Origin of the sequence: Chryseolinea serpens, assembly GCF_900129725.1 — a bacterium.
Classification (GTDB): Bacteria; Bacteroidota; Bacteroidia; order Cytophagales; family Cyclobacteriaceae; genus Chryseolinea; species Chryseolinea serpens.
In genome coordinates this window covers 461,371-576,713 of the sequence record NZ_FQWQ01000001.1, presented here as the reverse complement: position 1 = coordinate 576,713, position 115,343 = coordinate 461,371, and the positions used below count along the sequence as shown (strand labels likewise).

General features: G+C 50.8%; 96 protein-coding genes and 3 pseudogenes (2 of these 99 only partly in view). 41 read left to right on the top strand and 58 right to left on the bottom strand.

What is annotated here, in order from left to right; all coding sequences use genetic code 11:
- Both BUB30_RS02255 and BUB30_RS02250 read right to left on the bottom strand, forming a co-directional pair.
- A protein-coding gene (locus BUB30_RS02255) for a glycoside hydrolase family 97 protein (RefSeq protein WP_073130663.1) crosses the window boundary here: on the bottom strand, positions 1–975 show its 5' portion. It extends 993 nt beyond the left edge of the window; only the first 975 of its 1,968 coding nucleotides appear in the window; its start codon is at positions 973–975; the stop codon falls past the left edge of the window.
- A gap of 85 nt (positions 976–1,060) precedes the next feature.
- On the bottom strand, positions 1,061–1,582 hold the full coding sequence (locus BUB30_RS02250; protein WP_178376996.1) for a hypothetical protein: 522 nt from the start codon (positions 1,580–1,582) through the stop codon (positions 1,061–1,063).
- Positions 1,583–1,809: 227 nt separating this feature from the next.
- Here BUB30_RS02250 and BUB30_RS02245 point away from each other — a divergent pair, with 227 nt between their 5' ends.
- From BUB30_RS02245 to BUB30_RS02230, 4 genes are all read left to right on the top strand, one after another.
- Entirely contained in the window at positions 1,810–2,541 is a 732-nt protein-coding gene (locus tag BUB30_RS02245; protein WP_073130660.1) for an ImuA family protein, read from the top strand.
- 1 nt (position 2,542) lies between these two features.
- Entirely contained in the window at positions 2,543–4,075 is a 1,533-nt protein-coding gene (locus BUB30_RS02240) for a Y-family DNA polymerase (protein ID WP_073130657.1), read from the top strand.
- 5 nt (positions 4,076–4,080) lie between these two features.
- Positions 4,081–7,302, top strand: coding sequence for an error-prone DNA polymerase (locus BUB30_RS02235; protein ID WP_073130654.1), 3,222 nt, complete (start codon positions 4,081–4,083; stop codon positions 7,300–7,302).
- 71 nt (positions 7,303–7,373) lie between these two features.
- Positions 7,374–7,613: a hypothetical protein gene (locus BUB30_RS02230; protein WP_073130652.1), complete on the top strand. Its 240-nt coding sequence runs from the start codon at positions 7,374–7,376 to the stop codon at positions 7,611–7,613.
- A 271-nt stretch (positions 7,614–7,884) separates the two neighbouring features.
- Here the strand turns inward: BUB30_RS02230 and BUB30_RS02220 are convergent, their stop codons facing one another.
- Together BUB30_RS02220 and BUB30_RS02215 are read right to left on the bottom strand one after the other, a co-directional pair.
- On the bottom strand, positions 7,885–8,568 hold the full coding sequence (locus BUB30_RS02220; RefSeq protein ID WP_178376995.1) for an RHS repeat domain-containing protein: 684 nt from the start codon (positions 8,566–8,568) through the stop codon (positions 7,885–7,887).
- Positions 8,569–8,806: 238 nt separating this feature from the next.
- Complete coding sequence (locus tag BUB30_RS02215) at positions 8,807–9,397, bottom strand: hypothetical protein (protein WP_073130645.1); 591 nt, start codon at positions 9,395–9,397, stop codon at positions 8,807–8,809.
- A gap of 226 nt (positions 9,398–9,623) precedes the next feature.
- Between BUB30_RS02215 and BUB30_RS02210 the strand changes: the two genes are divergently transcribed.
- A complete protein-coding gene (locus tag BUB30_RS02210) occupies positions 9,624–10,502 on the top strand; it encodes a TIM barrel protein (RefSeq protein ID WP_073130643.1) in 879 nt (292 codons plus the stop codon).
- A 161-nt stretch (positions 10,503–10,663) separates the two neighbouring features.
- Here the strand turns inward: BUB30_RS02210 and BUB30_RS35910 are convergent.
- The 6 genes and pseudogenes from BUB30_RS35910 to BUB30_RS34500 form a co-directional block, all read right to left on the bottom strand.
- Positions 10,664–12,205 (bottom strand): annotated as a pseudogene (locus BUB30_RS35910) (FtsX-like permease family protein); the annotation flags it as partial.
- Between the two features lie 189 nt (positions 12,206–12,394).
- A pseudogene (locus BUB30_RS35905) lies at positions 12,395–13,114 on the bottom strand (ABC transporter permease); the annotation flags it as partial.
- 42 nt (positions 13,115–13,156) lie between these two features.
- A pseudogene (locus tag BUB30_RS35900) lies at positions 13,157–13,348 on the bottom strand (permease prefix domain 2-containing transporter); the annotation flags it as partial.
- Positions 13,349–13,353: 5 nt separating this feature from the next.
- Positions 13,354–13,695: a PadR family transcriptional regulator gene (locus BUB30_RS02200; RefSeq protein WP_073130641.1), complete on the bottom strand. Its 342-nt coding sequence runs from the start codon at positions 13,693–13,695 to the stop codon at positions 13,354–13,356.
- 80 nt (positions 13,696–13,775) lie between these two features.
- The gene (locus tag BUB30_RS34505) at positions 13,776–14,765 is read right to left on the bottom strand and encodes an ABC transporter permease (RefSeq protein ID WP_084137854.1); all 990 of its coding nucleotides are present in this window, start codon (positions 14,763–14,765) and stop codon (positions 13,776–13,778) included.
- On the bottom strand, positions 14,746–16,206 hold the full coding sequence (locus tag BUB30_RS34500) for an ABC transporter permease (RefSeq protein WP_178376993.1): 1,461 nt from the start codon (positions 16,204–16,206) through the stop codon (positions 14,746–14,748). Before BUB30_RS34500 ends, BUB30_RS34505 begins: the two co-directional genes overlap by 20 nt.
- Before the next feature lie 326 nt (positions 16,207–16,532).
- Here BUB30_RS34500 and BUB30_RS02190 point away from each other — a divergent pair, with 326 nt between their 5' ends.
- The gene (locus tag BUB30_RS02190; protein ID WP_073130639.1) at positions 16,533–18,503 is read left to right on the top strand and encodes a hypothetical protein; all 1,971 of its coding nucleotides are present in this window, start codon (positions 16,533–16,535) and stop codon (positions 18,501–18,503) included.
- A 73-nt stretch (positions 18,504–18,576) separates the two neighbouring features.
- Here BUB30_RS02190 and BUB30_RS02185 read toward each other — a convergent pair whose 3' ends face one another.
- On the bottom strand, positions 18,577–18,969 hold the full coding sequence (locus BUB30_RS02185) for a winged helix-turn-helix transcriptional regulator (RefSeq protein WP_073134662.1): 393 nt from the start codon (positions 18,967–18,969) through the stop codon (positions 18,577–18,579).
- A 113-nt stretch (positions 18,970–19,082) separates the two neighbouring features.
- Here BUB30_RS02185 and BUB30_RS02180 point away from each other — a divergent pair, with 113 nt between their 5' ends.
- The 5 genes from BUB30_RS02180 to BUB30_RS02160 all read left to right on the top strand — a co-directional run bounded on the left by BUB30_RS02180 (position 19,083) and on the right by BUB30_RS02160 (position 25,363).
- On the top strand, positions 19,083–19,958 hold the full coding sequence (locus BUB30_RS02180) for a pirin family protein (protein ID WP_073130637.1): 876 nt from the start codon (positions 19,083–19,085) through the stop codon (positions 19,956–19,958).
- A gap of 243 nt (positions 19,959–20,201) precedes the next feature.
- Positions 20,202–20,660 carry a (2Fe-2S)-binding protein gene (locus BUB30_RS02175; RefSeq protein ID WP_073130635.1) on the top strand — a complete coding sequence of 153 codons (459 nt, stop codon included), beginning with the start codon at positions 20,202–20,204 and terminating at the stop codon, positions 20,658–20,660.
- Between the two features lie 2 nt (positions 20,661–20,662).
- The gene (locus BUB30_RS02170) at positions 20,663–22,783 is read left to right on the top strand and encodes a xanthine dehydrogenase family protein molybdopterin-binding subunit (RefSeq protein WP_073130633.1); all 2,121 of its coding nucleotides are present in this window, start codon (positions 20,663–20,665) and stop codon (positions 22,781–22,783) included.
- 309 nt (positions 22,784–23,092) lie between these two features.
- Entirely contained in the window at positions 23,093–23,899 is an 807-nt protein-coding gene (locus BUB30_RS02165; protein WP_073130630.1) for a TIR domain-containing protein, read from the top strand.
- Between the two features lie 51 nt (positions 23,900–23,950).
- Positions 23,951–25,363, top strand: a complete 1,413-nt coding sequence (locus BUB30_RS02160; RefSeq protein WP_073130627.1) for an SIR2 family protein — start codon at positions 23,951–23,953, stop codon at positions 25,361–25,363.
- 32 nt (positions 25,364–25,395) lie between these two features.
- Here BUB30_RS02160 and BUB30_RS02155 read toward each other — a convergent pair whose 3' ends face one another.
- From BUB30_RS02155 to BUB30_RS02115, 9 genes are all read right to left on the bottom strand, one after another.
- Complete coding sequence (locus tag BUB30_RS02155; RefSeq protein ID WP_084137852.1) at positions 25,396–26,751, bottom strand: alkaline phosphatase family protein; 1,356 nt, start codon at positions 26,749–26,751, stop codon at positions 25,396–25,398.
- A 4-nt stretch (positions 26,752–26,755) separates the two neighbouring features.
- Entirely contained in the window at positions 26,756–27,424 is a 669-nt protein-coding gene (locus BUB30_RS02150; RefSeq protein WP_143164733.1) for a hypothetical protein, read from the bottom strand.
- Positions 27,425–27,478: 54 nt separating this feature from the next.
- Positions 27,479–29,002, bottom strand: a complete 1,524-nt coding sequence (locus BUB30_RS02145) for an FAD-binding oxidoreductase (RefSeq protein ID WP_073130619.1) — start codon at positions 29,000–29,002, stop codon at positions 27,479–27,481.
- A 6-nt stretch (positions 29,003–29,008) separates the two neighbouring features.
- Positions 29,009–29,356, bottom strand: coding sequence for a hypothetical protein (locus tag BUB30_RS02140; RefSeq protein WP_073130617.1), 348 nt, complete (start codon positions 29,354–29,356; stop codon positions 29,009–29,011).
- Between the two features lie 401 nt (positions 29,357–29,757).
- Entirely contained in the window at positions 29,758–31,569 is a 1,812-nt protein-coding gene (locus BUB30_RS02135) for a hypothetical protein (protein WP_073130615.1), read from the bottom strand.
- Between the two features lie 247 nt (positions 31,570–31,816).
- Positions 31,817–32,221, bottom strand: coding sequence for a hypothetical protein (locus tag BUB30_RS02130; RefSeq protein WP_073130614.1), 405 nt, complete (start codon positions 32,219–32,221; stop codon positions 31,817–31,819).
- 259 nt (positions 32,222–32,480) lie between these two features.
- Positions 32,481–33,770 (bottom strand): Kelch repeat-containing protein, encoded by a 1,290-nt coding sequence (locus BUB30_RS02125; protein WP_073130612.1) that lies wholly within the window; start codon positions 33,768–33,770, stop codon positions 32,481–32,483.
- 232 nt (positions 33,771–34,002) lie between these two features.
- Positions 34,003–34,827 carry a DUF4238 domain-containing protein gene (locus BUB30_RS02120; protein WP_073130610.1) on the bottom strand — a complete coding sequence of 275 codons (825 nt, stop codon included), beginning with the start codon at positions 34,825–34,827 and terminating at the stop codon, positions 34,003–34,005.
- 152 nt (positions 34,828–34,979) lie between these two features.
- Positions 34,980–35,456 carry a beta propeller repeat protein gene (locus tag BUB30_RS02115; RefSeq protein WP_073130608.1) on the bottom strand — a complete coding sequence of 159 codons (477 nt, stop codon included), beginning with the start codon at positions 35,454–35,456 and terminating at the stop codon, positions 34,980–34,982.
- 309 nt (positions 35,457–35,765) lie between these two features.
- Between BUB30_RS02115 and BUB30_RS02110 the strand changes: the two genes are divergently transcribed.
- Positions 35,766–36,683 (top strand): carbohydrate-binding family 9-like protein, encoded by a 918-nt coding sequence (locus BUB30_RS02110; RefSeq protein WP_084137851.1) that lies wholly within the window; start codon positions 35,766–35,768, stop codon positions 36,681–36,683.
- A gap of 67 nt (positions 36,684–36,750) precedes the next feature.
- Here the strand turns inward: BUB30_RS02110 and BUB30_RS02105 are convergent, their stop codons facing one another.
- Entirely contained in the window at positions 36,751–37,911 is a 1,161-nt protein-coding gene (locus BUB30_RS02105; RefSeq protein WP_073130604.1) for a vWA domain-containing protein, read from the bottom strand.
- A gap of 435 nt (positions 37,912–38,346) precedes the next feature.
- On the opposite strand from BUB30_RS02105, the gene BUB30_RS02100 reads away from it, so the two are divergent.
- The 3 genes from BUB30_RS02100 to BUB30_RS02090 all read left to right on the top strand — a co-directional run bounded on the left by BUB30_RS02100 (position 38,347) and on the right by BUB30_RS02090 (position 44,729).
- Positions 38,347–39,480 carry a winged helix-turn-helix domain-containing protein gene (locus BUB30_RS02100; protein ID WP_073130602.1) on the top strand — a complete coding sequence of 378 codons (1,134 nt, stop codon included), beginning with the start codon at positions 38,347–38,349 and terminating at the stop codon, positions 39,478–39,480.
- 574 nt (positions 39,481–40,054) lie between these two features.
- Entirely contained in the window at positions 40,055–43,642 is a 3,588-nt protein-coding gene (locus tag BUB30_RS02095) for an FG-GAP-like repeat-containing protein (protein WP_178376992.1), read from the top strand.
- 163 nt (positions 43,643–43,805) lie between these two features.
- A complete protein-coding gene (locus BUB30_RS02090; protein WP_073130599.1) occupies positions 43,806–44,729 on the top strand; it encodes an alpha/beta hydrolase in 924 nt (307 codons plus the stop codon).
- A 45-nt stretch (positions 44,730–44,774) separates the two neighbouring features.
- Here the strand turns inward: BUB30_RS02090 and BUB30_RS02085 are convergent, their stop codons facing one another.
- Positions 44,775–45,329, bottom strand: a complete 555-nt coding sequence (locus BUB30_RS02085; RefSeq protein ID WP_073130597.1) for a dihydrofolate reductase family protein — start codon at positions 45,327–45,329, stop codon at positions 44,775–44,777.
- Positions 45,330–45,661: 332 nt separating this feature from the next.
- On the opposite strand from BUB30_RS02085, the gene BUB30_RS02075 reads away from it, so the two are divergent.
- A complete protein-coding gene (locus tag BUB30_RS02075) occupies positions 45,662–47,578 on the top strand; it encodes a T9SS type A sorting domain-containing protein (RefSeq protein WP_073130591.1) in 1,917 nt (638 codons plus the stop codon).
- A gap of 150 nt (positions 47,579–47,728) precedes the next feature.
- Here BUB30_RS02075 and BUB30_RS02070 read toward each other — a convergent pair whose 3' ends face one another.
- Both BUB30_RS02070 and BUB30_RS02065 read right to left on the bottom strand, forming a co-directional pair.
- The gene (locus BUB30_RS02070) at positions 47,729–50,416 is read right to left on the bottom strand and encodes an ABC transporter permease (protein WP_084137849.1); all 2,688 of its coding nucleotides are present in this window, start codon (positions 50,414–50,416) and stop codon (positions 47,729–47,731) included.
- 7 nt (positions 50,417–50,423) lie between these two features.
- Positions 50,424–50,759 (bottom strand): PadR family transcriptional regulator, encoded by a 336-nt coding sequence (locus BUB30_RS02065; protein WP_073130588.1) that lies wholly within the window; start codon positions 50,757–50,759, stop codon positions 50,424–50,426.
- 258 nt (positions 50,760–51,017) lie between these two features.
- Between BUB30_RS02065 and BUB30_RS02060 the strand changes: the two genes are divergently transcribed.
- Complete coding sequence (locus tag BUB30_RS02060; protein WP_073130585.1) at positions 51,018–51,545, top strand: DinB family protein; 528 nt, start codon at positions 51,018–51,020, stop codon at positions 51,543–51,545.
- 263 nt (positions 51,546–51,808) lie between these two features.
- Positions 51,809–52,324: a dihydrofolate reductase family protein gene (locus BUB30_RS02055; protein WP_073130583.1), complete on the top strand. Its 516-nt coding sequence runs from the start codon at positions 51,809–51,811 to the stop codon at positions 52,322–52,324.
- 50 nt (positions 52,325–52,374) lie between these two features.
- Here the strand turns inward: BUB30_RS02055 and BUB30_RS02050 are convergent, their stop codons facing one another.
- The 6 genes from BUB30_RS02050 to BUB30_RS35550 all read right to left on the bottom strand — a co-directional run bounded on the left by BUB30_RS02050 (position 52,375) and on the right by BUB30_RS35550 (position 57,558).
- On the bottom strand, positions 52,375–54,387 hold the full coding sequence (locus BUB30_RS02050; protein ID WP_073130579.1) for a M13 family metallopeptidase: 2,013 nt from the start codon (positions 54,385–54,387) through the stop codon (positions 52,375–52,377).
- Between the two features lie 52 nt (positions 54,388–54,439).
- Positions 54,440–54,838 carry a hypothetical protein gene (locus BUB30_RS02045; RefSeq protein WP_073130574.1) on the bottom strand — a complete coding sequence of 133 codons (399 nt, stop codon included), beginning with the start codon at positions 54,836–54,838 and terminating at the stop codon, positions 54,440–54,442.
- 129 nt (positions 54,839–54,967) lie between these two features.
- Positions 54,968–55,879 carry a hypothetical protein gene (locus tag BUB30_RS02040; RefSeq protein ID WP_073130571.1) on the bottom strand — a complete coding sequence of 304 codons (912 nt, stop codon included), beginning with the start codon at positions 55,877–55,879 and terminating at the stop codon, positions 54,968–54,970.
- 2 nt (positions 55,880–55,881) lie between these two features.
- On the bottom strand, positions 55,882–56,121 hold the full coding sequence (locus tag BUB30_RS02035; protein WP_073130569.1) for a hypothetical protein: 240 nt from the start codon (positions 56,119–56,121) through the stop codon (positions 55,882–55,884).
- A gap of 60 nt (positions 56,122–56,181) precedes the next feature.
- Positions 56,182–56,379 (bottom strand): hypothetical protein, encoded by a 198-nt coding sequence (locus tag BUB30_RS02030; protein ID WP_073130564.1) that lies wholly within the window; start codon positions 56,377–56,379, stop codon positions 56,182–56,184.
- A gap of 237 nt (positions 56,380–56,616) precedes the next feature.
- The gene (locus tag BUB30_RS35550) at positions 56,617–57,558 is read right to left on the bottom strand and encodes a hypothetical protein (protein ID WP_245804018.1); all 942 of its coding nucleotides are present in this window, start codon (positions 57,556–57,558) and stop codon (positions 56,617–56,619) included.
- On the opposite strand from BUB30_RS35550, the gene BUB30_RS34495 reads away from it, so the two are divergent.
- Positions 57,451–57,741, top strand: a complete 291-nt coding sequence (locus BUB30_RS34495) for a lipocalin family protein (RefSeq protein WP_317044198.1) — start codon at positions 57,451–57,453, stop codon at positions 57,739–57,741. The two genes, BUB30_RS35550 and BUB30_RS34495, sit on opposite strands and share 108 nt — an antisense overlap.
- A 114-nt stretch (positions 57,742–57,855) precedes the next feature.
- Here the strand turns inward: BUB30_RS34495 and BUB30_RS02015 are convergent, their stop codons facing one another.
- Together BUB30_RS02015 and BUB30_RS02010 are read right to left on the bottom strand one after the other, a co-directional pair.
- Positions 57,856–59,085: a DUF2264 domain-containing protein gene (locus BUB30_RS02015; protein WP_073130561.1), complete on the bottom strand. Its 1,230-nt coding sequence runs from the start codon at positions 59,083–59,085 to the stop codon at positions 57,856–57,858.
- Between the two features lie 231 nt (positions 59,086–59,316).
- Positions 59,317–60,105 (bottom strand): alpha/beta fold hydrolase, encoded by a 789-nt coding sequence (locus BUB30_RS02010; protein ID WP_073130559.1) that lies wholly within the window; start codon positions 60,103–60,105, stop codon positions 59,317–59,319.
- Positions 60,106–60,258: 153 nt separating this feature from the next.
- Between BUB30_RS02010 and BUB30_RS02005 the strand changes: the two genes are divergently transcribed.
- The gene (locus BUB30_RS02005) at positions 60,259–61,395 is read left to right on the top strand and encodes a YncE family protein (protein WP_073130556.1); all 1,137 of its coding nucleotides are present in this window, start codon (positions 60,259–60,261) and stop codon (positions 61,393–61,395) included.
- 296 nt (positions 61,396–61,691) lie between these two features.
- Here BUB30_RS02005 and BUB30_RS02000 read toward each other — a convergent pair whose 3' ends face one another.
- The 5 genes from BUB30_RS02000 to BUB30_RS01975 all read right to left on the bottom strand — a co-directional run bounded on the left by BUB30_RS02000 (position 61,692) and on the right by BUB30_RS01975 (position 67,557).
- Positions 61,692–62,189, bottom strand: coding sequence for a hypothetical protein (locus BUB30_RS02000; RefSeq protein ID WP_143164731.1), 498 nt, complete (start codon positions 62,187–62,189; stop codon positions 61,692–61,694).
- A 143-nt stretch (positions 62,190–62,332) separates the two neighbouring features.
- Entirely contained in the window at positions 62,333–63,208 is an 876-nt protein-coding gene (locus tag BUB30_RS01995) for an alpha/beta hydrolase (RefSeq protein WP_073130549.1), read from the bottom strand.
- Positions 63,209–63,759: 551 nt separating this feature from the next.
- The gene (locus BUB30_RS01985; RefSeq protein ID WP_073130543.1) at positions 63,760–65,997 is read right to left on the bottom strand and encodes a hypothetical protein; all 2,238 of its coding nucleotides are present in this window, start codon (positions 65,995–65,997) and stop codon (positions 63,760–63,762) included.
- Complete coding sequence (locus BUB30_RS01980) at positions 65,957–66,991, bottom strand: hypothetical protein (protein WP_073130540.1); 1,035 nt, start codon at positions 66,989–66,991, stop codon at positions 65,957–65,959. Before BUB30_RS01980 ends, BUB30_RS01985 begins: the two co-directional genes overlap by 41 nt.
- A 182-nt stretch (positions 66,992–67,173) precedes the next feature.
- Positions 67,174–67,557 (bottom strand): VOC family protein, encoded by a 384-nt coding sequence (locus BUB30_RS01975; RefSeq protein ID WP_073130538.1) that lies wholly within the window; start codon positions 67,555–67,557, stop codon positions 67,174–67,176.
- A 417-nt stretch (positions 67,558–67,974) separates the two neighbouring features.
- Here BUB30_RS01975 and BUB30_RS01970 point away from each other — a divergent pair, with 417 nt between their 5' ends.
- The 5 genes from BUB30_RS01970 (at position 67,975) to lepB (ending at position 72,875) form a co-directional block, all read left to right on the top strand.
- Complete coding sequence (locus BUB30_RS01970) at positions 67,975–68,748, top strand: ParA family protein (protein WP_073130536.1); 774 nt, start codon at positions 67,975–67,977, stop codon at positions 68,746–68,748.
- On the top strand, positions 68,745–69,692 hold the full coding sequence (locus BUB30_RS01965) for a ParB/RepB/Spo0J family partition protein (RefSeq protein ID WP_073130533.1): 948 nt from the start codon (positions 68,745–68,747) through the stop codon (positions 69,690–69,692). The genes BUB30_RS01970 and BUB30_RS01965 overlap by 4 nt, the downstream gene beginning before the upstream one ends.
- 21 nt (positions 69,693–69,713) lie before the next feature.
- Positions 69,714–70,313, top strand: coding sequence for a DUF5683 domain-containing protein (locus BUB30_RS01960; RefSeq protein ID WP_073130507.1), 600 nt, complete (start codon positions 69,714–69,716; stop codon positions 70,311–70,313).
- 277 nt (positions 70,314–70,590) lie between these two features.
- The gene (gene dapB / locus BUB30_RS01955) at positions 70,591–71,298 is read left to right on the top strand and encodes a 4-hydroxy-tetrahydrodipicolinate reductase (RefSeq protein ID WP_073130504.1); all 708 of its coding nucleotides are present in this window, start codon (positions 70,591–70,593) and stop codon (positions 71,296–71,298) included.
- A 107-nt stretch (positions 71,299–71,405) separates the two neighbouring features.
- Positions 71,406–72,875, top strand: a complete 1,470-nt coding sequence (gene lepB, locus BUB30_RS01950; protein WP_317044187.1) for a signal peptidase I — start codon at positions 71,406–71,408, stop codon at positions 72,873–72,875.
- A 292-nt stretch (positions 72,876–73,167) separates the two neighbouring features.
- Here lepB and ung read toward each other — a convergent pair whose 3' ends face one another.
- Entirely contained in the window at positions 73,168–73,830 is a 663-nt protein-coding gene (gene ung, locus BUB30_RS01945) for a uracil-DNA glycosylase (RefSeq protein WP_073130502.1), read from the bottom strand.
- Positions 73,831–73,991: 161 nt separating this feature from the next.
- On the opposite strand from ung, the gene apaG reads away from it, so the two are divergent.
- The 3 genes from apaG to BUB30_RS01930 are packed head-to-tail and all read left to right on the top strand — an operon-like array spanning position 73,992 to position 76,146.
- On the top strand, positions 73,992–74,378 hold the full coding sequence (gene apaG / locus BUB30_RS01940; RefSeq protein ID WP_073130499.1) for a Co2+/Mg2+ efflux protein ApaG: 387 nt from the start codon (positions 73,992–73,994) through the stop codon (positions 74,376–74,378).
- Entirely contained in the window at positions 74,379–75,164 is a 786-nt protein-coding gene (locus BUB30_RS01935; RefSeq protein WP_084137846.1) for an O-methyltransferase, read from the top strand.
- Positions 75,165–75,222: 58 nt separating this feature from the next.
- A complete protein-coding gene (locus BUB30_RS01930) occupies positions 75,223–76,146 on the top strand; it encodes a chromosome segregation protein SMC (RefSeq protein ID WP_073130496.1) in 924 nt (307 codons plus the stop codon).
- A 34-nt stretch (positions 76,147–76,180) separates the two neighbouring features.
- On the opposite strand, the gene BUB30_RS01925 is transcribed toward BUB30_RS01930, so the two are convergent.
- From BUB30_RS01925 to BUB30_RS01900, 6 genes are all read right to left on the bottom strand, one after another.
- Positions 76,181–77,239: a VOC family protein gene (locus BUB30_RS01925; RefSeq protein WP_073130493.1), complete on the bottom strand. Its 1,059-nt coding sequence runs from the start codon at positions 77,237–77,239 to the stop codon at positions 76,181–76,183.
- Between the two features lie 140 nt (positions 77,240–77,379).
- On the bottom strand, positions 77,380–78,801 hold the full coding sequence (locus BUB30_RS01920) for a c-type cytochrome domain-containing protein (protein ID WP_073130490.1): 1,422 nt from the start codon (positions 78,799–78,801) through the stop codon (positions 77,380–77,382).
- Positions 78,801–79,661 carry a sugar phosphate isomerase/epimerase family protein gene (locus tag BUB30_RS01915; RefSeq protein ID WP_221408655.1) on the bottom strand — a complete coding sequence of 287 codons (861 nt, stop codon included), beginning with the start codon at positions 79,659–79,661 and terminating at the stop codon, positions 78,801–78,803. The genes BUB30_RS01920 and BUB30_RS01915 overlap by 1 nt, the downstream gene beginning before the upstream one ends.
- A gap of 88 nt (positions 79,662–79,749) precedes the next feature.
- Positions 79,750–81,228 (bottom strand): DUF1501 domain-containing protein, encoded by a 1,479-nt coding sequence (locus BUB30_RS01910; protein ID WP_073130484.1) that lies wholly within the window; start codon positions 81,226–81,228, stop codon positions 79,750–79,752.
- 12 nt (positions 81,229–81,240) lie between these two features.
- Complete coding sequence (locus BUB30_RS01905) at positions 81,241–83,970, bottom strand: DUF1553 domain-containing protein (RefSeq protein ID WP_073130482.1); 2,730 nt, start codon at positions 83,968–83,970, stop codon at positions 81,241–81,243.
- 152 nt (positions 83,971–84,122) lie between these two features.
- The gene (locus BUB30_RS01900) at positions 84,123–84,329 is read right to left on the bottom strand and encodes a hypothetical protein (RefSeq protein ID WP_073130479.1); all 207 of its coding nucleotides are present in this window, start codon (positions 84,327–84,329) and stop codon (positions 84,123–84,125) included.
- 428 nt (positions 84,330–84,757) lie between these two features.
- Here BUB30_RS01900 and rpsF point away from each other — a divergent pair, with 428 nt between their 5' ends.
- The 6 genes from rpsF to BUB30_RS01870 all read left to right on the top strand — a co-directional run bounded on the left by rpsF (position 84,758) and on the right by BUB30_RS01870 (position 89,454).
- Positions 84,758–85,138: a 30S ribosomal protein S6 gene (gene rpsF / locus BUB30_RS01895; RefSeq protein WP_073130477.1), complete on the top strand. Its 381-nt coding sequence runs from the start codon at positions 84,758–84,760 to the stop codon at positions 85,136–85,138.
- A complete protein-coding gene (gene rpsR, locus BUB30_RS01890) occupies positions 85,135–85,386 on the top strand; it encodes a 30S ribosomal protein S18 (RefSeq protein ID WP_073130474.1) in 252 nt (83 codons plus the stop codon). The genes rpsF and rpsR overlap by 4 nt, the downstream gene beginning before the upstream one ends.
- A 26-nt stretch (positions 85,387–85,412) precedes the next feature.
- On the top strand, positions 85,413–85,856 hold the full coding sequence (rplI, locus tag BUB30_RS01885; RefSeq protein ID WP_073130471.1) for a 50S ribosomal protein L9: 444 nt from the start codon (positions 85,413–85,415) through the stop codon (positions 85,854–85,856).
- A gap of 208 nt (positions 85,857–86,064) precedes the next feature.
- Complete coding sequence (locus tag BUB30_RS01880; protein WP_073130469.1) at positions 86,065–87,513, top strand: circularly permuted type 2 ATP-grasp protein; 1,449 nt, start codon at positions 86,065–86,067, stop codon at positions 87,511–87,513.
- A gap of 38 nt (positions 87,514–87,551) precedes the next feature.
- Complete coding sequence (locus tag BUB30_RS01875; protein WP_073130465.1) at positions 87,552–88,487, top strand: alpha-E domain-containing protein; 936 nt, start codon at positions 87,552–87,554, stop codon at positions 88,485–88,487.
- 16 nt (positions 88,488–88,503) lie between these two features.
- Positions 88,504–89,454 carry a transglutaminase family protein gene (locus BUB30_RS01870; protein WP_073130463.1) on the top strand — a complete coding sequence of 317 codons (951 nt, stop codon included), beginning with the start codon at positions 88,504–88,506 and terminating at the stop codon, positions 89,452–89,454.
- A 266-nt stretch (positions 89,455–89,720) separates the two neighbouring features.
- Here the strand turns inward: BUB30_RS01870 and nagB are convergent, their stop codons facing one another.
- Entirely contained in the window at positions 89,721–91,625 is a 1,905-nt protein-coding gene (gene nagB, locus BUB30_RS01865; protein ID WP_073130460.1) for a glucosamine-6-phosphate deaminase, read from the bottom strand.
- Between the two features lie 117 nt (positions 91,626–91,742).
- Here nagB and BUB30_RS01860 point away from each other — a divergent pair, with 117 nt between their 5' ends.
- From BUB30_RS01860 to BUB30_RS01840, 5 genes are all read left to right on the top strand, one after another.
- Positions 91,743–92,696, top strand: coding sequence for a GSCFA domain-containing protein (locus BUB30_RS01860; RefSeq protein WP_073130458.1), 954 nt, complete (start codon positions 91,743–91,745; stop codon positions 92,694–92,696).
- Positions 92,697–92,708: 12 nt separating this feature from the next.
- Entirely contained in the window at positions 92,709–94,727 is a 2,019-nt protein-coding gene (locus tag BUB30_RS01855) for a thioredoxin domain-containing protein (protein ID WP_073130455.1), read from the top strand.
- A 126-nt stretch (positions 94,728–94,853) separates the two neighbouring features.
- Positions 94,854–96,236: an alpha-L-fucosidase gene (locus BUB30_RS01850; RefSeq protein WP_245804016.1), complete on the top strand. Its 1,383-nt coding sequence runs from the start codon at positions 94,854–94,856 to the stop codon at positions 96,234–96,236.
- 10 nt (positions 96,237–96,246) lie between these two features.
- Positions 96,247–96,699, top strand: coding sequence for a hypothetical protein (locus tag BUB30_RS01845; RefSeq protein WP_143164730.1), 453 nt, complete (start codon positions 96,247–96,249; stop codon positions 96,697–96,699).
- Positions 96,700–96,866: 167 nt separating this feature from the next.
- A complete protein-coding gene (locus BUB30_RS01840; protein ID WP_073130446.1) occupies positions 96,867–99,566 on the top strand; it encodes a GH116 family glycosyl-hydrolase in 2,700 nt (899 codons plus the stop codon).
- A 137-nt stretch (positions 99,567–99,703) separates the two neighbouring features.
- Here the strand turns inward: BUB30_RS01840 and BUB30_RS01835 are convergent, their stop codons facing one another.
- Together BUB30_RS01835 and BUB30_RS01830 are read right to left on the bottom strand one after the other, a co-directional pair.
- Entirely contained in the window at positions 99,704–100,684 is a 981-nt protein-coding gene (locus BUB30_RS01835) for a 3-keto-disaccharide hydrolase (protein ID WP_073130443.1), read from the bottom strand.
- 188 nt (positions 100,685–100,872) lie between these two features.
- Positions 100,873–102,966, bottom strand: coding sequence for an alpha-ketoacid dehydrogenase subunit alpha/beta (locus tag BUB30_RS01830; protein WP_073130440.1), 2,094 nt, complete (start codon positions 102,964–102,966; stop codon positions 100,873–100,875).
- Between the two features lie 156 nt (positions 102,967–103,122).
- Between BUB30_RS01830 and hemF the strand changes: the two genes are divergently transcribed.
- Both hemF and BUB30_RS01820 read left to right on the top strand, forming a co-directional pair.
- Complete coding sequence (gene hemF / locus BUB30_RS01825) at positions 103,123–104,040, top strand: oxygen-dependent coproporphyrinogen oxidase (RefSeq protein WP_073134651.1); 918 nt, start codon at positions 103,123–103,125, stop codon at positions 104,038–104,040.
- A 36-nt stretch (positions 104,041–104,076) separates the two neighbouring features.
- Positions 104,077–105,639 (top strand): sensor histidine kinase, encoded by a 1,563-nt coding sequence (locus BUB30_RS01820; RefSeq protein ID WP_073130438.1) that lies wholly within the window; start codon positions 104,077–104,079, stop codon positions 105,637–105,639.
- A 5-nt stretch (positions 105,640–105,644) separates the two neighbouring features.
- On the opposite strand, the gene BUB30_RS01815 is transcribed toward BUB30_RS01820, so the two are convergent.
- From BUB30_RS01815 to BUB30_RS01765, 11 genes are all read right to left on the bottom strand, one after another.
- Positions 105,645–105,995: an ArsC family reductase gene (locus BUB30_RS01815; RefSeq protein ID WP_073130435.1), complete on the bottom strand. Its 351-nt coding sequence runs from the start codon at positions 105,993–105,995 to the stop codon at positions 105,645–105,647.
- 24 nt (positions 105,996–106,019) lie between these two features.
- Entirely contained in the window at positions 106,020–107,030 is a 1,011-nt protein-coding gene (locus tag BUB30_RS01810) for a bifunctional 3-deoxy-7-phosphoheptulonate synthase/chorismate mutase (protein ID WP_073130432.1), read from the bottom strand.
- Positions 107,027–107,815 carry a tryptophan synthase subunit alpha gene (trpA, locus tag BUB30_RS01805; protein ID WP_073130430.1) on the bottom strand — a complete coding sequence of 263 codons (789 nt, stop codon included), beginning with the start codon at positions 107,813–107,815 and terminating at the stop codon, positions 107,027–107,029. Before trpA ends, BUB30_RS01810 begins: the two co-directional genes overlap by 4 nt.
- 49 nt (positions 107,816–107,864) lie before the next feature.
- A complete protein-coding gene (gene trpB, locus BUB30_RS01800; protein WP_073130427.1) occupies positions 107,865–109,046 on the bottom strand; it encodes a tryptophan synthase subunit beta in 1,182 nt (393 codons plus the stop codon).
- A complete protein-coding gene (locus BUB30_RS01795) occupies positions 109,043–109,699 on the bottom strand; it encodes a phosphoribosylanthranilate isomerase (RefSeq protein ID WP_245804015.1) in 657 nt (218 codons plus the stop codon). Before BUB30_RS01795 ends, trpB begins: the two co-directional genes overlap by 4 nt.
- Positions 109,699–110,496 carry an indole-3-glycerol phosphate synthase TrpC gene (gene trpC / locus BUB30_RS01790; protein ID WP_073130424.1) on the bottom strand — a complete coding sequence of 266 codons (798 nt, stop codon included), beginning with the start codon at positions 110,494–110,496 and terminating at the stop codon, positions 109,699–109,701. Before trpC ends, BUB30_RS01795 begins: the two co-directional genes overlap by 1 nt.
- A 12-nt stretch (positions 110,497–110,508) precedes the next feature.
- Entirely contained in the window at positions 110,509–111,495 is a 987-nt protein-coding gene (gene trpD / locus BUB30_RS01785; RefSeq protein WP_073130421.1) for an anthranilate phosphoribosyltransferase, read from the bottom strand.
- Positions 111,496–111,542: 47 nt separating this feature from the next.
- Positions 111,543–112,109, bottom strand: a complete 567-nt coding sequence (locus tag BUB30_RS01780; RefSeq protein ID WP_073130418.1) for an anthranilate synthase component II — start codon at positions 112,107–112,109, stop codon at positions 111,543–111,545.
- 52 nt (positions 112,110–112,161) lie between these two features.
- Positions 112,162–113,565 (bottom strand): anthranilate synthase component I family protein, encoded by a 1,404-nt coding sequence (locus tag BUB30_RS01775; RefSeq protein WP_073130416.1) that lies wholly within the window; start codon positions 113,563–113,565, stop codon positions 112,162–112,164.
- A gap of 166 nt (positions 113,566–113,731) precedes the next feature.
- Positions 113,732–113,911, bottom strand: coding sequence for a 30S ribosomal protein THX (locus BUB30_RS35540; RefSeq protein ID WP_073130414.1), 180 nt, complete (start codon positions 113,909–113,911; stop codon positions 113,732–113,734).
- A gap of 254 nt (positions 113,912–114,165) precedes the next feature.
- A protein-coding gene (locus tag BUB30_RS01765) for a M13 family metallopeptidase (RefSeq protein ID WP_073130411.1) crosses the window boundary here: on the bottom strand, positions 114,166–115,343 show its 3' portion. 886 nt of this gene lie beyond the right edge of the window; the window shows 1,178 of its 2,064 coding nt (coding positions 887–2,064); its start codon lies beyond the right edge, outside the window; its stop codon occupies positions 114,166–114,168.

The following is a 115,343-nucleotide window of genomic DNA, read 5'->3' as shown; positions in this document are numbered from 1 at the left end:
CAGGCCGTTGCGTGCACAGAAGTCGATATAGTATTTTTGGGTGATGAAATTGTTGCCGGGGGCATTCAGCGTGTCCGGCACCACATTGCCATTCCACCAGGGGAAAGTTGTCTTCCCGGGTTTTATCCAGCGGGTGTCTTTCAAGGCAAGGGGTTCATTGAGATCGGTGATCAGGTTCGACTCGATGAAGGCTCCAACCCGGTCGCTGACCAGGATCACTCTCCAGGGACTTTTGTGTGGCAACCCAGCCTTTACTTTTATTTCCTGCTGACCGGGCAGGGGAGAAAGAACGGCGCGGATCACACCGTTTTCTTTTATCAGGTAAGCTCCTGCATAATCCACCAGCGCCGCTTCCGTGATGGCCACATAACCAACCCCGGGAAGTTCAAACAGCGTGGGCATATCCATCAATTCATTTTCCTTCAATCCCGACACGGGCTTTGTGGTGTAGAAGTTTTCGTGCGAACTGGTGTAGTTTGGCAACAGCAACGTCCGCGCTATAGGATCACCGTTGAAGCGAAACGTTGTTTTTTCATCGGTGAGCACCAGGGAATCCTGACCTTTCACGGATACGAATTCATAGCGAAGCCCAACGCCGTCGTTAAAAGCCCTGACCACCAGGTTCACTTTGGCGTCTTTCGTTTCCGATTCCAGGGGGATGATCACTTCGCGATAGAGGTCATGCACTTTCCGGGTCTTGCCAACGACCAGCTCATAATCTTCTACACCGTCACGAAATTTTGCAGGGAGTATGGTCACGTTGTTGCCAAACGTCCGCCCATTAAACGAAAGACTTACCGGGCTTTTTTCAATCAACGATTTTCCTTTATAGGTGATGCTGTAAACGAGCTCCTTCCGGATCGACGTGAATTGGAAAACGATCTTGCCATCCGGCGAGGAGAGCGCAATGTTCCGTTGTGCCATCGAGGGCACGACAATGGAAAAGAGCAAGAGGAGTGTTGCGAATCGTCTCATGGCGCAAGATGCTTTAAAAACAGCAAAACACGGATTGAGATTCTTTTCAATAAACTCCTGTTAATTACCCAGTATTAGCTTTCGATCAGGCTACTCTGCTGAAGTTCATATACCAATTCCATTCCCAGGTCTTGCCCTTGTCGGCAGAGAAGGCCTGGCTCCAAACGGGTTTGTCCGGATCGGTCTTGTCCCATTGAAAGGCCACCAGGATGTCCTGCCCGTTGAAGACATCCGTATTGTAAAAATAGCCAATCGAACGATCGAAAGACCCCACAACCGGTTTGTCAAGAACACCCTTGATGGAATCTGCCCAATACAAACTCCACAGTTTTGTTTGAGGATTGAACAACCGGACCGTCATACCTTCAAAAGGCTTTCCATCAAAAGCGGCAACAAAGTCATCGATGTTCCCCAGGCCAAGCAATATTTTATACATCGTTCCCGTGGCCGTGAATTCCTCCCATGCATTGCTGTTGCTTAGCCTGGATTTTAGTTTCCGGTTTTGGATGGTCCATGAGCCTTGCAGAAAGTCGAAGTCATTGGCTGAGGATGAAGGAGCAGGGGAAACGATCAGTTCTCCTGTGGATGTGAAGGAAGGTTGATTCATAGGGTTGTCTTATTTGTCAAATTTAATGAAGCATGGTAATATCAGTACTTTACCGCAAAAAGGAGAACATGCTATGCTATTAGATTAAGTAATAATATTTAATTATCTGATTTTTAATGCTTTATAATCATATGCAAATTCAATGGCCCTGATAGTAAAACTAAAAATAATAGTTTTATAAAACTAATTAAATTAGTTGTCTATCTTTGAACCCTGGGGCCAAAAGTATGACGTCTATAAAGAAAGCTGATATCATGGCGGCCTTGCAAACGGACATTCTTCGTCTGCAAGGGTTCAAACCCGTTAACAGTCTGGCGGTAGACATGGGGCTTGGCCACATCAAAGATGCCTTCCCCAATGCCACATTTCCTTTAGGTGCTGTCCACGAATTTGTATCCACCAAAACAGAAGATGCCGCGGCTACAGGCGGCTTCATGGCGGGCTTGCTGTCCTCGCTCCTGGGAACCAGTGGAGCGGCACTCTGGATCAGTGCTTCGCGAACACTTTTTCCGCCGGCACTAAAAAGCTTTGGCATACACCCCGACCGTTTCATCTTCGTCGATCTCCAAAAAGAAAAGGACGTCATCTGGGCGATGGACGAAGCCTTAAAGTGTGGTGCGTTGGCTGCTGTGGTGGGAGAGATGCAGGAGATCAGTTTCACCGCTTCCCGACGCCTGCAATTGGCCGTCGAACAAAGCCAGGTGACCGGTTTCATCCTGCGCAACCACTATCGTCAGCTCAACACCACGGCATGCGTCTCGCGCTGGAAGATCACCTCGCTGCCCAGCGAACCGGTGGACGACCTGCCGGGCATCGGTTTCCCGACTTGGCGCGTAGAACTGCTGAGGATCCGGAATGGAAGATCCGGTGTGTGGGATATGCAATGGAGAGATGGAAAACTCCTGCCGGTGTACAAGTCACTTTCTCAAGTGCCCGAGCAACAACAGAAAACCGGATGAAATGGCCAGCCGCTTTGTCTCCATCTGGTTCCGTCACCTCACCACGGACTGGTTCGCCATCCGCCAACAAGCCCTTGCGAAACACTCCGGCGAGACAAAACCGTTATTAAAAGACCTTCCCTTCGTCTTGCGGGCACCCTCACATGGCCGGATGGTGATCACCGCCGCCAATGCCTTTGCCGAAAGAAAAGGCATCACTCCCGGCATGGTCCTCGCCGACGCGAGAGCGCTCTTTCCCGACCTGGAAGTGCTGGACGACAAACCTGATCTTTCCGAAAAATTACTCAAGCGCCTCGCGCTGTGGTGCATCCGCTTCACACCCATCGTCGCCGTCGATCCACCCGACGGCCTGCTGCTCGATGTCACGGGTTGCACACACCTTTGGGGCGGCGATGAGCGCTACCTGGAGGAGATCGTCAAAAAATTAAATGCCCGTGGCTACGACGTGCGGGCGGCCATGGCCGATACCCTGGGCGTTGCGTGGGCGATGGCCAGGTTTGGAAACGAACCGCTGGTGGTGGCCCCTGGCCGGCACATCGAAGCCTTGCTTCCCTTGCCACCGGAAGCCCTTCGCCTGGAAGCCGATGCGGCGACGCGCTTGCACAAGCTTGGTCTACACCAGATCCGTCAATTCATCCAGATGCCACGCGCGTCTTTGAGAAGACGCTTTGGCCCGCATTTTATCATGCGACTGGACATGGCCCTGGGCCAGGAAATGGAAGGGATCGAGCCCGTCGAACCCGTTGAACCTTACCAGGAGCGATTGCCTTGTCTCGAACCGATTGTGACGGCAACCGGCATTGAGATCGCGTTGCAGCAATTGCTGGAAACATTGTGTCTCCGCCTGCGACACGAACAAAAGGGACTGCGCTCGGCTGTATTCAAAGGCTATCGCGTCGATGGAAAAATCGAGCGGATCGACATTGGAACAAACCGGCCGTCGCATCACGTCTCCCATCTTTTCAAACTCTTTGAGATCAAGCTGCCCACGATCGAGCCGGCACTGGGCATCGAGCTCTTTGTCCTGGAGGCGCCAAAAGTAGAAGATCATTTCGCACAACAGGAACAGATGTGGGAGGGAACCGGTGGCCTGGACGATGAACGATTATCCGAACTGATCGATCGCCTGGCCGTCAAGGTCGGAGCACAATCCATCCGCCGCTATGTGCCCGACGAACATTACTGGCCGGAGCGTTCATTCAAACCCGCAGCATCACTCCAGGAAAAACTAACGACCAACTGGCGGACCGATAAACTACGTCCCCTGAATCTCTTAGCAACGCCCGAACGCATCGATGTCACGGCACCCATCCCGGACTATCCTCCCATGTTGTTCCGTCACAATGGGAAACTTCACAAGATCGTGAAGGCCGATGGGCCGGAACGCATCGAACAGGAGTGGTGGCTCCAACAAGGACAGCACCGCGACTACTACCGTGTCGAGGATGAAGAGGGCTATCGCTATTGGCTCTTCCGGTTAGGGCATTATCATGAAAAAACCTATCAGTGGTTTATCCACGGATTTTTTGCTTAAGCATCATGGCATACACCGAGCTACAGGTCACAACAAACTTCAGTTTTCTCCGCGGTGCATCACACCCGGAGGAGATGGTGGAGCAAGCATCGGCCTTCGGTCATAGCCGCATCGCCATCACCGACCGGAACACCTTCGCGGGCATTGTCCGCGCCCACGTGGCCGCAAAAAAATTGGGCATGCGCATCATCCCGGCGTGTCGTCTGGACCTCATGGATGGACCCAGTCTCCTGGCGTTTCCCACGGATGTCCAGGCTTATGCACAAATCTCATCGTTGCTCACCGTGGGCAACCTTCGCACGGAAAAGGGCCAATGCCAGTTATATAAAGCCGACGTCTATGATCATGCCAAAGGATCGAAGTTCGTCGTGTTGCCGCCATCCGCATTGAATGAAGTGTATGAATTTGATCCTGCCTTCAAAAAAGCGTTGCGCGAATACCGGGAGGCTTTTGGAGAGCACCTCTACATTGCGGCAGCCCGCACCTATGGTGGCGATGATTCCAAACAATTGCATCGCATCGCCCAACTGGCCACCCAACTGCACATGCCAATGGTGGCGACCAACGACGTGCACTATCACCACCCCAAGCGGCGGGAATTGCAAGACGTGGTCACTTGCGTGCGTGAAAAATGCACCATCCACACCGCCGGCTTTCGCTTGCATCCAAATGCAGAAAGATTTCTGAAGCCCATCGACGAAATGCTCCGGCTGTTCCGTCAATATCCCGACGCCGTCCGCCAAACCCAGGCCATCGCCGAAGCCTGCCAGTTTTCGCTCGACGAATTGAAATACCAATACCCCAAAGAGATCACCACCGACGGCCGCACCCCGCAGGAAGAGCTCGCCTTCCTGACAGAAGCGGGTGCTCACGACCTTTTCGGAGAACACATCCCCGAAAAGATCAAAGCCGCCATTGCTTATGAGCTGTCCTTTATGGAACAGATGAACTATGCCGAGTACTTTCTCACCGTCTACGACATCGTGCGCTATGCGCGGAAGCAGGGAATCCTTTGTCAAGGGAGAGGGTCGGCAGCAAACTCCACCGTGTGCTACTGCCTGGGCATCACGTCGGTGGATCCCTCGAAATTTGATCTGCTGTTTGAACGGTTCATTTCCTCGGCACGCAACGAGCCACCCGATATCGATGTGGACTTCGAACACGAAAGGCGTGAAGAGGTCATGCAGTATATCTTTGGAAAGTACGGCCGCAACCGGGCGGCCATTGTCGCCACCGTTACACAACAACACCACAAAGGTGCCATTCGCGATGTGGGTAAAGCCATGGGATTGTCGGTCGACACCGTCAATCGCCTCTCGGGTTTGATCTGGGATTTTGCCGACGAAGGGTTTGACCGCAATCGCATCGCCAGCCAAGGCCTGAACCCCGACGATCCCACGCTTCAAAAAGTATTGCAGCTCACCGCACAGTTCATGGGCTTTCCCCGTCAACTGGGGCAGCACACCGGTGGCTTTGTCATCACACAAGGCGAACTGTCTCATCTCTGCCCCATCCTGAATGCGCGCATGGAAGACCGCACCTGCATTGAATGGAACAAAGACGACATCGATGCCCTGGGTTTTCTGAAAATAGACGTGCTCGCCCTGGGCATGCTCACCTGCATCCGGAAAGCGTTCGATCTTGTCAAGACCCATTACGGCCGTCAACTCACGCTGGCCAACATCCCGCAAGACGACCCCGCCGTCTACGACATGGTGGGCCATGCCGACACCATTGGCGTGTTCCAGATCGAAAGTCGTGCACAACAATCCATGCTCCCGCGGCTCAAGCCAAAATGTTTCTACGACCTGGTCATCGAAGTAGCCATCGTGCGCCCCGGCCCCATACAGGGCGACATGGTGCATCCCTACCTGCGCCGCCGCAACGGGGAAGAGCCCATCGACTATCCCTCAAAAGAACTGGAAGAAATCTTAGGCCGGACACTAGGCATCCCGTTGTTCCAGGAGCAAGCCATGAAGATCGCCATCGTTGCAGCCGGCTTCACCCCAGCCGAAGCCGACGAGTTGCGCAGGAGCATGGCCACCTTCAAGGCAAAGGGCGTGATTGCGAACTTTGAAAGGAAATTGATCGCCGGCATGACGCACAATGGCTATAGCGAAGAATATGCACGCCGCGTGTTCAAACAACTGGAAGGGTTTGGCAGCTATGGCTTTCCGGAGAGCCACGCGGTTAGCTTCGCCCTGTTGGTCTATGTTTCCTCCTGGCTCAAATGCTATTACCCCGACGTGTTTGCCTGCGCCTTGCTCAACAGCATGCCCATGGGTTTCTATCAGCCCGCGCAGATCATCATCGATGCCCAAAAACACGGTGTGGATGTACGCGCGGTAGACATCAATCATTCTCACTGGGACAATCTCCTGGAAGAAAAATCAGGTAAACACTGCGCCCTGCGCCTCGGCTTTCGCCAGGTGAAAGGCTTGCGCGAGGAAGACATGCAGCTGCTGATCGAAAAACGGAAAACCGGCTACACTTCCATTCACGAACTTCGCGAAACCGGCCTCTCCGAAGCCGCCCTCGAAAAACTAGCCGACGCCGATGCCTTCCGTTCCATCGACCACGACCGTCGGAAGGCACTGTGGGAAGTATCGACAAAGGACCAGCCGATGGCACTTTTCTCCGGCCAGTCTCCCAACGATGTTGCCGAGGAAAAAATAAAACTTCCCACCATGGCCTTGTCGGAACATGTGGTGCATGATTATGCGGCGATGTCGTTGTCGTTAAAGGCACATCCGGTGAGCTTTATCCGTGAGCAACTCGACAAATTTAATGTCCGTCCTGTTTCCTCACTCGAAGCGGCAAAGAATGGAGACCTGGTGAAAGTAGCCGGTCTCATCCTGGTCAGGCAAAGACCTGGAACGGCGAGTGGCATTTGTTTCATCACCATCGAAGACGAGACCGGAACGTCGAACCTCGTGGTCTTTCAAAAGCTGTTTGATCAGTATCGAAAAGAAATTATCCAATCCCGTCTACTCATGGTCGAAGGCCAACTGCAACGGGAAGGGGAGGTGATCCACGTGATCGTGAGGCGTTGCTATAATTTTTCGGGGCTCTTGAAAAGGCTCACCTCATGGAAAGATGAAGACCTGGTGTTGACGCCCATGTCGCGTTCGGATGAGAAGACATCGCCTTTTTTGGTGAAGAAGAAAACGGAGGAGCAGGAAGTGGTGCAGGGGAAGATCTTTCCGGAGGGGAGGAATTTTAGATAAGCCGATGGCGCCAGGAATTTTGATATCCAAGAAGTATAGGGTATGGTCTTTTCAATTAATTTTACTCATCCATGGAACTAAAAATCGTCATAGAACTAGTTTTACTAGTTTTGATTGCCTTAGCTGGTGGTTCTTATTCTATCTTTGTTGCTTATCCATTTCACAAGAAGAGATTGGAGGCAGCCACTGATGATGAGGAAAGGAGATACATTAGGAGCACAATCATTATTCTTGTTGGCAGGACAATAATTCTGATAGTAGCCACTATTATTTTCATGTGGATATTTTTATGGAACTTAAAATCATCATAGGACTAGTTTTGCTTACCGTAGCAGTTGGTTCGCATTTTATCTTCGTTGCTTATCCATTTCATAAGAAAAGATTGGAGGCCGCCTCTGATGAAGAGGAAAGAAGATACATTAGGAGTACAATCAATATCCTTGTTGTCAGGGTAGTAATTATGATAGCAACCACTATTATTTTCATTTTCATGTGGATGTTCATGAAACCAAATCGTTAAGGAACCCGAACGGGCTTTCAAGAGGTTGCAAATGACAAAGGATGGCGTTTCAAAAGGTCAATTCACCAGCAATCATACGCGATGACCTCGGTGGTGACGTCGCTTTTTGCGTCGGTTTGTATGCGCGCCGATATGGGGTAGCCTTCCGGGTTGTATTGGAAAGAGCATGTACGGAGTATGACACGGTCCGATGAAACATAGACGTCTTTGGTACTGTTGTGTTGACTTAGTGTTGGAAGCTGTAACATGGTGATAAAGTTTCCTTCGATCCAATCGAGCAGCACGCCGACCTGGTCGAAATTTGCTTCCACGCGAGGATTCTTTTTGTCGTCAAAGGTCAGGTATTGCCGCGTCAACTTCTCTGGCTGTCCCCTTTGCTTGGTGTATCGTTTGATAACGTTGCCTGCCGCATCGTACTCAAACCGCTCGTATTGACCGATATGGTCGGTGGTAGAATCCAGCCTTCCCTGATCGTCATAATGATAGTAGTACTGCCAATACTGCTCGAAGGATGCATCAGGGCTTTTCCTGGTGAATACGGTGCTCGTTACCGGTTTTCCTGACTGATAAGAGTATTCAACGTAAGCGTTCCCCTGTATCAATTTAACAACACGGTGATCGGCGTCGTATTGAATGGAACAGGTGATGGCCGGCTTATTTCCATTGGAATAACGGATCGTTATCGGCCAATGCTTGTCGTCGCGGTCGAAGGTGATGGACGTTCCGTTGGACGTGCCGCTTTTCAAAACACATGTTTTTAAACTCGGGTTGGAGGGTTGTTGCACTGCGGGATCGTCTTTAGAACAGGTAACAAAAACAATGAACAGCAGACAGGGGAACAGTTTTAGCAACCTTTGAATAGACTTCATCATAACTGGATACAATATCAAACCTTTCTGGCAACGGTTATTTCACGTGGAGAGCTCCAGAGAGAACCGGCAAGATATGAAAATGTGTGGAATGTTGCTTCGGTGTGCTTGACTGCTATTTAGATTTCCGCTTTACAAAATCGCCAAGTCCCTTCCCAGCAATGGCATAAGCGGATTGTATTCTCGTAGTCATCTCGAAATCACCAGGATATTGAATTTTACCGGTGAATTTATAAAACGCGATCCGGGCCACGACTTTGCTTTGATCGGCTGACTCGACGATCCTCAATTCGCCATCGATTTGCCCGGGGTGTGCCAGTACGCCGCCGAACCAGCCGCCTTCGGTGTGTTTTGTTTTCACGATCAGCGTGTAGGCCGCCTGGGGGTCGGGGAGTTCTACTTTGGCGTATTGTTTAAAGTTCTGAATGAACGACGGTTCATAGAGCAGCTTCCGATCTTCAAACCACTCCTGGATAAAGTCGGAACCTCTGCCCGGCTCGCGCTCTTCCCATCGCTTCTTGACTTCCAACAGGAACACCTTTTCCGGTTTGGGATCGGCCATGCCCACCAGCATGCTGTCGTAGCGGAAGATGATGTTGTAGGATTTCTGTCCCTTCAAACTCTCTAAACTGCCATCGAGTAGCTTCACGCTTTGGGCTAGGAGAGACTGGGAGGTGAAGAACAACAGGAGCAAGACATTTCTCATATCGATTGGGGGAACAGGCACGCTCAAAATAGTAAAAACCGCGCGCGTCACAAACCGGCCCGAAACCTGGCGCCACGAGTGAGCCGGTCAAAGCAAGTAAATTATTAGGAATCAGCAGTTTAGATCTTGTCCGAAAAGTATTTAAGATGGCCACCTTCAATCCGTATCATTTGGCCCAAGATGTGTACATTTAACACATTAGAATAACCCAAATAAACACTCCAATATGGTAACCAGACGATCATTTTTGAAAACCACCGCGGTGGCCTCAGCCGGACTATTAGTCGGTCCATCCTTATTTGCAAAATCGAAATCGGATTACATCGGCGTACAACTTTATACCGTTCGCGAGTTGATGGCCAAAGATCCGGTGGCCACCCTGGCGCAGGTAGCAAAGATCGGATTCAATTCGGTGGAAGGCGCCACCTATACCGGCACGCAAACATTCTATGGCATGGCCCCCGCCGCTTTCAAAAAAGTGTTAAGCGACAACGGGCTGGTGATGTTCAGTGGACATTACCTGCTTGGCGAATCGATGCCGGATACAAAAGGCACGATCTCGAACGAATGGCAAAAAGCGGTTGACGACGCCGCGGCCGTGGGCATGAAATATATGGTGTGCGCCTTTCTCTTTGAGCCCGAACGCGGCACCCTCGACCACTACAAACAAACCGCCGACAAACTGAACCAGGCCGGTGAAATCGCAAAGAAAGCCGGGCTTCAACTTTGCTATCACAACCACGCCTTCGAATTCGACGCCCAGGACGGCAAGCTCCCCTACGACGTGTTGTTGACCAACACCGACGCCGCCCTCGTGAAAATGGAATTGGATCTGTACTGGACCTATAAAGCCAAACAAAACCCCATGGCCTTGTTCAGCAAAAACCCAGGCCGCTTCCCGCTCTGGCACGTAAAAGACATGGACAACACACCAAAACAGGATTTCACAGAAGTAGGCAACGGCGTGATCCCCTTCAAAGAAATATTCGCACACGCCAAAGAAGCCGGCCTGAAATATTTCTTCAACGAACAAGACCAAACCCCCGGCGATCCACTGGTAAGCATGCAAAAAAGCTATTCGTACATTAAAAAGAACCTGGTTTAAACGGGTTTATTAGTCCACCTATAAAAAAGCGAGGATGTGTCTCACCCCCGACACGCCTCGCTTTTTCATTGAAGCTGACTCAACCCAATCTATCTGCGTTGCTGCTCTTAACTCTAGCTAGCTACTTACTACTTACTACTAGCTACTGACTACTGGATTACTCATTCCGAACGAAGACTATTCACCGGATTTGCAACTGCCGTCTTTATAGCCTGATAGCTTATGGTCATCAAAGCAATCCCCAGGGCCAAAGTACCTGCTGCAGCAAACACCCACCATTCCACATCAATATGATACGCATATTCCTGCAGCCACCGGTTTGTTGCCCACCAGGCGATCGGAAAGGCAATGCCATTCGCGATCAACACCAACTTCAGAAAATCGCGCGACAGTAGGGAAACAAGCCCCACGACCGTCGCTCCCAAAACTTTTCTGATGCCGATTTCCTTCACGCGCTGTTCCGTGGAGTAGGTGGCGAGTCCGAAAAGCCCGAGGCACGCAATGAAGATGGTGGCCAATGCGGCCCAACCCAGAAGTGTCTGCCGTCGTGCGTCTTCAACATAAAATAACGCCAGCTGATCGTCCAGAAAATGATATTCGAAAGGATCGTCGGCATCGTTGGCCACCATGATGGCCTTGAGTTTGTTGAGGGTGCCGGGTATATCCACGGGTGCTATGCGTACCGAGTAATAATCGATCACATGAATGGGGTTATTGTTGTACGCCAGGATGAGCGGCTGAATTTTATCGCGCAAGGATTGAAAATGAAAATCTTTTACGATGCCGATCACGCGGGGCTTAAACGGAACCTCCAGCGTTTCAAAGTACCCGTCGCGCGACGCCGCCGGGATCTCTACCATTTGCTCCGAAACCCCGGTGATGTTCAACATCCTGGCCGCGGTTTCGTTGATGATGATACTGGACGAATCATAGGCTTCGCGGAAGTTTCTTCCCTGGAGCAAGGTCACCTCGAATGTTTGCATGAACTCCTTGTCGGCACCGAACAGGTAGGATGTGCCCGGCGCGTCGGTGCTCCCTTCCACGCTCACCTTGACCGTGCGGAGTGTCTTCCATTCACCCGGCACACGCGAGGTCACCGACACGCTTTTCACGGAGGCGATCTTGCTCATTTGATCTTTTATCGTTTCGAAGTTCGACCGCGCCTTTCTTGTATTCACATCGATGACCACCATGAGGTCTTTATTGAAACCCAGGTCGGTATGGTTGAGGTAACGCACCTGCAACAGCAACACCAGGGTGCCAATGATCATCACAATAGAGATCGTGAACTGAAAAATGACCAACCCCGTCCTCACCGACAGGTCGCCGGTGGTTTGAAGTTTCAATCCCTTCAACAGCGACACGGGTTTCAAACGGGAAAGCAATAAAGCCGAATAGCTGCCCGACAAAAATCCGATGACAACGATCGCCGTCATCGCATAGATCCAGAAATGATAGTCCACGGAGAAAAGCGAAAGCTCCTTGTTCGCAAAATGATTAAAAGGCGGAAGCACCAACTTCACAACACCGATGGCTAAAATAAAGGCAATCCCCGTCGTTAGCCACGACTCAAACAGGAACTGTCCGATCAGATTGCTGCGCATGGCGCCGATGGCCTTGCGGACACCGATCTCTTTTACGCGGCCCGATGCTCGCGCGGTGGTGAGGTTCGTATAATTGATCGCGGCGATCAGAAGGACAAACAAGGCCGTGAATGAAAATATCGTGACATAGAGCGGGTTCCCTTGGGGGATACCTTCCACGTTGGTGTTTCGGGCGCCGTCGAATATGCCGGCCGATTTCAGGTGCAGTTCTTTCAGGGGTTGAAGACTATAGGAAAGTTTTGTCCCTTCATCAGGCTTGAAGTTGGTGAGCACGAGCCGGGTCATTTTTTTTGATACGGAATCGGGTCTCGAATCCGGTCTCAGCAAAGCGTAAACCGAAAAACTGTTCGATGCCCAATCGCTGGCCATGGTTTCTTTAAAATAATCCGCGGCATAATAACTCGACTCAGACATCACACAATTAAAGTTGAAGCTGGAATTGCGGGGATGGTTCTTTAAGATGCCGGTGATCTTTAGCGGGAAAGGGAGGTGACTGAATTGCAGGTTCTTACCCATCACGTCCGTCCGGTTAAAAATGCGCAGGGCCAGGTCTTCGTCGATGATGATGGAGGCGGGCTCTTTTAAAGCGGTACGCCGATCGCCTTCCACCAGGGGGAAGTCAAATATTTCCAGGAAATGATCGTCGGCGATCGTCACCGTTTCCTGGAAGGGGACAGGATTCTCCGGATCCACCAGGTTAGCTCTTCCAGTCCGCATGATGCGCGTGATGTTTTCAACTTCGGGTATGGAATGCTTTGATTCTTCGGCAAGCTTATAGCCCGCTGCCGCGATGGTGGTCGCCTCGCCACGCACATTCTTATGTTCTATCACACGATAGATCCGTTCGGCGTTGACATGTTGTTGATCGAACGTGAGTTCGTCGAAAACATAAAGCCCAATCAACAAAAAGCACACGATGCCAAACGTGAGGCCCACGATATTGAGGCCGCTGTGGAGCTTACTCCTCAGGAGATTCCTCCAACCGGTTTTGAAATAGCTGTTGATCATATGGGAACGCTTTAAAGTGTTATACTTCGCTTTTGATCGGATGATACCCGGCCGGAAGAGAAGCAGCACGTCGACGATGAACTTCGCGTCCGCTTTTCGCTTGCCGTATTTCTTTAGCCGCGCGTGATAGGCCTCCATCAGGTCTCCTTCAATGTAGTCCAGCATTTTTGGATCGCAGTACCAGCGGAAGAACTTCAGGAAGAGCAGGGGAGGATGGGCAACCGGTTTGTTCATAGGGCTCAACTCAGCAAGTTGGTTTGCAAGACGGTTTTTGGGATCGCTTTCCACAGCTCGTCGCGCGTCTCTTTGGCATACAGCATGGCCTTCTTGCCCATGGCGGTGATCTCGAAATACTGCCTGGGTCGGCCCGCTCTTTCTTCAGTCGATTCGCCTGCGTATGACCGGAGATAACCCTTTTCTTCCAACCGCTTCAGTGCGGTGTGGAGCGCACCAAAGCTGACGGTGCGCGAAAGCCTGGATTCGATCTCATCTTTTATCGAAACGCTATAGGCTTGGTTGTTCAAAATTCCGATGGTGAGGATCACCACTTCTTCAAATTCGCCGAGCTGGTACTTTTTCATGAACGAATATACTCTAAATGTAGGTATAATAGCAATAGCGCCAGACTTAAAAGTGACGTCTGCGCTACCGGGGGGAGGGGTTACTCGTTTCTCAACGTCCTCGCCGGGTCTGCACTGGCTGCCTTTAAAGATTCATAACTTACCGTCAGCAAAGCGATCGCGATGGCGCCGAGACCGGCGAACGTGAAGATGGATACATCCAGGGGCACTTTATATTCAAAGGCCTGCAGCCATTGGTTCATGGCATACCAGGCCAGGGGAGCGGCGATCACAAAGGCCAGCAGCACCAGCTTGACAAACTCCCGCGACATCATTCCCATGATCTGCATCACACTGGCTCCCATCACTTTTCGCACGCCGATTTCTTTGAGTCGTCGTTCGGCCATGAAAGAGGACAGTCCATACAGTCCGAGGCTGCAGATGATGATGGCGATGGCCGTGAAGTAGGTGATGATCTTAGAGACGCGCTGGTCTTCCAGGTATTGCTTCTGAATATTGTCATCGAGGAAGGTATATTCAAAGGGCGCATCGGCTACCTGGCTTTTCCATACTTCTTCGATGCTGGAAACCGCCTCCGACAGACCGGAGGAGTTGACGCTGGCAATCAAATAGCCGTACTCATTCGCATTCTCGGGGATTTGAAAAACGATCGGGATGATGGGATCCTTTAATGAAGTTTGGTTATAGTCCTCGGCAACGCCGACCACCTGGAAGGGATAGTTCTTTCCCTGCCAGTCGAAATAGAGCTTTTGCCCGATCATTTTTTCCGGCTCGATACCGAATTTCTTTGCCGACGTCCGGTTGATAATGAGATTGCCTTTGGAATCCGCCGCACGGTTGGTGGTGAAGGGCCGGCCGGCGATGAGCTTGATGCCCAGCATCTCCATGTAGCCTGCGTCGATGCTGTTCAAGCGGTTAAGAATAGCGTTGTCCATGCTGCCGCCTTCCATGTAGAAAGCCATGTCGTTAAAGATATTATTTCCAGGAGGATAGCTGGTGGCCGAAACCGCCTGGATGAAGTTCATTTTTTCGAGCTCTGTTCTCAAGGATTCATATTTCTTTTTTCGCATCCGCCGTGCGAAGCGGGATGATGATCTTTGCTTCGGGATTAAAACCAAGATCCTTGTGCTTCATGAACGAGAGCTGGCGCGAGATCACCAGCATGCCGCAGCCCAGCACGATGGCCACCATAAATTGAAGCACCACCAGGCCCTGACGCAGGCGTCCCGAGGTTTTGTTCATGGTGAATTTTCCTTTCAATACGGTTGCCGGCTGGAACGAAGAGATGTAGAACGCCGGGTAGCTTCCTGCGATCAACCCGGTGAGGACCATCAGCACCAGCAGGGCCGTCCCAAAAAACAAGACGTTCTCCTGGTTGAAGGCGATGGCTTTGCCCGAAAGTTCATTGAATAACGGCAAGGCTACCAGCACCAGGATCACGCTGATGAGCATGGAGATCGCCACCACCACCATGGCTTCGCCGAGGATCTGCCGGATCAGGCTGCCGCGGAACGCTCCCATAACTTTCCTGATGCCGATTTCCGATGCTCGTTTGGTGGCCTTGGCGGTGGAGAGGTTCATAAAATTAATACAGGCCAGAACCAGGATGAACGACGCGATGGAAACGATCGTATAGATATAGGTGATCCGCCGGCTCTTGTCCACGTGCGATCTCAGGTAGATATCTTTTACAGGTTCCAGGAACAAGGTCTTGGTGATCCCCAGGGCTTTCATATCTTCCGAACCGTATTTGATCAAAACCTCGTTGATCCTTTTCTCCACTTCCTTCGGCGAATGCCCCGGCGCCAGCTTGATGTAACCCCCAACAAAATTTTGCCCGGCCCATTCGTTGGCTGCGTTTTCATTTTTCCGGATGTATTCACCCGACCCGCCTTCGCTCATGACGGAGGTAAAGAAATTTGCATCCAGGAAGGTTTTCTTGGGCTTATAAACGCCGGTGATCTTATAGTTGACCGGAGTGCCCCCTTGGGTGATCAGGATACTTTTATCCAGTGCCGGTTCATCGCCAAAAAGCTTGCGTGCAATGGATTCGGCAATCACCACAGTGTTGGCATCGGCCAGCGCTTTCTTGGGAGTGCCTTCAATAAAGTCAAATGTAAGCACATCGAAGAGCGTAGAATCGGCCACGAAGGCGTTCGACTCGTAGAATTTTTTGTCTTCGTACTGGATCAGGTTTGCACTGCCAAAGGTGGGCACGATGCGGGCGGCGGCTTCAATTTCCGGAAGCTCATCCTTTAGGGTCATCGGGATCGGGGGAGAGACGCTGCCCAGTTTGTCAAAGCCTACCACGTTGGCTTCAAATTGCGTATCGATCCGGTACAGATCGCTTAATCGCTCGTGGTGGCGGTCATATTGAAATTCGTCCTCAACATACAGGGCCAGGAGCAGGCAGCAGGCCACGCCCAGGGAAAGCCCACAGATGTTGATGAGGGAGTAGGCCTTCGAACGCATGAGGTTGCGAAAAGCGATCTTGAGGTAGTTCCGGAACATAAGCATAGGGGTTTGGGGGTCTCTTGCCAAATTGGTGCCATGCCCGATAACGGCCCGGATATGACACATTCCAAGACCGGCCGGTCACACTAGTGAACACAACTGACCGGAAATGGGACTGTGGAGGTTCGTTTAAAATCCGGTAAACCAGATCGTTTCTGCTCCATATTCTTTTCAGCATTTCGCCCGCTCCGGCGTTGATTCAATTAATAATTTGAATCACAGAGATTTATATGGATCGGGCAGATTCGTGCAGGTTTTGGTCGGAATCTTTAATATTCAATCCATTGATTATTTAAATATATTGCCCGGAAAACGTTTTTCGAATGATAAAAAAATCTACGGTAGACGACATCCTTTTTGGTAAGGTAGCTACCCTGATCGAGCAAAAGCTTAGCGAAGTTGGTTTCAAATATCAAAAGTCAAAGAAACAGTTCCTGCGTCAGCATAACGGCTTCGACCAGGTGATCAAGATCGGGGCAGGGAGCAGTGCCCTCTATTACGACGAGGCTGCCGAAGATATCTACCTTACATTTTATCTCTTGCCAGGCTTGTCTTACCCGGCGTATGAAAAGTGGTTCGCCCAACATTCCGGTAAATTTTCAACGGCCTCGCTATATGAGCATCCCTCCGTCAGTTTAAAAGCACGTCTCGACTTTGAGGATTTCAACCCGGACAGCTTCTATACGCCCACGGCCTCACAGCAATTCAAGGCCAATGTGGTGCGGGCACTGAGCGGTCCGCTTGATGCGGATAAGTTTATTCCGCTTCCAGAATTTTTAAATGGTCAACTCGCTACACTGGTTGCCGATCTCACGGAGCATTCGGATGTCCAAAAGATCTTTGACACCAGAAAGTATCCACTGGCGCACACGTTCCTGTTGGTTTTCGCGGGCAAGACAGACTTGGCCAACCAACAGCTCGACCTTACCTATGAGGCCTACATAAACGGGATAACAGAAAAATTGAAGGTATCGAACCAGGAAGCAGCGCGCGACCTGGAATCGTTCGACGGATTTATCGATCGCGCGCAGAAGCTGGCGCAAAAAACGTTCTCGAATCCGTTCGTTCGCGGGGCAAAGCGGCTGGCAAACCAGAACGAGCATCTGAAGTTATCGGAAAAGACCACGTTCGTTGAAGCGTTGAGACTGGATCTCTCCGAATTCCAGGTGCGCTCTTACCTGGTGAACAAGAAAGGAGAGTCGATCGTGCTGACGGATGATTACCGGCTTATGAAGTTTGCGCTCGGTGGTGAGGTGCTTCTCGATGTAAAGCTCGAATCCCAGGAGGGCTTTGGAGATTTCTTCAACCTGACGGCGCGCGATCTTGAAGAAACCGACGAGTTCTTCATTAATAATTTCATCATCACCAACGACAACCAGGTGCTTACCCTAACGCTCCCTGCGGAAAAGAAGAAAGGAAAGCACCTTCCCTCGCCACACATTGAAGATCTGGCCTATTTCGCCAGGGAAAACAAATACCTGGTGATCTTCAGCGGAAGCCTGTTGACGTATTCACGCGAGGGTGTTTTGGAAAAAAAAGAGCCCACTTCGACTAAAAGGATCATAGCCGCTAAGGAATGGCTGATCGCTGCGGATGAGAAAAAGGGGAATGTCATCAGCGACTTTCAGGGACAACCGGTGGGAGAATTTGAATATGCACATGGAAACCGGGAATGTACCTTCTCCGGAGACTTTCAATACATGACTTGCTACGGCTACTCGATAAAGTCACAGTTCTACGATCTGAAGAACGACAAGAAGTCCACGCTTTGGGCACATACTACGTTTGTAAAAGACTACAGGGAAGTGTTGTATAACGACGTTGGCCATAACTTTGGGATGGAGATCGCGCGTTTTTCACCCGACAACAAATACCTGGCCGGCGCGGCCTACCATGGAAAATACGTGGCCTGGACCTTGCCGAAGCTCGACCGAATCGAACTCATTCCACCACCGGAAACTTTCGAACTTATGGCCCGGCGCGACACGATCTATTCTCCCGACGGCAACCAGGAGCGCGTGAAGTTACCCCATGTCGTGGAACTGGACGGCCATGTGTTTTTTAAAAATTGGGAAAATATACCCGTCTCGATTTTCTTTATTGACAACGGCGATGCCTTCTGCATGAGCATTCCCGAAAGCAAGCTGCTGTTGATCTGGGACCGGAACTTTAAGAACACAGGCTATTTAAAAACAGACGGCTCCGTGCAACTCCACGGCGATCACTTCATTTCCAGGTTCAACAAGAAAGGCAAAGAAGGGAGTGAGCTGATTGTTTATCGCAAGTCGTCATAGGATTATTTCTTCCATCGCTAACCGTGGCGGTCGTATTGAAATTTGTCCTCAACAAGGATTGAGCCTTTCGTGATCAAGCCTTACTCTCGAATTCCTGCTTCATGACCTGCCGGATCTTGCGGCGATGCATGCTGCCCCATTCGCTCAACACGGTCAGCACGGGGCGAACCGTCAGCGCGTAGTCGGTAAGCTCGTACTCGATCACGATGGGGGTTTGGGTATAGACTCGCCGCCTTACAAAACCATTGAGTTCAAGCTCTTTCAATTCCGACGCGAGCACTTTCGACGAGATGCCGGCGATCGTGCGCTGCAATTCGTTGAACCGGCTTTTACCGTGCATCAGCGCGATGATAATGCGGAGCTTCCATTTTCCGCCGATGACATAGAGCGCATCGCCGATGGCATTCAACTGCCCCTTGCACTCCGCGTCATCCTCCAGTACGGTCTTTTTTTTGCGATCTTCCATGGTATCCATTTGGCGCTTACCAAAAGGTAACTGCTTACCTCTGGTAAAGTGGTTACTTTTGGTAAGCAAAAATACGAACTTTGGTGTTGTAGAGGAAACAAGGAGCAACGAATATGAACTACACAGAAAGAAAATTAACGACGGTATACACCCCGGAGGCGCATCCCGGCTTTTTGGGCAAAGGACATACGGCAAAACCCGTCATCGACATCGAGTTCTCTAAAAGCGACCCGTTCATTATGCTGATGGACGACATCCTCGACAAAACCGACCACATCCCCGTTGGCGGGCCGCATCCCCACGCCGGGTTCGAGACCGTGACCCTGGTGCTTCAGGGCGAGATCGGGGAGGGCCCACACGCCCTGAAGACCGGCGACTTTGAAATGATGACGGCCGGCAGCGGCGTGGTACACACCGAGATCCTGGCCAAGCCCATGAAAATGCGCATCCTGCAACTGTGGCTGAACTTGCCAAAACAAGACCGGAAAGCATTGCCACGGGTACAGCGGTTAGCCGCCGATCACGTGCCCGTGGTGTCATCGAATGGTGTGAACATAAAAGTATATAGCGGCACGTTTGCGGGTGTTTCTTCGCCCGTCAAAAACCATACGCCATTTGTCCTGGCCGAAATTAGAATGGAACCGGGCGCATCGGCAACACAACGGCTTCCGGCCGACTTCCATGGATTCTTCTACGCGCTCGATGGCACCGTGCGCGTTGGTGCAAACCAGCAGGCCTTAGCGGTCGACTATGTGGGGTGGCTCGATAGCAGGGACGAGCCCGGAGACAGCCAGGTAACACTCACGGCCGGCGACGCGGGTGCCCATTTCGTTTTGTATGCCGCCCAGCCTCAGCATCACCAGATCGTCTCGCACGGTCCGTTCATTGCCGATAGCCTGGATGACATCAAGCAGTTGTATGCCGATTACCGGGCAGGGAAGATGGGGCACATCACGGAAGTGGCTGCTGAGCAACAGCTTTCTTATTAAACGGTCCTTGTTCAGCTAAGCGATGGATTGGGCTGGACAAATCATTGAATTGATCAACCTGAATTTCCAGAATTCAATCACGAGCCCATCATGCCGGCGTCATAGCCTGCGTGGTGGGCTTTTTTATTTCAGCACTCAGGGCGCATTTAACCGGTCACAACGGGTAAAAGACATTTCACCAAAATCCACTTGATAACGAGAACCTAATGGGTTATTTTGGGTTATACGCTAATCCCGTGCGCCATGGACCTCATCATCAACAAAAAAAAATATTCCGTCAATAGTACTCCGGAAGAGTCATTGCTGAATGTCCTGCGAAACGACTTGGATCTGACCGGTACAAAATACGGCTGCGGTGAAGGTTCTTGTGGAGCATGCACCGTTCTGATCAACGATGTGGCCGTTCGTTCATGCATCACAAAAGCAGCTAGCGTCGAAGGAAAAGCGATCACTACCATTGAAGGACTGGCGACTAACGACAAGCTGCATCCTGTTCAGCAAGCTTTTCTCAACGTCGATGTGTTTCAATGTTCGTATTGTGCTTCGGGCATGGTGATGTCAACCGTGTCGCTGCTGAAGAAAAAACCGGAACCCACGGATGAGGAAATCATCAACGGGATGCAAGGCAATGTGTGCCGGTGCGGAACGTATCCGAGAATCATGAAAGGAATCCATGAAGCCATAAAAATCCAAAAGAGCTGAAGATGGCAAAGAAATCAAACGAATCCGTTTTTGCTCCCGAGCAATACGAACTTGCCGAAAGGCCATCCCATTATTTTACCATGAACAGACGGGATTTCTTTGGGATCCTCGGAAGCGGCATTGCCATAACCTTCGCCGCGGTCAATACCGGTTATGGGCTATCAATTGAGGGACTGCCGGAAAATCAGATCGGCGCCTGGCTGCACATCGCCGAAGATGGCGCGGTGACGATCTATAGCGGCAAAGCGGAAGTGGGGCAAAATATCAGGACATCGCTGGCACAGGTGGTGGCAGAAGAACTTGGTGTTGAAATGAAAAAGATCACCATGATCCTTGGCGATACCGCGCTGACACCTTATGACCGCGGCACTTTTGGAAGCCGGTCAACCCCTTACATGGGGCCACAGCTGAGAAAAGCTGCCGCTTCGGCACGCGAACTGATCCTGGACCTCGCCGCAGCCGAATGGAAGGTTGATCGTTCCCTGTTGTCTATCAACGATGGCAACGTCACGAATAAAAACACAAACGAGACGGTCAATATTGGCAAGATCGTCAAGGGAAAACAACTCGTCCAGGCTGTCGATGACAAAGTGGCCTTGAAAAAGATCGATGATTGGAAGATCGCGGGCACTTCTGTTAAGAAGGTGAATGGCGAATCGTTTGTTACGGGCCGGCACAAATATGTGTCCGACATGAAACTGCCCGGCATGTTGTATGGGAAAATTCTGCGCGCCCCAGCCTATGGTGCAACCCTGATTTCTGCGGACCTTTCCGAAGCAAAAAAAATAACCGGTGTTGTTGCCGTTCATGATGGAGACTTCGTTGGCGTGGCGGCCGTTGATCTTTCGACTGCGAACAAAGCTTTACAGTCGATAAAAGCGGAATGGAAGTTCGAACCACAGCCCTCCCGAAAAGAAATATTTGATCACCTCAGAAAAACGAGCAAGGCTGACGATCGCGCTGAAAAATCAGGAGACGTGTCATCCGCATTTTCGAAAGCAGAGGTCAAGATCGGACAAACCTTTAACGTAGATTACATTGCGCACGTGCCGCTTGAGCCACGCGCCGGTGTCGCACAGTGGGAGGGGAGTAAGCTCACCGTGTGGGCCGGTACGCAGCGCCCGTTTGGTGTGCAGGAGGATCTGGCCGATGTGTTTCAGATTCCTAAGCAGAACATCCGCGTGATCCAACCCGATACCGGATCGGGCTACGGAGGCAAACACACCGGTGAAGCCGGTATGGAAGCGGCGAGACTCGCGAAAGAAGCAGGGAAGCCGGTGAAAGTAGTTTGGACGCGTGAGGAAGAGTTTACGTGGGCCTATTTTCGTCCGGCGGGTGTAATTGATGTAAAGGCTGGCGCCGATAAAATCGGAATGCTCACCTCATGGGAATTTCATAATTACAATTCGGGCGGCTCGGGTATCGACACGCCTTACCAAGTTAAAAACAAGTTGATCCAATTTCACCCTTCCGACTCACCGTTGCGACAAGGTTCATACCGCGGACTGGCGGCCACAGCAAACAACTTTGCCCGTGAATCCATTATGGATGACCTGGCCACTGATCTCAAAATTGATCCCCTTGAATTCCGACTTAAGAATTTGTCGGAGAAGAGAATGATCGATGTTCTGGAAGCTGCGGCAAAAGCTTTTGGATGGGGCACGAAGCCGGAAAAAGATCACGGCTTTGGGATTGCGTGCGGGGAGGAGAAGGGAAGCTACGTTGCGGCATGTGCGGAAATCGTCTTCGACCGAAACGAAAACGATGTTAAGGTGTTGCGCGCTGCCGTTGCGTTTGAGTGTGGCGGCATCATCAATCCGAATCACCTGGAGAACCAGATCATGGGTTCGATCATTCAGGGGCTCGGGGGTGCATTGTTTGAACGGATCGATTTCAAGGATGGAAAGATCCTGAATCCAAAACTCTCGGCCTATCGCGTTCCCCGGTTTGGCGATGTGCCGAAGCTGGATATCGTTATGTTGAACCGAAAGGATCTTGCCCCGGCGGGAGCGGGAGAAACACCGATCATCGGCATTGCGCCGGCAGTGCGAAATGCTATCGCCAACGCTACCGGAAAAAGGTTATACGCACTTCCTCTTGTGCCACAGGGTCTGGAGGTATAACCGTGGAGCGGGCATGAACCGAAATCGCGATAGCTTTGCATTCTATTTTAGAACTTTTTATCTTGGGTAAAGATTCCTTGCCCCACCTGATCCAATCCGATCGCCAGCCCACTGGGAATCCAATCTGGTCTATTTTTATCGCTAAGCGCTTTCGATGGAAATAGCTTAACGCTCCCGACGAGGGACGCAAGTTCGCCTGCACTTTGCCAACTCAGTTGCCCGGCTAGTTTAGCAGCCGCGGACTCACCAAGTCCGTTATTTTCTGGGAAAGAATGCGGTCAAATAAACATTTGCCACGAAATTAAAAGTATGTTTAAAGGATACAAATTAGGAGCTATATCGTTTCGCTGGAATTATAAAGATCTGATAGCTCTTGGGTCTGAACAGTTTGATTCATATGGAAAGAAGGTCAAAAGCTCGCTTGATAGCTTTCTGTTGGTGGATGGTTCTCTAGATGCATCTAAAATAATAGACACATGGTTTCCAGGCATTGATGCTCATGTTTTCATTTCACACTCACATCAGGACAATGATGACGTACTCGCACTCGCTGGATGGCTGAAGAAACATTTCGGCATCAATTCGTTTATTGATTCCTGCATTTGGGGATACGGGAAAGATCTAATTAAACAGCTTGACGACAAATACAACGAAATAGAGCCAAATTTATACTCCTACCCGGAAGTAATTAACTCGGCTACCCACGTTAGCATGATGCTAAGCTCCGCACTCAATGTCATGATTGACAAAACGGAATGCTTAATTTTCTACCGGACTCCGAATTCCATTCAGCCTTTTGGAAGCAATAACACGACCCATTCTCCCTGGATTTATTCTGAAATAGCTTTCTCGAGCACCGTACGGCTCAATAAGCCGCCTCGCGTTCAACTCCTTGAGGAAAAAACTAAAATGCTGCACGAACAAAAAGATCATTTAGAGAAGGCTCAGGTTTTAAGATATACTGTCAATGACAAACACCTCAAAAAACTTGATGTAGAGACGCTTCAAAATTGGAGGCTGTCACACGTCAAAACTTCGGGTCCTTTGAAGGCATTGGATACATTATACGAATTAACGTTTCCTTTGAAAGATGACCGACCGCGTATTTTAGGCTAGTGACTAACGAACACGCTATTTGTAGTATTGACTACCTGACTTCAAAACGCTATGAAAACAACCTTTGACGACGCCACAAATGAGTTTATCAACAATTTTGCCAAGCAAATGCGAGATGGCAACGCTGCGGTCTTCGCCGGGGCTGGTCTTTCGGTCGCAAGCGGCTACTTTGATTGGAAGAAACTGCTCGAACCCATTGCCAAAAAACTTAAGCTAAACATTCAGGATGAGCACGACCTCACCGCATTGGCGCAATTTTTCGTAGACGATCGGGAAAGCAGAAATGATTTGACTCAAATTCTCGCGGAGGAGTTTACCCGAACTAACATTGTGCTCTCCGAAAACCACGATATCTTGGCTCGTCTGCCGATTGCCATATACTGGACCACGAACTATGACAATCTCATTGAACAAGCCTTGCGACAAGCGGGAAAATTAGCAGATGTAAAAAGATACCAGGCCGACCTGGCCATCAACATTCCCAAAAGGGATGCCATCGTTTATAAAATGCACGGCGACATTTCAGACCTTGCCAATACCGTATTGACGAAGCACGAATATGAAGATTATAATCTTACGAGAGAATTGTTCAGCAATGCTTTTAAAGCTGACTTTGTATCGAGGAGCATGCTTTTTATCGGGTTTAGTTTCACTGATCCCAATCTGGACTACCTGATCAGCCGTATTCGCACGATCCAACAAAAGCATTCAAAAACACACTACTATTTCGTTCGAAAAGACAAGGACGAGAAGGCCCATAATCGTCAAAAAATAAGAGCCCATTCACTGAAACAATATGGCCTCAGAGCGATATGGGTCAATGAATATGACGATGTTCCTGATATCCTAAAAGAAATAGAAAGCCGTTATCTGCGGACTTCCATTTTTTTCTCTGGCGCCGCCGAAGAATACGGACCTTTTCCAAACCCCGTTGACTTTATACAACAGCTTTCCATGCATTTGGCAAAAGCGGGATACAAGATCTTTACCGGCTTTGGCAAAAATGTTGGTACGCATGTTTTAAACGGCGTGCTTTATGCCATGATCGCGGAGAACAGCAAGCGGTTAGACAAGTACATCACCTTGAGGCCATTTCCTATGATCGGGCAAAACGATCGCATCGCGAAAGAAACAAAGGCTACATTTCGGGAGTCGATCATTAAAGAAGCCGGTATTGCGCTCTTCATTTTTGGCAATAAGCTTATTGACGGCAAACTTCTACTATCGCCAGGCATGAAGGATGAATTTGAGATGGCCTTGAACGCCGGACTTAAAGTCATTCCCATACCCACGACGGGTTACCAATCAAAAGAACTATACGACCTGGTCATGAATAACTTCTCCGACTATTATGAAGATTTTCCACAATTGAAAGAAGTTTTCGCGTCTCTGGAACAAAAAGTCTCTTCTTCAGAGATCATCGAAACCGTAAAAACGATTATCAAAACCTTAAATGAATACTAGACTGCCCCATAGATGTTCATTATTTCCATGCCTCAGATTTTTCTCGCGTTGTCCACCGAGGTCTTCCACTGAATGAGTTCAGGATATTTTTCATTCATCTCCACCGGATATTTTTTCATCATCTCAAGCGCTGCCGCTTCGAAGCATTCGCCGACAGCGCCCGATGGCCCTTTGGCGATAGAGGCTCCGAGTACGCTCTGAACTAGTAAAGGCGTTGAAGGGGGAGGCGGCGCGGGCTGTGGACTTGGATTGGTGAGGGCCACAGAAATGCTGCCTATGCCAGCCGCCTTTCGCTTTTCAACGGTATCGGAATAGGGTTTTCCCGGGGTGAATTTTTCTGCCATCAATTGAAGTACGGAGGTGTGATCCAGCAGTGTGCTGCATACCGATCCGCTTTGCACCAGCGGCGATGCGATGATGGCGGGTATTCTTGGACCTAAACTTTCAAACCGGAACGAATTGTCGGGAAGGTTGTAGTCAATCCGCGGTGGTGAAACATGGTCATAGAATCCACCGTGCTCATCATAGTAGACGATCATCACCGTGTTTGCCCAACGCGCAGGATTGGCCGCGAGCGCTTCATAGGTCCTTCTCAAAAAGTCCTCGCCCCATCCAATGGCCAGTGGCGCATGGTTGTCGTTTGGGCGATCGGGCCCCACGTGCGGAGCGTCTTGATAGGAGGGTTCTATAATGATCACCTCGGGCGCCGATCCTTCCGCTTCATTTTTCACATCGCTCGCCAGGAATTCATAATCCCTGAAATTGGAGCTGAGCACCAGGGGCCACAAGGAAGGGTAAAGCGCAAAGAAAGATAATCCATCATGGTAGACACGCCAGCGGACGTTATTGCGGTTCATCCAGCTAAAGAGGTTGGTATTGTCATCGATCGGGACTGCGGGGAGGTTGATGTTCTTGTGTTTGAACGTTTCGCCCGAAAAGGCAAATGTACGGTTGGGTTGGGTGCCGGTGGGCAACGAGCAAAACCAATTGTCGCACGCGCAGAACGTGCGCGCCAGAAAACTGGTGACCGGCACAAGCGCAGATTTAAAATATCCCATGGGCTCTGTCCGGGCATTGGGGCCGATGCCCGTAGAGGCTGCGTAGGCTTTCACAAAGCCACCCATCGTAAATTTCCTTTGCGCCTCGGACCAGGCGAGTTGTGCGGCCACTTCATCATACTCATGGGGCAGGTCGAACGGCAACCTGACATCGTTTCGGAAATTGTAAACCGGATAGGGATCACCCTGAAACGAATTTGAAAAACCTTGCAGGGGCTTTTTCAATCCATTCACCGGCAAAAGGTTTTCTAAACTCAGGTGCCCCAGTATGTGATCGAACGACCTGTTCTCAAACATGAGGAGCACGATCGTTTTAACATTGTCTAACATGACGTTATTTGTTTTTATGATAGATGATCGCTTGGATCCTCACTTCAACGGGAGCTTTCCCCGGGTCTGACTTTTCCTCGGGCGTGAGCAGGGATCGAAACTCCCAGGGACCGGCAAGGTTGAGGCCCTGCAAACCGGAAGACGGGATACTGTCACGCGTAAGTTCGATTTTCTTTCCTTCATGATATACCGTCCAGGGTCTGCCCATGGTGGATTTTACGGTCTTGATCAAAAAGAAATTTCCCCACCGGGAAGGGCTTTTGATCCCTTTGAAGATGATGCTGTCTTTTGTGAAAATCGCCTCATCAAAAACAATGGTGTTGCTGCTTTCCGGTGGCAAGACCTGCACGATGATCAGCCGCCGGGCCGGTTCTTTCTTTCCCTTTTTTACGAGGAGAGTGAGCTCTATGAATTTCTCAGGCTCCAACCCGCTTGAATCGATCACCTCATGAAAAAGCAGCATCGGCTTGCCCCGTACTTTCCAGTAAATTTCGAGCGAGTCATCCGAGGTGATGGTCTTGGTCTCTATGCCGGCAGACTTCGTGACAAAGGAGTCTATTTTAGGTTTGCAGGAAAAAGCAAAGATCGACAGGATGAACACCAGCGCGACAAAAGTTCTCCTATACCTTGAATCTGTCGCCTTAAAAAAATGACGCCGCAGGTTCGTGCGCATAACGGATGATTTATTTTTTAAGAAGAGCTCCATTTCCGGGGTTACATTTTTGGTTTACGCAAGGCCTGCTGTTTTTAAATCCCGGTGATTAAAAATGTCCATCAGGTTGGCATCGCCATTGAATAATGTTTGCCGGCTTTTTTTCCACGTCTCGATCCGGGCAGTGCCATACATCTGCTGAAGCCTGGTGGGGTCGACAAGCGAATTCTTTGACCAATGAAGGCTATAGCGAATTCCCGCGCCCCTCAGCTTCGTTAAAAGCAGTTCTTCAAATTTCGGATAATCGGAATCGCGAAGCATCCCGAATTCAACCACGACCGACTTCGGGGAGTGGCAAGTGAACCCAAATACGGCATCGCCCGGATGAACTGCGCGGACCTGCACAACAAGGGGTAGCTTCATCTCCCGGATCCCTTGCTTCAATAGCCGCAGCGTTGCGATCGCATCATTTATGGAGACCGCCAATGCCGTTTCAATAAATCCCTCCAGGTATGTGATCGTTGCCGTGAAGAGCTGCCCTGACGTGCCGCGCACATCACTCAACACAGCATTCTTTAAATATTCCTTGAATTGAATTTTGGATTTTTGTGCTGCGGAAACAAAGGGCAATTTGAGCAGCAGTCGTCCAACGCGGTCTCCTGGTGCATAACCCGAGGCGTTAGAAACGACCCACAATGGCTTAGGGATGGGATGACCTTCTTCGTAGTTCACCTTCGTTCCCTCGATCAGAAAATAGGTTTCTTCGTGAGGGTTGAATACAAATTCCAGGTGATAGAGCCCGGCATAATAGCCCGGATCACCCAGGAGGGAGGCAAGCTTTGGTTCATCCACTTCTTTGATCGGGGGAAAGGCGATCTCGTACAACGGCAAAGTTTCAACGGCAAAAGCCGTGATGATCCCAAAGGCCCCAAAACTCACCAAAGCCGAATTGAAAATATCATTGTCACGAACCGGCTTGGATTGGATCCGGTCAAAAAAAACATCATTCATCACGGGGCGATCGCTTCGTTCAATCCAAAGTGGCTTGTCCGTTCCGTTACACAATTGAATGGCCGCAACAAAATCAGGCAATGCACCAAAATTTATAGCAGCACCGTGTGTGTTTCCAGAGACAGCGCCAACGACCGTCTGACCGGCGCCGATGCCCGTAGTCTTCATGGCGCGGGCGGGCCTGCCTGCTTCACGGGGCAATTCCAGGTAGACATTTAATTCAGCGATGGAGATGCCACATTGTGCGATGACCAGGAGCGGGCGCTTGTCCGGGGGATAGTCCGCGTGAAAGCAGTCGGCATCGACCTCGAAACACTTGTTCAACAATTTCGTGTTGACCAGCCAATGCTCGGTGGATTGGATGGGGGAGAGCGCCCACGCAGAACCGATCGCACGAAGTTTCTTTTTCTTTGCCTTCGCCTCCTGGATCAGCGCATTCAAATCGCCACTGGCTTGATTCAGGAATTCGTATGTAGTTTGCAAACGGCGCTGCGCATTGGAGTTGTCGACATCAATCAGATCCTCGAGGGATTGTGTATTGGTGACATGGATGTTTTTCCACGTCCTCGGTCCATTTCTTTTGATCATAGCCGTTCAGTTAACAGGTTTAGCACACCTCCAACTGATCTTCGCCGGCTGCCAGATCCCTAGGGTGAGCAGCGCAGCCAACTGACAGCCCAGGTTCTTTTCAATCTTTATCTCTTCGATATTCAAGCGTGTGCCATCGCCAAGTTTACAACTCTCGATCCTCACATCATCGCGAATAGCGCCCCAAAGAAACACGTTGCTGCGATCGCTTTCCCACTCGGTGCCAGGCTGATTACCCATTTCCCTGCCACCCGGACCGCCGGCCTGGTAGACGTGCGTGACACTGCAACTGACATGGGTCATTGAAATCAACAAAAAAATAAGAAGGATGGGTTTGTGGAGTTGCGGTTTCATTTTTTTAGAGGGTTTTAAAATGAATTAGGAGCCGTTTATTTCATCATAATCGATTCAGGTCTAACGTGCAAAGTGGCGTGTTCCGAATAAGCATTGGAACAACGCAATAGCTTGCTGATATTTCTGCTCCCAACAAACATGCATATCCGAAACATTGGAGCGATGACCGCAGACGACAGAGGTGTGCCTGCTATATCCTGAAGATAAGATTTTAGCGGCAGTCAAACTAGGATGTTATACAAATTTCAGCTTTGTGATACCGCGGGGCGTGTGCTGCCATTTCGATCCGTGGTACCCTAAAACAGGGACACAGATTCAGTGCAACCTATTCTCCGGATAGGCTGCACCGTCTGTTGTTCTCAGGTTTGATACGTATGCCGAACGTCGACACACGACCATGATCAATGCACCATCGCGTTGACCTCGAACGTAAGCACGTCCATCAGGTCCAGGAATGGCCGCTGCTCGCAGGTCGTACACAAAAGGCCTTTCAGTTTGTTTGCGCGAAATGCCAGGTCGTTGAAGTGATGCGTGATCGACGGCTGCACGGGGTCCGGCGCATCGATGCCGGTCAGAAAACCGGAAAGGGGGCGGAATTCTTGGCCAACGTGCAGAAAGCCAGGGTTGTTTGTTTCCTGCCGGTGACAGCCCGTACAGGTGTTCAACGAAAAATGATGACGGGTCTCCGGTGCCACACCCGGGGCATTCCACCTTCCATTTTCAACGTTGGCCTTGGCGCCCAGGAACGGCACCGGGGCATGGGTCACCTGGTCTTCCACCGCCAGGGGCACGCTGTGGTGGTCGGCGAGCACTTCGGCCTCATGGGCGTTGATCCAGGCCACGAGGTTGTTCACATCGGGCGGCGTGTCGATGGCCGAGGCTTCGTTGAACTTTTCAGCCGGCTCTTGTGCCGTGGTCGACAACACAAATTGATGCGAGGCAGGATCCAATTTGAATTCGCGCATCTCCCAATTGCCTCGGTCGCCCAGCCAAAATTCGTTCGTACGCATCACTTTCAGCGCGCTGCCATTCGCGCGCGTAGGGTCTGCATTGCGTGCCGTGAATACGTCGGTGATGGCTTTCAGCGCGGTGTTATATGCCGGCGAGCCAACGGGATAATTTTTCAGGTCGTACCATTGTTGGGCATACGCTCTCAAACCGGCACAGGTATGGATCGGAATGCTGTATTCCAAAATAAAGTTTCCGACGAAGTCGCCGTTGGGTGCGATCATCGCGAACACGAAGCGGCCTTCACCACCGTTGATCTGTCCATAGCCCATGTTGCCCCGCAAGTCGAGCCGGTTCACAATGGCCATGAGCTGCATATTGAGTAGGTAAGGATCGATCGGCATCTCCTGCCAGTTGGACATATCCCAGCTATTTGGGTCAGGATGGCTGCTCCTTTCAATAAGGTCGATGAGCACTTGAATGCCGTGGTCCCTCGCAGGCGCCAGGTCGGAATTGACAACCGTGTCGTTTAGAAAGATCTGCAGGATGTTTTTCAGCAGTGTCGACGCGCTCACGCCAGTAACGCCTTCGTTGGCAATGTTGTTCAACAAGGTGCCAAACGTCCAGCCCCGTATACCGGACGTTTCCGTGCTGAACGTCACGGAAGTGCTATTCACCATCAGGGAATGCTCCGCCGATACATCGAGCAGCGACCTGCACAAGCCGTCGGGTGGGGGAGGGATCCTCCCACCTTTCCTGAAATCTGCGAGACGGATGTCTTTCAGGAAGGAAACATCGCGCTGCACCATCTCGCGGCTTTTGAACCCGACCGCCATTTCTTTTTCGATCTGTCCAAGATTTTTTTCCACGGCTTCAATGTCTTTTTCCAGCGCCTCCAGATCGTCGTGCATGGCGATGGAGAATTTGCCGTCGTCGGCTATTTCATCCACGCCTTTGCCATCGTCGCGCAGCATGACCTTGCCCGATGTGAGTTGGATCGCGTGATACCGCGATTTGATCGTGCCTTTGCCAAAGTCGGCAATCACCAGCAGGTTGTTCACTTTGTCGTCGAGCTTCTGAATGCTGACATTTTTGGCGATGGGCGGATTCATTTCAAAGGCAGGATTCACCGGCAGGTTCTGCGGCCCATCGATTTTCACGTCACGGTCCGGTGGCACGTCGACCTTGCAGGCGATAGGCATAACGGTGAGCAGCAATAGGGCTAAGCTCACCAAACTGAGTTTTCGGGAGAGGGGCTTTTTCATGGGAGAGGGTTGAGTTTTTTTTGTAACGTTTAAACACAAGCGCTCACCTTCTGTTGGGTGCAGAAAGATGAGCATACTCGAAGATAGCGCGAAATGATATGCGATGCACTCCCTGAAACAATGGAGTTACGCCAGCCCTCAGTCTATCGTGTTCCACGGTTGGGCGATGGTTGCTGTACATGGCGGCCATCGGCCTCATCGGAAACGACTTCAGCAAGGCAATCAAAAAGGATAAATTCTTGAGCGACTAGCTTTTCGAGTCGACTAACCCATTAGGGAAGATGAAAGTCGCGAAGGAAAAAATAAGCAGGAAGTTAAACTCAATGCCTTCGCTTCCACCACCCACCACATACCAGCCATGTTTCCAGTGGATCAAGATGATGCCCATGATAAAGATAATGATGTTGAGCATGGCCAGTGGTTTCAGATATTTGTTGAGCAACAAAGCCGGGATCGTTAGCACATGAATCGACTTGACCAGGATTGCCGTAGGAATGCCCATGACTCCGAAGCCGAACACATCCGCAAGCGCTTCTCCAAAATCGATCACGCTCATTTCAACAAAGGATATTACGCCATGCATGATCATGATAACCATAAGGGCAAAGCGAAGTAGAAAGGTGCGATCGAGATTGTTTTTTATCCATTCCATGGTATCGGGCAGTTAGATTTGCTGCAAAATATCCATCGGTGGCTTATCGGAATGTGCCGAAATTCTCAAAAGCAAAGCAGTGGGGCATCGGTGGGGGTGACTTAGTCAGGTGGTCTTGCGGAAGGGATGATGCGTACGGGGCAGGATTTAAAGCTATAAGGTCTTGATGTTCTGTCTTTTACTTATTTAACATAATATAAATTATATAACTTTTAATCCGCTGCTCCGCTGTGACAAATTCCGGGTATTGAGCCGACGATTAATTCTTTTCTACTGCCGGAAAGTACAGATATAAATCATTGTACATCGTGTTGCCATAATACCCTAACCCAGCATAACCAATATAGCCGTTCGATCCGGACATCATTATAAACCGGCGCTGACCAACAAAATCATCCACCTGTGTCCACGCTGAATTCTCGGGATCAAATTTCCAAAAATCACGGCCGGGTGTATTGTTATCAATAGAACCCAATCCAAAATAGGCGATTCCGTTTATGCCGAACGCAACGCCTTCCAGTCTTGCTTCGCCCGGAAAATCGGGTTGCTGTGCCCAGCCGGTGGCAGCGTTGTAGATAAAATGTTGTTTGGTTCGCACATCATTGTCAACTACCCCTGCCAACAAGTGACTGGTGTTGTTGATCGTCAAACTCGTAAAGCCGTAGGTTGAATCACCTGGAAAATCTACAATGCCCGACCACTTATTTTGAATTCTGTCGTATGCGTAAAAATCCAACAATGAGATATAACCATTCCGTATTCCCGACCCGACGTGTATTTTATCATCCAGAACAAACGCTGTCGCACTGGAACGGCCATCCCCCGGAAAATCAGCTAGCCTCTCCCAGCTATCGTCAACTGGATTATACTCCCAGAGCTCGATCAAATTTGAATTATCTTCAGCATATCCGAGGCAGACATATCCCTTGTCATTCGCGCTGAACCCGAGGGTGGCAAATCTTTTTGCTCCCGGAAAATTCCGAAGCTGTGTCCAGGTATTCGTGGCAATAGAATAAGACCACCAATCTTGAAATCGCTCATTCAAAAAATTAGCACCCAGTCCAACGTAAATCGTGCTGTCAATAATAAAAGATGTCGATCCGTAACGCGGACTAAATGGAGCATCTGCCACGCGAACCCATTGCTCGAATGGCTCAGCATGGGTTGGCACCGGAATGTCTATTGTTTGGGCGCTGGTGATTACAAAGAAGTCAGACGTACCACTAAAGAGATGGTCGGTAATCTGGAGGACCTCTGATCGCTTAGATCGAATCGAAACTTTGTATTCACCCGGTTCCAGAGCATAACTTTTATCGGAATCGGCGGTTGTAACCCCGGTAAAGGTATACAACACTTGGTTCTTTGCATTCAGAATGGTAACATCAAACGGAGTCGTTCCTATTTGAGCGGTGCTGGAAACCAGCACAACTTTGATAGCGCCTTTCCCGGTAACAATTTCCTTCTCTCCTTCATCCTGACAAGCCGTAAAACCAAAAAGAAATCCAAATAAAACAACGAGAAAACTAAGTTGACGGGTAAATTTTAACATCTGAAAAATTAGAAAGCTAAAAATATAATGGTTTTTGCTGGGGACCAAAGCCTGCTAATAAATATCCTGAAAACAAGGAAATGTTTATCTGTTCCTTTTCGTATCGAAGGCGCGGTGCAAAAGGCTCGAAACCATCTTATCCACCTTCCTGCAGCAACACACGCAGGTCACACGTCCCTCCCACCTCCTGCCTAAAGAGTGTTGCTGCCCGGCCAGGTTTTAAAGGAGACAGCTAGGTGTTCAAAAAACGCGGTCTATTAGGATCAGTTAACGTAGGGTTCAGCTTGAGCAGTTCCTTTGCATAGGCAAAATCATTTTTCGCGCTGTAGATCTGGCGATTGCATTGTGTTGTCATTAAGAAGTTATAACGTTTTACTTCTTCCGGATCACTAAGTTCGTATACAGTCCTATTCTCAGCCCGTTGTCGTAGGGCGTCCCAAAATAAAATACTCACGCCATACCTGGGAGTAATAGGAAAGAAAATTTCCTCGTGCTTCTGATCTTTGTGCCCATAGCGGACGACTGGATGGTCCGATGTGTAAAAATTTAAGGGGGTATTATTCCTCCAAAAAATCCAATATCGATCACACCAGTCTTCTACAACCTTCAAGACATCCTCATGAAGCAGCAGGTATGCTTGTTGAAATTGAATGTCGTTTTCTAATTCTTGACCAGCACTCTTTGCAATTTCCCCTATCTGTCTCTGTGCTTGAGGTGTTCTTCTCTCTTGCGTGGTAATGAAATCTGCCAATTCTCTATAGTCATCCCTTGTTAGAGAACTTAGGTTATTGGTGTCCAGAGTTGAAATAAGTTTTCTGAAAAACTCAGCTGCTTCTCCCTCTGTGTTTGCGAATGCATGCTCAATGGCCTGCTCCACTCCAATGAATTCTTCGAGCGGTTTATAGTCATAAAACGACCTATCATGGGCTATGTTGACCGTAGTGGTAACAAATTGTTTTTGCTTGACAATATCGAATGCATGGATATTACTCTGTGCATCGACAAAGTGTTTGAGGTAAAACTGCGGGACAAAATGCTGTTTCTTTATTCTGCTCATAACTTACTATTATCAATTAGGAACTAGTTCCTTGTTCTTTGTTGCTATTCCATTTTCATACTTAAACATCACACGAAGTTACGCGCTTGCGGGATAGAAAGCTGCAAGGGTTCGCTGTGCCAGGTCGAAAAAAATCTCCACACCTTCCCTCCCTACAGCGCACCTTTTCTATCTGATCTCGTGTGGGTCGCATTGTGTTTAAACATATAATAATGGCCCAGCCAACGCGCGGGTGCCTTTTGATAAATTTGTCCTTCATAGTTGTAGGCCGTCACTCCGGAACGATTGAAGGCAATCGAAGCACCTCGTAGATCAAGGCCATTCTCTTTCTCCCAAACGAGCGTTTTAAGATTACTTTTACTCCGATACATTCCATTTTTTAAACGCAAATAGAGATCTGACTCTCCTGCAAAAAAAACTTCGGGTTGTTCATTTTCAGGCAAACCCTGGCTGATGTCTTGCCAGGTCTGTCCCCCATCTTTTGATTGGAAAATGATGTTGGTTGCCGCCGGTTCAACATCATTTATTGCGGTCGGCTGGGCAGTGATGGATTTTAAAATCTTTGTCGCCGGATCAGACGAAAAGGCGCTCAACATAAAATACAACAAAGTCAGATGCAGGAAACGCATAATAAATTTGATTTTAATGAAACAACACTCATCAAGAGTTTTTACCCTCCGGTATCCAAACGTACGCTACCGCGTTGCCGCCCAGTGTAAATGAATTGTAAAAAGAAATGTAAATGCGTGTAATTTCTCCATTTTACTGGCTTTCTCACTCACGGCGCAGCAACACACATTGCGCAGGCCATCCGGGCAGTTCGTCCGTTGACTATCCCAAAAATTACCGCTCATACCTCGCCCCCGCATTTATAACCAAAACTAAACCAACCGCGATTTCCTTTTCTGTAGTTTGACGCGTTGGTTTTACTTTTTAAGATGATCTACAAAGGAGTTTTATTCGCCGCCCTCATTATCGCTTGCTTTATTCCTGACATGAACGAATCACCGGGTGTTGTCACCAACACGCAAAACCCGGGGGCGCTGCCATGCCAGGAAAAGGACGTCGTTCACTATACCGCCCACCAGACCACGGCAACACTCGCCATCGATGGCAAACTGGATGAAGCCGCCTGGGAAGCCGCTACCCGGTCGCCACGCTTCGTCGACCTGATCAAGGGGACACCGACGTATCTGGACACGAAGGCCGCCGTGCTGTGGGATGAAAAATACCTGTACATCGGCTATTGGATCGAGGAGCCCAGTGTTAAGGCTACACTGACGGAGCGCGACGCGCCGATTTACCGCGACAACGACGTAGAGCTGTTCATCGCCGGGCCGGATGGATACTATGAGTTTGAGATCAACGCCCATGGCACGATCTACGAAGTGTTGTTCTTTTGGGAGGATACATTTGAGAAAAACGGCTACAGCAATCTTCCCGAATTCGACCGTACACACAAAGGCGTCAAACCTTTCAACGGCGTGGGATATAAAACACATCCCCGTGGCCGGCGCATCGGGTTTTGGAACTGGGATTACCCGGGTCTCCTGAAAGCCGTGCATGTGGACGGCACGATCAACAACGACAAAGACCGCGACCGCGGGTGGACCGTAGAGCTTGCGTTGCCGTGGGCAGGTTTCGCTACATGGAGTGGCGGCCGGTCGTTACCACCCCACGACGGCGACGTGTGGCGGATGGATTTTTCGAGATTCAATACGCACAAAGAGCCGGCGCCCGCACATGATTCCGGCGGCTGGGCCATGAGCCCGCACGGCGTTTGGGATTCGCACGTGCCCGAGTGTTTTACCGCGGTGGTGTTCTCGAAAGAACCTGCAGGGAAGACGACGAAATAGCCAGCGCGCAGGCCACTTCCCTCCTGCTGGTCCTCTAAGATATCGCAGCAAATCCACCTTCGATAGGCTAACAACCTTCTGCCCACTTCAAATTCTTTGCACGCCCCTGTTCCTTAATCGCTTTCATCATGGATGCATCTAACATTTTATCTTTGCTGCTTTGCGGAGTATTTTTAAAGATATATTCCTGTCGTTTTTTATTCAGGGATTGTATCTCAGCCTGAATCTTTGTACGCTCTTCCGATTTTTGCTTGATGTATACCTTGCGCTGCGCTATGCTCATGGTGCGCATTTCTTCGGGAAGGTCGTCTGCCTTGGCTTCCATAATTACTTTTTCATTGTCTTTTGCGGCATCCACCAGATCCCAACTGGAGTTCTTATAGGCATGTGAACTCTTGCAAAAGCTGCGCTCTGCGATATTGGCCGATCCATAACTCGCCGCATTTTTGTCTTGTGAAATTTGTTGTTCCTTCCTATACTCACCGGATGCCCCGTAGTAAACATAGGTCGCGTTAAGTTTATCGTTCAATGCAGCAATCTGATCATCGTATGGCGTTGACACGTAGACAGTCTTGGTGTTTTGTTCGATGCTCATAAAGGCTCCGCCTGTTAATTCCGCACCACGCTTCCAGCCCAAAGTGATGCCGTCAGCAAAATCACCGCAGTAAATGGCATTCACCATAACTCCCTTTTCTTTTGCCGTACTACACGCTAGCTCGTACGATACATTTCCCTGCGTAAAGGGCTCGTTGCCGGCAATAAAAATCATCTTCAAGTCAGTATTGGAAGCAGACCACGCCAATTGATTCAAGGAAGTTTCGATCACATATCCGCAAAATTCATTCCCACCATTGGTGCTTAGTGAAAACAGCTTCTCCGAAAGAACATCAAGGTCTTCGGTTAAAGGACTCACCTGGCGGATATAGCCTTCAAAAGACGAAAGCCCGTCATTGCCATATTCATACAGCGCAATCTTAATATTGGGCTGCTTGCCATCTCCACTTTTGGCAGCGGCCACTTCGTTTACAATTTTCCACAACTGCGATTTTGCCTGATCGATTAGACCATCCATACTATTGCTCGTATCAAGCAAAAGCGCGATCATGATCGTTTGATCTTTTGCAGGAGCAACAACATTGACTTTGTCTGTTGTGAAGCTCATGAACAGGAAGGCCACCAGCAATACAAGGGGTCTTGAAAGGATGCGGTAATGACGAAGTAGTTTCATAATCGTATGTTTTATTTTTGGGAAAGTTTCAGGCGCCCGCCGTGTCTCACATTTGGATTTTGTGGTCACATGCACGGTGACAACTGTAACCAAACGTACGTACGAATAGCAGGGCAGTAGTAAACGGCTTGTAAAATGAATGTAAATGCATGTAAATTTTTCTCGTACAGCGTTCGGAAGCCCGGCGATTAAACTTTTAGTGGCCATCGTGATCGTCTTTGCGCCGTTTTTTTTGACTGCTTTCGTTACGGACGGGTCTGAAAGTGAACTGCTTTTTGCCCCTGGTAAGCGATGCACAACATGTCGCGAGCAAAAAGATGATGGTAGGCGATTTCTTGAAAGTTTCACAAGCAAATTTGTTTTAACTTCACATATCCAAGCGTACACTACCGCGTTGCCACTCATTGTAAATGAAATTGTAAAAAGGGATATAAAATGCGTCTAAATTCTCCTTTTGCCGGCTTTTTTGCCCACGGATTGGTGGTGAGGTCTGGCATTGCCATCGTGATGCTTACCATTTTCTTTATCGCCTCGTCTTTCACAAAACCTTCCGACCGCGACTTACGGGCGAAGCAAGTGAACCTCCTTCTCCGTGAGATTGGTCATCGGTTGCTGCTGCAGGCGGGGGACTCAACCTCGGTTGTATTGCCGGTTACCGAGATCAACGAAGGCACGTTTCTGCTCAGGTTCGAAAATACATTCGTTTTTAGCCACGATTCACTCTTGGCGCTGTCACGGGGCTTGCTTCCCGAAACGCAATTCCCTTCCGGCTACACCGTTACGGTACTGGATTGCATGAAAGCCTCGATCGTCTATGGTTTCCAGCTCAGTAATACCGCACCGGACCTCCTGCCTTGCCGGGGCAGACGGCAGCCCGCAGGTTGTTACACAATCGAATTTACCTTTCCGGATTTTTATGAGAATGTACAGCAGGAGAACGCTGACATTGACCCACTGCCAGAAGAACCCAAATCCGTTAAAGTTAATCCTCGGAAAGCCAGTCCAAAACTTGAAGAAGTCAAGATAACACCCTCCGATTCTCCGCTGCCTGAACAACCCAAATCCGTTAAAGTTGACGCTCAGGAAGGCCATCCAAAAGTTGAAGAAGTCAAAACGAAAACCTTTGATTATCCATTAATCAACTTGGTTTATGTCGGCATGGTGGTGTTATTGGGTGTTGCCTTGTTGATTGGACGCTTTGGAAAAAATTTAACCCCAACACCCGTACGGGATCAAGACCAAACTATAATAAATGAGTCCGTTCCTGAATGGGCTGCTTTGGGGAAATTTTCATTTGATGTGACGGGCCGGCGTTTGCTGTTGGGGAGTGAGGTGATCAGTCTCACCGACAAAGAATGCAAGATTCTCGAATTGTTCAACCAAAGTTTCGGCGAACTCATTCCCCGCGAAACACTGATGGAGAAAATCTGGATCAGCGAAGGCGTCATCACTGGTCGCAGCCTGGACATGTTTGTGTCGAAACTTCGAAAGAAATTAAGCAGTGATCCTGAGCTGAGAATAACAAATGTTCATGGGAAGGGGTATAAGCTCGAGATAGCTGCAGTATAACAAAAGGAAAGTTCGCTGCTCCCGCCCCAAAGAAAATCTCCTCCCCCCCCCTCGCCTGCCGAAGCGCTTCGCGTAGGCATGGTCGCCTGCCGAAGCGCTTCGCGTAGGCATGGTCGCCTGCCGAAGCGCTTCGCGTAGGCAAGGCCTCCTTCCAGCACACAACAACAACAACAGAGTACAGAAGACCGTTGTTTAAACTCTCATACTCGTTTACTCCTGCAAAAACTTGGAAGTCATCAAGCCATCTCCTAACTTCAGAGTGTCATCAAGAAAGTTTACCCGTTTGTTCATTCCCAAAAAACAACAATCAAGTTATCATTGACGTTGCTGCCGAGTTGAAATTGCGTGGCTAAACATCCGTACACCTTGAATTGATTCTCATCAAGAAGGATTTCAATGAAGTGAGTTCTTATATAGAGCCGTCTTTAAAAATTGTTAGCGTTTGAATGATCCGTTGCAGTCACTCTTAAAATTCATACCCAACTTGAATTGTCTTTAGAGCTCAAATCATTTTGCTGAACGCAGAATGAAACGAATAAGCATTGACCTATCCCTTACCTTAACCATCACGCTTATGAAAAACAGAACACGGTGTCTTCTTTTCTGTCTGTCGATGGGTATTACATCGGCAATTGCCCAAGCTCCTGTGGTTGCTTCATTCTCGCCGGCGAGCGGGCCTGCAGGCACAGCGGTGAGCATCACCGGGGAAAATTTCAGTTCAACGCCGGCCGACAACATCGTTTACTTTGGCGCCACCCGCGCTACCGTGGTAGCCGCATCGGCAACACAACTTGACGTGACCGCGCCATGGGGTGCAACCTTCAAACCGATAACCGTTACGGTGAACGGACTGACGGCCTATTCGAGCAAGCCATTCGTGGTCACTTTTTCAAGCAGCGGCACGTTCTCCAACCGGACTGATTTCTATGGGGGAATGCAAACCCGATGGGGAATCGTGGGCGATGTAGACGGTGATGGAAAAACGGATTTGCTGGCAGTAGACGAAGCCGGGAATACGGTTTCTGTTCTAAGAAACACGAGCACCACGGGAACGCTGTCTTGGGAATCTTTTGCTCCCATGATAACCTTCCCTACCGGACTGAACCCCTACTCCCTTGCACTTGGGGATTTGGATGGAGACGGAATGCAGGATTTGGTGGTGACCAATGCAAATGGCAGCTCCATTTCAGTTTATCGGAACACAAGTTCACCGGGTGCTATAGCCTTTGAGTCTGCTGTAGATTTTGAATCGGAACAAGGCCCGTTCTTTGTCTCCATTCGCGACCTGGATGGCGATGGGAGATTAGACATAGTCACGGCCGTTGCCAATAATTTCGGAGTAGGCTTGGTCTCGATCTATCGAAACACGGCCGTGATGGGATCGATCACTCCAGGTTCGTTCGCTCCGCGGGTGAGTATTCCAGCCGGCAACGGCGGCGTTTGGTGTGTGATGCTGGAGGACGTGGATAGCGACACCAAACCCGACATCATAGTGAGCAGCGGAGGCGATGGACAATTTTCAATCCTGAAAAATGTCAGCACACCGGGCACGCTCGATGCGGGTTCCTTTGCCGAGAAAGTAAATTTTCACACGGGTGGCTATCCGGCGATCATGGCCGTTACCGATTTTGACGGAGACGATAAGAAAGACATCGCTATATCGGCGAGTGATTCGCTTTTCTTATTCAGGAATACAAGTTCGCCAGGCGTAATTAACACAGCATCGTTCGTGCAACAGGATGTGCTCGCGCCTTCCGGCAACTGGAATCCGACAGCCGGCGACGTGGATGGAGACGGAAAACAAGATCTCCTGATCCGTGGCCCCGGAGGCATCCTCATTTATAAAAACAACAGCACGCCCGGCGGGTTCTCTTTTTCAATGCCCTCAGTTCTTCCAATGGGCGATGGATCGCTTGGAATTTCCGTCGCCGACCTGGATGGTGATGGAAAATCGGATCTGATGTTATCGCACGAAATCTTCAACACGTTGATCGTTTTTCAGAACATCGAACTCACTCCGCCCACGGCGTTGCCCGCAGACTTTGTCGGCAACACAGGCTTTGAGGCGAAGTGGATGGGATTAGAAAATACTTATGAATATCACCTGGATCTATCGACCACAGCAGACTTTTCATCGTTTGTGCCGGGTTATGAGAACAAAATAATTTCGCTTTGGAATCTGGGCGTCATTCGATCGACCGTGTCGGGTCTCGCTCCCAACACGGATTATTTCTATCGCGTGAGGGCCATTACAAACAACCTGACAACACCGAATTCAAGCACCATTGTCGTACACACGACGCCTCATCCCGCCATGGCGTCTCCAAACCTCTGGGCAAACCAGTATGGCGATTGGGGTGAAGAAGAAGTTCAAACCATGACCAGCGACGACCATGGCAATATTTATGTTGCCGGACATTTCAACGGAACACTGTCGTTCGGGTCGACCACGCTTACCAGCCAGGGTGACCTTGATATTTTCTTTGCCCGCCTCGATGCCAACGGCAATGCGGTTTGGGCACGTTCCATTGGCGGTCCGTATTATGACAATGAAGTGTCGATCGCCGTAGATGATCGTGGACTTTATTTAACAGCCCAATTCGGGGGCGATACCGATGTTGATCCGGGACCCGCCAGCACTATGTTTAGCAATGAAGGACAGCCCTATGTCAACGATGGTTTCTTCGCCAAATACAATTTGAACGACGGCTCATTGGCCTGGGCCCGAAAGCTGACGGACGCCGCCTCGTGGAGCAGTTCCTCGATTGGTGTTGACAACTCCGGCGTTTACTTAACGGGGCACTACAGTGGCGCGGTAGATTTTAACCCAGGAGCCGGAGTCGCCACCCTCACCTCGCAAGGACAAGATGATGTGTTTCTCTCCAAATATACAACCCGCGGAAATTATGTTTGGGCGCGTTCCATGGGCGGCGCCGGCAACGACACTTCATGGGGCCTGTTGGTGGATGACAGCGGGGTATACATTCATGGCCATTATGGCGACAGTGGTGATTTTGATCCCCGATCGGGTGAATATATTCTGTACGGTTCTGGAGGTTTCTTCGGCCGTTACGATTTGGGCACGGGCAATTTCAGGTACGCCAAAAGCGTTGGCACCGGCAGTATCTATAGTATGTGTCGTTTCGGCAACAGCCTGTATCTCGTGGGTGATTTCTATGGTGTGATCGATGCAGACCCGGATGCAGGAACCAGTATGATCGGTTCGTACGAGTTCAACAACGTCCTTATCGGAAAGTATGGTTTATCTGACGGCAAATATCGTTGGGCACAGAGTCTGCCAACCACCGGCTTCGCCTTAGCTCGAAAAGTTCTTGCCGATCCCTCCGGAATTTATGTTAGCGGACTGTTTGGCGGCAGCGTTGATTTCGATCCCGGTGTAAATGAAGCCGGTCGCTCGAATGCGCGGACTGAGGCATTTTCGGCGCACTATTCCTTCTATGATGGAAGTCTCGACTGGGCCAAGGCACTGGGACAACCCTCGGGATACAGCGTATCCATAGCTGCCACGATGACCCGCACGGGTTATTACCTGGCAGGACTTTTTGGCGACACCGTAAATTTTGATCCCTACACGGGAAACACACTTCGAACGGGTGTTGCCAATAATGATGTCTTCATCGCCAAGTATCAACGTTCTTGCATGGATATCGATAAGCCACTCATCACGTCCTTGTCGCATTCGGAAAATCTTTTATTGCGATCGAGCAGCGCAACGGACAATCAATGGTTCAAGAACAATGAAGCCATTAAGGGGGCAACAGACCAGATCCTTAAAGTACGGTCATCGGGAAGTTATACGGTGCAGGTCAATCATCACGGATGTTCCAGTCCGATGTCAGATGCCTTCGTGGTCACAAAGAAACCCGGCCACTGGAATTTTAGTGACGAAACGAATGCGGGGTCGAATATTCGGTTGTACCCCAACCCGGCTTACGACATACTCAATATCGACTGGCAGGATCTGGATGGCGATGTCCCCACGTCGGTCACGATTACCGACGCCTTTGGAAGAAAAGTATTCAACAGAACAATGTCTATCGAGGAAAGTGTGTTGGATATAAGTAATCTGTCTGCCGGCCTTTATATTTTTCAGGTCAGGCAAGGAGACCGAGTTTATGATCAGCGTTTCATCAAGAAGTGAAGTCATGAGTACGTGGCATGTAGTAGCGGGGCTCCTTTCGAGTCCCGCTACTCTTTGTTCGGCGCCAGAAAAATTATCCAGCACCACGATTGATTTTCTCCAAAGCGTTGATTACATTCCTTAGCTGTTAGAGAGACCGTTTGTGCTGTTATCCCCGAATACCATGAGCAACTACATTATTTGTGCCCGCAATCAGAAAGGCGAGAGTTTTGGCTCAGAGCCTGGCAAAGTTAACTACCTCATACTCGGAGACGCGGAGAGCGATCCCAAGTCCGATCACATCGTTTCAGAGAAGGACTTCCTAAGTTCATTGACGTCACCGGCTGAGTTACGGGACGTTGTAATCTTTGTGCACGGCACGGACTATACCATCGGCGAAGTCCTGGATCGTCATAAACAAATCAAATCGAATCTTCAACAACAAGGCTATGTCGGTGAGCTGATTAGTTTTGATTGGCCGAGTAACGGAATGCCGTTGTTGTATCTGGATGATCGTCACGATGCGAAGATGACAGCCATGGCCCTGGTAAAGTCGGGGATTACATTGCTTGCCAAACAACAGGGTCGCGGATGTATCCTGAACATCCATGCCATGGCACACTCCTCCGGCGCATACATAATCCAGGAGTCGTTCAACGATTCGGAGACCACCCGGTCCACAGCCGAAGTGAACTGGACGTTAAGTCAGCTGATCCTATTCGGGGGTGATGTTTCGAGCGACTCCATGAGTGCCCCACGCGGAGAATCTGTGTACCGCCACTGTAACCGTCTCACCAACTATTACAATCCTCACGACGCCGTGCTGGCAATTTCCAATGCAAAGCGCGCCGGATTCAAAAACCGCGTGGGCCGTATCGGATTGCCATCGGACGTACCCCAAAAAGCGGTCGATGTCCATTGTGGCGATTACTATAAAGCCCACGGTGTGAATCTTGAGATCCGAAAAGGCAAACCCTCTCATGCCTGGTATTTTTATTCCGATGTGTGGTGGAAAGATGTCTATGAGACCTTGATGGGGGACGACGACCGGAATGTTATTGCGGGTCGTGTGTTGCGCGATGGAAAATTATTTATCCAGGAAGTTTAATTCATCCTTCTTGTTCTCTCCCTTGCGCTGGAGAAAAGCAGGGACTTATTTTGTGGGCTCATAATAAAGTATCGTCGCACCGGAAGACTTGAAAGCCTTTGATTTTACACCCTTGAGAACAATTCTTTCACGGATGTCTTTAAATAGTGGCAACCCGGTCCCTACGATCACGGGATGAACACAGAGTTGATATTCATCAAATAAATTAAGTTTTGTCAACGCTCCTATTAGCCCCGGGCTACCCACGAAAACATCCTTACCCGTTTGCTGTTTGAGTTCCAAGACTTCCTCCCGAAGGTCTCGCGTGGCCAATCTTGTATTTTCCCATTCAACATGCTTCAGCGTGCGGGAAAAAACAATTTTAGGAACGTCCTGTATGGCCACCGCAAAGTCGTCCATGGCTTTATTGCCGGTGGGATTTTTCACGACCCCCGGCCAATAGTTCTCCATGAGTTGGTAGGTTATTCTCCCATATAAAATGGCGCCTGCGCTTTTTAATAATTCGGTGTAATGCTGATGTATTTCAGCGTCCGGAACCCCTGCCGTGTGGTCGCAAAATCCGTCGATCGTCGTATTGATGGCGGCAATTAGTTTTCTCATTTTCTCTCCTGGTTTAAAGCTAATTTTTTATGTCGAGGTCGTGACCATACGAAGATAGCAAGGCTGGCGGGAATTTTCCGGCGCTGTCCTGTTCACAACCGATACTTTCCGCATTCAGCCCTAAATTTGTCGCATTCACACCCGGTGACGATCCCCCATTTTTTCGGCGCAGCAAGGTTGTCTGAAATACAAGATTTTGGACGGCGTAACCCGGCGCGGCTTTTCCTTGCGCCCACGTATCAAAATACACAGGAAATGAAACGATCCTTTTAGTCCTGCCCAAAAAAAACCAACGACCTTCATACACTACGTTAACCCCCAAATACAGTTATATGAAAAAAAATCGACCCTCGCTTTGCTCCCCCTGGAGTCTTCTCCTGTTTGCCCTTTGTATCACCGGCCGTGTTAGCGGCCAGTTTAGCCCCGTAACGCTGCCTGCAGGCTTGCAGCCCACGGAATCCGAAATGGTGGTGTATCAAAACAACCTGATGCTCGTGCTCCAGAATGCGGAGCACAACAAGTTTTCGCTGCACAAATACAACGGCGCCGTGACAGCCGCCGTTCCCTTGCCAAAGGGTTACAACCTTTACCAGGACACGCAGTTCGAGCAGCTTCGGGACATGCTTTACTTCATGCCCGATCGCACCACGTCCACCGGCCGGGCCGAGCTGTTGCGCTATGATGGGGCCGCCGTTACGCCCATCGACATTCCCGACGACGTCCTTCCCCCGGCAACGGTGAGGCTGATCGGGCACACCCCCTTCTCCTACCGCGACGTCCTTTACATCGAAGCCATTTCATTGGACTCGACCCGGGGCGACGCCACGTCGATAACCCATTGGATAAAATACGATGGCGCCAGTTTCTCGCGGATGTCGTTGTCCTTCATGTACACTTGCGTCAGGGAAGGATACCCGGAGATTGTCAGCGACAAGAAGCTGTTCCAGGGAAAGATGTATATGCGCTACTACCATTACCTCACCGAACGCCAGATCATCAGCTTCGATGGTGCCGATATCGAAGTCTACGTCGATCACCCCGACCACATCGGTGAGCCGGGCGGATGTGAAATGGAGATCTTCAACGATCGTCTTTATATACCCACCTATGAACACAGACCTGTCGCTCCACCCCACCTGGCACAGGGTGGCATCCTGAACCGGTTCGACGGCACAACGCAAACCAAGGTAACCATACCCTCGGGGTTGCAATACGCCAAAACAACGCTGGAACCATACGCCGGTAAAATGTGGGGCGTGGTGAACGATGGCTCGTTCTTCCCGCAGTGGTATGCCTATGATGGCGCCACGTTTACGGCGACCACGATGCCCCCGGGAACGCGGATACATCCTGCAAGCGACCAGCGCGTCTACCAATGCCAGTTGTACATCGTCTTGTCTACCGGCCCGGTCATCGGCACTCCGGTCTATGCCTTGTATGCCTATCGCGATCCCCTCGAATGTGCGGTGTTGCCAACGGTAGTCGAGCGGGTAGACATCCATGCCTACGCCCCCGAACGCGAGTGGTGCTGGACGGGCATAGACGTTGACTGGACCCTCCCCACGCCGTGCACAATACCCTGTATCGATCCACTGATGCGTGTCGCCCTGCTCGACAAACCCGGCCAGGAAGTGTGGAGTAAGACGTACGACAAACCCTTCCAGGTCACCTATCCGGTAGACGACAAACAGTCCTTCATCGCCACCGCAGCGATCGAAACCAATAAAGTGTCCCAGGACTTTGTTGTGCTCGACAAGGAACTCGTTCCCGCAGGCATCGAAGACGTAAAACTGCGGATAACGTCGCGCGAGCAGAATTTCCAACTCGACGTGGCCACCGAGAAAAATGTGAAAGTACCCTTTATCATCGCCCTCCAGGATGCTGACGGCAAAACGTTATGGCAACAAAAGTTCACCGCTCCCCTGGCCACCGTCGTCGAGGTCGCAACGCCGCAGCGTGGCACAACGCTGCGCTTCATGCTGGATGGTAGTGTGACACAAGTCACCAGCCTGTCGGTGTTTCCCAACCCCGCATCGGGCAACCCCACCATCGACGTCGGCACCAACGGCGCCAAACTGTCGACCCAAATCACGATCACCGACTTTTTTGGCAAAACGATTTACAAAAAAGATGTGACGGCGCCCGTTACCATCCAACCCGATCTGTCGCAGGCACCCAAGGGCCTATACATCATTAGCGTGGCGGGCCCCGACGGACGTGCACACCGGCAGACGCTGGTTTTGAAGTGAGATAGATTTGGATTGTCGTTGCCGCATAGGAGCCATGTTAAAAAATCATCCGTTCGCTTTTTGAACGGATGATTTTTTTATGGTAAACCCCACGCCCACCTTTTGACTCCGAGCTGACGCAAAACCGGTCGAGCCGGCAAAAGCCATCTACTAGTCTTGCCTCAGCGAATGCACAGGGTTCTCCCCTGCCGCCTTCACCACCTGCAAGCTAACCGCTAACCCACAGATCAACACCACCACGCCCGTAGCGGACAGATATAACCAGGGCTTGATCTCGATTTGATCGACAAAATTTTGAAGCCAGTATTGGGCGCCCAGGTAAGCTAGCGGCCACGCCACAAGAGCAGCAATCACGATCAGTTTCACCACCTCAGCGGAGAGCAGATTGACCAGGCTCCCCATTCCCGCTCCCAGAATTTTTCGCACACCAATTTCTTTTTTCCGGATAGCGACCGTATAGGCAAGAAGTGCCACAAGCCCCAGGCATGCGATGAAGATGGAGAGCGATGCAAACACGAGCAATACTTTCCCCGTGGCAATTTCAGATTGGTAAAGTTTTTCGTAGTCGTTGTCAAAAAAGAAAGCCTCAAAAAGCTTCCCGTTGGAATGTTGTGCCCACGTGCTTTCGATAAACTGAACGGTCTCACGGACGTTTTCATCACGGCTCATCCTGACGGTGATGAAGCCGCCCTGATTTGAATTTTCGGGCATGAGTTCGAATGCGATGGGTTCTATTTTGCTATGAAGGGACTCAAAATTAAAATCCTTCACCACACCAACGATGGTCACCAGGTCACCTCCGTGCCAGGGTGAAGTCAACTGTTGGCCGATGGGATTTTCAACTCCAAAGGCTTTTGCGGCGGCTTCGTTGATCACCACTGCGCTGGTATCCATACGGTGTTCTTTCGAAAAGAATCGCCCTGCCACCAACTCCAACCCCATCACTTCCCGGAACGTATGGCTCACGTGATTGAACTTGAACACAAAGCTTTCGTCATTGCCTTTCAGCCGGTATGACCTTTGGGGATAGAGTTTTCCAGGAAGGGTGTTCGAATGCGCCACCGCGCTGATGTTGGGATTGGCGAGCAGAGCATTTTTGAAGGCCTCCTGCCCTTCCTTCAAAACATCAGGTCGTTGAATCACGAGAATGTTGTCCTTGTTGAACCCCAGATTCCGGGTGAGCATGAAATCCAGTTGTTGATACACCACCATCGTCGCGATGATGATGACCATTGATGCGGTGAACTGCACCACGATCAGAAAGTTCCGTACCCATCCGGTTCTTGTGCCTTTGTGGAGTGTGCCCTTTAGCACGTCGATCGGCAGAATGGAGGAAAGTACGAACGCGGGATATGCGCCCGCCAGAAGCCCGACAATGATAGCCAGTGCTACGAGTGACAACAGTCCTGCGTAATGCGAGGCGATACCAAACGCGAGCTGTTTGCCCACCAAGCCGGTGAACAAGGGACTGAGCCACGTCACTAAAATGCCCGCCACAACGGCCGCGAGCATCGAAACAATGACCGACTCCAGGATGAACTGAAAGATCAGTCCGCCCCGCGTAGACCCTACCACCTTTCTTACGCCGACCTCTTTTGCTCTAAGGGCCGACTGTGCTGTGGCCATGTTCACGAAATTGAAGATGGCAATGAATAAGATGATGAGGGCAATGAGCGCGTAAATGAAGAGGTAGGAAATTCTGCCGCCGGGCTCGAGTTCCTCGGTGCTGGTGGAGTAAAGATGAATATTTTTTAAAGGGATCAGGTAATACCCTGTATAGCCTCCCGCCTTCTCCCATTGCGCCATCGTGAGGCCCGAATAATGCGCTATTTCCGGACCCAGATATTTGTACACCATGTCCTGCATTTTCTTCTCCAATGCTTTTGCATCGGCATCGGGTCGGAGCATCACGTAGGTATGCATAGCCGAACTGGCAATCCAACTGTCGTTATTCCAAAGCGCGCTGGTGCTCAGAGAAATCAGCATGTCGAATTGGATGTGCGAATTGGCCGGGACATCCGCCACCACCCCGGTCACCACATAAAAAAAACGATCATCGTCTTCGACCGTGATCTGCTTTCCGATGGGGTCCTGATCGCCAAAGTATTTTTTTGCATACGTTTCTGTCAGTACCAAAGAAGCCGGCTTCACCAGCGCAGTCTTCGGATTTCCTTTCAGCAGCTTAAAATCAAAGACGTCGAAAAAAGTCGAGTCCGTGTAAAGAATTCCGTCCTCGCTATAATGCTCCCGCCCCGAATCCGGCGTCCCAATGCGCAACGTGCCGATACGCAAAACGCGGGTGGCACTCTCCACTTCGGGATAAGTGTTCAGCATGGTTCTGGCCAGCGGCGAATGACACACGGCCCGATCGCCGGAACCGTTTGGATTGGTGAACTTTGTGTTGACCCGGTAGATCTTGTTCGCCTTGGAATGAAACCTGTCATAGCTCAACTCATTGGCTACATACAAGGCGATCATGATAAAACAGGCCATCCCCATGGTGAGCCCGGAGATGTTGATCAAAAAGTAATTTCGATGTCTGATGAAATGCCGGATGGCGGTGAAATAATAGTTCTTTACCATCGCTGCGTGGATGACGGATCGCAACGTCGTTTTTCGTTTCACATTCAGGAAGTCTTCGTCTGCCATTCGGTTGATGTCGCCAAATTCTGCCACGGCAAGTTCAAAAGCCGCTTGCTCGCTGTGGCCGCTCGCCATCAGATCTTCGATGTGATCGCGCAGGTGCAGCTCCATTTCCCACAAAGCTCCATGATCGAACGCCCGGTGCTTGCTAAAAGACTTGAGCCATTGTGTTATTTCCTTCTCGAGGTCAAACATAAACGTGTCATTTGGTCGGTTTCAATTGCCAGATCGCTTCCAACACGGAGTTCACGTGTACCCAGTGTTCTCTTTCTGCGACAAGTTCTTTCTTACCATTTTCAGTGATGGCATAATACTTCCTCGGTCGCGCATCGTCCTGCATCACCCACTCGGATTGGATGAGCCCCTCCTTTTCCAGGTTGTGCAGCACGGGATAGAGCATTCCGTCAGAATACTTCATTTTACCACCTGATAATTCCTTGATTTTTTTGATGATCAGGTAGCCATAGCTATTGCCTTGCCGGAGAATACCCAGAATGATGAGTTTGGTGGACGCAGCGGTTAGATTTTTTGGTATCATATTGATATTCAAGATAATAACTATACTCTGATTTCTATATACATAGAATACCAAAGTATACGAAAGAGAACGCCTTAAGGTTGCGACATCCCCCTGTTTAGGTGTCTGGAAGAGAGGTCACTGCATGTTGTTTATGCCTTGTTGACCTGACCGTTAGTTTATTCCTGATCGGAGGAAACTGAACACTACATTTTAATACAATCTTCATCGTGCTGGTGCAAGAACTTTCCTAACTTCCATGCATAAACCCTTAGCACTATGAAAAAACTAACCACCACTGCAGCCACCCTTGCAGCCCTAGTCATTTCGATGCACGCCTTTTGCCAGGGACAATTCCAAAAGGAATCTGCTGGATCCATCACGTTTGTCTCCGGACATGTCATGCAACTGGCGCAGGCCATTCCGGCCGACAAGTACGCCTGGTCTCCCGGTACCGGCGTGCGCAACGTATCACAAGTTCTTGCGCACATTATCTCGGCAAACTATTTCTTCGCTTCCAAGTTGGGCGCAAAGATCCCGGATGGCGTGAACATGGAAACCCTGGAAAAAGATTTGAAAACAAAAGAAGCTATTGCTGCCGAACTGAAACGCTCGTATGAAGTGGCTACTGCGGCCATCAAGAACACCCAGGACGCAGCGCTTGGCAATAAGGTTGTGTTCCCTTTCCCCGGCGAGTACACCAACATGACGGCCATCCTGATCATGCTGGGCCATTCCAACGAACACCTGGGACAGTTGATTGCTTATGCCCGAACGAATGGCATTAAGCCGCCCTGGAGCGAGTAAACCTATTTGAATTTGCGTGGGCGATGACCATCCCAATCCAGGTGTTTTATCGCCCACGCTTACCTATCCTTCCTCCCACCATCAAAGCCTTCCTTCGGGAGCCGGCGAACTAACTTTCAACTATTTACAGATTCTTGATTTCCGTTGCGCGCCGCATTCGCACCGCTGTTTTGCCGCAACCTGCCCCCTAATCACTGCCTTCCGCCATCAACTTTCCCAGTGACCGGATCGTTTTGAGTGAAAGCATATAAAACAAAACAACGATGAAAATAACAGTTTACCTGGCAGCCTCTGCCAATGGAAAGATCTCCAATCAAAGAAATGTGCCCGACTGGTTGTCGAAAGAGTATGGTCAGGGATTTATGGCTATCAGTCAGCAAACGAAAGCGGTGATCATGGGAAAGACCACCTACAACATCCTCGCTCCCGATTATCTCCCGCTCAAAAATGAGGGTGCCTTGATTGTCCTTACGCATGATACATCGGCAAAGCCCGCCCAGTCGAATGTGATTTTCACCAGCGAAAAACCTCAGGCCATTGCCGCGATGCTCGAGCACCAGGGCTATTCAGAAGCGGTTATCATTGGAGGCACGGCTACTGTAAGCGAGTTCATGAAGGCCCGGTTGGTGAATGAACTTATCCTCGTGGTCGAACCTGTATTGTTCGGTGCAGGCTTGCCCCTGCTGAAAGAGGTTGATCATGAAATCAAAATGGCTTTGGTTGATGTGAAGAAACTGAATGATCACACCGTTCAACTGCATTACCGGCTGACAACCTAGACGTCGAAGTCCTTGGTTACCAGCCGGCTCAATCCATCACGGGTTTGCAGCTACCAAATTTTTATCCGCACGCTGTCGCTCTTGTAGTTCTTCTCTCCCGGCTGCACATTAAATGCCTTATAAAAAGGAGTAAAGTTCATCAGCGGGCCATTGACACGCCACATGGCCGGTGAATGGGGATTCGTATTGATATACGTGCGCAAAAACTCGTCACGGGTCTTTACACGCCAGATCCGGGCGACCGATAAAAAGAAACGTTGATCCGGCGTGAACCCATCGATCTTGGTGGTGTCTTGTCCCTGTTTGGTCAGCTTGAACGCGTCGTAGGCAATGGCAACGCCGCCGTTGTCGGCCGTGTTTTCTCCCACCGTGAGTCCACCTTTAACATGAACGCTGTCCAGCACGGTAAAGGTGCTGTACAAGTCAATCACTTGCTGTGTTTTTGCTTTGAACTTTTCGTAGTCCGCCGGCGTCCACCAGTTCTTCACATTGCCATCCTTGTCAAATTGTGCCCCCTGGTCGTCAAAAGCATGGGTCAGTTCATGGCCGATCACCATGCCGATGCCACCGTAATTGATGGCGTCGTCAGCGTACAAATCAAAGTAAGGATATTGCAAGATCCCCGCTGGGAAAACAATCTCATTGAAGGAAGGATTGTAATAGGCCGTGACGGTGGGCGGCGTTGTTTCCCAGTCCTGTTTGTAAGGAGGTTTATTGAGCTTCCCGGTTTGATATTGATATTCATCCTGTCGGAGCGCCACGACATTTTCAAAAAATTTATTCCTGTCTATTTTGACTTTATATTCCCGCCACACATCGGGATAGCCGATCTTTTTTGTGATGGCATTCAATTTCTCCTTGGCTTTCAGCTTGGTGCTGTCGCTCATCCAGTCCAGTTGATTGATCCTGTTTTCAAATGCCTTTGTCAGGTTGTTCACCAACTCCAGGGCTCTCTTCTTTGCGTCCTCGTTGAAATATTTTTTAACATACAATTGCGACAAGGCAAAGCCCAACTGCCGGTCCACCGCATCGGCAATGACTTGTGCGCGTGGCTTTTCTGTGGATTGCCCGGACAACGCTTTGTTATATTCAAACGATGCCTTTTCAAAAGGCTTGCTCAAAATTTCATCATACGACGTCATGGAGCTTGCCTTCAGATAGACCTTCCAATGATCGACAGGCACCGAGGTGAGCATGGCATTCAGCTTGTCGAAATAAGCGGGTTGCGCGATGTCCACGGTGTCGGTATCCAATCCCAGGTTCTTGAGCAAGGCAACCCACCCGATGTTGGGCTGCTTTTTATTGATCCCCGCCACGGGCAGGTTGTGGTAATTGGCCTTTACGTCCCGGCGTTCGATCCTTGTTTTGTGGGATGAAGCCAATTGTTTTTCGATGTCATAAACAATGTCGGCGTTCTTGGATGCTTCGCTATCGCCCGTCAATTGGAACAAGGTGGCGATATATTTTTTATAAGCACTTTGAATGGCGAGCGATGACGAATCGGTTTTAAAATAATAATCCCGGTCCGGCAACCCGATGCCTGCCTGGCTGAAATGGGCAATGTTGATGCTGCTGTTTTCATTATCGGGGGAGATCTCGAAACTGATGATGGAGTAGTCGCCCACCTTCAGTTCATCGGCTACAAAATTCATGAGCATGGTCCGATCTTGAATAGCATCTATTCGGGCCAGCATGGATTTGATGGGTTCGAATCCTCGCTGGTTAATACCAACGGTGTCCATTCCCGAGGCATAAAAGTCTCCTACTTTTTGTTCGATGCTTCCCTCTGCGCCAGTGGCTTTTGAGGCCTCCTCTAAGATGCTTTGGAGGAGCAGTTTCTGGGGAATGTTTAGAAAGCTGTAGGAGCCAACGCCCACCTGGTCGGCGGCAATTTTCGCGGTGTCATACCAAGTTCCGTTGACGTAGCGGAAGAAGTTGTTGCCTGGTTTTATAGAGGTATCGATCTGGGCGACTTCTACATACTTCTTTTGTTGAGGGGCATCTTGTTGTTTGCAGGATACAACGGCCAAGGCTACCAAGGAGAAGTGAAAGATTCTTTTCATAGGGTAAGATAGGGAAATTTCATATTGGTGCAAGTGCATTCAGCATTTCTGATTACTTAAGGATTTTAGGGTTAACCATTCTAGGCTCTCCTTTAAATGCAACATCATCCATGAGTTCCCTTAGTTTTTCTGGAATCATTTTTTCTAACAGGGAGTCTTGGTGGATTATATAGTAGAATTTGCTATCTTCAAATTCATCCGAGTTATCAACGACCTCTATTTTGAAATTCTCATTTGTGCAATATGTTAAGTGGACAAGCACAGACTCTGACTCATCACTAGTAAATGTTATAATTGATTTGACCTCATGCGCCCCATCGGACACTCCAATATCTATTTCATCTAAATCTAGAATCGTTGAAATAAATATCGACAAAAGAGACTCCGCATACTGGCGATGCCTACCTGGTATGTGTGAGAGCTCAGTTATTTGCGTAAAAAATGTACCCATCAGCCTAATTTTTTTATAGAGATAAAGATAAAATTGTCGTCAACTGAACTTCAGCGGGTGTACGTACCAAAAAACCTTCGCCCCGTAGTGTAAGTTTATCAGTCAAATTAAGATTTATAATCGGCAATTTTAAAAAACTGATTTTTTAGGAAAAAAAAGTCGATACGCCTCCACTATCCGCTTTGTCTCATGCCCATCGATGATACAATAATATATTTTCTTTCCCTCCATTATTGATTTCAGTTTCGCGAATGTCTGGACTTGATCGATAACAGACTGGTCAATTTGATCCCAGTACTGAATTATAAAAAGTTCCGCAGGACTATTAAATAAGCGCTGAATTTGATCGCCATTTTTACCCATTCTTGCTGGCGTTAGCTTTCCTTTTTTTCCCGGCCCCTTAAATGCAAATGCTGTTCTTATCCGTCTATCTTTATAAAGAACTTTAGTAGTCAATAAATCGTTAACCTCGCCACCCCAATCCTTAAATACGCCCGGCTCTCCTATTATTTTTTTTATACCATTTTTAAAGTCAGTTTCCGAAAGCTTCTCAATATTAATTTTTGTCGTTTTGAACTTGCTGATTTTTTTGAAGAAATTGAGATCATCAATAGTTAATTCTATTGCATTTATCATTTTTTTTGCAATAGATAAGTGCTCAATTTTGACAGCAGCGCCTTTACCATTGTATATTGGGTTTACCTTTGTTGGGACCTTTTCTAATTTGTCTTTGTTCCTAGCGAGCCGAACAATTGTGTTCCTGTGAATATTATAGAAGTCAATTTTTTTATATGAAATTCCTTGACCCCTTATTTTAATTTGTAAAATAATATCTTCGGAAGCAAGGCCCTTTGCTAACTGGAGCACTCTCACCTGAGTATAACCTGTCAATCTCATCAATTCAGAGACTGATTTAACCTTTTTGCCACTGTATACTTTCTGGAACAATTCTATTCTCTGCGATGATCTACCCAGGACTTTCGCAGCGTTCACTATCTTGTCATTTCTATTCCCACTAACATCAGAGACTGTCGTTGACATATTTACTTCTTTCTCTTCTTACTATACAAATATTGCGCGACATCAGTAGCAGACCCCTTTCCAAGGATTGTTGCTATTTCCGTTGGAGATAGCCCAGCGGATTTTAAAAGCCGAGACGCAACACCATCATTCATAACGGCTTTTTCTTCACGATTCAAATCTATGAGTAAGCGAATGAGAGCATCCAATCTTTTAGATATTGGATCCCTGGTGTCCTCTTTCTTAGTTTTCACGTTTGCCATATCTTTTTAGAAAAAAAATATTAAGAATTGTGTTCAATTTGGCTTAAGTAACGGGAATTTTTATTTATCGAGTCTCTTCCTCCTCATCTTGGTCTTAATTGTTCCATCCGGCAACCCGGTTACATCTGAAATCTGCTTGATGGTGAAACCCAAAGATCTAAGAATCTCTATTTGCTTATCCGGTTCCTTACCCTGTGAGGCCAGCAATCCGATAATTGTATCGAGTTTGCCTAAAATAAGCTCATCCTTTTTATCCATAAGATTATTTTTTCTTGTTCTTTGAGCTCTTTGCTCTGATGACATCTACTGTCCCTTTGGGAATCCCTATTAACCTAGAAATATCAGCGTTACTATATCCTTGATTCGCCAAGTATATGATTTGATCCTCTTTATTCTTGTTCAAAATTCCATTTATCGCAATGAGATCGCTTAACTTGTTGCTTATCTCTTGGAGAAGCTCGTTGTCCGATTTAGATTGTTTTATTTTCACGATGTTTAAGTTTCAATCTTTTTAATAAGTTCAATCATATCCTCAAGCCGGAGCTCGTCAAATTCCGTAGCATTCAAAACTAGATGATACCAGGAGTGGGTCTTATCGTTAGCTTCCTCTTTGTATTTTTTTGCTAATTGATACAATCTTTCTATTGCCTTACTCTTGGACGGTTCAAAGTCATCTTTTTTATCAAGTAGGTTCTTAAGAATAATGCTAAAGTCTTTGAAACGCCTCTGGCTAATGTCCCAGTAAAGAGCCTTATTCTCTAAGCTTTCACTTGAAGGATAATGCTTTTGAAGGATATCAATAATTAGATTCTCGATGATCTTCCTAGAGAGAATATAAGCTCCAGTATAGCATTTGTAAGTATAAGCGCGGTTTAACTCCTTAATGTGTCCTTTGATAAAATAATCTTCGCTGTCATAATTTATTAAAACGCGGATCTTCTCCCCCTGGTTTTGTTTCGGTTTAACAACAACTTTAATTTTTTCCTTAGACTGTTCAATGTGAGGCAACGTAATCTTATCGGCTTGCGATAGTTGCTGCATTACTGTTAAGCCATTTGCCATAGCATAAATTTGAGCTACAGCGTTGAGCGTGCATCTGGCGTTCTTCTGCTTCAACTTCGAGATAGCTTGACGAACAGTACTTTTCTCCAAATTCAGTTTTCTGGAAAGTTTTTCTAAAATCTTTGGATTTAGTTGCGTTGATGCCATTGTTCGATTACTTCTTCTTAGCCTTCTTCTTGACGCCTGAGCGCCGAGGAATACAAACGCGCCGACGCCAGCAACGCCTTCAATTCTTTCATTACATTCAACGACAAGTGCCGAAAGGATATACAAATTGAACTCCGCGCGGACGGCACGGGAACCTGGTGGTATGGACAAACCACAAAGAATTGTCCCAAGAAGGAGGAACAGGTCTTCAAATGGAAGCTGGAGCAAGTCGCGGATGATGGCCGAAGAGCCATGATGTTAACCCTGACGGCCGACGTGGAAACCAATCAATATATCATCGATGAACTTACGGATAAGAAACTCACGTTGCGTGGGGAATTCAACATAGATGAAGAAAAGGATACGACATCCGAGGCCTATTTATCTCTTTCCAAAAAGAAGAAGAAATAGCGAAATCATCTTAGGCCGCAGAGACGCAAAGGTAATCTTTTCGTTTTCTTTGCGTTCTCTGCGTCTTTGCGGTTTAAAATGATTTTTCTAAGATAAACATCCCCAGTCGGTCCCTCACAAAGCCTTATCAATCCGAAACTCCTTCCCCCCAAACGCCTTCCGGCTCGTCCAATCCTCCTCTTCCGCTTTCCAAAACCCATCCTCAGGTCCAAGCCCCAGCGGCAGGAACGCCGTGGTGCACAAATAAAGACTCCCCGTAGAAATATAACTCTCCCCCACTCCCGGCTGATGTCCCGCCAAACCGATCGTCAACCAACCCTTGTCATCAAAAGTGTGAGGGCCCAGCATGGTTCGTTTGATAACCGCCGTTAAAGCACTCCGCACCTGCGCGGGTTTCAGACTTTCAGGTAGCTGCTTTTGCAACGCCATCTGGGCCAACAGTTGAAAGGCGCCGCAGCGATAAGGGATGGATCTGCCCACCGGTGGGAATGTTCCCTCCGGCGAGATCAATCGCTCCTGGATTTCGGCATAGCGCTTGGCGCGCTTTATAAACAACGCGGACAGGTCCGTCATCTTTCCGGTTTCTTCTGCCACGGTCTTGCTAACGTCCAGCAACATGGGATGAATGACATAGCTGTTATAATAATCAAAATGCAAATCCGGCCCATCGCCGTACACGCCATCGCCCTTGTACCACAACTGGTGTTGTTCTATGCCGTACTCGATTTTACTCATCTCACATTCTCCCGAAAATTTAAGCAACGCCGCTTCCACGATGGCGGCAAACAATAACCAGTTGCTGTTATAGGGTTTGATCACCCGGGTAGAGCGAAGCGCGGCAACAACATGATCACGCGTTGCAGCATCCAGGTTGCCCCACAGCGCTTTGGGAGCGCGAAGTAAGCCATGCGCCAGGAAAGCCGCATCGACAAGGGGCTGCGCACCTTCCGTAAAATTCATGTAGTCCGCGGAGCCTGGCGTTACGGCATTTTTGATCGAAGCAATAGAAAGTGCGACATACTTTTTCCGCAAGTCCATTTCGGAACTGCTTCCCTCCGAAAGCTCCAACCAGGGCGCGATACCCGCAAGCGTCCGCCCCAGGGCTTCAAGATAAGTCACCTTCTTCCTGTCGGCCACCGCACTGGGCTGTGCTTCCACCGGCATGCGTTGTTTCAATTGGTTCTCGCTAAGCGCGGTCAGAACAGGCGCGGCAACACGCAACAACGTCTCCAACCAGAGGTCTCTGTCATTTTTATTTTTCGCAACGGATGTTATCCCCTTCAAGTCGGCAAGTCCCGCACTCGTCAAAAATGAAACTTGCCTCAAAAAATTTCTTCTGATCATCGCTTTATAAATTAGTTTAACCCAAATCAAAGATGTCCCATAGCACCATTCCCAAAATAACTAATTTAATATAGCAAACCCTTCACCCCGTGAACAACAGACAGAAGAAATTAAAATTGTCAATGACTACTGGCTACTAAATACCGATCCCAACACCTGGCTCCTGGATTCTGGCTCCTATTTCTCGCAGAGTCATACAACTTTCAGCTTCACAGCCTCCAAATTTCAAACTCACCCCCTAAAAAATTCCTCCAGCACCGGCGCCAAAACCTTCACGTCCACATTATGCGTCTGGCCCGCCAGCATGCGACGCTGTGTGTTTGGCATCGTCTTGGAAACTGCGTCCACCGCGCGGTGAAGGAGTGCCGGGCTTTTCCCTCCGCCACTCACCAGCGTGGGCGTTGTTATCGTGGAAAGAAGGTCGGCCGGGAATCCGAAGTCTCCCATCACGGCAGAGTCATAGGGAAGCGAGGGTGCGATTGCTTTCATTTTTGACCACATGGGTAACAAGCGCATCACGTAATAAAATATTGAAGGCATGCCGATGACGCGCACCAGGTAGTATTTCGCAGCCTGGCTTCTTTGACCTGATGCGATCAGTTGCGTGAGTTGCGCGGTGTGATCTGCCGGCGGCTGATGACCGGTCGTTCTATCCACCATAAAGGGTGGTTCGTAGAGGGCCAGCTTTTTGATGTTGAGCCCAGCAGCAGCGGCACGAAGCGAGAGCACAGCCCCAGACGACATGCCCATCACGAACGCCGATCCGCCAACTTCTTTGATCAACGCCTCCAGGTCTTCGATCTCGCGCGCAACAGCATAAGGTTTTGTATCGGTGCTATCGCCACGCCCTCTCCTGTCGTAGGCAATCACGGTGAAATGAGCTGCCAGCAGCGGGGCGAGTTTTGGCATGGGGCCGAAGGTCCGGCTGCAGAAGGCGCCGTCCACCAGGATCAGGGGCGGTCCCGATCCGGTTTGATCATAGGCGATGGCCGTGCCGTCCTTTGAGATAACTGTCTTCATGGCGTGGTTCTTTTTTACAAACCTAGGTTAGCGCCTTCAAATTAATAGGGTGCGAACGCGGCAATAAAAGGGGCTGATTGCGATAGCCGTTAGAAAAATCCCGCTCATCAAAAACCGGGTTGTCGTGTGGTGTTAGTATATAACTTTAATATCATGAATTCAAGATCTAGAATCATCCTTATTGCCCTGCTCGGAATTGTCGTCGTGACGGCATCCTGGGCGCCGGTGACGCAGCGAGACACTGCGCCGCCTGTCGCCAAGATAAATCAATACCTCTACGTGGCCGTCCCCGGCATCCGTGACTACCTCGAATATGGTGGACATGGCATCCTGGTCTATGACAAAGCGGATAATTACCGCCTGGTGAAACGCATTCCCACGGGCGGACTCAAAGCGGATGGCACACCGTCCAATGTGAAAGGTGTTGCCGTGAGCCTCGCCACGAACAGCATCTACGTCACCACCCTCGAGGCGCTCCAACGCATTGACCTGGCCACCGAAAAAGTGGTGTGGGAGAAACAATATGACGGCGGCTGCGACCGTCTCGCCATCTCCCCCGACGGGAAGATCATTTATCTCCCCACCCTGGAAAAGGAACATTGGAATGTGGTGGACGCCGAAACCGGAGAGGTCATCAAACAGATCACCACCAACTCCGGCGCGCACAACACGCTCTACGGCCCCGACGGCACCAAGGTCTACCTCGCAGGCCTTCGCACGCCGACCCTCGGTGTGGCGGACGCCCGCACACACGCCATGATCAAACAAGTGGGCCCTTTTGCCAACAGCGTCCGCCCGTTCACGATCAACGGCGCGCAAACACGGTGCTATGTAAACGTCAACGAATTGCTCGGCTTTGAGATCGGCGACATGACGACGGGGAATAAACTCTATCACGTCGAAGTACAAGGTTTTCAAAAGGGCCCGGTAAAACGCCACGGCTGCCCCAGTCACGGCATTGGACTAACGCCCGATGAAAAAGAGATCTGGCTCTGCGACGCCTTCAACCAACGGCTACACATTTTTGACAATGCGGTGATGCCCCCCAAACAGGTGGCCAGCCTAGAAGTGAGAGATCAGCCGGGATGGATCACGTTCAGCCTGGATGGGAAACACGCCTACCCTTCCACCGGGGAGATCATCGACGTGAAAACGCGAAAGACCTTAACGACCTTGAAGGATGAAAAAGGCAATCCCGTCATGAGCGAAAAAGTGGTGGAGATACACTTTGACGGCAAGAAAGCCGTGGCGACCGGCAACCAGTTTGGGATCGGGAGAGTTCTAAAATGAGGCGCTAAATTGTTGCAGAGGCAATTTTTCAGTATCTTCAAGTAACCAAATCATTCGGACTATGCTGTGGCTGACGTTACTGATTACCGTAGTACTGACCACATTGATCGTGTGGGGTCGCTCCTGGATTCTCAAAAAACCGCGAGACGCATCCGGAGCTCTTTAAGCATCGGGGTGCCATCGGTATGGTACTATACATCATCTTCAACCTCGGCGACCTTTTTTAGGCCAACAAAGCCAGCACAATCCCCGAACTTCCTTTGGCAGCGCCGCCGTAGAGGCCTGTCCAACGTTCCTTAGAATTCTATTTTTTTGAATTTCCACAAGGCAAATGCACCGGCAATCACGAAGCACATGAGTCCGACTGCAACCCATGCCATTGTCCATTGCGAGTCTCCTTGTTCGAAAAAGGAAGTCTCACCTTTGTCAATAAATTGAATGTATCGATTGATTTTTTCTTCTTGAGTATATTCGGTCTCATAGTAAAAAACAGAGACAACATCCCCAGGCCGTAGATTGTCGATCTGGTCGTATTTCGGACTGAAATCACCGGGGTCCTTGCCGACAAATATTTCAAAAGGAAAAGGATACCCCTGCAACATCAGATATCTGTATTTGCCGATATCCCGAAACGGAAGTTCCCCAAGGTGTTTATTCAGGTACACTATTTCTCCCGTCGTCTTCGCATAATCCTTCTTTTCTCTTGAATTATATTTGATGTAAAAGATCATCGTAACGACCAGCACGACAGATATGGCCGTGATGCCTCTAAAAGTTAACGGAACGGGTATCATTCTATCGGTATCTGAAGTAGTCGGGCCATCTGGCCTTGCCTGAGCGAAAGATAAAGGGCTTCCCCTGGATCCACAAGAAAATCTCGTTTCTTACCGTGCCAAAGGAGGCGTTGGACGACCTTTGACCCGCCGACAGATTCGCATCACTTCCCTTTCATCAGCCCTCCCGTTGTCAACCACCTTCCGAACTGGTCAACCCATCCAAAGGTCGTATTGGCGGCATTGCCCACCCCAAACCCGTGGCCTCCTTTGCCAAAGAGATGCATTTCGACCGGACGCTTGGCGGCGTACCATTTATTGTACAGGCTTATGGCGTGTGGCGCAAATCCAAAGTCATCGTCGGTTGCACACACCAGGAATATCGGCGGCGCATCCGGCTGCAACGGGGCTTGTCTTGATTCGGGCATGTCGGCGTAAACGGGGGCGACAAAATCAGGACGGTTGTCGGCGGTGTACTTGAAGGCCGTGGATGCCGCCACCATCCCTCCCGCAGAAAATCCCATGATGCCAATGCGGTCGGGCGCCAGCTTGTATTCGGCAGCGTGTCTTCTAACATACGCGATCGCTTCCCGCCCGTCGGCAATGGCCAATGGAATGATGGGCTCGGCCTCATCGTCCCACGCCTTGTGATCCTCGGCTTGGAGCATATCGTCAAAGGGGTTGTCGCTGAGAACATGAACCAGTCTGTACTTCAAAATAAAAACCGTAATGCCCATTTTGGTCAGCAATTTCGCCACGTTGTTTCCTTCATGATTGATGGCCAAAAAATGAAAGCCCCCACCCGGGCAAACAATCACCGACGTGCCATTGGCCACCGCCGGATCCGGCAAAAGAACCATCAGCGTGGGATGGACGACATTGTATACAGTCATGACCTTCACGCTGTTCTTGTCGTTCATACCCTCCTTCCACGTCCAGTTTTCAGACCCCGGAGCGGGCCCCTTGTACAACTGAATTTCCTTTTGCTGGGCATTTGCTATTCCCGATAGTAACATAAAGCAAAGTATATATTTATTCATCTTCGGTTTGCCTATGGTGTCAAAGGTAAAAAGTCCGTCCTCTATTTTAAGAACTGTAAACCTACACACTTTGAAATTTAACCCCAGGGCTGGCTGCGTCAATAGTCAGGCGGTTTGCGACACTCCGGTAATACTTGTAAAATTAGATGTCGTGGAGCACCTCGACTTATAGAGAGAAGGCAACCTTGTCTTTTGGGATTCTTGCCGTTTAACATTTCATCCCACCGACTGACTCCCTCAACGAATCCCCTAATCGCACAATTCTGTCCCCTACCGGACGATCACCCTCGGAAGTTGCTAACCATTGTGCGCCGGAGGGCCTTAAAATCGAAGCAATCTATCTGGCAGAGTATTTGTTCAGCAAAAATAGAAATAATAACCCATTGACATGAAGCGACATTATCTGGGAGAATTCGAAGAATTGGTTCTATTATTTCCGCAGGTTTGTTTGCAATAGGAATTGCATTGATCACCGTGAGCACGCAAGCCATTAAAGCTGCGTTGGCCAATCCAGCAAAATCCCTGAAAAGCGAATAGCCGTGTACGCTTCACTACTCCATGCCCAAATACTTCCTGAAGTATCCACACTCTTTAATTACTTCTTTATAATAACTCGTGCTCGCATACTCCCCTTTTAGTTTCTTAAATCCATCCCAAGCTTTAAAATCCACATCGGTGTCACCATAGAAATCCGGTTTCGCGTGGTAGCGGTTCGTGTAAAAATCATTGCGATCACACTTGGCCAACATATACTGACATTTGGCCTTTTGTTCAGGCGTTGTGGCAGCATCGAATGCTTTTTGATAGTATTGACGCGCCGGCGCACAGCTGAGGAGCTGCGACTGATAAGCCGGGGCGATGTAGTTGCCGTATTGATCCATAATGGCACCATAGTAGAACACGCGGGCATTGCCAAAGTACGTCATGTTGTAGTAGGCATTGGCTACCAATAAGCTGTTGTTATAAACATCCTGTTTTATCTCAATAAAGGTCAGCATCTCCTTCAGCTTCTTTAAAAAGGTAAGCTTTGTGTATTTCACCTTCTGGGTGGCTTCATGGTCGCAATCATGACAATCTTTGATCTTGCCGTTAAACGGATTGCCCAACAATTCTGTATCCTTCCCGTTTGGCGATTGCTCCATAAACGCGATGGCGGCATCCATCTTTCCCGCATAGGCGCTCGTCACAGCCTGGTATTCAAAAACGTCGGATAGTGTGATCGGATATAATCCCATGGCAAGCTGTTCCCAGGAAGACTTGCCGGGCTTCTGCAGGAAAGCTTTCATGGTTTCCAGGTTTGCCGGCGTCTGATAAAATTTATCCTGGCGGTTGAAGAGCTCGGCCATTACCGGGTTCTGCTGGTTTTGGTAGAGCGAGGAGATGTAACGCCTGCTCCACTCCGCGGCGTGGTGATAGCGGAATGCGCTTTGCTGCCCTTTCGGGAGCATGTTGTAGAGCCAGATCAGGTCGGGGAATATCGCCGTTTCCGTGTTGGCATCCAGGCGGTCGATGCCACTCAGTGTGTTGATCAATTTCAGCAACTGCAGTTGTTGCCTGGCGAGATCGGTCTTAGGACTGGCCTTGTCGGCTTTGTCAAAAAAAATAGTGGCAACGGCATGGTTATCGGCTAGCACGTTGAGATATCCCGCAGCGAGCTGCCACAAGTAGGGCTTTGCGGTCTTCCCCTCGTTTGCCACGGTGGTCACCAGTTGCAAGGCATCTTTGTCCGATCGCTCCTTCAGCATGCGGCGGTAATCCGCGGCCGACGTGAAGGCGGTCTCGTTCAACTTCACCTCTGCTTTATTCACCAGACGCGTAAGGAGAAAATCCAGGTGAGGGCTGGCGGGATTCAGTTTATAGATCTCTTTGATGGCAGTTTTCTCGTCGGCATAGTAGCCCAGCAATGCCCAGAGCGCAGCCTTCTCGCCGGGTGTCTTGGCCAGCGCCAGTGAGGCGTCGAAATCTTTTTGTTCTTGTGGATGGAAGTTATAGGCCGTCACCGTGCGCAGCGCCGGGCATTGATCGAACACCACGCTGTATAAGTAGTTGGAGGTCGCATAGTCCTTGCGACTGTAATACGCTCCCGCCACATAGCTCAACCCTCTGTAGTAAAGCGTGTTCCGGGGCACGGATGCCTTTGTCTTATCAAAGAACGCCACGACTTTCTGTTTGTCGAGACCGTAGAAATATCCTTTCATGGCCTGGAACCAGTAGCGGTTTTTTAGAAACGGATCGGTGGTCTGGGTGAAAAGCTTCTCCATCTGCGCGGTGGTGACGGCATTGGCGGGATTGGATTTGTGCTCCTCATAATTCCAGGAATCAATGGAGGTGGTGCTGGCAGCCTCGATCACTTTGGCGTGATAGAGAAATTCAACAAAGCTCTTCGCCTTTTCATGGGAGCCCGCTGCGGCAAGGCTAGCCGGTAAAGTTTGCTTTTTTTGGAGCGCATTGTAAGCATCGTTGATGCCGGTGGTCTTTGCGTCATTCAGTAGCAATGTGCTGATCTGAACATCGGTTAATGGGCTGCCTTTCAGATACGTGACCCAATCGGCCACCAGCGCGTCGTTAAAGCGCGTGGTGTATTTGTCTTCAAAGACGATGTCATAGAACACATCCCGGGGCGCAAAGAAAAGTGGCGCGTACGACGCGTCCACATACACTTCGGGGGTAAAGCTCGAATCGTAGTCATAGCCCCAATCCATATCGGCGCAGGCGATCACCATGCCATAAAATCCCAGGATAGCCAGGCTAAAAAGCGCTGCTAATTTTTTCGTAGAAGTCGTCTTCATGACGGTAGTGTTTCAGATTAAAGTTGTCCAGGTCGTAAAAAATGATCTCGCCCGGTGTTGCTGGCAACTCGCCCGACAGGTCGCTGGCCATTTCGCTGAGGTCGGTCGTTGTCACCGTCTCAATTTTGATGCGGTCGCCCTGTTCAAAATAATGGTCAAGTTTAAGCACATTGTGAGTCACTTCAAAAAATGGTGCCGCTTTCATTTTAAAGTTCGGGTCGCGAAGAAAGACATTGTCGTCCACTTTCGTTAAAAGTCCGATCACTTTGCTGCCGCGAATGTGCAACCCCCAGGAGAACATGGGCAACGCCACGTCAAGCTTTAAAGGGTAGTCATGGAGATTTTGTGTATAGCGCGCGGCCGTCGCGCGCTCGTAAATGGAGTTCGACGAATCGGCGGCGATATGTCCCATATTATAGAACATCAACACACCCCGGTCGACCGGTGGCATGCCGGTTGTCTTTACATACTTCACCTGGTGCAGGCGTATGGTAGCCGAAATGGTCTTGACGCCGGCTGCTTTCAAGGCCTCAATAAATTTGAAATACGTCTCCTTGCTTTCGAGCGACCAGTCACAATCCACCTGGATCTCGGCAGCAGCAGCAAGGCCTTCGTGGGTATTGATCGAACCCACAAGCGTCATCACTTTTTTTGCCAAGTCAGCTATATCCAACGTCTTGGATAGCATCACTTCATTCTTTACATAAATTACCGGCACTACTTCCCAGCCCTCGGGTTTGCCCGCAAAGCTCACCGGCGATCTCGGCATGGCCTTTCCCTCCGACAACTCCACATCGAAATAGCGCACATACAACCGCTTCACATGATTTGCCTTTAACACTGCGCGCTCCTCCGGCGAAAGGTCAAACACGGTCTTCCAATAATAGAAGGAAACAGAAGGTTTCGATTGCTGGCAAGAAGCCAATTGAAACACAATGATCCACCCGAGCACGCCGTGCAACAGGAAAGATCTACCTAACGATCGAAGTTGCATAGGAATACGCATGGGGGTTTGGCGTAAATACAACAAATATAATTTCCCAGAAAACAAGCCACCGGTGAGTTGAAAACTTCATCTCAACAATGTCCTCAAAGACCACCCCAAGCCCTTTTGTTGGTGTCCCACCAACAAAAGTCAGCATCGAGCCACACCCTTCAGCTCACGCCATACCGTGGTCAAGCCAACATCTCAAACCAAACCTCCACCACATACCCATCCGGATCCTTAAAAAATATATACGGCGACCCCGGCACAAATTCGCCCTCGTCCTCTATCACACCTCCAGCCTTCAGAATCTTGTCGCGCACCACACCCATCTCACTCGCCTCCCGCAATCGAAAACCGAAATGCGCGATGCCTCCCACCACACCCGCCATCTTTGCCGGGCCGGGTTCAAAGACCAAGATGTCATGACACCCCGGCGTGGCGAGCTGAAGGAATCCAGGATCATCATACATCACTTCCATGTCAAAGACTGCGCAATAAAAATCCCTCGTGCGGGCGAGGTCAACAACCGTCACAGCCAGGTGAGTCAGACCATAGGTCAGCGTTTTATGCATGGAGGAAGAAAGTTGCTGACGAAGATAGCCTCGTTCGATGGAAATATCCAGTGGCTGAACACCGCTTTCGGCGTCGCAGGGTAATCGAAAAACGGTGCCCGGGCCTGACGCGAAACCACCGCCGCCGCTACCTTGCGTCTCCGGAGTGCTCGCGGCATGGCATCCGACCCGCCAAGTTTTGTCGGCAAGAGATGAACAAACTTAGCACCCTCATAACCAGACCCCTATACACATACACCGCAATTCACCTCGCACCAAAACCCCCATTTTATCCCCGGAAAACCGCCTGATTTGTGCACCGATTGTGGATAACCTGTTCCACGACGTTCCACGATCGCTTGAGTTTTCGCATATATTTGCAGCCCGGCCTTTCCCTCAGACCGGATTTTTTATTTTTTAAACCGTCAACAAAAGTAAATGGGAAAAATCATTGCGATAGCAAATCAAAAAGGGGGAGTCGGTAAAACCACTTCAGCTATCAATCTCGCGGCAAGTCTGGCAGTACTGGAATGTAAAACATTGCTGGTGGACGCCGACCCGCAGGCCAATTCAACTTCAGGTCTCGGCCTGAATCCGAAGGACATCAGCCAGGGCATCTATGAGTGTATGGTCGATGGCGTAAATCCAAAAGACGCCATCGTGAAGAACGACCTCAAGTTCCTGGACGTGCTTCCCTCCCACATCGACCTGGTCGGTGCCGAGGTGGAAATGGTCAGCATCGAACGCCGCGAAGAAAAGATGCGCGACGCATTGGGCAAGGTGAAAGATGAGTACGACTTCATCATCATCGACTGCTCGCCGTCCCTGGGTCTCATCACCATCAACGCGTTGACGGCTGCCGACTCCGTTATCATTCCCGTGCAGTGCGAGTACTTCGCCCTCGAAGGATTGGGCAAGTTGCTGAACACCATCAAGATCATCCAGACGCGCCTGAACCCGCGGCTTGAAATAGAAGGCATCTTATTAACGTTATATGATTCGCGTACCAGCCTGGGCAACCAAGTGGTGGAAGAGGTGAGAACACATTTTTCCAAAATGACGTTTAAAACCATCATCCCCCGCAACGTGAAACTCAGCGAGTCGCCCAGCTTTGGGTTGCCCGTCATCGTTCACGATGCCGAAAGCAAAGGAGCCATTAGCTACCTCAATCTGGCACACGAGGTGCTGGATAAAAACGGAATGTCGAAATGAGCAAAAAGAAAGCATTAGGAAGGGGCTTAAGCGCTTTGCTGAGCGACAGCCCCACAGACGAACGGCTGGAGGTCGATAGCATACCCGTGAACCTGGAAGCGCCCGAAACAGCGCACGCCCAGGCAGCACCGGCCATCCCCACCAGCGGCATGACGGAAATACCGGTGGCGGAGATTGAAGTGAACCCCTTCCAACCCCGCACGCATTTCGACCAGGAAGCCTTGCTGGAGCTGGCCGAATCCATCACCGTGCACGGCATCATCCAGCCTATCACGGTGCGGCGGCTGTCGGACCACCAATACCAGTTGATCTCGGGCGAGCGTCGTTTTCAGGCCTCCAAACTGGCGGGTCTCGAGACCATCCCGGCCTATATCCGCTCGGCCAACGACCAGCAAATGCTGGAGATGGCCCTCATCGAAAACATCCAGCGCGAAAACCTCAACGCCATAGAAATTGCCCTCAGCTATCAGCGGCTGATGACCGAGTGTAGCCTCAAACAGGAGGAACTCGGCGAACGCGTTGGTAAGAACCGCACTACTGTAACCAACTACCTGCGCCTGCTCAAGTTGCCCCCCGACATCCAGATCGCCGTACGCGACAACAGGTTGTCGATGGGTCACGCCCGCGCCATTATCAACGTCGAGAACGCCGACCAACAGCTCTACATCTTCAAGCAGGCCGTCAACGAAGACTTGTCCGTGCGCAAAGTGGAAGAGCTGGTGCGTGACCTCTCACAACGGTCGTCCTCCAAATCCACGCCAACCGACACCGCCGCTTCCGCCCCGGCCTCCCGCGAAATAGCACAGCTCCAGACCCGCCTGTCGTCACACTTTGGCACTCGAGTTGTTGTGAAGAGCGATGGCAAGAAAGGCGATATCCGCATTCCCTTCCTCTCGGTCGAGGATCTGAACCGGATATTGGACATCCTCAAGATGTATTCCTAACTTGCGCATCCAAAGCGTGAAATGAAGAAATACCTCGTCCTGCTGGTCCTGGCATGCCTGGCCCTCACAAAAACTACGGCTCAAGATTCCCTGGCGGTCGACCACGAGAGCGATAGCCTGATCGTCGAAAGCCAGGATACCGTACTCCTAAAGACCTATGCCTCCCGTTACAACCCGCGCAAAGCCCTGCTCTATGCCGCGGTAGTCCCCGGTCTGGGGCAGATCTACAATAAGAAATACTGGAAACTTCCCCTGGTCTATGGCGGCTTCTACGCCCTGGGCTACGCCATCAACTTCTACCAAACCGGCTACATCAAATACAAGAACGAACTGTTCACCAACCTCAACATGGGCTATGAGGGCGACAGTGAAATCCGCCCCGGCGATACCCACACCACCTCCACCTATCGCAATGCGGTGGACCAATATCGCCGCCAACGCGACTTCATGATCGTCATCGCCGGCGGGGTCTATATCCTTCAAATGATCGACGCCCTGGTCGATGCGCACTTAAAGGAATTCGACCTCAATCCCTCCTTGAAAGTCACCTGGCAACCCTCTGTGGAGCAAAACGCACTTATTGGGCGAACGTCGGGGGTGACGTTTCTGGTAAAATTCTAAGCAGGAGCCAGAGTCCTTTCTCGGCATCCAGGAGCCAGAATCTTTCTCTCGGTTTTCAGACCTGGAGCCATGAGTTAAAATTTCAATTGCTAGTAATACAAGTTGGCCGCACGCTCTGAATGCTTGACACCATATGTTTCCAGCCGACGCCCCTTTGTTGGTGTCCCACCAACAAGTTTTTTGACCCCGCACACGAACAAAACCAGCACCCCACGCGCCCCCTTAATTGCCCAATCCAATAAAAAATGCATTTTTGCCTGAATCTATTTTTTAACGTATGAAAATCATCCTGCTGGGCTATGGGAAAATGGGTAAGATCATCGAGCGCATTGCCCTGGAACGTGGCCACGAGATCGCCGCAAAGATCGACGTAGACAACCGCCACGAATTTGACAGCACCAAAGCCGACGTCGCTATCGAGTTCTCGCATCCCGATGCGGCTTTCGACAACATTCGCAAATGTTTGTCTCGCCAGCTTCCGGTCGTGTGCGGCACCACCGGGTGGCTTGAACGCCGGGCCGAAGTAGAGAGTCTCTGCAAACAGCAGGATGGCACCTTCTTTTATGCCTCCAACTACAGTCTGGGAGTGAACATTTTCTTTAAAGTAAATGAGTTCCTGGCCCGCATCATGAACGGCTTTCCGCAATACGACGTCCGCATGGACGAGGTGCATCATACCGAGAAGAGAGACGCCCCCAGTGGCACGGCCATCACGCTGGCCGAGGGTGTGCTGAAGAATGTGGAGCGCAAGAAAAAATGGGTGAACCGCGAAAGCACCAACAAAGGCGACCTCTACATCGAATCGTTCCGCATCGACCAGGTGCCGGGAACGCACGTGGTGAAATACGAGTCGGCCATCGACGATATTGAGATCAAGCATATCGCACACTCCCGCGAGGGTTTTGCCCTGGGCGCCGTGATGGTGGCCGAATGGGCAAAAGACAAAAAAGGGGTGCTGACCATGGACGATTTCCTGAAATTCTGATTTTTTCAAAATAAGCCCGTCTGGCACCTGAAATTATGGCGCCGGCCCGGCGACCTATTTATAGGTCAATTATTTTCATTTTATTTGCAGGCTTTAAATTCAAACTGATGCAAGATTCTCGAGGTTTAGCGTTACTCATTGGCACCCTCCTCTTTTTAATTCCCACTTTTATCGGCCTTTACAAGATGTTCGAAAAAGCAGGCGAGGCCGGCTGGAAGGGGCTTGTACCCGTCTATAACCTGGTCGTCATCCTGAAGCTTGCCGGCCGGCCGTGGTCCTGGATCTTCTACCTTTTCATCCCCGTCATTGGCCAGGTCATTATGATCGGCCTGCTCATAGATTTTGTGAAGTGCTATGGCAAGAATAGCCTCATCGACTACATCGCGGCCGCCATCTTCCCCTTCCTCTACTTCCCCTACCTGGGCTTCAAGAAAGACGTCGTTTACACGGCCCCGAAGAAGGAAGAAGGCAAAAAATCGGTTCGCCAGGAATGGACCGAAGCCATCGGCTTTGCCGTGATCGCCGCCACCCTCATCCGCTGGCTCATCATGGAGGCCTACACGATTCCCACGCCTTCGATGGAGAACTCCTTGCTGGTTGGCGACTTCCTTTTTGTAAGCAAATTCCACTACGGCACACGAACTACCACCACACCGCTACAGGTTCCGCTGACACACCAAAAAATATGGTTCACGAACATTCCCTCGTATGTGGAATGGATCAAGCTGCCGCAATACAGATTGCCCGGCCTCTCCCATGTGAAGCGCGGCGATGTCGTGGTCTTCAACGTCCCACCCCGCGGCCTTAATGATGATGTCGACTACCCGGTCGATCTCAAAACGAACTACATCAAACGCTGCGTGGCCGTGCCCGGCGATACGTTGTTCATCCAGGATAAGCAAGTATATACCAATGGCGAACCCTTGCCCAATCCTCCCGAAATGCAGTATAGCTATGTGGTGACCTCCGATAACCCCATCAATGAGCGCAACCTGCGCGCGCTCGGCCTCGGCCCCGAAGACGCCCAGGGCGGTGGCCAGCAGAATGGCAAATTCTACTACCTCATGTTCCTCACCAAGGAAAGAGCCGACGCGCTGAAGAAACTGTCCTACATCAAATCGGTGGTCTTAGAGAACAAAAATGAAGTAGAAGGACAGATCCCCTACTCCCGCTATTACGAGGTGCCCAGCACATCGGAAAAAAGATACTCCCATTGGGTAACCGACAACTTCGGCCCGCTCTGGGTTCCCAAAAAAGGCGGCACCATTCCCATCAATGACTCGACGCTCACCTTCTACGGTCCCACCATCAAAATGTACGACCACAACAAGGACGTCAAGATCGAAAACGGCCGCCTATACATCGACGGCAAGGAAGTGACCGAATACACCTTCAAACAAGACTACTACTTCATGATGGGCGACAACCGCCACAACTCCCTCGACTCACGCTTCTGGGGCTTTGTACCCGAGGACCACATCGTCGGAAAAGCATTCTTCATCTGGCTCTCGATCGACCGGAACGCCGACTTCTTTCACAAAATACGGTGGAGCAGGTTCTTTAATCTTATTCGATAAATATCAGGAGCCAGAATTCAGGAGCCAGGAGCCATAATCTTTTTCTCGTCATGAGCTAGAATTTCAATTGCTAGTCGTACAAGTTTGGCCACCCTCACTGAATGCTTGACACAATATCTTTCCAGCCCGATACCCCTTTGTTGGTGTCCCACCAACAAAGGTTTTTGACCCAACACACAAACAAGCCAACACCCCTCATGCGCCCATCCCCATGGCTGCCATCACATTCCATTTTCGCCATCTTATAGTGTGAATCCCACACCATCCTCCCCCGAATCGTAGCTCACCCCCCTCACCACTCAATCTCCTTAATCCCCTTCCGCTTTAAATACTCATTCGCCTTACTAAAATGCTTATTCCCAAAGAACCCCCTATCCGCGGAGAATGGCGACGGATGGGCCGACATTAAAACGAGATGTTTGTTACGATCAATGATCTCCCCTTTCTTTTGGGCATAAGCGCCCCAAAGGAGGAACACGACGTTTTCTTTCTCGTCGGATATTTTTTTGATGACGGCATCGGTAAAGATCTCCCACCCCTTGTTTTGATGCGATCCCGGTGAGGCTGCACGCACCGTCAGGGTGGCATTGAGGAGCAGTACGCCTTGCACCGCCCAACGCTCCAGGTCGCCCGAGGCGGGAATGGGTTTGCCCAGGTCTTGCTTGATCTCTTTGAAGATGTTGACCAACGAGGGGGGCATACGCACACCGTCGCGCACGGAAAAGCAGAGCCCGTTGGCCTGACCTGGACCGTGATAAGGATCTTGGCCGATGATGACCACGCGTACATTCTCGAAGTCGCTACAGTCGAAGGAGCGGAAGATCTCCTTGCCCGGCGGATAGACTGTCTGTGTTTTGTATTCCTGTTTTACAAATTCAATGAGTTGCTGGAAATACGGCTTCTCAAATTCGGGAACAAGCTTGCTTTTCCAGCTTGGTGCAATTTTAACATCCATAGATTCAAAACTAATGGCATTCGCCAAAAGCACAAAAAGCCGCCCGGGGAAGGGAAAATAATCGTGGAAAATTGATATTTAATCGACTGATTTCCAGTATTTTGATAGGAAATAAAAACCTTCGTGACGGGAATTGTAAAAAATTAATATTTTTGAACCGTATGGTAACGGAAATCACTCAAGGGATCAAGGTAAGTGTAGAGACGGAATACCAGCCGGCATATTCCAGCCCGAGCCAATACCACTACGTGTTTACCTACCGCATTACCATCGAAAACCACAGCGAATACACCATCCAACTCCTCCGCAGACACTGGCATATCTTTGACGCCGGCTTCACCCAACGCGAAGTGGAAGGCGAAGGTGTGGTAGGCCAGCAACCCGTGCTCGAGCCCGGCCAGGCACACCAATACGTTTCCGGCTGCAACCTCAAATCGGGCATTGGCAAAATGGTAGGCACCTACCTGATGGAACGCGTGGTGGACGGCACCACCATGCAGGTCAACATTCCTGAGTTCACCATGGTTGCCCCACTCCGACTCAACTGAGTGGCAAACACTTTCTTTCAAGTTCAATCGTATTTCACCTATTGGCTGGATGCCGTCGGCGAACATTCCTTACACTCTCCTTTCTTTTACGATTTTTACACGCAGGTCATCCGCCCCAGGCAAAAGGATGCTGATTTTGACAAGGCCGAAAAGGTCCGGCAAACCCTCCTGTCCGATCGCCGCGCCATCGCTGCCGCAGACTTAGGCGCCTCCTCGTCGGTGCTCTCTGGCAATCAAAGATCGATTCGCGACATTGCCCGCACCAGCACCAGTCCGGTCCGCTACTCAAAATTGTATGCGCGCATCATCAAGGCTTTCCGCTGCCACAACGTGGTCGAACTGGGCACTTCCTTCGGGATCAACACGATTTATCTGGCCCGGTATAATCAGGGAACCATCTATACATTCGAGGGTGTGAACGCCATTGCCGACATCGCCCAGGCCAGCTTCGACGCCGCGGGTGCCACGGGCATCCAGTTGGTGCGGGGCAATATCGACCAAACCCTGTCGCGCTTCCTGGAAGACATAAAGTCGATCGACTTCGCACTCCTGGACGCCAATCACCGGCTCATCCCAACCCAGCAATACTTCGAGGCGCTCGCCATGAAAGTGCACCCGCGCACCGTCATGGTCATCGACGACATCCACCACTCGGCCGAGATGGCCAGCGCCTGGAAAGCCATCCAACAGCACCCGCTGGTCTATGCCACGGCCGATCTGTTCCGGTGCGGACTGGTGTTCTTTGACCCATCGCTGAACAAACAACACGTTGTTTTACAGTATTAGCCATTGAATTGCATGGCGAGAAGTCCTATTTTTGCCATCATTCCATATATCCACAGCTATGAGCGAATTCAATCCAGAGCCTGTCGAGGCTCCGAAGAAAAGTAATAAGAACGCCATCATCATCGCCCTCCTTTCCCTGGTGATCGTCGTGCAAGGCGTAAAGATCTACCTCGACTCCCAGGAAAAGCAAGAGATCAAAACCGACCTCACGTCGACAGAACAGGAGCTGGCCACCACCATGCAACGCATGAGCGAGATCAAAGCCGAGCTGGATACCAAGATCGCCGAGGTGCAAAAGCTGGGAGGCGACGTGTCGGACCTGCTCAAAGCCAAAGGCGAGGTCGAGGCCGAACTGAAACGCTCCAAGCGCGCCACGGGCAAAGAGATCAAAGCCCTCAAAGACAAAGTGGAAGGCTATGAAACATTGTTGAAGATCAAGGACGAGGAGATCACCAAGCTGAAGTCTGTCAATAAAGAACTGCTCACCGAGAACACCTCGCTCAAAACCCAGAAGAACCAACTGGGCGATTCGATAAACCGCCTCAGCCAAACCAAAGATGAACTGGCCGATAAAGTTGCCATCGCATCCCAATTGAAAGTGGAAAATGTGCACATCGTCGCCCTGTCCGATCGCGGCAAGGAGCGCGAGTCACCTTTCAAGAGCCGCCAGGTTGGAAAGCTGAAAGTGGAGTTCAACATCGCCGAAAACAAAGTGGCTCCCATCGAAGGCAAGAAGATCATGATCCGCATTGTGGACGAGAACGGCCAGGTGCTTTTTGATGTAGCCCGCGGCTCGGGAACCTTCCTGTTCAACGGCAAGGAAGAGTTCTACACGGAGTCACAAGACGTGCTCTTCGACAACACGAAACAAAAGCTGTCGTTCCTCTATGACAAAGGATCGGAATATGCTTCCGGTACCTACAAGCTCGAAGTATATACCGACGACTACCTGATGGGCAGCGGGCAATTCACCGTAAAGTAGGAAGAATAAATTTTTAATTCTGGAAGACCGGGTGTTAGTCCTTCACCCGGTTTAGCGCCAGCATGCCCAACATCCAATCCGGCAATGGCTTGCCCGGATCGCGGTGGCGGATGTTGAGATACCATCCAATCTTTTCGACGATAGGAATTTTGTGGGTCTCCACAAATTCGATGAGCGTGCCGTCGGGATCCTCACAGTATGAGAAATGGCCTGCTGCTTTGCCCATATCGAACGAGTCGCGGCTGTCGACCGTGAAGCTGAAGTTGGCTTGTTGGCAACGGTCGGCGAGTTGCTCCATGCCATTGATGTCAAAGCAGATGTGGATGTAGCCCAGGTCACCCCAATAACGGTCGTGAAATATCTTTTGGGGGGCGCGGTTCTTCACCTCCACCAATTCCAATTCGGTCTCACCCAGAAGCCTGCAGAAAGCACCCATCCGGTTCTTATTCGAGCGAAGGATCACCCGTCTGAATTCGTTCTCACCTCCGGGAACACCTTCAAAGTCTTCGAATTTCTTTTGGCCGTCATAAAGCACCTCGGTGTAGCCAAGAACGTCGCGATAAAGCTTCAGGGCTTTGTCGATATCCGTCACCCCGATCACACAGCCGGCCACGCCGCCCGTAATGGCCTTGGCCTTCTTGAACCAGCTTTTGCTTTCCGTGATCTCGAACAGGTTGTTGAAGGGATCTTTCACATAGAAGTGCATCCGGCCGTCGGGTGACTGCTGGACGCTATTGAGGATGTGCACGCCACTGGCTTTCAAGGTGCGATAGGCCGTAGCGATATCCTGTGTTTTAAGTTTTACGGCAAAGACGCCCGTGTCGCCAAGAAAATGCTCCACCTCGGGCTCGCGCGGGGTGCGGCTGGTAAATTGCCAGATCTCGAAACCGCCGCCGCCTTGCATGTTCATGGCGAGAATGGCATAGCGGTCCTCCGCCCGGTCACCTGTGTAACGCGTCATCAACGACGCCGTGGCACTGTCTTTAAAAACCGGGACATCCATCCCAAAATGTTTCCTGTACCATGCCCAGGCCGCATCGGCGTCCTGAACACCGATCCCGACCTGTTGAATCCCACTAATGATATAGCCCATAATTGAACGGTAATTAAACTAAAATTTATAAATCTATCCCTATCGGGGTAAGCTAAATTGTCACCCGATTTGAAGATGGGTTTAGGGAGCGATAAGTTGCATGCTCGTTCAAACTAGCCAGGAGCCAGAATCCAGGATTCCTAACTCTTTCGCTTGTAAACCACCGAATCCGAAGACAGTACCGGCAATTGATAGCTCCCTGTATCCAATGTAACGTTTTTTGTTTTTTGGGAAAATTGTCCGATCGCTGCGGGTGTAACCGCAGTCTTGTAGATAAAAAGTTTCTTAAGATTTTTTAGGGACGCGAGATGGTTCAGGCCTTCATCGTGAAGGTTTGTACCTACCAGATTAAGCAAGCGCAATTGCTCAAGCGACGACAGGGCTTTCACTCCTGCATCATCGATCGCTGTATATTCCAGGTGGAGTTGGCGCAGGCTCGTGAGTTGGGCCACCGTCTTCAGGCCTTCGTTTGTGATTTTTGTTCGGCCTAGGTTCAGCCAAACAATCTGTTTTGTCAGGGGAAGTAAATCGCGAAGATCGGCATCACTGACTTTGCGATCGTTGACGTAGCTCACCGAGAGGTAGTGGTTCTCTTCGCTTACCGGTACCACCAGGATGCCCTTCGTGGTCAACGCTCGCACCGCGCTTTCGTCGGGAGGCGAAACTTCTTCCGTAGGTATATCATCGTTGGTATGCGAAGGCGCGATCAGCGACGAAATAAATCCTTTGATTCGCGCCACCTGGCGAAAAGCCATGACGCGTTTGTCAAAACTGGATCCCTCTTCGATCCAGGCTTGCACCAGGGCAATCTCGGAGGAAGTGAGTTGTGATTTCTCATTGGGGGGCATATGCTTTTCATCCTCCAGTGGAAGCATGAGCCGGCGATAAAGCAGGCTGGAGTCGGCCACTCCGGTCTTCACTACCACACCGTGTTTGCCGCCCTTGCGGATGAACTCTTCCGAATCCAGGCGCAGTTGCCCCTTCTGCTTGGCGGCGCTATGACAACTGTAGCACTTGGCTTCCAGGATAGGCTCGATGACATCGCCATACAGCACAGCGCTGTCTGCTGCTTCGATGGACTTGATTTTTACCGCGGGTGTGGCATCGTCGCCGGTTGCTGCGGGGGGAGGCAAAAGAAAATCCTCGCCATGCGTCAGCGAGCCACCCAAATGCCCGGTAACAGTGACCAGTACGATCAAGGGCATGAAAAGGAGGATGCGGATACGTTTTCTTTTTTTCTTTTCGGGGAAACGTGTGATGATACTTTGCCGTGCAAAACAAAGCACCGTGGCAAACACCGCGGTAGCAATGCCGAAGTTCTGATGCAGCATGACAAGCCGGTCGTCGTAGCCGCCTTCGCGGGAAAGAAAATAGCCACTTAGCGCCGAAAAAATGGCCGACACCGTACCCAACACGATCGTGGGCTGCACGGCTCTCCGCAGGCCTTTAAAGCCTGGGTAAAACCCGAGGCACTCGAACAGAAAACCCAGAAACAAAATGCCGATGGGCAGGTGGACAAGGATGGGATGAAGCCTTCCAAAAATTTGTGTCAACCAAAGCATCAGGCGTAGCGGGCGCGAAGTGTTTTCAACATGTGTACATTGATCTCCCATTGATTGGCCAGTGCCTGGCGCGTATAGGGCAAGGCCGGCATATAGTCGATGGGACCGAATTCCGTGAGCATCGTCAGTCGTTTGCCCTCTTTGCGCTTTGCTTCCACGACCTTATCCCACCAGGCAAAGTGTGCGCTCACGGCATCGTTCCACTCGGGCGCACGCGGGTCGTTCACCTGCGGCCCTTCCGCATGGCCTACGCGGGCATGGATATGGCCGGTACGACTCAACGCCAGGGCTACCGTTTCTGCCTGGTCGGTAAGCAACGACTCATGCACATTGCACCAGTGCGAAATGTCAAGCGTGATCCGCAGCGGGGCGATCTTCTCCATGTATTGGCGCGCGACGGGCGCGGCATACAAAATGCGCGAACGATGTGTCTCGTGATAAATGGGCACTTTCGTGCGCTCGCTCACCTCGGTGGTGAGGTCGATGAACGCTTTATTCTGTTCAAACGAAAAGTGATCCCGTCCCGAATGACAGTTGATGTACACAGGGTTTGCCAGGGCGGCAGGCTCCAGGGAGGTTTTGAATTGCTGAAAATGTTTTTGGTAGTCAGCTTCTTGCCCGCCCACGAGAAAGCCATATTTCAGGTTGTGTTTTTGAAATGCGTCAAGAAAGCTTTTGCGTTCGACGGCATCCAGCGGATACCAGGCTTCGGCACCGTCGTACCCTTCCTTTTTTATGGCGGCACAAAACTCATCCCAACTTCCGGTGTAACCCCAGTTGGTGGCGAAGATCAACAATTCAAAACCGGCCGCGGCCGTGTGGTGAGCAAAAGGTTTAGACAAGGTTTCTAATGGATTCATAGCAAGCGTTGTTCCGGATAAAGCGCTGAGCGCTAGAAAATTACGACGTGTTAAGGACATTCTATAATGGGCTAATACAAAGTTGATTTCAAGCAATGATTTCTGAGATGACTTTACCCGCCACATCGGTGAGCCGGAAGGGTCTTCCCTGGAAGTGATACGTCAGCTTTTCATGATCCATGCCCAGTTGATTGAGGATGGTGGCCTGAACATCGTGCACAGAGACCTTGCCGTTGATGGGATAATATCCGATCTCGTCCGTTTCTCCCCACGTCATGCCTTGCTTGATGCCACCACCGGCCATCCACATGGTGAAGGCTTCCACATGATGGTCGCGACCCAGGAAAGGATTGTTCTTGTTCTCGCGATTCTCCTGCATCGGTGTTCTTCCAAATTCGCCACCCCAAACCACCAGCGTTTCTTCCAGGAGGCCGCGTTGCTTCAAGTCGAGCAGTAACGCCGTCATGGCGCGATCGATCTCCCGGCATTTATTGCGGAAGCCGATGTCGATGGCCAGGTTCTCGTCCGTGCCGTGGCTGTCCCACCCCCAGTCGAACAGTTGCACAAACCGCACATCCTGCTCCACCAGCTTGCGGGCTAGCAGGCAGTTGTTGGCAAAAGACGCCTTTCCTGGGGTGGTTCCGTACAGTTGATGGATATACTCAGGTTCAGAATTGATGTTCATGACCTCAGGAACCGACACCTGCATGCGGAAGGCCATTTCATACTGCGCTATCCGCGTAAGCGTTTCGGGGTCGTTATACTCCTGAAAGTGCTGCCGGTTCACTTCGTTAATGGCATCGATGGTCTTCTTCTTCAGGGCGCGGTCCACCCCTTCCGGGTCGCTGAGGAACAGCACTGGGTCGCCTTCCGAGCGGCATTGCACGCCCTGATAGACCGACGGCAGGAAGCCGCTCCCCCATACGCTCTTGCCGGCATCTGGAGTCTTACCTCCAGAGGTGAGCACGACAAAGCCGGGCAGGTTATTGTTCTCGGATCCCAATCCATACGTCACCCACGAGCCGATGCTGGGTCGGCCCAAACGTGGTGAGCCGGTGTGCACGAATAATTGCGCGGGAGCGTGATTGAACTGATCGGTATACACGCCTTTCAAAAACGATACCTCATCCGCCATCTTCGCGAAGTGCGGTAAATGCTCTGAGATGAACGCACCCGACTGGCCACGCTGCTTGAAGTCGGCCTGAGGGCCCAGCATCTTAGGTGTACCGCGAATAAATGCGAATCGTTTTCCCTCGAGCAGCGACGGCGGGCAGAGCTGATTGTGGAGTTTTTGTAATTCGGGTTTGAAGTCGAACAACTCCAGCTGTGACGGCGCTCCTGCCATGTGGAGATAGATGACCCGCTTCGCCTTGCCGGGAAAATGAGAGGGCTTGGGCAACATGGGGTCAGTGGCCGTCGCCAGATTTTTGGGTGCTGCATTCCGGGCGTCACACCCTGCGAGGAAAGTGCCCAAGGCTGCAGCTCCTAAACCGGCGGCACTCTCCCAGAGGAAGTGTCTCCTGGAAATATTTTTCAGTTGCTCGATATCAAAAGGAACGTTAGCCATGGTTTTCCGTTTTCATTCTTTCGTTAGTACTTCATCGAGGTTTAGCATGGCGTTGGCCACCACCGTCATGGCGGCAAGCTGTGGTGAGTCGTTGGCCGTGGCCGCCAATTTACGGGCCGCGTCTTTGTTCTTGAGGTACTCCTTTAGCGCCTCATCATAAAGCCTGTTCATCACCGTGAGCTTTTGCACGGGCATATCCTTCACCAGGATCATGCTATACCCGGCTTTGATCTGGTCTTTTGGGTCGGTTCGATCCTTCATCATACGCAAAGCCAGTCCACGCGCAGCGACTACATAGGAGGAATCGTTCAGCGTAACCAAAGCCTGCAACGGCGTGTTGGTGCGGATCCGGCGGATCACGCACACCTCGCGGCTGGAACCGTCAAACATCATCATCGACGGATAGGGACTGGTGCGTTTGATGTAGGTGTATACCGAACGGCGATACTGATCCTCGCCCTCGCTTTCCTTCCAATATTCCCCGCTCCACACCGAACTCCAGATCCCATCGGGTTGATAGGGCATCACGCTTTTGCCGAACATCTTCTTGCTCAGCATACCGCCAGCAAACAACGCCTGGTCGCGCACTTGCTCCGACGACAATCTAACGCGTGGGCCACGCGCCAGCCAGCGGTTGCCGGGGTCCTTCTCCAGCAATTCGGGCGTGAGTCGCGAGTCTTGCCGGTAAGTTGCCGACATCACCATGGTTTTTATGAGTTTCTTCATGCTCCACTGGTCTTCGTTCATGAACCGGAGGGCCATCCAGTCCAACAGTTCCTGGTGGGTTGGCGCAGCGCTTTGGGTGCCGAAATCTTCCAGGGTTTCCACGATGCCCGCACCAAAGATCTGCTCCCAGAAGCGGTTCACCATGGTGCGCGCCGTGAGCGGGTTTTGCTTGTCCAACAACCAATGCGCAAAGCCAAGGCGGTTGTAAGGTTGATCTTTCGGGAAGGGATTCAATGCCGTCGGCACATCCGGTTTCACCTCTTTGCCTTTCACCAGCCAATTACCCCGCTCGAACACCCGTGTCTGCCGGTGTTGCTCGGCATTGTTCTCGATCATGATCGGCGTGTTTTCAACGGGAGCATTGAGCAAATGCATAAAGGTGTTCTGCATTTCAGCAGATGAGCCGGGGAGTTCATCGCGGAAAGCAAACCACTCGATAGCACACACGGACTGCATGGGTTTTATCTTCGGGTTGTGAAAAACAAAATACAAGTCATGTTTACCGGGCGCCGCATGAAGCGGCAACACAACCGCCTGACGAACTCCCGATGCTGTTTTCTTTAGTGTATACGATGCGATCACAGGGCCGTCGAGTTTGTCCTGGTGGATCGCGAATGATCCGCCTTCGGCATCTGCCCAATAGTTAAAGATGAGGTTTTTCTTTCCATCCATCGGGATCTGTTTCAGCCGTGCGCTGCCGCCAGGGCGGATGCCAAGCCATTTGGTGTCGATGAGTTCGCCATCGATAAACTGATCGAAATCGTGAGGATGGTATTTGGGTTCCAGCGTTTTGAGGAAGCGTGTGATCTCCGTTTCCTTTTCAGCACCCGCATGACTCTTTACCCAGGTGCGGATGGTTTCCAGCTTTTGTTGATCCTCCGGCGTGTAGGTCCTCAGGTTGGGATGCTCACCTTCGGTGTCTTCGTCGCGGGAATTGTTGAAGAACGCCATCGACTTGTAGTATTCGTCGTGCAGAAAGGGATCGTAAGGATGGGTATGACATTGAACGCAGGCCATGGTCGTGCTTTGCCACACCTGCCAGGTCGTGCTCACCCGGTCGATCAGGGCGGCTACCCTGAACTCCTCATCTTCGGTTCCTCCTTCGTCGTTGTTCATCGTGTTGCGATGGAAGGCGGTGGCGATCAGTTGATCGTCGGTGGGATGAGGAAGCAGGTCGCCAGCCAATTGCTCGACGGTGAACTGGTCGAAGGGCATGTCTTTGTTGAAGGCATTGATGACCCAATCGCGATAGCGCCAGATGGTACGGCCCACGTCGCGCTCATATCCTTTGGTGTCGGAATAACGGGCCATATCCAGCCACCACGATGCCCACTTCTCACCAAATTGTGGCGAGGCCAGCAGTTCGTCCACCACCGTCTCGTAGGCTTTGGGGCTTGGGTCTTTTATGAATCGCGAGGCCTGCTCCGGTGTTGGAGGCAAACCGATGAGATCGAGGTAAACTCTACGGATCAACGTGGCCTTATCAGCTTCCGGGGAGGGCGATAGTTTTTCTTTTTCAAGTTTATCCAGCACGAAGTGATCCACTTCATTTTTTGCCCACGTCCCGACGTCGACGCTAAATCCGGATTGTGCTTCTTTCAGGTTGGGTACTTCCGTGGCCTTCGGCGCAATGTAGGCCCAATGATCGCCCCACTCCGCTCCTTCCTTGATCCATTGCCGCAGCGTCTCGATATCTTCCTTGCTCAGCGGGTGCTCTTTGTAGGGCATGCGCACTTCGGGGTCGTTCGAGGTGATGCGGCGGACAAATTCGCTTTGTTCGGGGTGACCCGGTATGATGGGTGTCTTGCCTGACTCGGCGGTATCCAGGGCCTCACTTCGGAACAACAGGCTAAAGTTGGCGTTTCGCTTCACGCCTCCATGACAGCTGATGCAGTGCTTGTTTAGAATGGGCTTCACCTGCGTGCTGAAGTCCACCTTTTTTTCGCGGCACGCGGTGACACAAAGAATGGCCAAAAAAAGCGGCCCGGAGAAAAATATTTTGCTACGCCATCTCATCCCAGAACAAAAATAAACTCAATCGTTTGAATGGCGAAATATACGCGTAATGATTATAGATGGCGTCCTGGCCAGTAATGATTATCCGTGAGATTTTACAAAAGGTGGGAGACTTGAAGAAAACGGTAAAATGACCGTGAGGCCGGGCTCTTTCAGGAATGCTTCACAAGCAGGGATGCCCCTTTGCGGGCGGGCTGGCGGCCCTTATCGGCCTTCTTCTGGGCGATGCTTTCATCTACGGCCTTTTCCATGCGCACGGTATGGACGAGGAAGGCAACCAAGAGGCCAATGATGGCCAAGAGGATCAGGCCCACGGCAACCGTAAAAATGTTGGTCAGAAGTTCACTCTGGATTTCCATTATTTATTATTTTTTGAGTGGCACGAAATTGTCTATAACCAATTACTATACAGACTGTTGCAACCAAAATGCCCGCGGCGGTAAAGAGGACGTCTTCCCTGTGTGGATACCCTTCAGTATAAACGAAATCACTCCGCCAACTGTTCCGAAAAGTAACACAACAAGCAATTTGATCATCTCGGTGTTGAACCGAATTTGTTCCTTTTGCTGATCGCTTAAACGCAAGACTCAGGTGTTAAAAGTCTTAAACTGCGAGGGACACACGAATCTAAGACTTTCTCCCAAATCTTCAAATATTCCCAAAACATCCCTATTTCGGCAGCTTCGAGGCTGTTTATGAGGTGATTTCTTCATCAATTTTAGGCGGAAGGTTTTAAAATCAGGTTGTTTTTCCTACTTTTGCAACCTCAAAAACTAAAACAGTAAACATGAACAATTACGAGACGGTATTCATTTTAAATCCCGTTTTGTCTGATGAACAGGCAAAGGATACTGTCGAAAAATTCGTGAAAGTGTTGAAGAAAGCTAACGCCGAAATCCTCAATAATGAGCAATGGGGCCTTCGCAAGTTAGCGTATCCTATCAACAAGAAGTCAACCGGCTTTTACAACCTCATCGAATTCTCGGCACCTTCCACCGCTATCAACTCTCTGGAAACAGAGTACAGACGGGACGAATCGGTAATGCGCTTTTTAACGACGGTGCTGGACAAGCATGCCGTGGTGTACAACGAACGCCGCCGCAAGGGCGAATTCAAGAACAAGGAGAACAAGAAACCCGTAAAAAAAGCTGAGGAGACTACGCGATGACATTGATGAACGAACCGATCAAGCGAGCAGAGATCAAACCGAAATACTGCCGCTTCAAAAAGAATGGGATCAAGTACATTGACTACAAAGATCCTGACTTCCTCCTGAAGTTTATCAACGAACAAGGCAAGATCCTTCCCCGGAGACTGACCGGCACCAGCCTGAAGTTCCAGAAGAAAGTGGCACAAGCCGTAAAACGCGCCCGTCACCTGTCTCTCCTGCCGTATGTTGGTGATTCATTGAAATAATCGTTGAACCCTTAAAGAAAAACGACATGGAAGTAATTTTGAAACAAGACGTAACTGGACTTGGCTATAAGAACGACACCGTGAAGGTGAAACCCGGATATGGTAACAACTACCTGATCCCCAACGGTTTTGCCCTTATTGCCAACGACTCCAATAAGAGACTGATCAACGAGAACGTGCGCCAGGCTGCCCATAAGGCTGCCAAGATCAAACAAGATGCGGAAGCATTGGCTGCTAAAGTTGGCGACCTCACCATCGAGGTGGGTACGAAAGCCGGCGAAAGCGGAAAGATCTTCGGTGCCGTAACGGCCCTCCAGATTGCCGACGTATTGAAAGCCAAAGGCTTCGATATCGACCGCAAGAAAGTTCACCTGAAAGAGATTCCCAAGCAACTTGGCACGTATACTGCCACGCTTGATCTTCACAAAGAAGTGAAGCACGACATCCAGGTGAAAGTGGTAGCGGAGTAATCGATCACTGCTATTCTTCAGGAAGCCGCCTCAGAAATGAGGCGGCTTTTTTATTGGCTTGCATTTTTTCATGAAGGAAGGGTGTTTTTTAACCCTGTTTTTAAATATTTCTCCTGAATCATTCGTTTGCGTAAATATTTATAATCCCTTTCCTCCAAAATTGCAGTTCCGGTTGGTACTTTAGTTCAAACCTAACCTAAGACCACGCATGACCGCGACCGACCTCTTTCATAAGTACCCACTGATTGGCAATACCTGGGATGAAATGTACGATGAGGAACGGGTCCGCGCCCACTATCAGAATGTCTTCAACTCCCTCTCCAGCATCCCCGCCGATGAGCTTAGCAAAAAGGAGGAACTGGCCCGCGGGCTGTTCATGAGCCAGGGCATCACCTTCACGGTCTACTCCAGCGGCGAGGGCATCGAGAAGATCTTTCCCTTCGACATCATTCCCCGCATCATTACGGCTTCTGAGTGGGACCTTATTGAGCGGGGTATCAAACAGCGGTTGCGAGCGCTCAACCTCTTTCTAAAGGACGTATACCACGAACAATTCAGCCTTAAAGACGGCATCGTACCGATCGACCTGATTTACTCGTGTCCGCACTATCTCCGCGAGATGCAAGGTGTGAACGTTCCTCACGACATCTACGTCCACATCGCCGGCATCGACCTGATCCGCGACTATGACGGCACGTTCTATGTGTTGGAGGACAACTTGCGAACACCCTCCGGGGTTTCCTACATGATCGAGAACCGGGAGATCACCAAGCGCATCTTTCCGGACCTTATCCCGCAAAACTTCGTGCGGCCGGTTACGCAGTATCCCAACATCCTTTACAACAACCTCATGGCCCTGAGCCACGGCCAGGTCTCCTCTCCCAACGTGGTGCTGCTCACGCCGGGAATTTATAACTCCGCTTATTTCGAACACACCACACTCGCCCGCCTCATGGGTATTGAACTGGTGGAGGGACGCGACCTGGTGGTGGAAAATCACAAGGTGTACATGAAGACCACGGCAGGTCTGCGCCAGGTAGACGTGATCTACCGCCGGGTGGACGACGAATACCTCGATCCTCTCGTATTCAATCCCACCAGCGTGCTGGGGGTGTCTGGAATTCTGTCGGCCTATCGCAAAGGAAATGTGGCCATCGTCAATGCCGTGGGCAACGGGGTGGCTGATGACAAGGCCGTCTATGTGTACGTGCCCGAAATGATCCGCTACTATCTCAACGAAGAACCCATCCTGAAGAACATTCCCACCTATCAATTGGGCAAGCCCGACGAGCGCGAGCATGTGTTGAAGAACATTCACAAAATGGTGGTGAAGAAAACCAATGAGTCCGGGGGCTATGGGATGTTGATGGGACATGCTGCTTCGGAAGCGGAGATCGAAGACTACAAGAAAGAGATCCTGAAAGCCCCGCGTCAGTTCATTGCGCAGCCCGTCATTAGTTTATCGAATGCACCCTGCTACATCAACGGCAAGGCCCAGCCCCGTCGCATCGATCTGCGCCCGTTTGCGTTGTGCGGCCCCAATGGCATCGAGATCGTGCCGGGAGGACTAACCCGCGTGGCCTTGAAAGAGGGATCGCTCGTGGTGAACTCCTCGCAGGGCGGTGGCAGCAAGGACACCTGGGTGCTGGCCAAATAATCCGTGACAATGACTAACTTAAGAACGATCGAACGACCATGCTGAGCCGAGTAGCTGATTCACTATATTGGATGTCGCGTTATATGGAACGCACGGATAGCATTCTCCGGATGCTAAAAATAAACTATGCCTCTTCGCAAGACAGTCCCGAAGACTTTAGCTGGGAACCTGTGTTGAGGATCTTTGGAAACCTCGACGATGAAGGGGCCGCGGCCATCGACAACAACAGCCGCAAGATTCTGCAATACATCGTGCTGGACCGCGAGAATCCCAACTCGGTTTTCAACATGGTGACCATTGCCCGCGAAAATGCGCGCGGTGTGCAAGACAACATCACCACGGAATTGTGGAAATGCCTCAACGAGTTCTATCACGTGGTGCGGGAAGAACGGCTGAGGTATGCCCTTCAATACGAAGACCCGGTGACGGTGCTCGACTCACTGATCAAGGAGTGCATGATCTATTTCGGCGTGACCGACATCACCATGTTCCGCGGCGAAGGACTTTGTTTTATGAACGTAGGCAAGTACATGGAGCGGGCCATACAATCGGCCGACATTCTCGATGTGAAGCTGAGCAATTTTTCGAACGAAGTCGACAAACCAACCGACACGGCCTATTGGAAATATTTATTGATGTCGATCTCCGGTTATTCGCTATATCTGAAACGCTACCAATCCGGCTTTGAAGCGCGCAACATCATTGACCAGGTGTTGTTCAACGTAGACTTCCCGCGATCGGTGCTGTATTCGCTGAACCAATTGAACCGATATTTCGAACGGTTGAAAAGTGAGCAGAACACCGAAGGTTATGCCAAAGTGCAGTTCATGATCGGAAAGCTGCGCAGCAAGGTGCAGTACTCCAGCGTGGAAAGCGTTTCACTGATCGGTCTTCACGATTATTTAACCGAGATCACCACCGAAATTGACGATATTGGCAGCACCCTCAACAAGTATTATTTCGCCTACAGTTGATCTAACACCCAAGACCATGTCCAAATTCAAAATACGTCATATCACCAAATACACCTACGAAGGCCTCGTGCGCGACAGCGCCAACCAGGTCATGCTCTACCCTATCCAGGACGACTACCAGGATGTAATCGAGCAGACCCTCCTTATCACGGGTAATCCCGTGGTCGACGTGTACCGGGATTATTACGGCAATAGTGTGGGTACGTTTACACATGCCCGTCCGCACCCGGAACTGGTCATCGATTCACGCATCGTAGTAGCGCTGTCGGCACGCCCGTTGCCCGACGACAACATTCCACAAGACCTCCAATGGGAAGAGTTGGCCAAGCTGAAATACCGCCCCGAGTTGATCGACTTTTTGAAACAAGAGCGTTTTGATGCGCTGCCGGACGTGAACCTGATCATCGAAGAAGAGCGTTGCAAGAATTGCTCACCCCTGGCATCGGCCAAGCATTTTTGCGAGTACGTGTACAGCACGTTCGAATACAAAAAAGGCATCACGACCGTAGAGACCACGCTGGACGAAGTATGGAAACTGCGCTCGGGCGTTTGCCAGGACTTTGCCCATTTCCTCTTAGTGATGTTGCGCCTGATCGACATCCCCGCCCGCTATGTGAGCGGCTATATTTGTCCCAAGAAAAACGGCATGCGCGGCGAAGGCGCCACCCACGCCTGGGTAGAAGCCTACATCCCCTTCTACGGATGGCTTGGGCTGGACCCCACCAACAATTTGGTAGTAACCGATACGCACGTGAAACTCGCCGTGGGAAAAAATTTCTCCGACTGCTCCCCCGTCAAGGGAACCTATCGAGGCTCATCGAACCACACGCTGGAAGTGGCGGTGACGGTGGCGTATGAAGATGGACAAACGGCGGATGGCGAGATTGAGATCAATCAGAAGGAGCCACTGACTTCGGTGTCGAGGAATTCGTTCCGGAGACATCAGGAGATGCAGATGCAACAGTGACGCGGCGTTCAGGAGCCAGAATCCAGGAGCCAGTAGCCAGGAGTAGAAATTCAGGAGCCAGAATTTTAGAATTCAGTAGTTAGAATTCAGTGGTGCGGTTAGGGAGTGTTTTGATTTTTTTATGAATAAAAAAGAAGCCGGGGATAGATATCCCCGGCTTCTCTATTTATCGGTTGCAAGTCTGGCTACCAGATTCTCATCCGGATCAGGACTCCAGAAAAATTCTGACTCCTGGCTCCTGGATTCTGGCTCCTGATGACCGCCTCCTAGAATTTGTATCTCACAAACGCTTCCATCGCTTCATACTCCGCGAGTCCCAAGTCATTATACGCATTCGCGGTCGCGTGATTTCGATCTTCCGCGCGCATCCAGAATTCGCGTTTGTCGCTGCCGGGGAACATGGCGCTGTCTTTTTGTGATTGGTGTTTGAAGACGGCGCGGCGTTTGCGCATGAGTTCGTCGGGGCTGAGGGGTACGGCCATTTCGATTTGGTCGATGTCCCACTCTTGCCATGCGCCGCGGTATAGCCATACCCAGCAATCTTTTGCCCACGGCTTTTTCTTCAGGCGTCTCAGGGCTTCGAAGATGGCGGCGAGACACACGCGGTGTGTTCCGTGCGGGTCTGACAAGTCGCCGGCGGCGTAGACCTGGTGGGGTTTCACGCGCTCCAGGATCTCCATCACCACTTTGATATCTTCTTCACCGAGGGGTTTCTTTTTCACGGCGCCGGTTTCGTAGAACGGCATGTCGAGGAAGTGCATTTGTTCGTCGGGGATGCCCACATAGCGACCACCTGCTTTGGCTTCTCCCCTTCTGATCAAGCCTTTGATCTTCAACACTTCGGGGCTGTCCAGTTGACCGGGGCCTTTCTTCTGGAGGGATTGTACCACTTTCTTGTAGAAGCGTGCACCGTCGGCTTTGCTCAGGCCGAACTGGTCATTGAAATCGCGCACGAAGTCGGCGAAGCGGATGGCGTCGTCGTCGAATACGGCGATGTTGCCGGAAGTTTGGTAGGCTACGTGCACTTCGTGTCCTTGGTCTACCAGGCGGATGAAGGTTCCTCCCATCGAGATCACGTCATCGTCGGGGTGTGGCGAGAAGAGGACCACGCGTTTGGGGAAAGGCTTGGCGCGTTCGGGACGGTTGGTGTCGTCGGCATTGGGTTTTCCGCCGGGCCATCCGGTGATGGTATGTTGGAGGAAGTTGAATACTTTGATGTTCACTTTATAGGCCGAGCCGAATTCGGTGATGATGTCGCTCATGCCGTGTTCCATGTAGTCGTGGTTGGTGAGCTTCAAAACGGGTTTGCTCACTTTCTGGCAGAGCCATACCACGGCCTTGCGGATAAGTTTTTCGTTCCAGCTAACGCTATCCAGGATCCAGGGCGTTTTGATGCGGGTGAGCGCCGACGATGCGGCGTCGTCCAGCACCACGGTGCAATCGCGGTGACGTTGCAGGAATGAGGAAGGGATTTGATCGGTGATCGGGCCTTCAACAGCCTTCTTGATCACGGACGATTTGCCTTCGCCCCAGGCCATCATGTATACCTTGTTGGCTTTCATGATCGAGCCCACACCCATGGTGATGGCTTTGCGCGGAACGTTTTCCTCGCCAAAGAAATCGCTGGCCGCATCGATGCGGGTAACCTGGTCGAGGGTCACCAGGCGGGTCAGGGATTTTTCGGAAGAGCCGGGTTCGTTAAAACCGATGTGGCCCGTACGGCCGATACCTAATATCTGAATATCGAGGCCGCCAAGACGGTCGATCTTTTCTTCATAGCTTTTGCAGAAATCCTGGACATCATCTTTGGCCAGTGTGCCGTCGGGGATGTGGATGTTCTTTTTGGGGATGTCGATGTGGTCGAACAAATGCTCGCGCATGAACCGCACGTAGCTTTGCAGGGCATCGGGGGGCATGGGATAGTATTCGTCCAGGTTGAACGTGTAAACATTTTTAAAGCTCAGGCCTTCTTTCTGATGCATCTTTATCAACTCGGCATAGAGGCGGGTTGGCGTTGAGCCGGTGGCAAGCCCCAGCACGCAAGGCTTGTTCTCCTTTTGACGCGACTTGATGAGGGCAGCAATTTCGCGGGCTACGTGGACGGAGCCTTCTTCGGAAGTGCTAAAGATTTTTACAGGAATTTTTTCAAAGGCCGTAAGGTCGTTATTCATAATTTTGACTTGGTTTGATCAATTGCTTATCAAAGGCTAAAGTATTACAAAAAGCTCGAAATTTTCAAGTGTTTGCGGAAACATAATTTTATGGACCACTTTCGAACAATCGTTAGCATGACGTCAAAGACCCCTCAAATGGGCCTTTACGACAAGATTTTGACGTTGGGCTCCTGTTTCGCACACAGCATGGGCCAACGTATGCTGGCCTCCAAAATGGCGGTCATGGCCAATCCCTTTGGGGTTCTCTACAACCCTCACGCTATCCACAAAGCTTTGCGCTACGCTATTTTCAACGAAATGCCGCCGCCGCAAACCTTTCTACAACACCACGACGTCTTCCTAAATTATGACTTTCATTCAGAAATCTCTGCACTCGAGCCAGAGAAACTTCGGCAAACGCTAAAGCAGGTCATCGGATCGGCCCATTACTTCCTCAGAGACACGCCGTGGTTGATTCTCACGTATGGAACCGCCTGGAGTTATATCCGAAAGGACACGGGCGAGCATGTTGCGAACTGTCATAAGATGCCCGGCCAGGATTTTGACAAAGTATTGGTACCCGAACGGGAGATCGTGGATTCGTTCGATGCCTTGTATCGTGAGTTGATGACTTTCAATCCCAATCTGAAGATCATTCTTACCGTGAGCCCCGTCAGACATGTAAAAGATACCCTGGAGCTGAATAGCGTGAGCAAAGCTGTGCTGCGAACCGCGTGTCACACGCTTTCGACGACGCATGAGAATGTCGATTACTTTCCAGCCTATGAGTTGATGATCGACGACCTGCGCGACTATCGCTATTATAAGGCCGACCTCATCCATCCCACGGAGGTGGCCGAAGACTATATCTGGCAGCACTTTGGTCAACGCTATTTTTCAGACGCCCTAAAGAAATTTACGGATCAATGGAACAACATCCGGGCTGCATTAGAACATCGGCCCTTTCACACCGCGTCCAAGGCACACCAGCGATTTCTTCATGAGACGTTAAAAAAACTGGAAGCTTTGCAGGCCACGGTGCCGCTTGAAAAAGAGATCGCTTTTGTAAAATCACAACTCCTACCCTAATCCATAAAAGACATGCCCACCTCAACCAATCGCCTGATCCATTCCACATCGCCTTACCTGCTGCAGCATGCGCACAATCCGGTGGATTGGTATGAATGGGGAGCCGAGGCCTTGGAAAAAGCACAACGCGAAGGAAAGCCTATCCTGGTAAGCATTGGCTATTCGTCTTGTCATTGGTGCCATGTGATGGAACGTGAGTCGTTCGAGCACGACAATATTGCGGCAGTGATGAACGATGCCTTTGTCTGTATCAAAGTCGATCGCGAAGAACGGCCAGACATCGATCAACTATATATGGAGGCCGTTCAGGCGCTGGGGGTCAACGGTGGATGGCCGCTGAATGTGTTTCTGACGCCTGAGCAAAAACCTTTTTTTGGCGGCACGTATTTCTCACCGTCGTCCTGGGTGCAGGTGTTGCAGAATATTCACAAGGCCTTCCAGGTAAATCGCGCGCAAATCGAAGACACTGCCGAAGAGCTGCGGTTGCATTTGCTGCGCTCGGATGTACAGCGCTTCAAGCAACCTTACCAGGGAGAAGGGCTGACCGCCGACCTTGCCGATGCCTTCAAAAAACTACAGTCACATTTCGACACGCAGTGGGGCGGCATGGACCGTGCACCAAAATTCATCATGCCTTCCGTTTGGCTCTTTTTGCTGCGCTATCATCACCTCACGAGAGATGAGGCGGCGCTTCAGCAGGTAGTCATCACGTTGCAACGCACGGCTGCCGGTGGAATTTATGATACGCTCGCCGGCGGATTTGCCCGCTATTCGGTGGATCCTTATTGGTTCGCGCCCCATTTTGAAAAAATGCTTTATGACAACGCGCAGCTCCTAAGCCTCTACTCCGAGGCCTACGCCGTGACCCGGATCGAACGGTTCAAGGAAACCGTTTATGAAACCTTCGACTGGCTGCAACAGGAAATGACGCACACCCTGGGAGGCTTCTACTCCGCCCTGGATGCCGACAGCGAAGGTGTGGAAGGACAATATTATATATGGACGAAAGCCGAATTGCAGGAGCTGTTGGGTAAGGATGAGCCGCTGCTGGCGGAATACTATGACATAAAACCGGAAGGCAATTGGGAGCATGGCAACAACATCCTGACGCGCCACAAACCCGAAGCGGAGTTTTTACAGAAACATCACCTGGACTCCGACACCTGGAAGATCATCCTGGATCGGGCCAAAAAAACCTTGCACGCCGCGCGCGCCAAAAGGGTCAGGCCTGGGTTGGACGACAAGGTGATCACCGCCTGGAACGCTATGACGGTGTGCGGCCTGGTGGATGCTTACCGCGTATTTGCGGACGACCGATTTTTAAATGCCGCCGAAAAGAACATGACCTTTTTGACAGCCTCGCTTCAAAACGGCGACATCCTATACCGCTCCTGGAAAGGCAAACACAGCGTCACCACCGGCTTCCTCGACGACTATGCGTATATGATCCAGGCGCAACTCAAACTATACCAGGCCACATTCCGGGAAGAATGGCTTCATCGCGCCACCGCACTGATTGGCTACACGCTGGCCCAATTCTATGACGCCACGGACGGTTATTTTTATTATTCATCGCTGACCGCAGAGCCCTTACTTTCGCGAAAAAAGGAAATCTTCGACAATGTTATCCCGTCTTCCAACGCGATCATGGCTCAGAACCTTTTTCATGCCGGTACACTTTTGGATAACGATCACTGGAAGCAGATGGCCGTGGCCATGACCGAGAGTCTCTCCCATTTGGTGAAATCGGAACCAAACTATATGTCGCAGTGGGCGATCGCACACACCGAGGTCCGGAAAGGTATGGCCGAGATCGTTATGACAGGCAAGGGCTTACGTGTTCTCCGCCGGGAATGGGGTCAGCATTATTTACCCTTCACCTTGGTGCAGGGTACAGAAGATAAAAGTGATCTTCCATTATTGCAGGACAAACCCGTCTTGGGGGATCGGCCTACCTTATACGTGTGTTATAACAAGACCTGCCGCCTGCCGGTGCACACCGTTGAAGAGGCGTTGTCACAAATTCAATAAATACGCGGGAAGGATGTGTCGTGTAGAACGCATTTCTGTATATTCACAGCAAAAGTTTTTTCTATGCGATCCGTCGGGATAATTCTGTTCGTGCTCTGTTTAATTTCGTGTGCTCCCAAAAAAGAAGTGGCACCTCCCCAACCCTTTGGCCCCGTGCCGTCGGCCTCACAGCGGGCCTGGCACGCGATGGAAACGAATGCGTTCCTGCATTTTACCACCAACACCTTCACGGGCAAAGAGTGGGGCTATGGGGATGAAAGTCCTTCCATTTTCAATCCATCCCAGTTCAACGCCGATCAGTGGATCACCACGCTGAAAGATGCCGGGTTCAAAACCGCCATCCTCACCTGCAAACACCACGATGGGTTTTGTCTGTGGCCGAGCCAATACACCGAGCACTCGGTGAAGCACAGTCCATTTGAAGGCGGTCATGGCGATGTGGTGAAGGCCGTGTCGGAGGCCTGTAAAAAGCACGGCTTGAAATTTGGCATCTATCTATCACCGTGGGATCGCAACCGGGCCGACTATGGCACGCCCGCCTATGTTGATTACTACCGCAACCAGCTGAAGGAACTTTTCACCGCGTATGGCCCGGTCGTGGAAATGTGGTTCGACGGTGCCAACGGTGGCGATGGCTACTATGGTGGCAAACGTGAGATGCGCAAGATCAAAGGCTCGACCTATTATGACTGGCCCACCACGTTGGATATGGTCCGGAAAATGGAACCGAACATTCTCTTCTTTAGCGATGCCGGACCCGGCGTGCGCTGGGTAGGAAATGAAAAAGGATTGGCCGGCGAAACCAACTGGAACACCATCAGCACCGACACCTTGTTTGCGGGCAAACCCGGCATCGAAAAATTGCTGAATGAAGGCGACCCCGAAGGCGATCATTGGGTGCCCGCGGAGGTGGATGTGTCGATCCGGCCAGGTTGGTTCTATCACGCCGAAGAAGATTCGCTTGTGAAAACACCGGAGCAGCTGTTCGAAATTTACCTGACCTCGGTAGGACGCGGCTCCACCCTGCTCCTGAACGTGCCCCCCGACCGCCGAGGACTGTTCCATGAAAACGACATCAAAGCCCTCCAGGGATGGCGCGCACTCCTGGACTCGACCTTCAAGACCAACCTCATCCTGCACGCCCCCGCCGAAGCCGAGGACTATCGCGGTCATTCCGATCAATACGCCGCCGCGAACACAACCGACGGAAACCCGGAAACTTACTGGGCCACTGACGACGACAAAACTACTGGCACGTTCGAAGTCACGCTGGACAAGACGAAGGAGATCAAGTTTATACTTCTTCAGGAATACATCAAGCTGGGTCAGCGCGTAAAATCGTTTACCGTGGAAAGTTTTCACGATGGCGCGTGGCATCCGCTGGCCGGAGGAACGACGATCGGTTACAAGCGCATTTTGAAGATAGATCCCGCGCAGGCGGAAAAAATCCGGGTGAACATAACCGCTGCCCGGGCCTGCCCGTTGATCTCGAATATAGCACTTTACTAACTACACTCTTGTGATCTCGCCGCTCGCATATTTATGGATGTTGCTGCTCTGGGCACCCCATGTGCAGGAGCACAATGAGGGCGTGTACATGCTTTCGCCGTCCACTAAAAAAGTGCATTGCGAAAACGAAGTGCCGATGCTCATCGGGGGCGCTAAAGTATGTATTTCAAAGAAGCCCATCCTAAACCTCGACCAGGTCGACTACATTACGGACATCATGTACGACCCTGTTGCCAAAAAAAATTACATTGACATCGGCTTCTCTTCTGCCGCCATTCAGACCTTCAACCGTGGCTTTTCCTCTCTCCCCAACAATCGCTATGCCCTGGTCGTTCACAATGACGTGATGTGCATCATCAAGATAGAAGCAGAGATCACCAATCGCTATATCCGCATGGGTTACGATTTAACCCTCAAAGACCTCACGGCCGTTCACGACATGCTAAAGACCGTGAAACCTTAAGTTCAAATCAGGACTGCTGCGGAATAATATTCTTTCTCCAATCCATCCTTCACACCCTCGCGAAGCTGCGTGGAGGCCTTTGTGCACGGGACGAGGGGGCTTTTTAATTTTTACTCCTTCCTGCTTTTCGTTAAGTTTGACTAGCAACCTCCAGAGATCTTAACGACATGAAAAACAATTTTATAAAACGCCGCAGTTTCCTGAAGCAATCTGGCCTGCTCTCTGCCGGAATGCTGGCCGCGCCCCATGCCGCGTTCGGCGATAGTTCATCTCCCGAAAAGAAAGAGAACCCGGGCGCGCAACTGGAAAAAAAACTGGACGCGAAATGGATCAGGTCGCTCTATGATCGTGGCACGGCGACCACGTATTTGAAAAGCCGGAACGAACTTACTTACATCGGCATGCCCGTGGGTGGCATCCAGACCGGCATGGTTTATCTGGGTGGTGATGGCCGGCTTTGGCTATGGGATGTATTCAACAAAAATCAAACGGGCGTCGTCTATAAGAATGTCCCGTGGCACGAAAAGATCCAGTTCAACTTTGACTATGTGCGCCCTTTTGATGGCGCCAACTATGTGGAGCCAGTGAAAGACGTGCGACCGTTGGAACAGGGCTTTGCCATTCGCCTGGAGTATGAAGGAAAAAAGGTGATCAAACGCCTGCAACAGGAAGATTGGGAAGAAATTGCTTTCGAGGCCACTTACCCGATGGCCACGATCCGTTATACCGATCCTGCCCTGCCGGTGACCGTGCTATTAAAAGCCTATTCACCCTTCATTCCCTTGGACGAAGATGATTCAGGTTTGCCCGGCACGATACTCAGTTTTTCGATTGAAAATAAAAGTAATACCCCGGTAAAAGCCAGCATAACGGGGTGGCTGGAGAACAAATCGTGTTTATACACAGCCATCGATCAGCAATATTTCCGCGTCAACAAAGCTTTGGTAAAAGACGGGCTTTCGGCCGTCCTGGAATATACCGACAGCTACAATTGGGCGGATGAACCTTTCAAGAGCGCTCATGACTATGGCAATTTCTGCCTGGCATCTCTGAATGAAAATACAAGGGTCAATACCGCGGCCCAGTTGGAGTTTGCAGATGCCTTGTTCACGGAAGATCATCGCGAACAAACCAAGACCGAGAACGGAAAACCTTCCATCGCCAGTGTAGGAAATGACCTTACCCTGAATTCCGGCGAAACAAAAACGCTGCACTATGTGATCGCCTGGTATTATCCGAATCTCACCTTCGAGAGTTTGAAGAAAGAAGGCGGTCGATATTATGCCAACCGCTTCAAATCGTCGGTGGAGGTGGCCGGGTATATTCACCAGCATTTTGAAAAGCTCTCCGCCCAAACCAACCTTTGGTGCGACACGTGGTATCGCGAAAGCACCTTGCCGTACTGGTTCCTGGAACGCACCTTCCTCAACATCTCTACGCTGGCCACCACCACCTGTCACCGTTTTCAATCCGGGCGGTTCTATGCCTGGGAGGGAGTGGGAAGCTGCCCGGGTACATGCAATCACGTGTGGCAGTATGCGCACGCCATGGCCCGCATCTTCCCTGCGTTGGAACGCGACACCCGTGAGCGCGTGGACCTCGGCATTGCCTTTCACGACGATGGCCACATTGGCTTCCGCGGTGAGTATGACGAACAGCCTTCCATCGATGGCCAGGCTGGAAGGATCCTGGGCATCTATCGCGAGCACCAGATGAGCACCGACGATGCGTTCCTGAAACGCAACTGGACCCATACAAAACAAGCCATTCAATTTGTGCTGAAGCAAGACACCAATGGCGACGGCATGATCGACACGCAACTCGAGAACACGCTCGACGCAAAATGGCCCGGAGAAATCGCCTGGATTGTCGGGCTTGGGCTGGCGTGTGTCAAAGCCGGCCAACGCATGGCCGGGGAGATGAACGACCCCGCTTTCGCCAGTCAATGCAAAACTTTTGTGGACACCGGCAAAGCCAACCTGGAGAAACTGTTGTTCAATGGCGAATATTTCATTCACCGGCCCGATGCCACCAAAGGCAAGACTGTGATCGGCTCCTACGATACGTGTCACATCGACCAGGTGTACGGCCAAAGTTGGGCGCACCAGGTAGGTTTAGGTCGGGTGATCGACCAGCAGAAGACCCTCTCGGCATTGCGCGCGTTGTGGAAATACAACTTTACCACGGACGTCGGTCCCTATTTGAAAGAACATCACGGCGGCCGGCCGTATGCCTTGCCGGGCGAGGGGGGCATGATCATGAACACCAATCCCAAACGCGATCCCCTGCCCTATGGCGTGAAGGATGCGTGGCAGGTCACCTATTTCCACGAATGCATGAGCGGCTTCGAGCACCAGGTGGCCGCCCACATGATGGCCGAAGGGATGACGGAAGAAGCGCTCATCCTAACCCGGACCATCCACGACCGCTATCATGCCGCCAAACGCAATCCCTTCAACGAAGTGGAATGCAGCGACCACTATGCCCGTGCGATGGCCAGCTATGGTACGTTCATTACAGCTTGCGGGTTTGAGTATCATGGGCCACAGCGCTATATCAAATTTGCGCCGCGTCTGAACAAGGAAAACTTCAAAGCTCCATTTACAGCGGCAGCAGGATGGGGTACCTATGCTCAGCAGAAATCCGGAAAACAACAGGAGCACCGTCTGGATGTGAAGTACGGCACGTTGACGTTACAGAAGATCGGAATTGAGAAAATGGATGGCGCTAAAGTGAAATTTGTTACGGTGCGTCACGGCGCGGATACGTTGAAAGCCACTGTTGCTCAACAAGGGGCTGAGCTCAGCATTGTTTTGGAGAAGCCGGTTACGCTTTCGGCGGGCGAGAGTCTGCTCATTACGACTTGAAATACAATTCACCGCCTCACCTTCGCTAAAGGTTCGGCGAGCAGGGAAAGACGCCAAGACGCAAAAAAAAGGCGCAAAGAGAATGCCGAGCATGAGAGCTTGGCTTTTTCTTTGCGCCTCTGCTATTAAAAATGATTCTACTTCGCGGGTGTAATCACAATGTTACGGAAGTCGATAGGCCCATGATCGCCTTGGAACAAAATGGGGCCGGGCTCGCCTTCCTTGCTATCGATGGCGCCACCGGTGGGGCCCGCGATAGCCTGGTTTGAAATGATGGTCTTGCCATTGGCAACCACGGTCACATGGCGGCCCACCAGGGTGATGTCGTAGGTCTGCCATTCGCCGGCATCCTTGGCCACCATTTCGCTGGGAGTGATAAGTCCATAGACACCGCCGAGAAAACCATACCAAGGCTCTTTGCCCTTGCTGTCTTCGATCTGTACTTCATAGCGGCCGCGCAGATACACGCCGCTGTTGCTGCCTTTTTGGTAGCGGAATTCCAGGTGAAGTTTGAAATCATTATAGGTTTGATCGCTCAACAGGTTAGATCCTGATTTAGGGCTGCGAAGCACGCCATTCTCTACCACCCATTGGTTGGTGGCGCCTTGTGGGTGCCATCCTTTGAGGTCTTTACCATTGAACAAGGTCACAGGAGCACCCCAAACCGGCTCACTTTGTCTTTTGAGCGATGGCGCGCGCACCCCGGTCCAGTTGTAGGTTTTGCCATCGGTATACACCATGGTGCCCGTGAGCTTGTCACCGGAAACGGTTCCTTCGAACGACATGTCGCTCGTGCCAGGTTCCCATTGCGGGGGGATGGCGAAGCTGAATTTGCCGTCGGCGTAAGTTACTTTAGAGATGGGACGGGCGCTGCCGAAAGCATAGCAAAAACGGCCTACCAAGGTATGGTGTCCCGAATGTTCAACTTCCAGCCACGAGGGAAGGGATTTGCCGTCCTGTTCTACGGTGATGTCCCATCGTCCCTCGATCGGGCGCGTAGGATCGACTTCCTGGGCGTAGGCACTGAGTGCAGACAGGAAGATCATCATGCCGCAGAGGGCGGCATGCCAAATGTGTGACGAGGCATTGCGTGTTTTCGTGTGTACTATCTTTTTCATAATTCGTTTTTTAAAGACCGGTTGTAGACGGTTCATGCAGAATCAAATATGCATTAATTTCAATTATTTTCACAACTCTTTCGGGATGGGTGGATAAACGATTTGCAGGCCTGCTGTCGTGATTTGGCTTCTTCGCGGAGTATACCCAAGGTATTTTTAAAATGCGTATAGATAGTCCGTTGTATCCATCAGAAATTCAGCAACTCCTCCAGGGCGGCCCTGACTTTTTCCGCGTTGGGCAGCATGGCTTTTTCCAGGCCAACGTTGAGCGGAACGGCGGGGAGGTTTGCCGCACCCAAGGTCCATACCGGGGCATCGAGCGAGCGAAAACATTCCCTTTGAATACGACCCGCCAGCGATTCGGCGAAGGAGTTGAGCAAGGGCTCTTCCGTGAGCACAAACGCCCGGCCATGTTTGTTTACGGCCAGCGTGATCGCTTCCCAATCGATGGGATTTAACGTGCGCAAGTCTATGATCTCCACCCGTCCTTCGAATGAACGGGAAGCCTCCTTTGCCCAATAGATACCCATGCCATACGTAATGATGACGGCGCTCGATCCCTCCGACACTTTTTCTTCGGCGGCCCATTGGACAATATTTGCTTTGCCGAGAGGGACGACGTAATCCGCGTCCGGTTCAATGGTTTTAGCCTCTTCGGTGCCCGGCACTTTCGACCAATACAATCCTTTGTGCTCCAACAGCACCACCGGATTGGGATCATAGAACGATGCCTTCAACAATCCTTTCATGTCGGCCGCATTCGACGGATACACCACTTTTATGCCGCGTATCGTCAGCAACGTCGACTCTATGCTCCCGGAATGATAGGGCCCGCCACCACCATAGGCACCAATGGGAACGCGAATGAGCGACTGCACGGGAAATTTTCCGTGCGACAGGTAGCAGCTCTTCGAAAGCTCTTCCACCAATTGGTTCATCCCAGGCCAGATGTAATCCGCAAACTGGATCTCCACGATGGCCTTCGCTCCCACGGCCGACATGCCGGCCGTTGACCCGACAATATAGGCCTCCTGGATCGGCGTGTTGAAGACGCGTTCGTCGCCATATTTCTGCGCCAGCGTTGCCGCCTCGCGAAATACACCACCGAGACGGCGGCCCACATCCTGGCCGTAGAACAAAGCTTCCGGGTGATTTTTTAAAAGGTCGTCCACAGCGTGCAAGGCGGCATCGACCATGAGTACTTTTTCTCCGCCTTCGGGTTGCCGTTCGCCTTGTTCGGTGACGATGGCAGGTGGCGCAAATTCATGCGTATCAAAATCAGACTGCGACGGATCGGGTGAATCCTTTGCCTGCTCGTAGGCTTCAGAAATTTTTGCCGCGGCTTCGGTTTGAATGGCCCACAGTGTTTCCTCGGTTTCACCGCGCTGCAACAAGTATTCGCGCAAGCGATCGATGGGGTCGTTCTGCCGGGCTTCTTCCAGCGAGTCGCCGCGGTACCATTCCTTTCTTACACCCGAGGTGTGGTGGCCCAATAGCGGGCACGTGGCGTGCACGAGCATGGGGCTCCTTTTTTTGCGCACGGTCTCGAGGGCTTTTCGCATGCCCAGGTAAGAATCGATAAAGTCTGCGCCATCAACGGCCATGCGATCCATGCCTTTGAAACCTCCGGCATATTCATAGGCGTCCATGGTGCGCATCTCCTTGCCGGTGGCGCTTATACCCCAACCGTTATCCTGCACCAGGTATAGGATGGGTAGTTTCTTCAGGACCGCCATTTGGAATGCTTCGGCCACTTCGCCTTCCGTTACAGAACCATCGCCCAACGAGCATACTACCAGCGCTCCATTGGCTTCTTTTAGTCCTTGCGATTCCAGGTAGGCAATGCCTTGCGCCATGCCGGTGGCCGGGATGGCCTGCATGCCGGTAGCTGAGCTTTGGTGTGGGATGACCGGCAGGCCCTCGCGGCGCAGCGCGGGATGTCCATAGTAGGACCGGCCACTCGTGAACGGGTCGTCGCGCTTGGCCATCAGTTGCAGCATGAGTTCGTAGGGGGACAATCCGATTCCCAACAAAATGGATTCGTCGCGATAGTAGGGAGACAGGTAGTCGATCGCCGTCAGTTGAAGGCCGGTGGCCAGTTGGATGGCTTCGTGACCGCGCGACGTGCTGTGGACGTACTTACCGCAGACGTCTCTCTTCTCATCGTAGGTCTCGGCCATGCGGCGGGCCTGGCACATCAGCGCGAAGGCCTTCATCAGAATTTCGCGGTCTACTTCGGGCTTCAGCTTCCGACGCGCCGGTGAAGGGGTTGTCAGGGACATGTTGAACTGGGTTGGTCTCGTGTTAAAGATACATATTTCACTTTATTTCAAACGATTGATACACCCCTGAAGTATGTGATGAACGGCGAATGCACGGTGTGGAATTTTAGAGACAATCCTTCTTATTCGTACCTGCCTTTCATACCTTTGCACGGAATGTCCACGATGCCCACAAAAGAAGAAATACGCGACTGGCTCACCTCACTCCAGCAAGACATCTGCGAACAGTTAGAAGTCACCGACGGCAAGGCAAAATTCATCAGCGACCCCTGGGAAAGACCCGGTGGTGGCGGAGGTGTGAGCCGGGTGCTCACGGTGGGCAACATCATCGAAAAAGGGGGCGTCAATTTTTCGGCCGTGTGGGGAAAGACTCCTGAACCGGTGCTGAAGACCATGGCCATCGAGCCGGGTGCTGAGCCGGATTTCTTTGCGACGGGGGTGTCCATTGTTTTGCATCCCTACAATCCCATGGTGCCGATCATTCACATGAATGTACGGTATTTTGAAATGAGCAACGGCACCTGGTGGTTCGGCGGCGGCATCGATCTCACACCACACTATGTTATCAAAGAAGATGCGCATTATTTTCATGCGCAGTTAAAGTCCGTTTGCGACCGTCACGATCCTGCCTACTACAAAGACTTTAAGAAATGGGCCGACGACTATTTCTTTATCAAACATCGCCAGGAGACCCGCGGTGTCGGCGGCATATTTTTCGATTACCTGAAAGGTGATCCTCCCTTCGACAAAGCATCGCGTTTTGAGTTTGTTAAAAGTGTCGGGTCGGCTTTTGCCCCGATCTATACACAACTGATGAAAAAGAATCATGGGTTGCCGTACACCGAGCAGGAGAAACAATGGCAATATCTTCGACGCGGGCGTTATGTGGAGTTTAACCTGGTGTGGGACCGCGGCACCAAGTTCGGGCTGGATACCGATGGACGCACAGAATCCATCCTCATGAGCCTGCCCCCTCAAGCGCAATGGGAATATAATCATGTGCCTGCACCGGGTTCACCCGAGGCGGCCACACAGGCTTTGTTGATAAAAGGTATTGATTGGAGTCCAGCCTAAACCTACTTTGCGAACCAAAAAATTGACCTCGTTACATTGAAAAGTTTTATCCAGAGAATTTTATACGCGGGCATTCACCGTGCCTTGTCGCGCTCGCTCATGCGCACCATTGTGCTCACCAATGCGTTGGCGCTGATCACGATCGCCCTGGCCAGCACGACATTTCTTCATTCGCTGATACGCAACCACGGACGCCTCAGCGTTTCGTCGTCGATCAACCTCGGTGTGATGGTGTTGTTGTGTGGCATCCTGGTGTTGAATGATGCCCGACGGTTTAACCTGAGTCGCTTCATCCTCAGCGTGCTGGTGCCCGTGGCGTGTTGTGCCATTCTCTTCCTGCCGCGGTGGAAAAATCCGGACCTGTTTCATTATTTGCCCCGCAGCCCTCAATTGTTTTGCGTCATCCTGGCGACCAGCATTATCCCGCTCATGGTCTTCAGCGTTCGCGAACGGAGGCTACTCATTCCCGCGGTGGGCATCAATATCCTGATCCTGATCACCATCGATCCCACGCTCTTTTATTTCAGCGCCGACCGACACGGGGAATATGGCTTTTATCGCTACTTCGGAAACAACCTCACCATTTTGGCAGCGGGTTTGTTCCTGATGGGCGCCATCGTATTCCTCAAAAACCTTTTTGAAGATTTCGAGCTGCTCAATGAAAGGCTCATCGACAACCTCAACGACAAAAATGCTCAACTGGAAAAGAACAACCGCGATCTCTACCGGTTGAACCAGGATATTGAAACGCAGAATGAAGAGATCCAGGCGCAGAGTGAAGAGCTGATGCAAAGTCAGGAGAGCCTGATGATGGCCAATCACAAGATCGAAGAGCAGAAGGTGGAACTCGAAAATCAGAACGAATTGCTGGAACACCTGCTGGCCGAGAAGAAGCAAGACCTGGTGCAGACGAATCAACAGTTGGTGTCGCGCAACTCGGAGTTGGAGCAATTTTCATACACCGTCTCCCACAACCTGCGCGGCCCTGTGGCCAGTTTGCTGGGGCTGATCAATATCATAAACCTCACCGAAAACGAGGATGACAAGAAACACATCCTCAAGCTGATCGAGCAATCGGCCCTGTCGCTGGAAACGGTCATCAAGGACCTCAACAAGATCATCGATATCCGTCATGATAAATTCAACATCAATGAGCGCGTCGAACTGGAAGAGGTATTGTCCGTGATCACGGAATCATTGAAAACGTTTATCGTGGAGAACAACATCGCGATCACGCACGACTTCAAGCATGGCGAAGCCTTTGTTTCCATACGGGCCTACCTCAGCAGCATTTTATACAACCTGATTAGCAACGCCATCCAATACCGTTCACCGGAAAGGAAGCCCACGATCCATATCACCTCGGTGTTGAAAGACCGCATGCTGATCCTGGAAGTGGCCGACAACGGTTTGGGCATCGACCTGACTCGTTACCAGCAAGACTTGTACAAACTCTACAAGCGCTTCCACGACCACATCCCCGGCAAAGGACTCGGGCTCTACCTGGTGAAGCAGCAGGTCGAAAAATTGAACGGCTCCATCGAGGTAGAGAGCGTTCCTCACCAGGGAACGACGTTCAGGATCCTGTTGCCCGTCTGACGACCTTACTTCTTAAAGACTTTTACATAGGCTGCTTCGTCGAAGCCTAGCGCTATGACCTTACCGTTCTGCTCGATGAGGGGTCGCTTGATCACGCTAGTCTTTTCCATCATCAAATCGATGGCTGCTTTTTCGCTGGTGACTTTGGCTTGCTCCGATTCGTCGAGCTGACGCCAAGTGGTGCCGCGCTTGTTCACGAGGCTCTCCCATCCTACTTGCTTGCTCCACTCCTTTAGCTTAGCGGCCGTGATGCCCTTGGTTTTGTAGTCGTGAAAGTCGACGGTGACGTTGTGCTGCTTCAGCCAGTCCATCGCGGTTTTCACGGTGTTGCAATTTTTTATGCCGTAGACGGTCATAGCGATATAGGGGATTTGAGTCTGTTAAAAATTTTCGCGCAGTTCGTATACCTTCCGCAACTTGCGGATCAGTCGTTCTGATTCCTTGAAGTCGAGCGTTTGTTGTCCATCCGACGCCGCTTCCTCCGGTTTTTGATGGGTTTCGTAGATCACGCCATCGGCACCAGCCATGACGGCAGCCAACGCTACGGGTTCAACATATTCGCGTATGCCGATGCCGTGGGAAGGGTCGGCGATCACAGGCAAATGGGTCTTTTCTTTCAGGATTGGGATGGCGTTTATATCCAAGGTGTTGCGGCTGGCACGTTCATACGTGCGGATGCCCCGCTCGCACAGCAGGAGTTTTTCGTTGCCCGCGGCAAAGACGTATTCAGCGGAGTACAGCAACTCTTCGATCGTCCCCGAAATACCGCGCTTGATCATCACGGCTTTATCTACCCGCCCCAATTCATCGAGCAGGTTAAAGTTCTGCGTGTTGCGCGCGCCCACCTGGAAGACATCTACATAGTCATGCATCTCCGCGATCTGGCTCACCTGCATCACCTCGCTGATGATCTTCATGCCCGCCTTGCGCGCCAGCGTGTGCCACATCTTCAGGCCCTCCACCCCAAGCCCGCGAAAAGCGTAGGGTGAACTGCGCGGTTTGAAAACACCACCCCGCATGATGCGCACACCCTGTGACACCAGGTGATCGATCGTTTGTTGCACCTGCGATTCGTTCTCGATGGAACACGGTCCGGCCATGATGGACAACGTGCCGTCGCCAATGATCACGCCATCGCCGAGGTCGAGGTGTGTCCGGTCTACTTTCCATTTGCGCGACACCAGCTTGTAGTCGTCCGAAACGCGGTGGATGTCGGCGATCCCGGGCATATGTCCCAGCAGGCGGATGTCGAATTCTTTTTTGCCGATTCCGACAAGGTAAACATGCTCTTGCGTTTTTACTTCGGTGGTCTTATAACCGAGGGACTTGCTCTTGCTGATGATCGCCTCTTTGTCGGCAGTCGCGATCGACGGTTGCAGTTGAATGATCATGACTTGGAGTTGTTTTTGAGTGATACGGCAAAGGCCTCGCTGTCGGAGGCGACGTTCGCAGACTTCTTCAGCACATTGATAAAGGCGCTGCCCACGATCGCTCCTGCTCCATAGGACGATGCCTTGGCAAACGTGGCGTGATCTGAAATGCCGAAACCAATGAGGAAAGGATTTTTTAACTTCATCGTCTTCAGCCGGTCGAAATATTGCAACTGCGTATCAGCGAACTCGCCCTTGGCGCCCGTGATGCTGGAAGCAGAAACCGCATAGATGAAGCCGTCTGTTTCGTTGTCGATCTTGCGGATACGGTCCTCTGACGTGGTGGGCGAGATCAGGAACGTGTTGCTGAGGTTTGCGGCCTCGAAAGTGGTTTTGTATTCCGCCAGGAAGGCGTCCATGGGCAGGTCTGGCAAAATAACGCCGTCTACGCCTGCCGCGGCGGCGTCTTTAGCGAAGCGTTCGATGCCGTATTGCATGACGGGATTTACATAGCCCATCAGGATGATCGGAATTTTAACCGTCTTGCGGATGAGCTTCACCTGTTCCAGGATTTTTGGCAAGGTGACGCCATTCTCCAGGGCGATCTTGTTGCTCTCTTGTATCGTTGGTCCGTCAGCTACGGGATCGGAATAGGGAATGCCGATCTCGATAATATCCGCGCCACCTTTTTCCAGGGCGGTGGCAATGGCGGCCGTGCTGTCAAATGTTGGGAAGCCGGCGGTATAGTACACTGACAATATATTTCCTTTCCCACTTGCGAAAAGGTCTTTGATCCTGTTTTTCATTTTCTTCTTATTAAGGTTGATGTGTGCTCGGAGTGCTCGACCGGTATTACTAATATTTTCCCCAACGGATATACGTTTCCAAATCCTTGTCGCCACGGCCCGATAAATTGACCACTACCACGTCGTCCTTTTCAAATGTAAATTGACTTAATGCTGCCAACGCGTGCGCTGATTCGATAGCGGGGATGATGCCTTCCATCCGGCTCAACTCCAGGCCCGCGTTCATGGCCTCGTCGTCAGTGGCGCTTACAAACTTTACTCTTCCCACATCAAACAGGTGGGCATGGATGGGCCCGATGCCGGGATAGTCCAACCCGGCCGAGATGGAGTAGGGCTCCACCACCTGACCGTCTTCCGTCTGCATCAGGATCGTTTTGCTTCCATGGAGCACGCCGGGTTTCCCGAGTGCCGTTGTGGCTGCAGACTCGCCACTGTCGACTCCTTTGCCAGCAGCTTCGGATGCTACCAATGTGACGTGTTCATCGTCCAGGAAATGATAGAACGCTCCAGCGGCATTGCTCCCTCCACCGACACAGGCAAACACATAGTCAGGATAAGGATTGCCGATCTCCTCCTGCAATTGCTTTTTCATTTCTTCGCTGATCACCGATTGAAAGCGAGCGACCATATCGGGATAAGGATGGGGTCCTACCACCGATCCAATGATGTAATGTGTATCCGTGGGGTTGTTGATCCAATGCCGCATGGCTTCGTTGGTGGCGTCTTTCAGGGTCATGCTGCCGCTCAGTGCGGGAACCACTGTGGTCCCCAGGATGCGCATGCGTTCCACGTTGGGGCGTTGCCGCTCCATGTCAATTTTACCCATGTAAACAATACATTCCATTCCCATCAGCGCACATACCGTTGCCGTAGCTACGCCGTGTTGGCCTGCGCCGGTTTCAGCAATGATCTTTTGCTTGCCCAGGCGTTTGGCCAGGAGGATCTGACCAATGGTGTTGTTTACTTTGTGCGCGCCAGTGTGGCACAGGTCTTCGCGCTTCAAATAAATCGTGGCGCCATATTTTTCGGAAAGGCGTTTCGCCAGGTACAGCGGCGTGGGGCGTCCCACATAGTCGCGGAGCAGTTTATGAAACTCCTTTTGAAAGCCTTCTTCGTAAATGATGTCCAGGTAGCGCGTGCGCAGCTCTTCCACGTTGGGGTAAAGCATCTCGGGAATGTAGGCGCCTCCAAATTTGCCATAGTATCCCTTTTCGTTTACAGTGTATTTCATGCTTTCAGGTTTAGATCACTCAATGATTTTAATTTCTCAAGGACAAATTCGATTTTTGATATGTTCTTCACGCCGGGGCTATCTTCCACCCCGCTGTTCACGTCCAGTGCGTAAAGGTTCATGTCTTTTAGCCCCGTGATGTTTCCAATATTTTCTGGCGACAATCCCCCACTCAGGAAGAAGGGAATTTCCTGGTCGTACTGTTGAAGCAGCGACCAGTCGAAAGCTTGGGCATTGCCACCGTAGTATTTTCCTTTGGTATCGAAAAGAAAAAAGTCGGCCACGGGTTTGTAAGGTTGCACGACACTCCAATCAAAGTCCTCTCCCATCGAAAACACTTTGATAACCCCCAGTCCTTTAGCTTTCAGTTCACGGCATTGTTCCGGCGTTTCGTTCCCGTGCAGTTGAATTAGGGTGAGGTCATACCGCGAGGCCAGGTTCAGGATGGTCTCCGTGGTTTCATTTACAAAGACACCCACTTTTTTTATGCTTGCCGGAATGGCCGGCATCACAAAATCATCGCCGACAAACCGGGGTGACTTACGATAAAAGATAAAGCCCATATACTGTGGCGACAACGCCGCTACCTCCCGGATGTTTTCACCATCCCGCATACCACAGATCTTCAGCTTTATGTCCGTGTACGGCGCCATCAGTGCGTTGCTTTTTTCAACTCGTCGATAAATTCCTTTGCGGCGATTTCGGGACGGGCGTGTTGCATAAAGTTTTGCCCCATCAAAAATCCTTCGTAGCCATATTTTTTTAATTCAAGAATGGTGGCCACCGATTCGATGCCGCTCTCCGAAACTTTCACCACCGTGTCGGGGATCCGTTTGGCCAGCTGTTTAGATATTTCCACGCTGAGTTCAAAAGTTTTCAGGTTTCGGTTGTTCACGCCGATCAGGTCGGCTTGGGCGTCGAGGTTGGCGTTCAGTTCTTCTTCGTTGTGTACCTCCAATAAAACCTCCAGTCCAAAGGAATGCGCAAATGCGGCCAGTTCTTTTACGCGTGCCGGCGGCAAGGCGGCGGCGATGAGCAAGATGGCATCGGCGCCGATCGACTTGGCTTCCACGATCTGGTATTCGTCGATGGTAAAATCTTTCCGGAGGATGGGGCAAAAATTAAATTTTCGCGCCGTCATCAAATCGTCATTGCTACCCCCGAAGAAATTCGTGTCCGTCAGCACCGACAAGGCGGAAGCGCCGGCCTGCATATAGCCAATGGAGGTGCGCTCCACCGACACATGCGGGTTGATCACTCCTTTCGAAGGCGACTTGCGTTTTATCTCGGCAATGATCCCCGAAAGGTCGTCGCGCTGGATGTATTTTTTCAATGACACGGGTGGCGTGGCAAAGTAGTGGCTTTGCTCCAGCAGCTTCACGGGATAGAGTTCCTTGCGATCGGCAACTTCTTTCTTTTTATAGGCGATGATCTCGTCCAATATGTTCATGTCGATCTTGTTTTATTTTCCCATCAGATTTTTGAAAGACTGTAACGCCTTCCCGGATTTGAGCGCATCGGTGGCGCGTTCCACCGCGCGGGGCAAGCCTTCTTTTTGATGGCCGGTATACAAAGCCATCGCCGCGTTGGCGATCACGGCCGATACTTGCGCGGGCGTGCCCTTCCCTTCCAAAACATTCATAAACACCTTGGCCGATTCCTCCACGGTATTGCCACCGCGAATGTCGTCATGCACCAATCGGGGTTGGCCCAGGTCGGCCGGCTCCAGCATTTTTTCTCCTCCATTGAAGAAGAACTTGAACGGGCCCGTCAGCGACACTTCATCGTATCCGTCGATGGAGTGGAGAATGACAAAATCCTTTTCAGTATTCTGATATAGGTACCCGTATTGTCGCGCCAGCTCCAGGCTGAACACGCCTACCAACTGTCGCGTAGGAAAAGCGGGGTTTACCATGGGACCCAGCATGTTGAAAAATGTCTTCACCCCCAACTCCTTGCGTATAGGTGCCACGTTTTTCATGGCCGGGTGAAAGAGCGGGGCGTGCATAAAGCAAATGTTCGCCCGGTCAAGACTGCGCTTCAATTCGTCGAGGTCGTTTGTGAACTTGTAACCGAAATATTCCAACAAGTTCGACGATCCGCAGGCCGACGACACGCCATAGTTGCCGTGCTTGGCAACGGGTTGTCCCGCGGCCGCCACCACAAAAGAGGATAATGTCGACATGTTGAAGGTGTTCTTGCCATCGCCGCCCGTTCCACAGACGTCCATCACCGGCTGATCAAATTTCGCCGGCACGCAAAGCTCCAGCATGGCGTCGCGAAAGCCTTGGAGTTCGTCTACGGTTATGCTGCGCATCATGTACACGGTCATGAAGGCCGTGGTCAGGCTGGGATTATATTTTCCGGACGCCAGATCGACCAACACTTTCTTCGCCGACTCCTTGGTGAGCGAGCGGTGGTCGATGAGTTCGTTGAGAATTTCTTTCATGTTGTTTTGTATTGAATGCTTTTGTATGAGGTCTGAATGCGGGGTGATCAATGTTTCAGCCAGTTCTCCACCATCTTGGGGCCTTCGGGTGTCATGATGGATTCGGGGTGGAATTGCAGGCCTTTCACATCGTAGCGCACGTGGGTCAATCCCATGATGAGCCCGTCGTCGTTGGTGGCGGTGGCGCGCAGGTCGTCGGTGAGCGTTTCGGGTTTTATGGCCCAGGAATGGTAATGAGTAGCCTGGAATGTGTCGGGCACATTCTTAAAAAGATATTCGTTGCGATCGGTCACCGTGGCCACCGACGTGACACCGTGAAGCACTTTCGGGATGTTGAACAAGGATGCTCCATACACCTCGCCTATTCCCTGATGACCCAGGCAAATGCCCAGGATACTTTTGGTCGGACCATATTCGCGCACCACCTGCTTCATGATGCCGGCTTCGTCGGGAATGCCCGGGCCTGGCGACAGCAGGATCTTATCGTAAGCCTTCACAGCCTCCAGCGCGATCTTATCGTTCCTGAAAACGTCAAGCGAATAGTTCAACGCCCGCAGGATGTGGACGAGATTATAAGTAAAAGAATCGTAATTATCGAGAACAAGAATTTTCATGTGTGTATACTGATTTGCTTTTGCGTGTGATGATTTCTTTTCGGTTGATGTTTTAAATTTTCTCTGCCATTAAAACTGCCTTGCGCAACGCTGTCAGTTTATTGTTCACCTCTTGCAGCTCGCTTTCGGAATTGGACTTGGACACTACGCCGGCGCCCGCCTGGTAGATCAATTTGTTCTCACGACTCAGGAACGTCCGGATCATGATGGCATGGTTGAAGGAACCGTCATATCCCATAAAGCCGATCGCGCCACCGTAGAAACTGCGGTTGATGTTTTCATATTTATCGATCAACGTCATGGCCATATGCTTTGGCGCTCCCGAAAGCGTTCCCGCGGGAAACGTATCGGCCGCGATGTTCACGACGGAAGTGTCTTTTTTCAACGTACCCGTCACTTTCGAAACCAGGTGGATCACGTGCGAATAGAATTGGATCTCCTTAAATACCTCCACCGTCACATGCTCGGCATTGCGGCTCATGTCGTTGCGCGCCAGGTCGACCAGCATGACGTGTTCGGCATTCTCTTTTTCATCGGCAGCCAGTTTCTCGGCGATGGCGGCATCTTCCTGGTCGTTGCCCGAACGTCTGAACGTGCCGGCAATTGGGTAGATATGGGCCTTGCCGTGGCTCACCTGCAACTGCGCTTCCGGCGACGAGCCAAAAAGCTTGAAGCTTCCATAATCAAAATAGAACAGATAAGGCGACGGGTTTATGGAACGCAGCGCGCGATACACATTAAACTCATCGCCCTTGAAACCGGTGGTGAACCGGCGCGACAACACGATCTGGAACACATCGCCGCGGTAGCAATGCTCCTTCCCTTTCTCCACGATCTTCACAAACTCTTCGTCGTCCACGTTGGAGGTCTCGCCGTCGGTGAGGGAGAATTTATAGGTCGAGAACTTGTTGCTGAAAATGATCTGCTCCACGCGGTCCAACGTGCTGTGGCATTCGCCCTTGCCGGCATAGCAATGCTCATACAAGCTCAACTCGTTGGAGAAATGGTTGACGATGATCACATAGCGGTACAACTTGTACAACACATCGGGGATGCTTTGCTCCTTCTGATCGATCTTCACATCCTCAAAGAAACGGATGGCATCATAGGCGATGTAGCCGAACAAGCCGCAGTTGGCATACGCCGAGGGAATGTTATCGGGCTCGATGGCATTCTTGAAATTCTCCAACATGGTGGTGACCTGGCCCACGCGGGTGATGGTCTCTTTCTCCGTTTTGCCGTCGGGATAACGGTATTCGGCGGCGTTGCCTTTCACTTCGAACGAAGCGAGTGGATCGCAGCAGATATAAGAAAGACTGTTTTCATGACCGTGATAATCGGAGCTTTCCAGCAAAATGCTACCGGCATACACATCGCGCAACTTGAGGTAGATGTTCACGGGCGTGAGCGTGTCGGCCAGCAGTTTTTTGGAGTAGGTTTTCAATTTGTACTTCATCGGCGTATAGCTATGGATTGAGTTTGGACAAAAAAAGAAGGCCTGCTGTGAACAGCAGGCCTTCGGCTTATTTTAAAAGTCATAACAAGGCTGTTCACATATCGGATCCCGATCTGTGCCACCACCATGCAATGTTTGTAAACTTTATCATTTGATCTTCGACAGCTTATTTCTTAGTCGTAGTTCTTTTCGGTTTTGCTGCTGCTTCACCAGCGGCTTCAGTTGTTACAGGTTTCTTGGAAGCTGTTCTTTTCAGTTTTGCTTTCAGGGCCTTTTTGTTACGGGAAACTCCGTAAGAGTCTCTCCAGATTTTTCCTTTTTTCGACTTTTTATCTCCTTTTCCCATGTTATGGTTGCTCTTTGCGAGGGCAATAATAGTAAGTAATCGTTTTATAACAAACTTAGCGTAGAAAAATTTTAAAGCGCCTCACCTTCGCTAAAGCTTCGGCGAGCGCAGAGCGGCGCCCTCCTTCGCTAAAAGCTTCGGCAGGCAGGCAAAGAAAAAAGCGCAAAGGTCTTTCCGTCAACCTTTGCGCCTTTACCTCTAACCGCGCTCGCCGAAGCTTTAGCGAAGGTGAGGCGGTTCAAAATGAATTTCTGTTACCAGATTTTTACTCGCGCGCTATCCGGTCTGAACATCTTATCGCCTTCTTTCACATCATATGCTTTATAGAAGGGTTCGAAGTTTGAAAGCGGTCCGTTGGCGCGGTACATGCCCGGTGAGTGAGGATCGGTGAGCACTTGGGTGCGGAGGGCTTCGTCGCGATACTTGGTGCGCCAGATGGTGCCCCACGACATGAAGAAGCGCTGTTCCGGTGTCAACCCATCGATGAGACCCGGTTTTTTGTGGTCTTTATAGAATCGCTGCAGGCCTTCATAGGCAACCGCGATGCCGCCGAGGTCACCGATGTTTTCACCCAGCGTGAACTGGCCTTGCACAAACACGCCCGGCAGGGGTTCATATTTATCGAACTGTTTTGCGTAGGCTTTGCCTTTGCCCTGGAACTTGGTCAGGTCAACGCCTTGCCACCAGTTTTTCAGGTTGCCGTCGGCATCGAACTGGCTGCCTTGGTCGTCAAAGCCGTGGGAGATCTCGTGGCCGATCACCGAACCGATGCCACCATAGTTTACGGCCTCATCGGCACGATAGTCATAGAAAGGCGGTTGCAAAATGCCGGCAGGGAACACGATCTCGTTGAAGAGCGGGTTGTAGTAGGCATTCACGGTCTGGGGAGTCATCTGCCACTCGGTCTTGTCGACCGGCTTGCCCAGTTTCTCGATCTGTTCGATTACCTGGAAGCGCGATGCGGCCAGGGCGTTGCCAAAATAAGAGGCTTTTTCGGGCGCTTTCTCGATGGCCAACTTCGAATAGTCATGCCACTTGTCGGGATAGCCGATCTTCACGGTGAAGGTGCTCAGCTTGTGCAAAGCACTTTTCTTGGTTGAATCCGACATCCAGTCGAGGCTGTTGATGCGGTCGGCAAAGGCCAATTTGATGTTTTCCACCATTTCCAGGGCCTTTTTCTTGGCTTCGGGCGGGAAGGCTTCGTCGACATAGAGTTTGCCTATGGCTTCGCCGAGATAGCTGTCGGTCACATCCAGTATGCGCTTCCAGCGGGGGCGCATCTTGTCGGTGCCGCGGAGGTATTTGGTGTTGAATTCGAACGATGCATCCACAAAATCATGGTTCAGGAACGGGGCGGAGCCCCGCAGCAGAGCCGCTTTCAAATACGTTTTCACGTCGTCGATCTTGTAGGTGTTCACAATCTTTTCGTACG

Bases quoted from the DNA above. Each gene is read 5' to 3' on its own strand.
- BUB30_RS02250 (WP_178376996.1), bottom strand. From the start codon at position 1,582: ATGAATCAACCTTCCTTCACATCCACAGGAGAACTGATCGTTTCCCCT.
- BUB30_RS02245 (WP_073130660.1), top strand. From the start codon at position 1,810: ATGACGTCTATAAAGAAAGCTGATATCATGGCGGCCTTGCAAACGGAC.
- BUB30_RS02240 (WP_073130657.1), top strand. From the start codon at position 2,543: ATGGCCAGCCGCTTTGTCTCCATCTGGTTCCGTCACCTCACCACGGAC.
- BUB30_RS02235 (WP_073130654.1), top strand. From the start codon at position 4,081: ATGGCATACACCGAGCTACAGGTCACAACAAACTTCAGTTTTCTCCGC.
- BUB30_RS02230 (WP_073130652.1), top strand. From the start codon at position 7,374: ATGGAACTAAAAATCGTCATAGAACTAGTTTTACTAGTTTTGATTGCC.
- BUB30_RS02215 (WP_073130645.1), bottom strand. From the start codon at position 9,397: ATGAGAAATGTCTTGCTCCTGTTGTTCTTCACCTCCCAGTCTCTCCTA.
- BUB30_RS02210 (WP_073130643.1), top strand. From the start codon at position 9,624: ATGGTAACCAGACGATCATTTTTGAAAACCACCGCGGTGGCCTCAGCC.
- BUB30_RS02200 (WP_073130641.1), bottom strand. From the start codon at position 13,695: ATGAAAAAGTACCAGCTCGGCGAATTTGAAGAAGTGGTGATCCTCACC.
- BUB30_RS34505 (WP_084137854.1), bottom strand. From the start codon at position 14,765: ATGCGAAAAAAGAAATATGAATCCTTGAGAACAGAGCTCGAAAAAATG.
- BUB30_RS34500 (WP_178376993.1), bottom strand. From the start codon at position 16,206: ATGTTCCGGAACTACCTCAAGATCGCTTTTCGCAACCTCATGCGTTCG.
- BUB30_RS02190 (WP_073130639.1), top strand. From the start codon at position 16,533: ATGATAAAAAAATCTACGGTAGACGACATCCTTTTTGGTAAGGTAGCT.
- BUB30_RS02185 (WP_073134662.1), bottom strand. From the start codon at position 18,969: ATGGAAGATCGCAAAAAAAAGACCGTACTGGAGGATGACGCGGAGTGC.
- BUB30_RS02180 (WP_073130637.1), top strand. From the start codon at position 19,083: ATGAACTACACAGAAAGAAAATTAACGACGGTATACACCCCGGAGGCG.
- BUB30_RS02175 (WP_073130635.1), top strand. From the start codon at position 20,202: ATGGACCTCATCATCAACAAAAAAAAATATTCCGTCAATAGTACTCCG.
- BUB30_RS02170 (WP_073130633.1), top strand. From the start codon at position 20,663: ATGGCAAAGAAATCAAACGAATCCGTTTTTGCTCCCGAGCAATACGAA.
- BUB30_RS02165 (WP_073130630.1), top strand. From the start codon at position 23,093: ATGTTTAAAGGATACAAATTAGGAGCTATATCGTTTCGCTGGAATTAT.
- BUB30_RS02160 (WP_073130627.1), top strand. From the start codon at position 23,951: ATGAAAACAACCTTTGACGACGCCACAAATGAGTTTATCAACAATTTT.
- BUB30_RS02155 (WP_084137852.1), bottom strand. From the start codon at position 26,751: ATGTTAGACAATGTTAAAACGATCGTGCTCCTCATGTTTGAGAACAGG.
- BUB30_RS02150 (WP_143164733.1), bottom strand. From the start codon at position 27,424: ATGCGCACGAACCTGCGGCGTCATTTTTTTAAGGCGACAGATTCAAGG.
- BUB30_RS02145 (WP_073130619.1), bottom strand. From the start codon at position 29,002: ATGATCAAAAGAAATGGACCGAGGACGTGGAAAAACATCCATGTCACC.
- BUB30_RS02140 (WP_073130617.1), bottom strand. From the start codon at position 29,356: ATGAAACCGCAACTCCACAAACCCATCCTTCTTATTTTTTTGTTGATT.
- BUB30_RS02135 (WP_073130615.1), bottom strand. From the start codon at position 31,569: ATGAAAAAGCCCCTCTCCCGAAAACTCAGTTTGGTGAGCTTAGCCCTA.
- BUB30_RS02130 (WP_073130614.1), bottom strand. From the start codon at position 32,221: ATGGAATGGATAAAAAACAATCTCGATCGCACCTTTCTACTTCGCTTT.
- BUB30_RS02125 (WP_073130612.1), bottom strand. From the start codon at position 33,770: ATGTTAAAATTTACCCGTCAACTTAGTTTTCTCGTTGTTTTATTTGGA.
- BUB30_RS02120 (WP_073130610.1), bottom strand. From the start codon at position 34,827: ATGAGCAGAATAAAGAAACAGCATTTTGTCCCGCAGTTTTACCTCAAA.
- BUB30_RS02115 (WP_073130608.1), bottom strand. From the start codon at position 35,456: ATGCGTTTCCTGCATCTGACTTTGTTGTATTTTATGTTGAGCGCCTTT.
- BUB30_RS02110 (WP_084137851.1), top strand. From the start codon at position 35,766: ATGATCTACAAAGGAGTTTTATTCGCCGCCCTCATTATCGCTTGCTTT.
- BUB30_RS02105 (WP_073130604.1), bottom strand. From the start codon at position 37,911: ATGAAACTACTTCGTCATTACCGCATCCTTTCAAGACCCCTTGTATTG.
- BUB30_RS02100 (WP_073130602.1), top strand. From the start codon at position 38,347: ATGCGTCTAAATTCTCCTTTTGCCGGCTTTTTTGCCCACGGATTGGTG.
- BUB30_RS02095 (WP_178376992.1), top strand. From the start codon at position 40,055: ATGAAAAACAGAACACGGTGTCTTCTTTTCTGTCTGTCGATGGGTATT.
- BUB30_RS02090 (WP_073130599.1), top strand. From the start codon at position 43,806: ATGAGCAACTACATTATTTGTGCCCGCAATCAGAAAGGCGAGAGTTTT.
- BUB30_RS02085 (WP_073130597.1), bottom strand. From the start codon at position 45,329: ATGAGAAAACTAATTGCCGCCATCAATACGACGATCGACGGATTTTGC.
- BUB30_RS02075 (WP_073130591.1), top strand. From the start codon at position 45,662: ATGAAAAAAAATCGACCCTCGCTTTGCTCCCCCTGGAGTCTTCTCCTG.
- BUB30_RS02070 (WP_084137849.1), bottom strand. From the start codon at position 50,416: ATGTTTGACCTCGAGAAGGAAATAACACAATGGCTCAAGTCTTTTAGC.
- BUB30_RS02065 (WP_073130588.1), bottom strand. From the start codon at position 50,759: ATGATACCAAAAAATCTAACCGCTGCGTCCACCAAACTCATCATTCTG.
- BUB30_RS02060 (WP_073130585.1), top strand. From the start codon at position 51,018: ATGAAAAAACTAACCACCACTGCAGCCACCCTTGCAGCCCTAGTCATT.
- BUB30_RS02055 (WP_073130583.1), top strand. From the start codon at position 51,809: ATGAAAATAACAGTTTACCTGGCAGCCTCTGCCAATGGAAAGATCTCC.
- BUB30_RS02050 (WP_073130579.1), bottom strand. From the start codon at position 54,387: ATGAAAAGAATCTTTCACTTCTCCTTGGTAGCCTTGGCCGTTGTATCC.
- BUB30_RS02045 (WP_073130574.1), bottom strand. From the start codon at position 54,838: ATGGGTACATTTTTTACGCAAATAACTGAGCTCTCACACATACCAGGT.
- BUB30_RS02040 (WP_073130571.1), bottom strand. From the start codon at position 55,879: ATGTCAACGACAGTCTCTGATGTTAGTGGGAATAGAAATGACAAGATA.
- BUB30_RS02035 (WP_073130569.1), bottom strand. From the start codon at position 56,121: ATGGCAAACGTGAAAACTAAGAAAGAGGACACCAGGGATCCAATATCT.
- BUB30_RS02030 (WP_073130564.1), bottom strand. From the start codon at position 56,379: ATGGATAAAAAGGATGAGCTTATTTTAGGCAAACTCGATACAATTATC.
- BUB30_RS02015 (WP_073130561.1), bottom strand. From the start codon at position 59,085: ATGATCAGAAGAAATTTTTTGAGGCAAGTTTCATTTTTGACGAGTGCG.
- BUB30_RS02010 (WP_073130559.1), bottom strand. From the start codon at position 60,105: ATGAAGACAGTTATCTCAAAGGACGGCACGGCCATCGCCTATGATCAA.
- BUB30_RS02005 (WP_073130556.1), top strand. From the start codon at position 60,259: ATGAATTCAAGATCTAGAATCATCCTTATTGCCCTGCTCGGAATTGTC.
- BUB30_RS02000 (WP_143164731.1), bottom strand. From the start codon at position 62,189: ATGATACCCGTTCCGTTAACTTTTAGAGGCATCACGGCCATATCTGTC.
- BUB30_RS01995 (WP_073130549.1), bottom strand. From the start codon at position 63,208: ATGAATAAATATATACTTTGCTTTATGTTACTATCGGGAATAGCAAAT.
- BUB30_RS01985 (WP_073130543.1), bottom strand. From the start codon at position 65,997: ATGAAGACGACTTCTACGAAAAAATTAGCAGCGCTTTTTAGCCTGGCT.
- BUB30_RS01980 (WP_073130540.1), bottom strand. From the start codon at position 66,991: ATGCAACTTCGATCGTTAGGTAGATCTTTCCTGTTGCACGGCGTGCTC.
- BUB30_RS01975 (WP_073130538.1), bottom strand. From the start codon at position 67,557: ATGCATAAAACGCTGACCTATGGTCTGACTCACCTGGCTGTGACGGTT.
- BUB30_RS01970 (WP_073130536.1), top strand. From the start codon at position 67,975: ATGGGAAAAATCATTGCGATAGCAAATCAAAAAGGGGGAGTCGGTAAA.
- BUB30_RS01965 (WP_073130533.1), top strand. From the start codon at position 68,745: ATGAGCAAAAAGAAAGCATTAGGAAGGGGCTTAAGCGCTTTGCTGAGC.
- BUB30_RS01960 (WP_073130507.1), top strand. From the start codon at position 69,714: ATGAAGAAATACCTCGTCCTGCTGGTCCTGGCATGCCTGGCCCTCACA.
- dapB (WP_073130504.1), top strand. From the start codon at position 70,591: ATGAAAATCATCCTGCTGGGCTATGGGAAAATGGGTAAGATCATCGAG.
- lepB (WP_317044187.1), top strand. From the start codon at position 71,406: ATGCAAGATTCTCGAGGTTTAGCGTTACTCATTGGCACCCTCCTCTTT.
- ung (WP_073130502.1), bottom strand. From the start codon at position 73,830: ATGGATGTTAAAATTGCACCAAGCTGGAAAAGCAAGCTTGTTCCCGAA.
- apaG (WP_073130499.1), top strand. From the start codon at position 73,992: ATGGTAACGGAAATCACTCAAGGGATCAAGGTAAGTGTAGAGACGGAA.
- BUB30_RS01930 (WP_073130496.1), top strand. From the start codon at position 75,223: ATGAGCGAATTCAATCCAGAGCCTGTCGAGGCTCCGAAGAAAAGTAAT.
- BUB30_RS01925 (WP_073130493.1), bottom strand. From the start codon at position 77,239: ATGGGCTATATCATTAGTGGGATTCAACAGGTCGGGATCGGTGTTCAG.
- BUB30_RS01920 (WP_073130490.1), bottom strand. From the start codon at position 78,801: ATGCTTTGGTTGACACAAATTTTTGGAAGGCTTCATCCCATCCTTGTC.
- BUB30_RS01915 (WP_221408655.1), bottom strand. From the start codon at position 79,661: ATGAATCCATTAGAAACCTTGTCTAAACCTTTTGCTCACCACACGGCC.
- BUB30_RS01910 (WP_073130484.1), bottom strand. From the start codon at position 81,228: ATGGCTAACGTTCCTTTTGATATCGAGCAACTGAAAAATATTTCCAGG.
- BUB30_RS01905 (WP_073130482.1), bottom strand. From the start codon at position 83,970: ATGAGATGGCGTAGCAAAATATTTTTCTCCGGGCCGCTTTTTTTGGCC.
- BUB30_RS01900 (WP_073130479.1), bottom strand. From the start codon at position 84,329: ATGGAAATCCAGAGTGAACTTCTGACCAACATTTTTACGGTTGCCGTG.
- rpsF (WP_073130477.1), top strand. From the start codon at position 84,758: ATGAACAATTACGAGACGGTATTCATTTTAAATCCCGTTTTGTCTGAT.
- rpsR (WP_073130474.1), top strand. From the start codon at position 85,135: ATGACATTGATGAACGAACCGATCAAGCGAGCAGAGATCAAACCGAAA.
- rplI (WP_073130471.1), top strand. From the start codon at position 85,413: ATGGAAGTAATTTTGAAACAAGACGTAACTGGACTTGGCTATAAGAAC.
- BUB30_RS01880 (WP_073130469.1), top strand. From the start codon at position 86,065: ATGACCGCGACCGACCTCTTTCATAAGTACCCACTGATTGGCAATACC.
- BUB30_RS01875 (WP_073130465.1), top strand. From the start codon at position 87,552: ATGCTGAGCCGAGTAGCTGATTCACTATATTGGATGTCGCGTTATATG.
- BUB30_RS01870 (WP_073130463.1), top strand. From the start codon at position 88,504: ATGTCCAAATTCAAAATACGTCATATCACCAAATACACCTACGAAGGC.
- nagB (WP_073130460.1), bottom strand. From the start codon at position 91,625: ATGAATAACGACCTTACGGCCTTTGAAAAAATTCCTGTAAAAATCTTT.
- BUB30_RS01860 (WP_073130458.1), top strand. From the start codon at position 91,743: ATGACGTCAAAGACCCCTCAAATGGGCCTTTACGACAAGATTTTGACG.
- BUB30_RS01855 (WP_073130455.1), top strand. From the start codon at position 92,709: ATGCCCACCTCAACCAATCGCCTGATCCATTCCACATCGCCTTACCTG.
- BUB30_RS01840 (WP_073130446.1), top strand. From the start codon at position 96,867: ATGAAAAACAATTTTATAAAACGCCGCAGTTTCCTGAAGCAATCTGGC.
- BUB30_RS01835 (WP_073130443.1), bottom strand. From the start codon at position 100,684: ATGAAAAAGATAGTACACACGAAAACACGCAATGCCTCGTCACACATT.
- BUB30_RS01830 (WP_073130440.1), bottom strand. From the start codon at position 102,966: ATGTCCCTGACAACCCCTTCACCGGCGCGTCGGAAGCTGAAGCCCGAA.
- hemF (WP_073134651.1), top strand. From the start codon at position 103,123: ATGTCCACGATGCCCACAAAAGAAGAAATACGCGACTGGCTCACCTCA.
- BUB30_RS01815 (WP_073130435.1), bottom strand. From the start codon at position 105,995: ATGACCGTCTACGGCATAAAAAATTGCAACACCGTGAAAACCGCGATG.
- BUB30_RS01810 (WP_073130432.1), bottom strand. From the start codon at position 107,030: ATGATCATTCAACTGCAACCGTCGATCGCGACTGCCGACAAAGAGGCG.
- trpA (WP_073130430.1), bottom strand. From the start codon at position 107,815: ATGAAAAACAGGATCAAAGACCTTTTCGCAAGTGGGAAAGGAAATATA.
- trpB (WP_073130427.1), bottom strand. From the start codon at position 109,046: ATGAAATACACTGTAAACGAAAAGGGATACTATGGCAAATTTGGAGGC.
- BUB30_RS01795 (WP_245804015.1), bottom strand. From the start codon at position 109,699: ATGGCGCCGTACACGGACATAAAGCTGAAGATCTGTGGTATGCGGGAT.
- trpC (WP_073130424.1), bottom strand. From the start codon at position 110,496: ATGAACATATTGGACGAGATCATCGCCTATAAAAAGAAAGAAGTTGCC.
- trpD (WP_073130421.1), bottom strand. From the start codon at position 111,495: ATGAAAGAAATTCTCAACGAACTCATCGACCACCGCTCGCTCACCAAG.
- BUB30_RS01780 (WP_073130418.1), bottom strand. From the start codon at position 112,109: ATGAAAATTCTTGTTCTCGATAATTACGATTCTTTTACTTATAATCTC.
- BUB30_RS01775 (WP_073130416.1), bottom strand. From the start codon at position 113,565: ATGAAGTACAAATTGAAAACCTACTCCAAAAAACTGCTGGCCGACACG.
- BUB30_RS35540 (WP_073130414.1), bottom strand. From the start codon at position 113,911: ATGGGAAAAGGAGATAAAAAGTCGAAAAAAGGAAAAATCTGGAGAGAC.